Below are 115,343 nucleotides of genomic sequence, written 5' to 3' on the forward strand. Positions count from 1 at the left end.
TATGAACACCAAAACACAAGCTACGGCGGCGTAAGTCGCAAGGGGTAGTTTTAGGCCGCGCCGCAGACCTAAAAAACGAAAACCCCGCCAAAAATATGACGGGGTTTGTCATCAATCTGAGCCCCGCACCAAGCGGGGCTTTTTCTTTTAGATATCTAGGTTTGCGACTGAAAGAGCATTGGCCTGAATGAACTCACGTCGTGGCTCGACCTCATCACCCATCAGCTTGGTGAAAATGTCGTCGGCAGCATCTGCCTCCTTGATCTTCACCTGAAGGAGAGAGCGCACATTCGGATCCAATGTGGTCTCCCAAAGTTGTTCCGGGTTCATCTCACCCAGCCCCTTGTAGCGCTGCATGGAAATGCCTTTGCGACCCTGGGCAAAAATAGCTTCCAACAACGCTTGCGGGCCACGCACCTCTGTATGTTTGTCCCTGCGCACCAAGGTAGCCGCCTTCACATACACTTCATTCAAATAGTCGTGATAGGAGTTCAAACGGCGCGCATCAGCCGAGCCCAGCAAGGCTGCATCAATTCGAGCGACTTCAAGAACGCCACGCACTTCACGCTTGAAGACAAGGTCGCCTTCGTCAGTTGCCTCGCCTTCCCAACCTTGCTCAAATTCGTCGGCCAGAATATCCAGACGGCGGGCAATATACGCCGCAGCCTCCCTGGCCTTTTCTGGATTGTGCAGGTTGTCAGGATTGAGCGCACCCGCAATGGCAGCCTGCTCCACTACCTGACGATCATAACGGGAGTGAAGGCCGTTCAGGATGGCTGAAACTTCGCGCGCTTTTTCAATGACTGCACGCAGATCGTTCGCCGAACGAACTTCGCCCGTTGCCAGCTGCAAGCTGCTGTCGTCCAAACCGTTGCTGATCAGGTATTCTTCAAGGGCGGCTTCGTCCTTCAAATACTGTTCGGACTGGCCGCGTTTCACCTTATAAAGCGGTGGCTGCGCAATGTAGACGTAGCCGTGCTCGATGAGCTCCGGCATCTGGCGGAACAAGAACGTCAGGAGAAGAGTACGAATGTGCGCACCATCCACATCAGCATCGGTCATGATGATGATCTTGTGGTACCGCAGTTTTGCCAGATCGAACTCTTCGCGACCAATCCCTGTGCCAAGCGCCGTAATCAAGGTACCGATTTCCTGAGAGGAAATCATTTTGTCGAAACGCGCCCGCTCCACATTGAGGATTTTACCACGCAGCGGAAGTACGGCCTGATTGCCACGATGACGCCCCTGCTTTGCAGAGCCGCCCGCGGAGTCACCCTCCACGATGAACAGTTCCGCTTTGGAAGCATCGCGCTCCTGACAGTCGGCCAGCTTGCCGGGCAGGGACGCGACATCCAACGCGCCCTTTCTGCGGGTTAGCTCACGAGCCTTTCGGGCTGCTTCCCGAGCACTCGCCGCTTCCACGATTTTTGAAACGATGGACTTCGCCGGAGCAGGGTTTTCTTCTAGCCAAGTGGACAGAGCCTCACCGACCAGGTTCTCAACCACAGGACGGACTTCTGAAGAAACCAGCTTATCCTTGGTCTGAGAGGAGAACTTGGGATCTGGAACCTTCACGGAAAGAACGCAGGAGAGACCCTCACGGCAGTCTTCACCCGTCGGGTTCACCTTCTCGCGCTTGAGAAGCCCTGACGTGTCCGCATAGGAGGTTAGCTGACGGGTTAGAGCACTACGGAAACCCGCGAGGTGCGTACCACCATCTCGCTGAGGAATGTTGTTTGTGAAGCATAGAACCTGCTCGTGGTAGCTGCTGTTCCACCACATGGCAACTTCAACCGTGATGCCGTCACGCTCTGCCGTCATGGTCAGCGGCGTTTCGATGATTGGCTGCTTGGCGCGATCAAGGTAGCGCACGAATTCTTCCAGACCACCTTCGTAGAACAGCTCCTCACGTATCGGCTCCACGCCCCGGTTGTCCGTAAGGATGATGCGGGCACCGGAGTTCAAGAACGCGAGCTCTCGCAGGCGGTGCTCAAGCGTTTCATAGTCGAAATCAATCTTTGTGAACGTCTCAGGAGAGGGCGTAAAGGTCACTTCTGTGCCGGAGCGGCCTACAGCATCACCAATGACCTCCAGCGGCGCTTCGGCATCGCCATGGCGGAAACGGACAAAGTGCTCCTTGTCATTGCGGAAGATGCGCAGCTCGAGTGTGGTCGACAGTGCATTCACCACAGATACACCCACGCCGTGGAGACCGCCAGACACCTTGTAGGAGTTGCTGTCGAACTTACCACCCGCATGAAGCTGAGTCATAATCACTTCAGCAGCTGAGATGCCTTCTTCCGGATGGATATCTACCGGAATACCACGACCATTGTCGGTGACGGTTACCGAGCCATCTGGATTGAGCGTAACCGTAACATGGTCAGCGTGACCGGCCAGCGCTTCGTCGATGGAGTTGTCAACCACCTCATAGACCATGTGGTGCAGGCCAGAACCGTCATCCGTGTCCCCGATATACATGCCTGGGCGCTTGCGAACAGCATCCAAGCCCTTCAGGACTTTGATCGAGCCAGCGCCATATTCCGCGCTTGCCTCAGGAGTCTCAGGTCCGTCGTTTTCAGGGGTCGATGTATCGCTCATTCGAATCAATTCACTCTACGGTTTTTGGGCATTTAAACCCTTATAAATCCTTGAGCGCGCCGTTCAACCAATCAGAGGATTTGCCCCCTGCTAAACTTAGGTAAACTCGGGAAAATTCCCGTATTTCAGAGGGCGTGGAACTCTAGCGTGTGGCAATGGCGACCGCTGCACCTACCATTACGGCACTTGCGCTTTTGGTAAGCCGGTTAACAGCACGCTGTGAAGTCATCATCTTGCGCGCCCGGCTGGCCAAAAGCACATATCCACCCAGCACCACGGTAAGTGTAACCTGCAGCACCAGCACCAACTCGCCATAAAACAACAACGTCATCTGATCCAGCGGAATGAGGTTCGGCATCAAGGCCATGTAGAACAACACGACCTTCGGGTTGCCAAGCGTGAGAGTGAAACCCGCCAAATAGGCCGAGAGCCGCGTCCCCTTCAGTTCGGCGTCACTCACTTCATCGGCCTGCTTGAAGGCCCCCGCACGCCACATTTTTACAGCTAAGTACAGCAAGTAAGCGGCGCCCAAATACTTCAAGATGACAAAGGCCCAAGCAAACGTGCTGGCGATTGCTGCCATGCCGAGCGCCGCCAAGGTGAACCAGACCAGATCTCCGCTGAGCATACCCATGCAAAAGGCTGGAGCCCCACGCGTCCCGCTGCCAAGCACCCGTGCAACAAGAGCGGCGATACCTGGGCCCGGAGTTATTGCAGCGACAAAAAGCGTGCCAGCAAACAAAATGATTGATGCATAATCCATGAGGTGAAACCCGAAATTATACTCAGCGATCCTATTACGTTGCCTCGTACTCTACTGCAAAGTCCTCACCGAAACCCTTTAGGATTTCTCAAAGCGGCGTGATGTTCGCTTCGTCCACTGCGAAACGTTGGGATCCAGCTGGCAAATCCTGAAACAAACTGACGTCCGTTCCCGTCATGAAAACTTGGCCCCCAATTGCCTCAAGTCTTGCGAACAATGCCGCGCGGCGGCCAGGATCCAGATGGGCAGCGACCTCGTCAAGCAGGAGCAGCGGCGCCATTCCTGCAACAGCCGTCGTCAAGCTGGCGTGGGCGAGGACCAGACCAATTAGCAGAGCCTTTTGTTCGCCAGTGGAGGCTAGAGCGGCGGGAAGATTTTTATCGGCATGATGAACCACGAGATCAGATCGGTGAGGACCGTCCAGTGTCCTGCCTGCGGCACGATCTCGATAGCGCCCCTCAGCAAGAAGGTCTCGGTAAACGTCCTCGGTGTCGGTCGAGTTCAAGCCAATTGTTGCAGTTTCAAAGCTGCCTTCCAAGTGGATCTGCCCTTTTGGGAAGGGAAGCCCCAGCTTGGCCTGCTCATCCAACGTGGAACTCAGCAGGCTAACTGTCTCCCGGCGCGCAATAGCAACAGCCGTTCCGAGTTCTGCCACCTGAGCTTCAAGCGCATCCAGAAAACTTGCCATGCCCCCCTCCGACAACAGCCGATTGCGTTGACGAAGTGCCTTTTCGAAATTGGCAACCATCCGGCCATGGCCCGGATTCAATGACAGCACAAGACGATCCAGAAAGCGGCGGCGATCCGCTGCCGGGCCGGTAAAGAGCCCATCCATGCTTGGTACTAGCCAAAGCACCCGGATGTAGTCCAAGAGCTGATCTGAAGAGCGAGCATCTTCGCCATCAATGCGAACGCGCCGCCCTGCTTCTCCAGCGGTGTACCCTGTGCCAATGCGGGTTTCGCCATAAGCGCCATCAAGAACAGCGCTAACAGCCCAGCTACCTGAACTGTCAGCACGGCCAACGTCAGAAAGCGCTGAGCGACGTAATCCCCGTCCAGCGGTTAAAAAGGAAATGGCTTCAAGGATATTGGTCTTACCAGCGCCGTTATTGCCGACAAAGGCAACCATCTGGCTCGATAGCGGGATTGTCGCAGCTTCATAGTTGCGAAAATCGGTCAGAGCCAGACGCGTCAGCGCCACAGAAACTGCCTCTGACATTCTGCTGTGTATCCTGTGGTCATTGGAGTGACGAACCCTCCCACTCTCACATGCGAGAGGGTTCGAAAAAGATTATACCCGCATTGGCATGAGAACAAACAGTGTGTCCTCTTTACCATCTTCCTGGATCAAGGTTGGCGAGCCTGAATCCGCCAGACGGAAAAGCGCTGCGTCTGCGGACAGTTGACCGGCAATATCCAGCAAATACTTTGAGTTAAAGCCGATTTCCATATCATCGGAATCGTACTCGACCATCAGCTCCTCAGTAGCAGAGCCGGAATCCGGATTGGTTACAGTTAGAACCAGCTTGCCTTCCGTGAGAGCCAGTTTCACAGCCCGGCCGCGCTCAGATGAGATGGTAGACACACGGTCAACCGCCTCCTTGAACACATCCCGATCAACGCGCATTTCCTTGTCGTTGTTTTTAGGGATAACACGGCCGTAGTCAGGGAAGCTGCCGTCAATCAGCTTGGAGGTCAAAACCACTGGACCGGTAGTAAAGCGGATCTTGGTCTCAGAGATTTCAACACGGACCTCCGCTTCTGGGTCTTCCAGCAGCTTTTGGATTTCGCCCACGGTCTTGCGCGGCACGATAATGCCCGGCATTCCCTCGGAACCTTCAGGAGCTGGTAGCTCGGACTGTGCCAGACGGTGACCATCGGTCGCCACGGCTCGGAAGCGCTGCTCGCCCTCTGTTTCGACGGCATGCATATAGATGCCGTTCAGATAATAGCGGGTCTCTTCAGTTGAGATCGCAAACTGCGTCGCATCAATCAACTTGCGAATTCCGCCCGCCGTGATCGTAAAGGCATGCGTAAAGTCGCCTGCGGTCATGTCCGGGAAGTCGGAGATCGGCAACATCTGAAGCGCAAACCGGGAACGGCCTGCGCGAATTTCCAAAGTGGTGTCATCGCCAGAGGTTTCCAGAACAACTTGAGAGCCATCAGGCAATTTGCGGACGATTTCATAAATCATATGCGCAGGGACGGTAGTCGCGCCAGGCACTTCGATCACCGCCGGAATGGTCTCCAGCACTTCAAGATCAAGGTCTGTCGCGCGCAGCTTGAGTTCGCCGCCTTCCGTCTGCAGCATAACGTTGGACAAGATCGGAATGGTATTTCGCCGCTCAACAACACGATGCACGTGGGTCAATGACTTCAGGAGCTCGGTCCGCTCAAGTGTCGCTTTCATGCGAAACATCCGTTTTGCTGGCGACCGTTCGGGTCGCAAATGATTACTTTAAAAGCCCAATCCGGCTGAGCGCCGGGCCGTAGAACCTGCCCTCATTGCGACAAAAAAGCAAGAGGGCGCTGTTGACAGCGCCCTCATATGCAATGAACTTCGGATCCTTCCGGTGCCTAGAGGGCAAGAGCGCAGATCTTATGCGTCAAGCATGCGCTTTAGCAGCTCGAGCTCCTGAGCCAAACCGTTGTCTGCCTTGGCCAGTTCTTCGATCTTGCGCACGGCGTGAAGCACCGTGGTGTGGTCGCGGTTGCCAAAGCGACGGCCGATCTCAGGCAGAGAGCGAGGTGTCATCATCTTGGCAAGGTACATTGCAATCTGACGTGGGCGCACGATGGTGCGCGTACGGCGTGCAGAAAGCAGGTCCGCTTTGGTAACATTGTAGTGCTTGGAAACCACACGCTGGATGTCTTCGATCTTTACACGGCGTGGCTCTGCCGCACGGATCAGGTCGCGCAATGTGATTTCAGCCATATCCAGAGTGACCGGAGAGTTGGTCAACTGGTTATGAGCAACCAGACGGTTCAATGCGCCTTCAAGGTCACGACCGGAAGATGTCACGTTGCGCGCAACATAGTCCAGCACTGCATCTGGAACGGTAAAGTTCGGGTAGCTGCGCTGCTGCGCGCGCATCCGGTCTTCAAGGATCGCACGGCGCAGACCGAAGTCCGGCTCGGAAATATTGACCACAAGGCCGCCAGCAAGACGAGAGCGAACCCGATCATCAAGGCTTTCCAGATCGGATGGCGCACGGTCAGCCGCCACAACAACCTGGCGCGCCCCATCAATAAGGGCGTTCAGCGTATGACAGAATTCCTGCTGCACCTGCTTGCCATGCAGGAATTGCATGTCGTCGATCAGGAGAAGATCTATTGAACGCAATGTGTCCTTGAAAGCCATTGCAGACTGCTGCTGCAAAGCGGACACGAAGCGATACATGAAGTGTTCCGCTGTCAGGTAAAGCACACGGCGACCCGCGTTGCGTGCCTGATTGGCGATTGCCTGCATCAGGTGGGTCTTACCGAGACCGACTGAGGCATGCAGGAACAGGGGATTGAAGGTTACGACGCCGCCGCCTGCAACTTGACGTGCAGCCGCCAGTGCCAGAACGTTGGACTCGCCTTCAACAAAAGTGTCGAATGTGTACTTGGGATCAAGTGCAGCGCCCTCAAGCACGTCTTTTGCGGAAGCGTCACCGCGCCCCATTGGCCGTGCAGAAACGGCTGGAGATGGTGCGTTTGCGCGCAGACCAATCGGGTCATTGACCTGAATTGGTCTCATGTCCGCTGGCTTGCCGCCCGGCTGAACGCCAGCCTGAGCTGCAACCTTTTGAGCAGCAGGACGAGGACGCACAGCGCCGCGTACAGTCAGCTCAATGCGACGCACATCTTCCCACTCGTTCTTCCAGAGGCCCATCAGGCGCTCACGGTAGTGAGATTGAATCCACTGCTTCAAAAAGCGAGTGGGAACCGACAACCGGATGGTGCCATCGTCGTGTCCTTCGAGATCAACTCGCGCAAACCAGCTGGTAAAGACATCTTCACCAAGTTCAGCCCGAAGTCGTTTCTTGACGCGGTCCCATTGCTCCGGCCCTGGAGCTTCCTGAACGTGCATGTAAGCCTCCTTAAATATGGGCATTCCGCCACAGATGCCCAGATTCCAAAAAGTGTCGCGCCCGTTATTGAGCGTCGTTTATTGTTGCTCTCATCGAGCAATTCGTTCGTCTTGGGAGGTGCCCCCTGCCAAGCGAGTGTAACTCTATGTTCTCTAAGTCTGAACCCAGGGAAGCCCTTGAGCCTTCCACCCGGATACAAAACCCCTATGCCCCGCCGCATCCAGCGGGCCCTCAAACCCATCGACCACATTTAAACAATGACGATATCCCAGTGCCGTCATGACGATTGCTGCGCTTTGACTGCGCACACCGGACCGGCACAGAAAATAGATATCGGCGTTTTGGTCAAGTCCTTTTTTTACGAAAATGGAAGAAAGTGTCGCCCCGAATTCCTGATGCGGTGCTTCTGCCCCAAAGGCCTTCCACTCGTGAAACAAAATTCTATCTTCATTTCCAGGCACTTGCGGAATACCCACGTGAACCCATTCAGCTTCTGACCTAACATCTACCAAGACCGAGTGGGCGTTCTCATTCAACGCCGCAAACGTTTCCGCAACTGTCCGATCACCGTGATATTGAGTTCCCGCCACCAAGATACTCGCCACCTGTATCTGTTTACATGCCCCTAACAATAGGAAATTTGTCCGGGCACACCCAGCCACAAAGTCCTATAAAGTAAACCAGAAGACTCTCTTCCAGTGATCAAGTTGCCAAACTACTTACGCACAATCACTAGAAGTATAGTGCTACGAGTTAACTACACGTCCCAAAACGTTTTCTTGAACTTGTACGAAGGGATCGAGCAGCAACCCGACAACTTCGGAAACCATACACAGCCTATTTTGCTCTAGCAATAGCCAAAAATTAACAGACTGTAACCAACCCCGCCCTTCCTTTACGTCACGCCTTAACGCTCCAAGAGCCACCTTTCCCTAAAGCGCTTCTGACTCAATAACTTTTTCACATGTCGAATAGTTAACCGAAGACAAAATTGCTTCAAAAAAAATTTCCGACACTTTTTTCTTGACAGACCCGGAATCCCACCGGATTCCAAGTGACAATTCTTACCTACCCATAACTATCTGAATTAAAAGGGATTTTTATGCCAAAAATGCAGAGTAATCCACAGGCAGAATTTGTGTGTTTTAGCTTAAAAACTGCTCAACAACCTGTGCCTGGCTAAAAAAAAACCCGGCCATGAAGGCCGGGTTTTCGATTAAATTCGTTAAGGCTTTTATGCGCCGATAGCCTTAATACGTGCATTCAGGCGAGATACCTTACGGGATGCGGTATTGGCATGCAGGATGCCTTTACCAGCAGCACGCATGATTTCTGGCTGCGCTGCCTTGAATGCTTCGTTAGCTACGCTCTGGTCACCAGCTGCGATAGCTTCTTCTACTTTACGTACGAAAGTACGCAAACGGCTACGGCGAGCCTTATTAATGGCCGTCCGGCGGGCAATTTTACGGGCCGCCTTCTTGGCCGAAGGAGTGTTGGCCATGGGCTCTGTCCTGATCTGTCAGTAAAGAACTGTTGTCAAATCGCGAACGAGGCCGCCCAAAGCAACCCCGGTCAAACGAATGCGGCGGCGAACAAGTCCGCCACCGGTTGTGGAGCGCTTATAAGCATGAGGAACTGCCTCGTCAATCAAAAAGGCGTCTCAAGAGCGCTAAAATTGCGACCTACCGGTTTTTAAAGTCCGGTTTCCGCTTCTCAATGAAGGCGTTCATGCCTTCTTTCTGATCGGCCGTTGCGAACATTGACTGGAACAACCGACGTTCGAAACGAATGCCCTCTGCGAGGGTAACCTCATAAGAACGGTTAACGCTTTCCTTGGTCATCATGACAATAGGCATTGAGAAATCTGCGATTTTGGTAGCCGTCTCAACAGCCTCGTTAATCAATTGATCTGCAGGTACCACGCGACTGACAAGACCAGAGCGCTCGGCTTCGTCGGCGTCCATCATGCGTCCTGTAAGGCACATTTCCATAGCCTTGGACTTACCAACAAACCTTGTGAGTCGCTGTGTACCACCGGCACCAGGCATTACCCCAAGCTTGATTTCAGGTTGGCCGAACTTCGCGGAATCAGACGCCAGAATGAAGTCACACATCATGGCCAGCTCACAACCGCCGCCAAGGGCGAATCCAGCCACAGCAGCAATTATGGGCTTACGTGTGCGGGAAACATCATCCCAGTTGGACAGGAAATCGGTGAGGTATGTATCGACATACTCATTGTCGGCCATGGCCTTAATATCAGCACCAGCGGCAAACGCCTTTTCCGAGCCTGTCAGCACAATGCAGCCGACCGTCGGATCCTGCTCGTAATCGCTGAGCGCTTCGCAAAGCTCATCAATCAGTTCTTTGTTGAGCGCGTTCAATGCATGCGGACGGTTCAGCGTAATGAGGCCGACCTTGCCGCGGGTTTCGACAATAATGTTTTCGTAGCTCAACTGAGCCTCCCCTAAAAAACAATCCTCAAGCTTACATAAGTCTTAAACCGTATGCCGCAGCGGTCCTATTGAACCTTCTGGTCAGTTCCGGCTCTACCCGAGAAAAAGCGGTGCCAAAACAAGCCCTCGCGGATTGTTTCTTTCGTGAAGCGTTCAGAAGACCCAACACTACGGAGGATTGGGGAGCAGCAGCTACGATGATAGGGTGCGCGAGCCATGATCAGACCTAGACAGGAGAACGCAAAAATGTCCGCAGATGAAACCCCATCACAATTGGTTCGCGAAGATCTGGATGTAATGCTGGAGTGGGCCGCCGTTGAGGGATGGAACCCGGGCTTGATTGATGGCGATGCCTTCTGGGCGGCCGATTCTGGCGGTTTTTGGGGCATCAAGGATGAGCAGGGGCTTGCCTCATGCATTTCCGCCATCCGCTATGGATCGGATTATGGCTTTGTCGGGTTCTATATCTGCAGACCCGACAGGCGCGGAGAGGGGCTGGGCTTCAAAACCTGGAATGCTGCGTTGGATGGACTGGACCAACGCACCCTTGGACTTGATGGCGTGGTCGAACATCAAGCAGAATATGGCAAATCGGGTTTCACACTGTGTCACCGGAACATCCGCTATTCCGGTCTCTCTTCGGTTTCCATCCCCCATGACCCGCGCCTTGCGCCCATTGGGACTGGAATCTACACGAGCATTCGAGACTATGACCGAGCGTTTTTTCCCGCACCGCGGGAGAGCTTTCTCCAGCAGTGGCATCGCCCTATGGAACGAAATCGATTTGGCTTCTGCGCCGTTGAAGACGGACATATACGCGGTTTTGGCACTCTGCGGGCTTGCCGAGAAGGTTTCAAGATCGGACCGTTGTTTGCCGAGACACCAGAGATCGCAGATCTTTTGTTCCGAGCCTTGGCCGGATCTGTGCGGGGTCAGATGGTCATTCTGGACCTCCCAGAGGTCAACGCCGACGCGGAAGCGCTTGTAGACCGCTATGAGCTTTCTCCCGTGTTCGAGACAGCCCGGATGTACCGTGGACCTGCGCCAGAACTCCCTCTCGACAAGATTTACGGCATTACCACCTTCGAACTTGGCTGACTTAGCCTGGCAGAAGCTCTTCCCGGTCTTTTTGGTCTTTGGCTTCTTCCTGAAGCCAGGCCTTGAAGGTTTTTACCACGGGCCGCAAAGTGCGATTTTCCGGATAAACGAAGTGGTAGGCGGAACTGAGCTTCAGTGTTGTATCAAAGAGCGTCACCAGAGCCCCAGACTTGAGCTCCTCCGTGATGAAGAATTTCGGCACCAAAGCCACCCCCAAACCTGCTGCTGCGGCCTGCGAGATCATGGTGAACTGATCAAAGCGCGGCCCTTGAAAGGCAAGATCCGTTTCAACACCTGCTTCCATGAACCAGCGCTGCCAAGCATCGGGTCGCGTGGACTGATGAAGCCGCATGACAGTGCACAAATCTTCAGGCTTTCGGAGACCATATCGATCCCGAAATGATCTTGAACAAACGGGCACGACATCCTCCGGAAACAGCGGCTCGCAAATTGCCCGGGCCCAAACAGGCTCCCCATAGTGGATCGCACCGTCAAATGGCTCTGCCTCAAAGTCGAAGGGGCGCAGACGCACAGACAGATTGAAGCTGGCTTCCGGATATCGCTCATGAAAGCGGGGTAAGCGTCCGGCCAACCAGCGCGTGCCGAAGGTGGGAAGCACAGCGAGGTTCAACACGTCCTCACTCCCGCCAAACGACATCACCTGCCGTGTTGCAGTGGTCATCTTCTCCAACGTGCCCCGTATGTCGTGAAGATAAAGACGACCCGCGTCAGTAAGGACAATACGTTGGCGCACGCGCTTGAACAGCTCAACGCCAAGGCGCCCTTCCAATAAGCGCACCTGCTTGCTCACCGCACCTTGAGTGAGAAACAGCTCTTCCGCAGCCCTTGTGAATGAGCCATGGCGTGCCGCGCTTTCGAAGGCGATCAGACTGTCGATCGGCGGTATAAATCCCCGTTTCATTGTTTTCTCCCGATCCTGGCTCAAAGTCCCAACGACACATAAGACCCGGCTTTAGTCGTAGAAGGCATCACCCACGCCTTGCATCAACCATCTTCAATCCGGTCTAGATCACTGTAATATCTATATTTACCTCGTTAGTACGCTCATTGGGCGTTCCTTGCAATCATTCCAATTGCGCATGACTAAAGGAAAATACGTGGCTTTTGCTGAAGGGGCTGATCCGTGAAACTGCCCGGCAATTGAATAAACACGAGCCCCCCGGGAGATCCCAATGTCTACTGCAATCGACACCAAGCGCTTACCGGAAGAAACCGTCGAACTCCTGTCCCGGATGGGCGTTGATCCCGCCAACCTGTCCGATGGAACGCTTGCAGCCAAGAGCCCAATCTCCGGCAAGACCATAGCTTCCATCAAAGAGCACAGCGCAGACGATGCCACCGCCATGATTGGTGCTGCACAGGATGCCTTCAAGGCCTGGCGGCGCGTCCCAGCCCCACGTCGTGGCGAGCTTGTGCGTTTGCTTGGAGAGGAGCTTCGCGCTCACAAGGACGATCTGGGGCTCCTTGTTTCCATTGAGGCGGGCAAAATCACCTCTGAAGGTCTCGGCGAAGTGCAAGAGATGATCGACATCTGTGACTTCGCTGTTGGCCTTTCACGCCAGCTTTATGGGCTTACCATTGCTACCGAGCGTCCCGGGCACAGGATGATGGAAACCTGGCATCCTGCAGGGGTTGTTGGCGTGATTTCCGCGTTCAACTTCCCTGTGGCCGTTTGGTCATGGAACGCCGCGCTGGCTTTTGTCTGCGGCGACAGCGTCGTCTGGAAGCCCTCCGAGAAGAGCCCCTTGACCGCCATGGCAGTTGAAGCGCTCTTCAAAAAAGCGCAGGCCAAATTTGGAGAAGACGCACCGGCGGGGCTGCTTCAGGTTCTGCAGGGCGGCCGTGAGATTGGTGAAGTCCTGGTGGATGATCCGCGGGTTCCGGTGATCTCCGCGACTGGCTCAACCCGCATGGGCCGTCAGGTTGGCCCACGGGTCGCCCAGCGCTTTGGTCGCAGCATTCTTGAACTTGGCGGCAACAACGCCGCGATCGTTGCGCCTTCTGCGGACCTCGACCTCGCGCTGCGCGGCATTGCCTTTGCAGCTATGGGCACAGCGGGCCAGCGCTGCACGACATTGCGCCGCCTCATCACCCATGAAAGCGTCTATGATGCTTTGATCCCGCGGCTTATCAAGGCCTATGGCTCGGTAAAGATCGGCGCACCGACTGACGCAGGCACTCTTGTTGGGCCGCTGATTGACAAAGACGCTTACGACACCATGCAAAGGGCGCTCGAAGAAGCAAAGGCTGCCGGGGGCATCGTTCACGGTGGCGAGCGTGTTCTTGCTGAAGAGTTCCCGGATGCATATTATGTGCAGCCTGCCATTGTAGAGATGCCGAAGCAGGCAGGCCCTGTGCTGGAAGAAACCTTCGCCCCCATCCTGTACGTGGTGCGTTACAGTAGCTTGGAAGAAGCAATTGACCTGCAAAACGGCGTCGCCGCGGGCCTTTCTTCCTCCATTTTCACCTCAGATCTTTCTGAGGCCGAAATCTTCACTTCTGCTGTTGGGTCCGATTGTGGCATCGCCAATGTGAACATTGGCCCATCTGGTGCAGAGATTGGCGGAGCTTTCGGCGGCGAGAAAGAAACCGGCGGCGGCCGCGAAGCAGGCTCTGACGCTTGGAAGGCTTATATGCGCCGCGCAACCAACACCATAAACTACTCAGGTGCCCTCCCACTGGCGCAGGGCGTGAAATTTGACGTGGAATAAGGAAGTCCAGAGATGAGCATTGATCCAACCGGCGGCGGTCAGTTTAACTGGGCAGACCCTTTTGCCCTGCGCGATCAGCTTCAAGAAGATGAACTCTTGATCATGGATAGCGCCCATGCCTATGCGCAGAACAGCCTGCTGCCACGAGTTATTGAGGCCTACCGTGAAGAAAAGACGGATCGCGCAATCTTTGACGAAATGGGCGCTCAGGGCTTGCTTGGTGTGACGCTTCCAGAGGAGTATGGCGGCTCTGGGGCCTCCTATGTTGCGTATGGCCTTGTTGCGCGAGAGATCGAGCGCATTGACAGCGGCTATCGCTCCATGATGAGCGTTCAATCCTCGTTGGTCATGTTTCCGATCTATGCCTACGGCTCTGAAGAACAGCGCAAGAAGTACCTGCCAAAACTGGCCAGCGGTGAATGGGTTGGCTGCTTCGGTCTGACAGAACCGGATGCAGGCTCTGATCCAGCAGGCATGCGCACCCGCGCGGAAAAAATCGAGGGAGGCTATCGCCTCAAGGGATCCAAGATGTGGATCTCAAACTCTCCCATTGCAGACGTTTTTGTGGTCTGGGCGAAGTCCGAAGCCCACGATAACAAGATCCGTGGTTTCGTGCTTGAAAAAGGCATGAAGGGCCTTTCCGCTCCAAAAATCGGCGGAAAACTGTCTCTGCGAGCCTCTATTACCGGCGAAATTGTCATGGACGGCGTGGAAGTGGGCGAGGAAGCTCTGCTTCCAAACGTCTCCGGCCTGAAAGGCCCATTTGGCTGCTTGAATCGCGCCCGCTATGGCATTTCCTGGGGCGCTTTGGGTGCAGCAGAGGACTGTTGGATGCGCGCCCGTCAATATGGCCTTGACCGAAAGCAGTTCGACCGCCCCCTGGCTCAGACCCAGCTGTTTCAGAAGAAGCTTGCGGACATGCAAACCGAGATTGCCCTTGGCCTTCAAGGCTCCTTGCGCGTTGGTCGCTTGTTTGATGAAGGCAAGGCTTCACCTGAGATGATTTCACTCGTCAAGCGCAACAACTGCGGCAAGGCGTTGGATATTGCCCGGATGGCCCGCGACATGCACGGCGGCAACGGCATTCAAGAGGAGTACATGATCATGCGTCATGCACAAAACCTTGAAACCGTGAACACTTATGAGGGCACTCATGATGTGCATGCTCTCATTCTAGGCCGGGCTCAGACGGGCCTGCAGGCCTTTTTTTAAGAGAAACCGAAGAACGCAGAGCCCCGCAAATGATTGTTTGCGGGGCAATTTATGACCACAGGGGGCCGGAAACCACCAGCCGGCATGTTGTTTTGGATTAGACAATGGGCACAAAGCGGGTTGATGTCGCCATCATTGGCGGTGCAGTCATGGGATCGTCAGTGGCATTTCATTTGGCCGCGCACTCCGGCTTCTCGGGCAGCATTGCCGTAATCGAAAAAGACCCGAGCTACCAAAAGTGCGCCTCTGCCCTGTCTGCGGCATCCATCCGACATCAGTTCTCAGCACCAATCAATATTCAGATTTCTCAGATGGGCATCGATTTTTTGCGTAACATCGGAGACATTCTTGAAGTTGACGGCGAAAGACCACGCATAGATTTGAACGAGGGCGGTTATCTCTTTCTGGCGACGCCCGAAAAACGCGAAATTCTGGAACGTAACCACAAGACCCAGATTGAGCTGGAAGCGGATATCGCGTTTCTCGAAAGAGATGCACTTTCTGAAAAATTCCCATGGCTCAATACCACAGACCTTTCCGCTGGTTGTCACGGGCTATCAGGGGAGGGCTGGTTTGATGGATACGGCCTGATGCAGGCGTTTCGCCGGAAGGCAAGAGCGCTCGGTGTCGACTATATGAGCGACACGGTATCGGGTCTCAGACCCAAGGCCGCCAACTGGCAGCTGACTTTGAACAGCGGAAGCACCATTGAAGCTGGTGTTGTTGTCAACACAGCTGGCGCGTCCGGTGGAGCGGCCATTTGCTCTATGGTTGGTCTAGATCTGCCGATCCATTGCCGCAAACGCATAATCTTTACCTTCGATTGCCGGGAGAAGGTCCCGAACCTGCCTCTTCTCATTGATCCAACTGGGGCGTATGTGCGCCCGGAAGGCAACAGGTTCATTTGCGGCAGCGCCCCCCTTGAAGACCCCGATTGCGAGGACTTCGAGGTGGACCACAGCTTCTTTGAGGAGTTTCTCTGGCCAACCCTCGCGCACCGCATTCCAGCATTCGGGGCGATCAAGCCGGGCCCATCTTGGGCCGGGCACTATGACATGAACCTGTTTGATCACAACGCCTTCGTCGGTCCGGTCTCAGGCCTCGACAACTTCCATTTGGCATTGGGTTTTTCCGGCCATGGCTTGCAACAGTCCCCTGCTGTGGGACGCGGCATCGCCGAGCAGATCATATTCAGAGGCTACAGAACCTTGGACCTCAGCCCACTCGGTCTGGACCGGTTTTACCAGAACCGGCCCCTTCATGAGGTGAACGTGGTATAGCTTCAGCCGAACATGGCGCGTTCCAAGGCTTTACAGTGTTGCTCAAGAACCTTGACGCGCGCATTTTTCTTGTCCTGGGAAGACACCAGCGTCCACGGCGCATAACGTGTTGAAGTCCGGTCCACCATATCGCCTGCTGCGGTAGCGTATTGATCCCACTTCAAGCGATTGCGCCAATCCTCCTCCGTGATCTTGTAGTTCTTGTAAGCGGTCTCTTCACGAGCTTTGAAACGCTGAAGCTGCTCTTCCTCAGAGATGGCGAGCCAGAACTTGCAGATGACGATACCGAAGTCAGCCAACTCTGCTTCAAAGGAGTTGATTTCGTTGTACGCACGCATCCAGTCAGCTTCAGAACAGAACCCTTCCACCCGTTCCACCAGCACGCGTTCATACCAAGAGCGGTCAAAGATGGCGATGTGACCCTTGCGCGGCAGTCTGCGCCAGAAACGCCACAGATAGGGATGCAGCTTCTCTTCTTCGGTTGGCGCCGCAATTGGATAGACTTTGTAGTTCCGGGGATCGAGAGCTTGCGTCACTCGGCGGATAGACCCGCCTTTGCCTGCAGCATCATTGCCTTGAAACACTGAAACCAGTGAAATCTTCTGGAACTTCTTGTGGTCTGTAAGCTGGGCGAGGCGGCCTTGCCAGTGTTCGACTTCCTTTTTGTAATCGGACTTGGAAATTGTTTCTGTGAGATCAATGGCATCAACTGCCGAGGTTTTCGTAATGCCACTCACAATCGCTGGAGCTGAAACAGGCTCCATATGGTGCTGCTCATGTCGCTTGTTCATGGCCGCCAGAATGGTTTCGCCAACAGCGAGGTCGCGATAGTGCGGATCAGTTGCCGGGATAACAATCCAGGGCGCAAAGCCCGTGCTGGTATGGAGCGCGACTTTTTCTCCGGCAACTAGTGCCTTCTTGTGATGTTTGAGGTCGGTCCATTCCTCAAGAAAGTGCCGGGTTTTCTGCTTTGAGGCCGCAACGGCTTCAAGCCGTTTTTTCTGCTCGTCTTTTGGAAGGGTGAACCAGAACTTCAACAAAAGCACATTTTCGTAAGCGAGCATGCGCTCAAACCGGTTGATGGCGGCGAGTTCGCGCTCAAAAGCATCGTCATCCAACTCGCCCTTAACCGCCTCGCGCATGGGGGCCTGATACCAGGAGCCAAACACGATGGCGGTCTCGCCGCGCGCCGGAAGATCTCGCCAATAGCGCCAGAAGTAGGGGCGAAGCCGTTCTTCTTCAGTCGCTTTCATCTGATAGGCATTACAAAACAGGTACCGATTATCCATCCATTCAAACAGACGGCTTATGGCTGCGCCCTTACCCGCGCCATCCAAACCGCCGACCAGAATGAGCGTTGAAAAGGCCTTGTCATCTCGCAGCTTGTGCTGAATTTTCAAAAGCTCTGCTCGCAGATCCGGCACGCGTTTCGAGAACTCTTTCGTGTGAAGATGTTGGGGAATTGCGGCAGATTGGAACATTACGGGCATCCAACTTTTGGTGGAATCTCAGAAATACTAGCGAATAAATTTCATCATGACAAAGAAAGAACACGATCTTTCGTGAAAGCGACTTTAAGAAACTATCGTTAAAATTGAGAGACCTGATGTTCTTGCAGCCAAAAGCAGCGCCTGACTTGAACCTCTTGCCTTGCGCACCCACTCTTTCTGACAGTCACATTCTGGATGCATCTGTTTCGGAGGGCCGATATGGCATTGAACAGCCCGCGTTTCTCCGATACTTAAGCCCCTGATCCCAATAGATATTGAGATAGCTCCGTGAGCACAGACCTCGTTACAGAATACCTACAACAGCTGGTTGCCTTCATTGGAGCCAATCCATCTTTGGCAGGCTTCATTTGCTTCTTTGTTGCGATGGGGGAAGCTCTGTTTCTGGTCGGGCTGTTCTTTCCCAGCACGGTTGTACTGGTTGGTGCGGGAACGCTGATTGGCCTCGGAAACCTTGAATTCTGGCCAATCTTTATCTGGACAACGGCAGGCGCCATCGCAGGCGACGCCATTTCCTACTGGGTAGGCTATCTCTTCAAGGATCAACTGCGCCGCAACTGGCCTCTCAACCGCTATCCGCAGCTGGTACAACGCGGCGAAGATTTCTTTGCCAAACATGGCGGCAAGAGCATTTTCATCGGCCGTTTCGTGCCGGGCGTAAAGTCGGTTGTGCCGGGCATTGCAGGCATGGCGGACATGAACTTCATGCGCTTCACGTTTTTCAACGTGATGTCGGCATTTGCATGGGCGGCAGTTCATCTCGTTCCGGGTGTTCTTGCAGGCTCTGCGCTGTTCGCACTGGGTGAAATTGATACACGTCTAGCCATCATCCTTGGGGCGTTGTGTCTGGCGGTCTTCCTAGCCGTCGTGATGATCCGTTGGGTGATCCTGATTATTCTTCCGATCTTCGGCGGCACCCATGGCCTTATGGTCCGCTGGTTTTCTCGTCGCCAAGACAGTGTTTCCCAGTGGATTGCGCGCACATACGATCCCGATAACCCGCAATCGGTAGGCATGTTGCTCTCCGCGCTGCTGCTATTGATCACACTACCCGTGTTTTTCTGGTTCACGCAGGCCATCGCGCCGGAGCGCACCATGGCGCGCGCAGATCTTGCCATCGGCACTTTTTTGGAGGCGGCACGCAACCCAACGCGCGATCAAATCATGATCGGCCTCACGATGATGGGGGACAGTGTTGTCACGGTGATCGTCGCCGTTGCTGTGGGTCTCTATCTTTTTTCCCGCAAGGCATGGCGCCGGGCCACCGGCTTCGTGATCGCACTCGCCAGTTCCGCCCTGTTTGTGGTGATCATCAAGTCGCTGGTAGGCCGCGAACGCCCCATCGATCTCTACACCGGAGCCAGCGCTTTCTCGTTCCCTTCGAGCCATACAACGGTCACGACCGTTCTCATTGGCGTTCTGGCTGTTCTTCTCGTTCACGAAAAGAGCGGGAGGTTCAAGGCAGCGGTTTACTCATCCGTGGCGGTCTACGCCATCTTGATGGGTTTCTCACGAATTTATCTTGGCGCGCACTGGCTATCTGACGTGCTTGCTGGGCTGCTTTTCGGTGCCTGTATCGTGGCCGCGTTCGCTTTCATATTCGGGCACATTCACAACGAAAAAGTGGGCCGGGGGGCGCTTGCGGGCATCAGTCTTGCAGCGTTGCTGTCCGTCTCCACGTTCCACATTTACTACGGCTTCGACAATGCAGTGCGCATGTATCAGCCGCGCTCAGCCATCACCATCATGGACTACAGCCAATGGTACTCTTATGGCTGGCGCAACATTCCGGCAAAGCGCATCAACATTGTTGGAGACTTTGAAGAGCCGCTTCCTCTGCAATGGTCTGGAAGCCCGGAGGAGATTGAAGCCTACCTCTCGGCGAGGGGTTGGAAACCCGCACCGAAATGGGATGTGCAGTCCGCTACTGGGTACTTGAAGGGCGAAACCCCAGCCGGTGAGCTGCCGCCAGTGCCACACACCAACGCGGGCCGTCTGCCGATCCTCACCATGATCTATCAAAGTGATGACGACCATCGCTACGTTTTCTGGCTGTGGGAGACCAAATTTCGCCTGAAGGGCACCGACAACCTGACTTCACCTCTTTATGTCGGCGCTATACTTGAAGAACAGGCCGTTCGGCCGTTTGGGGAGTTTTCGGGGCTGCAAAGTGATGACGATCAGTCTGCGGCGATCAATCCATTCTCAGGCTTGGAAGGTGCGACGATCAAAAGGCGCGTGAATGGCAACACGGTCATTCTGGCGGGGCCAAAGCCTTAAACGGTTGCCGTGTGATCCTGATTCTCTTCCGCAGCTTCAAGCTCTGGAGCGCAATAGAGCTGATAGAGAGTTTGCAGCACGGCCTCGACTTCGGCGCTGGCTAGAGAGTAGTAAATAGTTTGAGCACTGCGGCGGGTTTTGACCAGCTCGCTGGCACGCATCTTTGCCAGGTGCTGGCTGAGCGCAGACTGACTCAAGCCAACCGCTTCCGCCAGCTCTCCAACCGCGCATTCACCTTGTAAAAGCTTGCAAAGCACCATGAGACGCTTTGTGTGCGCCATAGACGACAACAAGCTTGCTGCTTGTTCAGCTTTTTGCTCAAGTTGTCCGATATCCATGTTTTGCATGGCGTTGTTCTGCCTTGGTTTCGATGGGCTGCGCGGTGCTGAAACCGGCATAGGCATACCAGCCTATCACACAATTTCCTTGACTTTTGATTGTTATCGAAACATCACACCTGTGAAAAGGGCGTAGATCCCCGTTTTCGGAGTGACACAGTCAATTAATGTGGCAGGTGCCGCATTGTGAGCCTTGAAGGCCCTCCGAAACCCTAAGTGTCAGTCAGTTTCTGTCTCTATTATTTATCATCGCAGGTTTTTCGCGCATGGCGACCTGATGCCTGCCAAAAGAAAGTACACACTCTTGAGTGAGTTTGAAGGTCTTGGCCTGTCCAAGCCATTGCTTCTGGCTTTGGAAAAAAAAGAATACGGCGAACCAACCCCCATCCAGCGCCAGGCAATCCCAATTGTGCTCGAAGGCCACGATCTGCTCGGCCTCGCACAGACCGGCACTGGCAAGACGGCGGCCTTTTCGCTTCCCTTGCTGCAGCGCTTGAACGAGAGCCGCTTCCGTGCTTCGCCGCGCGGTGTGCGGTCCCTCATTCTTGCGCCGACCCGTGAGCTGGCCGATCAGATTGCCACCTCTGTCAAAGGATACGCAGGGCGACTTCCCATTCAGGTTGGCTGCGTGGTTGGCGGTGTGCCAATGCTGCGCCAGATCCGCGCCATTCAGCGTGGCCTTGATGTTCTCGTCGCCACACCGGGTCGCCTGATGGACCTGCACCGCCGCGGGGCAGTGCATTTTGACGATCTTGAAGTTTTTGTGCTGGACGAAGCTGACCAGATGATGGACATGGGCTTCATTCACGTTCTGACCGAGATCGCAGCTCTGTTGCCACAAGAACGTCAGTCCATGTTCTTTTCCGCAACCATGCCGAATGAAATCGCCAAACTGGCCGATAAGTTCCTGACCAACCCGCAGGAAGTGAGCGTCGCTCCACCTGCGACAACGGTTGAAAGCGTTGAACAAAAGCTGGCGCACTTGAGAGAAGACCAGAAGGGCAAACTGCTCCTCAAGCTGCTCGGTCAGGAAGAAGTATCCCGCGTGATTGTGTTCACGCGCACCAAGCACCGCGCCAACAAAGTGGCAAAGTTCCTTGCGGCCAACAACGTCACAGCGGAAGCCATTCACGGCAACAAGAGCCAACCACAGCGCATCAAGACCATGGAGGCTTTCAAGGGCGGACGCCTCAAGGTGTTGGTCGCCACGGATATCGCGGCACGAGGCATTGACGTTTCTGACGTTTCAACCGTCATCAACTATGACATGCCGAATGTGGATGAGAACTACGTTCACCGCATTGGGCGTACAGCACGCGCGGGCAAAGAAGGGCAGGCATTTTCCTTCGTTATCCCGGAAGAGCGCGGCATTCTGAAAACAGTTGAACGCTTGACCCGTCAAGAAATACCGGTGTTGGAAGGCTTTGAGTTCTTTCACTCTGATGCAGAACCTAAGAGCGCTCGTCGCGGGCGCTCAGGCGGAGCACGCAAGCCAAATTCATCAAAACCGGCAGGTTCCAGAACTGGCGCAGCCAAAGCTGGCGCTTCAAAGGCCGGGGGCAGGGGGAAACCCGCCGCAGCACAGAAGCGCGCTGCGCCTGCCAAGCGTCGCCCTGAAGAGGCACAGGCGAAGAGCTCAGCTCCAACTGCCGCAAGAAAGCCCGCAGCCAAACCGCAGCCGGGCAAGGCCAGCAAACCCAATGCGGCCGCACAAAAATCAAAGGCAGGAAAGCCAAAAACCAAAGCACCAGCGCGGCGAGCACAGTCATCAGCGGGAAGCGGTCCAGCCGCAACTCCATCTGCCAGCTATCTAAAGCGCAGGAAATCAAGCTAATACCTAAGCGCCTGCAGGCTGAAGACACCGCCAGAACTTCGGGGAGGTTTCATTGCTTCTGCATAAACTTCAATCTCCCCGCCAGTCCAAAACGCTGATGGTCGTCTTCTCTCAAGCACGCATCCCAGCGGGCAAGTTTGGTCTTGAGCGGCTCTTCGCCAAGACCCAACACGCCTGCTTGTTCGTCAATCATGCCGGAAGTCTTTGGTATCTGGGCGTTGATGACGAGCTGGACCAGCGCATTGACGCTGCAGTGGAAGCGTTTGCGCCTGAACGGCTCATCTACTACGGTGCATCCATGGGCGCTTACGGCGCGCTGAAGACCGGCCTGCGCCGTAGAGATGGAGAGATTTTTGCTTTCGGGCCTGAGTTTGAACTTGGTGCACCAGGCACGCAGAGCCGCGACACTGTTGGCCCTAAACCAGAGGTACCAGACTACCTTCCAGATGGACTGGCGGGTGACCTGGCGTATCCCGTGCACCTTTTCTTCGGGCTTTATGACTGGATCGATGCCAAAGGGTACCAAACCCTGACGCCGCTGAAAGAGCGTTCTAACATCAATCTTTACGGATTGAAGTCACCCCACGCCTCCCATGATCACCTCTACACAATCAATGTAGTTAGACAGATAACTAAGAGATTTGATCGCGATATACCTCTGATAATAAATAATAAAAATATATCGTATACTATGAACCGCCGCGAGATTGAGCTCTTCATTGATCTTGGGGAGGCAATCGCATCTGAATTGTCGTTATCGGGAAAACTAAATAGCGAATGTGAAGAGATGCTTTTGGTTACCCATCCGGGTTATGCCCTGCTTGGCGCGGAGGTCTTATCCAGAAGAGGCGAGACGAAAAGAGCTGTCAGCTTGCTCCGAAGATGGGAGAACCAACTCTCCACGGACCCAGTTTTGGCCTCCACGCCGAAGAGGTGGCGAAAACGCTTTCCGCTAGAAAGAGTACGGATAGAGCTGGCCGCTGGGGAACTAGAGACAGCGCGAACGTCGCTCTCGGAAATGGCAGCGCGCTATCCGATTTGCGAACACATGTTGTCGCTTTCCCGCGAACTGGGCATGTCTCTTGAGGCATATACGACGGATTAACGCTTTACAGCTCCTACATCTCATGTTGAGACTAAAGCAATTGCCTGTTCCAAAAGAGTTTTCAGCATGACTACTTTTAGCGCTCCTTACAAACTCTACTACTGGCCCATTCCGTTCAGGGGCCATTTTGTTCGCTTCACGCTGGCCTATCTGGACCTTGACTGGGAGGAAGCGGATGTAGAAGAGGTTGCGCGCCTGCGCAGCGCCCCCATTTCTCAGCAGCCCTGGCCGCTTATGGCGCCTCCCGTTCTGCATGACCGGGAGGCAGACTTTTTCGTCAATCAGCTTCAGGCCATCGTTGCCTATCTTGGCGAAAAACATGATTTGACACCGGATGACCCTCAATTCCGGGCCACCACCAACAAGATACTCGGCGATTGTGGGGACGTTCTAGAGGAGATCACGCAGAATTGCGGCGACACCATGTGGTCCGTCGAAACGTGGCGGCATTTCAAAGATGAGCGGTTTCCGCGCTGGATGAACCTTTTTGAAGACATGGGAACGCGCCACGGTCTGGCCGAGACCGCAGGTTACATGCTGGGCACCGATGAGCCGAGCATCGCGGACCTAGCGGCCACGGCGTTGTGGCACACCATGTTTACGCAACTGCCATTGGTCGAAGCGCGCGTGAAGCAACAGGCCCCATGTATGCACGGTCTCGTTCATCGCATTGCTGCCCGCCCAGAGATCGCAGAGGTTATCGAGCGCAGCAAGGCCACCATGAACGACCTCTATTGCGGAGGGGAAATCGAAAGATCGCTCCGCCTCATGCTGGAAACAGAGGGCCTCTGATCGCCATGCTTCCTTCAGATTCATCCAACCGCATTCGGCTAGATGATCCCTTGAAGGATGGAAGGCAATCAGAACGAGCCTTGCGCATTCAGCGCGGCACGATGAGATTTCTCCGCACAATTGGCTTTTCCAGTCTAGCAGAGCTGCCCTTGGCTTCTGGCAGGCGGGCAGATTTATGCGCGCTTGGTCCAAAGGGCGCCCTTTGGATCGTTGAGATCAAATCTTCCATCGCCGATTTCAAAAGTGACACCAAATGGCCGGAGTATATTGCGCACTGCGATCAGTTTTACTTCGCCACCAGCGTGGATGTGCCTCAACACATCTTTCCTGAAAATACCGGGCTCATCATCTCTGATGGATACGGGGCCGAAATAATCCGCCCAGCACCTGAGGTGAAGCTGGCGGCAGCCACCCGAAAATCCGTAACCCAGCGCTTTGCGGAGGTTGCTGCCCGGCGGCTGCATACCCTTATGGATCCCGATCAAGAACTTTGCTGATCAGCTTCATTAGTACAATGAATTAGACCTATCGCCTAGTTTTCCGAGGCTTGCTCCCCTGCTGTGAGCCGGTCAAACTCTCCTTAGGTGACCTGCAATCAATAATTTTAGTTCACGGGCCACCTTGGGAGGGAGGACCCATGAACTTTGATTTTGTGATTGTTGGCGGTGGATCCGCTGGCAGTGTGCTTGCTGCCCGGCTTTCTGAAGATCCAAAAATTTCCGTATGTCTGGTTGAGGCAGGTGGGCAAGGCAAGTCCATTTTTGTGCGCGCTCCAATCGGGATTATCGCAATGGTACCCGGCAAACCATTTTCTCTGAACAACTGGTCATTTGAAACAGAGCCTCAAGCGGAGCTGAACAACCGGAGCATGTTTCAGCCTCGAGGAAAGGCATTGGGGGGCTCCAGCGCCATCAACGCCATGCTCTACATTCGTGGTCAGAAGGAGGACTACGAGGACTGGGCTCGTCTAGGTTGTGAGGGGTGGTCTTACGATGAAGTGCTGCCCTACTTTCTGCGCTCAGAGAACAACGAGCGAGGCCTCTCCGAGTTTCACAGTGACAACGGACCTCTGCAGGTCTCTAACCAGCGTTCACCACGCGCAATCGCGGAGGCCTACATTCGCGCATGCGAAGCCCACCAGATCCGTCGGAATGACGACTTTAACGGCGAAGATCAGGAAGGAGTTGGCCACTATCAAGTTACTCAATTTCATGACAAGGCGAAAAGAGGTGAGCGCTGTTCTGCCGCTGCCGCTTATCTTCACCCAATCATGGGACGCCCCAATCTAACTGTCCTCACCGGTGCTCGCGGCCGCCGCGTGCTGCTAAAAAATGGGCGCGCCACCGGCATTGAGATTTCCTGGAAGGGCAAACTACAAGAAATCACCGCAAACCGGGAAGTCCTTGTTTGTTCGGGCGCTTTCCAGTCCCCACACCTTCTGCAGCTTTCTGGCATCGGCCCTGAAGCTGAACTTAGACGGCACGGCATCAAGGTTGAACACAACCTTCCCGGCGTTGGGCAGAACCTTCAGGACCATCTGGACTACACAATCAGCTTCAAATCCAAGAGTCAGGACCTTGTGGGGCTGGGCATTCGGCCCACCTTGAAGCTCATTGGCGAAATGCTTCGCTGGCGTAAGGACGGTACGGGCATGATTGCCACCCCAGCGGCAGAAGGCGGCGCATTCTTCAAATCCAGCCCGCACGTCGATCGGCCAGACCTGCAACACCACTTCGCAATCGCCATTGTGGATCAACATGCGCGCAAACTGTACTACGGAACGGGTTACGGCTGCCACGTCTGCTTGTTGCGGCCAAAATCAAGAGGCGAGGTGGGTTTGAATTCGGCCGACCCGATGGCGCCGCCACGCATTGATCCGCGTTATCTGACAGAGCCGGAAGACCTTGATTTGATGGTAACGGGCCTGAAGAAAACGTTGGATGTGCTCGATCACCCAGAGTTTGACGCCTACCGTTTCAAACCTTTGCGGAAAATCGACCGTTCCGAGGCGGGGTTGCGCGCAGAGATACGCGCCCGGGCGGAAACCATTTATCATCCGGTCGGCACCTGCAAGATGGGACAGGATGAAATGGCCGTTGTTGACCCCGAGTTGAAAGTTCGGGGCATCGAAGGATTGCGCGTTGTGGACGCTTCGGTGATGCCGACGCTTATTTCAGGAAACACCAACGCTCCTACCATCATGATTGCCGAAAAAGCAGCTGACATGATCTTGGGCCGCGCACCTCTGCCTGCTTTCAGGCGCGCAGACCCGGTCACGACCTCAGCTTAATAAAAGCGCGTCAGCTGCCGAGCTTTTCAGCGATCTTTGCGATCAGCTTGGCAGCGACCTCTTCCTTGCCCATCTTCGGCCAATCCTCAACGCCATCCTCAGACACGATGCGAACGGTGTTCTCGCTACCGCCCATCACGTTGTTTTCCGGGCTTACGTCATTGGCGACAATAAGATCAGCGCCTTTACGTTGCAGCTTGCCGCGCGCGTTTTCGATCAAGTCATTGGTCTCGGCGGCAAAACCAACCACCAGCCCTGGCCGCAAGACCTTGCTGTTGCCTATCGTCGCCAGAATGTCCGGGTTCTCGACGAAATCCAGTGCCGGCACTTTTCCGGAGCCATCTTTCTTGATCTTCTGATGCGCATCGGACGCGACACGCCAGTCAGCCACAGCAGCCGCCATGATGGCGATATCAGCGGGCAGAGCCGATTGCACTGCGGCCAGCATTTCGCGGGCAGTTTCTACATGCACCACGTTCACGCCCTTGGGGTCCTTCAGCGTGACCGGACCAGACACCAGTGTCACATCCGCACCGGCCTGCGCGACCGCCTCAGCGATTGCATGCCCCTGACGACCTGAGGATCGATTGGCAATGTAGCGTACCGGATCGATCGGCTCGTGGGTTGGTCCAGAGGTAATCACCACCTTCTTGCCTGCCAGGGGCTTGATCGTGGCATTGAAGAACGCCTCGACAGCTTCCAAAATCTCCATAGGCTCAGCCATGCGGCCATAGCCAGCTTCGCCCTTTTCGGCCATTTCGCCCGCATTGGGCCCCACTGTCAAAATCCCGTCGCCCTGCAAGGTCTTCAAGTTGCGTTGGGTCGCGACGTGAGCCCACATGCGTGAGTTCATGGCTGGTGCAATCAACACGGGCTTGTCAGTTGCAAGCAGCACGCAGGATGCCAAATCATCCGCATGGCCACCCGCCATTTTGGCCATCATGTTGGCTGTGGCTGGTGCCACGACGATCAGATCCGCTTCGCGCGACAGGCGAATATGGCCAACGTCATGCTCAGCTTCCCGGTCAAAAAGATCCGTAAACACTTTTCCGCCGGTCAGGGCACCAACGGCAAGCGGCGTAATGAACTTTTGAGCACCTTCTGTCATCACCGCACGCACGGAAGCGCCGCGCTCTTGCAAGCGCCGGACCAAATCCAGCGACTTGTAGCAGGCGATCCCGCCCGTGATGATCAGAAGAATGCGCTTTCCCGAAAGCATCGACAGCTCCATGCTTGCTCAAAATACTCTTGGCTATTCCTAGCGGTAATTGCAGAAAAATGCACTCATGAGTTCAACGGACCTAGAACAAAAAAACCCGCGGGGCGGCGCCCTGCGGGTTTCTGAACTCGAAATTTGCGCTTCCCTCAGAACTGCGGAGCGAAAGACCGCGGTGCAGCGGCAATAGGTTCCGCCTTGCCCTGACTGGTAACAGCGTAAACAGCCAGACCACGCTCGCTCATCCCGGATGAGGTGAAGCGGAATACACCGTCGATTCCAAGGAAGCCGTCCTTGTTGGTCAAAACGCGATCGGTAAACCGGTCAGGCCCCGCAGAGCGCACGAGGCCCGCAGCAAGGATCGTCGCATCATAAGCCAGCGATGCGTTTCGCGCCGGTGGTTGGCCGAATGCCGAGGCATAGCGCTGACTGAACTGATCGAAACTACGGTTATCCGGACCGGGGAACCAGCTGCCCACCATAACCGGTGACTGCAGAATATCGCGGGTGTTCCACTGACCGCTGCCGATCAACTTCAACTCGCCAATGTTAGCCCCCTGTTCCGTAAGCACCTGCATGGCAAAAGGAGGCACACCGCCGCCCTCAGGTATGAACAACGTATCCACCTGACCAATGGAACGGGCAAGGCTCGTGACTTTCTGACGGATGTCGTTGGCATCCCCCGGCGTGTAGCGTTCAACCATAACAATGCGGCCATTGGTGCGACCAACTGCCTGTCTAAAAGTCGCTTCTGCAACGGCACCGTAGGAGTTGTTTGGCAGCAAGGCCGAATAGGAACGACGCTCTTGGTCGGCGGCGTAGCCAACGATGCGGTTTACATCTGATTCCGGCAGATAGCTGAGCAGATAGGTGCCGCGACCAGCCACATTCGTATCGCTTGAGAACCCAATGACGGGCACACCCGCGCTGCGCGCTACAGAACTTGCGCCCTCAACGGCCTGCGCGAAAACAGGACCCAATATCAGTTCAGCTCCCTCAGCGATGGCGGCGCTTGCAGCTGCCTGCCCGCCCTCGCGGGTGCCACGTGTATCTTTCACGAGAAGCTGAATGTCCGCACCCTGAAAATCTTGCAGGGCCATTTGCGCGGAGTTCTTGAAGAGTGTCGCAACCTCAGCAGAAGACTGGTTCTCACCCGTCATGGGAAGCAACAGTCCAACTCGGACCGCCCCATTCCCGATTACCTCACCGCTTACCTGTGCCGGACCGACCGGCTCGAACGGCGAGTTTGCTGGATTGTAAACATTCGAGTAGTTGGGCCCGGCAACACAACCAGCCAGCAGGGCAGCAGCGCCCACTGCAACGGCTTTAAGCGTTGTCTTGAAAAAACGACCCCGAGACGCGTTTTGCAAAGCGCTCATAAAATCCCCACCAATTCCTACGGCCCTAAATGATCTGGACCGTTTGCCATGCCCGGTCACATCTGCTCTTGATTTTTGCAGAAGATAGGACGCAATTACAGCCGCTACTACACTCATGTCGGGTCTTTTTTGCGATTACTGGCAATTTATGCCTCTATAAAATCGAGAAAGTGCCCGTTGTTCGCCAGATGTCCCACTTCACTTGTGCAAAACCAGCTTAAAGGAACGGTTCTCCCCATGGAACATGAACAAGCCGTTGCAACCAGAAGATTTTCCATTGGAGAAAACACATTCAATGCGCGTTCTATCCAGAGCGGCTTGTACATCGTTTCTACGCCAATCGGCAACTTGGGGGACATCACAGTCCGTGCATTGGAGACATTAGCCGCCTGTGATTTTGTCGCCTGCGAAGACACGCGCGTCACCGGAGTGCTGATGCAGCGCTTCGGTTTGAAAACACCGCTGATGACCTATCATGAGCATAATGCGGCCAAGCAGCGCCCCAAAATTTTGGAGGCACTGGAAGCTGGAAAGGCCATTGCGCTGGTTTCAGATGCTGGAACGCCGCTGATCTCCGATCCCGGCTACCGTCTCGTCAATGATGTTGTGGAAGCGGGCCATTCAGTATTCCCCATTCCTGGCGCATCGGCTCTGCTTACGGGCCTTGTCGGGGCAGGTCTTCCTTCTGACACGGTTTTATTTGCCGGCTTCTTGTCCCAAAAGGCAGGAGCGCGGCAAAAGCGACTTGAAGAGGCAAAGGACATTCCGGCCACTCTGATCTTCTATGAAAGCCCGCACCGTCTGTCCGCAACACTGGAAGATATGGCCCGCATTCTGGGGCCAGAGCGTCCCGGCGTCGTGGCGCGAGAGCTGACCAAGAAATTCGAAGAGTTTCAACGTGCGCCCCTCCAAGACCTTGTGGAGCGGTATTCCGGAGATCGCCCCAAGGGCGAAATTGTGATCCTTATTGGACCACCCGCCGAGAAAGAGCCGGATGCTGCCGATGCAGACCGACTGCTGCTGGAGGCACTTCAGACCATGCCTGTGAGTGCAGCAGCAAAAACAGTTTCCAAGGCGACTGGCTTAGAGCGGAAAACGCTGTACGCGCGGGCGATGGAGCTTAAAGATGGTGCATCAAACGAAGATGCCGGAGACGACGGCTAAGGATCGGCGTATTGCCGCGGAGCGAAAAGGCCACCGAGCCGAAGCGCTGGCGCGCTGGTACATGCGGCTCAAGGGCTATCGAGTTCTTGAGCAGCGCTACAAGACGAAGCAGGGCGAGATCGATCTGATCGCCCAGCGCGGAAAAACCATCGCTTTCGTTGAAGTAAAGGCACGTCGAACGGCAGAGGCCGCGATCGGTGCCATCACCCCACGCGCGCAGCATCGTATTGAAGCCGCAGCACGGCTTTGGCTTTCACACTCTGACATTCCGCCAGAAATGACGTACAGGTTTGATGCCGTGCTCATCATGCCCCGCAGGTGGCCTCAGCACATTCACAACCTGTTTGAAAGCCGAAGCTGCTTCTAATACAACTTTGTGAAGCCGCCCCCATAGACAAACGCTTTTGGCAACCGCATATCTTGCCTGACTAAAGCCACTCGCAATTTCCAAGGAACCGATAGTCCTCGCAGGTTCCACCCATAAGGAGCTTTCCATGGCCCTGAAAGTCGCCGTTCAGATGGACCATATTTCGTCCATTAACATTGCAGGTGATAGCGCTTTCGCGTTGATGCTTGAAGCGCAGAAGCGTGGGCACGAACTGTACCACTACACTCCTGATCGTCTCGCCCTCTGGGGGGAGAAGGTGATGTGTGCAGTGGAACCGGTTGAAGTGCGTGATGAGGTTGGCAACCACTTTTCGTTTGGCGAGAAAAGGCGTGTTGATCTTTCTGAAATGGATGTGGTCCTTATGCGTCAGGATCCACCATTTGACTTGTCCTACATCGCAGCCACTCACATTCTTGAGAAGATCCATCCAAAGACACTGGTGGTAAACAACCCCGTATCGGTGCGCAATGCACCGGAGAAGCTGTTCGTGACCCAGTTTACGGATCTGATGCCGCCAACCCTGATCACGCACGACAAGGACGAGATTGACGCTTTCCGTGCCGAGTATGGCGATATCGTCATGAAGCCCCTTTTTGGTCATGGCGGTGCAGCGGTGTTCCGTGTCACCAAAGACGACCTGAACTACGGCTCACTCTATGACTTCTTTGCCGCAACCTTCCGCGAGCCATGGGTCATTCAGCAGTTTCTGCCAAACGTAAAGCACGGCGACAAACGCATCTTGTTGGTGGATGGTGAGTTTGCTGGCGCAGTGAACCGCGTTCCAGCGGAGGGGGATCTGCGCTCCAACATGGTACGTGGCGGTTCACCAACGGATAGTGACCTGACAGATCGCGAACGCGAAATCTGCGCCCGCCTTGGCCCTGTCCTGAGAGAGCATGAGCTGTATCTGGTCGGCATCGACGTGATTGACGGCTACCTTACCGAGATCAACGTGACCGCACCAACGGGCATTCGCGCCATTGCAAAGCTCGGCGGCCCCGATGTTGCAGGAATGGTCTGGGACCGTTTGGAAGCCAAACGAGCTGGCTAAAGAACGCTCAGAACCAAAGTAATCAAGAGGGGGCGACCCCTCTTTTTCTTTGTCTTAAGGCGATGTGCGCAACCGCACCCACTACGCCTTGAATTGCGGATAGTGCGCCTCAAAATGCTGACGCATAGCAGTAAGCCCCTGCTCAAAGACAGCACCACGGCCAAAGCCTATGCGGAAGTGATCTTCAGGCACATCTCCCAGCTCCGAGCGATATATGGAGCCCGGCAACAGCAACACACCGCTAACCTCAAGCAGCTTCCTGCAGAATGCTTCACCGCCTTCAGGCCCTAGAAACCGAGGAAAGGCCACGCAGCCGCCCAGCGGCCGTGTCCACTCCACCAGCCCCGGATAGTCGGCAAAAAGCTGTTCCAGTGCCTCGACGTTTTTCTTTAGCAACGCATGGTTTCTGGCAAGGATCTGATCTCGTGACTTGAGCGCGATCAACGCCAGCGCTTCAGAAGGGGCGGAGTTACATATGGAGAGGTAATGCTTGTAGTGTTCAACCTTCTCAAGAAGCCCCAGATCTTGCGCGGCAATCCAGCCCACGCGAAGACCGGGCATGCCATAGGCTTTGGACATGACATTGAGCGAGATACCGCGCTCATAAATTTGAGCGACTTGCGGCAGACGATCTGCGGGATCGAGTTCCACTCCTCGATAAACTTCATCAACAAAGAGCCAAATGCCCCGTTCGCGGCACAGGGCGACGATCTCCTTCAAATCCTCATGGGGCAGTACCATGCCTGTCGGGTTCTGCGGGAAGTTGAGTGAAATCAGCTTGGTATTGGGCCGGATAGCCGCCCGAAGCTCATCCAGATCGAGCTTCCAGCGACCTCTCACCATTGCTTTCTTTATGGGAACGCCTGTCACCTCGCAGATTGCAAGCGGCACGGTCTCTGCGCTTTGATAGTTTGGCACCGTCGTAATCACGTGGTCGCCTGCTGACAGTAAAACCTTGGCGACGGCATAAAGACCTTCGGCGGCACCTGCCAGGCAAAGAATATTCTCTGCCGCCAATCCACTGTAAGTCTGGGCAATCTCATCTCGCAGCTGCGGCGCCCCCCAAGTCTGGGTGTACCCCAACCAAAGCTTGTCAAAGCGCTCTCGGTCTTCTGGAGCGGCCATTTGCAACAGGTCAGAGAGACTAAGACTTTCGATGTCGGAAGCGGTCATGTGATGACGCGCCTTGAACTCCCACTTGGAGAAAAACACTTCCAGCTCGAAATCGCGCATTGGCTGTGGACTTGTCATGGGAAACTCCTAGGCACGCTCGGCGGGAGCCGCACTTGCTCTGCATTGTTTGATGAGTGAATAGAGGCTGGCTCGTGAGATACCGAGGGCTTCAGCCACAAAATCTGCGGACCCGCGTGCAGCAAAGACATCCGCTGCCAGCAATCGACTGACAATGACTTGGCGTTCACTTCTTCGCAGCTGATTGAACGAGATTTTTAGCTCTTTCAGTGTGGCTGCGATGATTGCGTTTGTTACCTCGCGCCAGTCATTTTTGATGAATGCAGAGTCATTTATGTCTTGCGCTGTGCTGGTCAATTGAGCGAGCAAGTTCTTGGCCGCTTCCAGCGCATCGACACGCAGGTTCATGCACAGCAATGCTGCAGGCGCGCCGGTATCATCTCGTATCAATGCGGAAACGGAGCGCAACTTTGCTCCATCTGAGTTTGATTTCAGGTAGGGCCCGATTGTGTCATCCGCAGTCAAGTTCGCCTGAAAATCACCAATGTCTGTCAGACTATCGTCACCCGGCTTGCGGGGGGACATGGCGTTTACAAGGACCGCGATGCGCTGCGACTTCAAATCGTGGAGCACAACCTCGACCTGCCCGGGAAACAGGGCCGCGATGGCGTGGCAAACCGGCGTAAGTAACTCAAGTGACGACATGGCCTCAATCTGGATATTTCATATATAATAAGACAAATAGTCTATTCATCGTCACAGCGCAAATTTATCCTTGAGAATTCAAAGTGGCATTGCATTTCCCGCAGTATCCGGGGACTGAGTTCTGTGAATGTTCCTCGGTGAATTATGCAGCTAACCTGTCAACAGCGTTGGTTTCGGGGGCAGCGGCATGTTCGCCAGAGTTACAACAGTTGCGTTTCAAGGCATTCAAGCCGTGGATGTGGATGTGCAAGTGCAGATCGGTCCCGGCGCCATCTGTTTCACACTGGTTGGCTTGCCAGACAAGGCCGTTGCCGAGAGCCGCGAACGGGTGCGGTCTGCGCTCGTTGCATCCGGGCTGGCCCTCCCGGCAAAGCGGGTGACCGTCAATCTCGCCCCTGCGGACCTGCCAAAGGAAGGTTCTCACTATGATCTGCCCATTGCCCTAGGGCTGATGGTTGCCATGGGCGCTTTGCCGTCAGATGTACTAACCGATTATCTCGTTATTGGCGAACTAGCACTGGATGGGTCCATTACAGCAGTCAACGGCGCGCTCCCGGCTGCCATGGCTGCAAACGGGCAGGGTAAAGGCCTGATTTGCCCGGCAGTGTGCGGTCCTGAAGCCGCTTGGGCAAGCGGCGATATGAAGATCCTCGCACCTAACTCCCTCATACAGCTGGCAAATCACTTCAAGGGCACACAAGTCTTGAGCGCGCCGACGCCGGGTGTTTCGCCAAGCCCTCCAGACCAGAAGGACCTTTCGGAGATCCGCGGACAGGAGACTGCCAAGCGTGCATTGGAGATCGCAGCGGCTGGAGGGCACAATTTGCTTATGGTTGGGCCGCCCGGCTCAGGAAAATCCATGCTGGCGAGCCGTTTGCCATCCATTCTCCCCAAGCTAGAACCTCGAGAACTGCTTGAGGTTTCCATGATTGCCTCGATCGCTGGAGAACTGGCAGATGGGCAGCTCAGCAATCAGCGGCCTTTCCGTGCGCCCCACCATTCTGCGAGCATGGCTTCTCTGGTGGGGGGAGGGTTGCGTGCTCGCCCCGGAGAAATTTCGCTGGCTCACAACGGTGTCCTCTTTCTGGATGAGTTGCCAGAATTTCAACCACAAGTGCTCGACAGTCTTCGCCAACCCATTGAAAACGGGGAGGCTACGATCGTACGCGCCAACCACCGCGTTACCTATCCTTCGCGGGTGCAGTTGATTGCTGCCATGAACCCTTGCCGATGCGGCCATGCCGGTGAACCGGGCCACCAATGCAAGCGAGGGGATCGTTGTGCCGCGGACTATCAGGCCCGCGTTTCCGGTCCCTTTCTGGATCGTATCGATTTGCAGATTGAAGTCCCCGCTGTCTCTGCGCTGGATCTGATTGGCGCATCAAGCGCAGAAAGCTCCGCGCGCGTGGCAGAGCGTGTCATGCTGGCCCGAGAACGGCAGAAGGCGCGTTATGCCAAACTTGGCCTCCCCATCACCATGAACGCTCATGCCAGTGCACGTACCATCGAAGAGACAGTAGGCCTAAATGGGGCAGGAGAGGCACTCATGGCAGAAGCTGCCTCCAAGCTCCAACTTTCAGCCCGAGGGTTTCACAGGGTGCTAAAGCTTGCCCGCACGCTCGCGGATATGGATCAGAAGGATGATGTAGGTCATCATCACCTAGCAGAAGCATTGAGCTACCGCCAAAATCGGTTGATGTCGCTTGCTGCTTGAAACTCTGTTTTTACCCTTTGGCGCTACAACCAGAGCTGATCCGTTTTCAGGCTAATTTGTCAGAGTGTGAGTTGATGCAAGAAAGCCGAGAATCTGGCCCCTACAAAGAGCCTGCTGACCTGAAAGGGGCAACTTCCCTCGAAGCTATCAGACAGGTTGTGCCAACCACTCCGGCCTCCAAGACGTCAACCGTACTACGCCTCCTTTCGCTTGTAGCAGGTATTCTTGGTCTCGCGGTCTCACTGGGCCTTAGCTTTCAACCCTTGCCAGCTGCTGCTTTGGCACCTTGTATCGCGTTTCTCTCAGGGGCGATCGTCTTTCGCCGCTTTCCTGCTGCAGATGAAATTGCGCGATATTGGACCCGTCAGCAGGTGGAAAGTGAAGTCTCCGAACTGCCAGAGGGCCTCGAACTTGAGGACGTTTACAGCTCTGCCCTGCAAGAGGTGAACGCCCAGCACCAGAGTGTCCTGGAAGCGTTGGGTGCTATCGTCATTCGGCGCGATGGCGAAGGCCGTGTGCTCTACGTGAATGAGGCAGCGGCCCATGCGTTCAAGCCCGGCGACCAACCGCGGGTCGGTGAATTTCTCAAACTTCCAACCCTTTCTGGGGGCCTTACTTCGCACGCACCAGCAGTGAACGAGACGCCTTCCGAGGTTGAGATCGACACCCAAAAAGGGCCTCGATGGTTCTCCGTTCTCAATCTTCGGGTCAGTGACAGCAGTGGTGCTGCGCCCGTTTTGCAAACTATCCTTCGAGATGTCACCCAGCGCCGACGCGCAGAAGAAAAACTCCGTGAAGGGTTGAGCCAAGCCGCCATTGCGAACGAAGCCAAGTCGCGTTTTCTCGCAACGGTTAGCCATGAAATCCGAACGCCGCTCAATGGCATTTTGGGGATGGCAGGCCTATTGCGTGACACCCGGCTCAGCCCGGAGCAGAGGACATACGTCGATGCCGTCGATACCTCCGGTCAGGCCCTGCTGGTTCTCATTGACGAGTTGCTGGACTACTCCAAGATCGATGCGGACAAGCTTGCTTTGAACGTAAAGCCAACGAACTTGCGTAGTGTCGTCGACGGAGTGGTGGAGCTTCTTGCGCCCAAAGCCCAAGACAAGGGGCTGGAAATCGGTGCATTCATTGACCACGAGCTGCCCGAGATCGTGGAAATTGATGAAGCACGCATACGCCAGATACTTCTCAACCTCGCTGGCAACGGTATCAAATTTACCGAGAAGGGCGGTATTTCCGTTCTGGTTGAGAAAGATGAAAGGGCCTTAGCTCAAGTCGGCCAGATCCCACTGAAGATCAGCATCTCGGACACCGGACCTGGTTTTAGTGAAGAACAAGCTGCCCGCATATTCAATGAGTTCGAACAGCTGGATCATGGCCGCACGCGCAAGTTTGGCGGCACTGGCCTGGGCCTTGCGATTTCTCAAAGGCTCGCACAGTTGATGGATGGAACGATCTCGGCGCAGGGAGAACCGGGTAAAGGGGCAACCTTTACCCTTCGGCTGCCGGTCACCGCAGTTGAGGAGCCCTACAAAAGGCCAGAGGCAGAGCTGGAGGGCACCAAGGTCTTGCTCCTTTCCAGTGGCGCAACAGAAGCACCCTTGATTGCAAGATGCCTGCAACAACATGGATGCACGGTACAAGAACTCTCTGGTGACTCCAGCGATGTGTGGAATGCCCTTTCTCAAGCCAGCTTGCTGATCGTGTGCGAACAGGCTGTCGCCAACATGGCCAGCTGGCTGGAGATCGCCAAAACGCACCAACCAGAACTCAAGTGCATAGTGGTGGTTGCTCCTTCTGAGAGAGACAAACTCCCGCAGTTAAAGGCAATCGGCTTCGATGCTTATCTGGTTCGCCCCGTGCGTGGCTCCTCGCTATTGACAGTCGCCGATAAACTGGTGAACGGGGACGCCATGGACCAGATTAGTGAGGCGGCTGACCCTGAGCGTTCTCTGGTCCACACTGAGACTACACTGGCCAAAAGTGCATTGCGGTTTCTTGTCGCCGAGGACAATGAGATCAACCGCATGCTTACCGGTGCCCTGCTGAAGAAGATGGGTCATCAGACACACTTCGTCGGCAATGGGGAGGAAGCGGTGAACGCAGCACTGAGTGGCGATTTCGATGCGGTGCTCATGGATTTGCATATGCCGGGCATTGATGGGGTCACGGCGGTCCGTCAGATCCGCAGTGCAGATAACCCCAGAGCCTTAAGCCTCCCCATCATCGTGGTGACAGCAGATGTGCTCCCAGAAACACGAGCAGCCGCACTCGATGCGGGCGCAAATGGGTTCATAACGAAACCGCTGAACTTCACCGACCTAGCTAACATTCTGAATAGCGTTTATTGATCATCAACAGCTTTGGCGCGTAAATTTACCCTGCGTCTCAACTCAGCAAGACAGCCACTTTCTGCCCGTTTGACGCTAGGTAAAACTAAGGTGACTGAAAAACTGGGAGTAACTTTAGGCCATGTCATGCTACTGTATGAATAGGGATTTACGGCAATCCTAGTATAAAGGACTGGGGAACGACCTTCTCGCAAGGTGCATTGCATTTGACAAAGTCGACTGGACGGTCGGCTAGAAATTGCAGCATCTGCAAGTCAGGTCTCAGGAGACGCGGGTTAGATGAACGGATCTGGGCTGTTTTCGCCAAGGAATATTGTTAGGAAGTTCGCTCCATTGAAAGCCAATGGGATCGGGCCCGGCCGGTGGACGCCAACACCGCTCAAAGCACGTATGATGCACAACGCGCCGCTAAGCTTGGGCCGCGTTGGTTCCCTTGAGGTGCGTCAGGCAGAAAACTGGAAGGAAGTAAAGCACTCCCAGCGCCTGCGCTATCACGTCTTCTACGAAGAGATGTCTGCAATCGCAGACGCGCAGACCATGCTGACGCGCCGCGACAAAGATGCCTACGATGCCATCTGCGATCATCTTTTGGTTGTAGACCATGACAGCCTCGTCAAAACAAAGCCGTTCAGCAAGCCGAAGCCACAAATTGTTGGCACCTATCGCATGCTCCGTCAGAATGTTGCGGACATGAACGGCGGTTTCTACACGGCTGGCGAGTATGACATTCAGCCTCTTCTGGAACGCCATTCCCACGCAAATTTCATGGAGCTAGGCCGCTCGTGCGTCTTGAAGCCCTACCGCAACAAGAAGACAGTTGAACTACTGTGGCATGGCATCTGGTCTTACGTGCTCATGCATAATGTTGACGTGATGATCGGCTGTGCCTCCATTGAAGGCACGGATCCCGATCGCCTGTCCGAGCAGCTTTCCTTCCTGCACCACTATGCGCAGGCACCAGAGGAATGGCGCGTGAGCGCGCTTCCAGATCTGCATGTGGACATGAACCGCATGCCGAAGGACAAGGTTGACCAACGCTCTGCGTTGCGTGCATTGCCGCCGCTGATCAAAGGCTATCTGCGCCTTGGCGCATACATTGGTGATGGCGCTGTCGTCGACCACCAGTTCGGCACCACGGACGTTCTTATTGTCATGCCGGTGTCTGCACTCAACTCTCGTTATGTTAACTATTACGGCGCTGACGCCAGCCGGTACGCCAGCTGATTTTTTCCGCACATTTCTGCCATTTGTGCGCTGAGGATAACTGCGGTTAAGGAAAAACCGCAGTTCTTCTTTAACGTCGCTTTAAACCCCCTGATTTAGCGTTGGTTTACCAAGAACTACGGAATTCAGGGGTCATCGCGTATCATGTCGCAGCGCCGCTCAGGGCCAAGACGGGTTGAACCAACGCTCGGAGAACCGAGTGCGCGCCGTGCACGCGCGCCCGGCCCAGCTGGTGCCCCTCGCAAACCACAGCCCCCAAAGCGTCCAAGCCCCACCCCGCAAGCCAAGGCTGCCCCACAACCAAAGCCTCGACCGCGGCCTACAGCAGCCAAAGCCGCCGCGCCAGCGCGCAAAGCCCCACCACAAGTCGCCCAAAAGCCAAAAAGGCGTCCAGCCTCGGCGCGGCCGTCTCCCAAAGCCCGCCAACAAACACTTGCGGCTCTGGAGGCTGCAACGCGCGGCTCAGGGCGAGGAAAGCGGCAATCGCCGAGCTTTCTATGGCGTGCGACCAAGTTCGTTGCTTACTGGAGCGTCGTGGCGGGCATCTGGGGCGTGCTCGTCGTTGCAGGCATTCTGACCTATTACGCAGCACATCTGCCGCCTGCGTCAGAGTGGGCTGTGCCAAAGCGACCGCCTAACGTTCAGATCGTGGCAGCAAACGGCACCCTGATAGGCAACCGGGGCGACACCGGCGGCGAAGCCATTCGTCTGCAACAACTTCCGCCCTATCTGCCGCAAGCCGTTCTCGCGATCGAAGATCGGCGGTTTTATTCTCATTTCGGCATCGATCCAATCGGACTATTGCGTGCCGCATACACCAACTACCGAAGTGGATCGACCGTGCAGGGCGGGTCAACGCTCACCCAACAGCTTGCCAAGAACCTGTTCTTGAACCCCGAACGGACCATTCAACGTAAGATGCAGGAAGTGGTCATGTCCTTGTGGCTGGAAGCCAATTACAGCAAGGACGAGATCCTGGAAATGTACCTCAACCGCGTTTATCTTGGCGCGGGGGCATATGGCGTTGACGCTGCATCGCGGCGTTATTTTGACAAATCCGCACGTTTGGTGACCCTTTCTGAAGCAGCTACGCTCGCAGGGTTGTTGAAGGCACCTTCACGGCTCTCGCCGAGCCGCAACCCGCAAGCAGCGGAAGATCGCTCGCAAGTGGTAATTGCCGCCATGCTGGATGCTGGCTTCATTACAGAAACGCAGGCCAAGAATGCCTTGATGGACGGCTTTGCGGTAGCGCACGACTTCAACCGGGGCAGCGAAAACTATGTCGCCGACTATGTAATGGACGTGCTGCCAAGCTTCATTGGCAAGATTGATCAAGATATCATCGTCGAGACCACGGTGGATATGGATATGCAGCGCGCTGCCGAAGACGCGCTGCGGAATGCCCTTTACAATTTCGAGAAGGATCATGGTGCCCGTCAAGGGGCAGTGGTCACCTTAAACCGCAATGGCGCCATTCGCGCCATGGTGGGTGGCGGCGACTACAGCCGCAGCCAGTACAACCGCGCAGCCTACGCCAAGCGCCAGCCGGGCTCGGCCTTCAAGCCTTTCGTGTTCCTCACGGCATTGGAGAACGGCTACACGCCGAACACTGTGCGCAACGACAGACCGATCACCTACCGTGGCTGGTCCCCCAAGAACTACAACAATCGCTATTATGGAGACGTCACGCTGACCTTGGCACTCGCCAAGTCCATGAACTCGGTTGCCGTGCAATTGGCGAACGAAACCGGCCCCAAAAGGGTCATCAGCACGGCTCGCCGCCTTGGCATCTCATCACCGCTCACCAGCAACCCCTCTCTGGCCCTTGGCACCTCCGAAGTAACGCCTCTGGAAATCGCAGGTGCCTATGTGCCGTTTTCCAATGGCGGATTTGGCATTGTGCCGCATGTGGTGCGCAAAATAAGCACCGAGGATGGCCGGACGCTCTACACAAGACGTGGAGATGGGACTGGCCGCGTCATCAGCGCCGAAAAAGTGGGTCAAATGAACCTGATGATGGCCAACACCATGCGGGTTGGTACAGGCCGGAAGGCGGCCCTCGATAGTCGCCCCTCCGGAGGCAAAACCGGCACAACGCAAGGCTCTCGTGACGCCTGGTTCATTGGCTACACCGCTTCACTTACAACGGCTGTTTGGGTCGGAAATGACGATAACTCGCCCACGAACAAGGTTACCGGCGGCGGTCTGCCAGCAGAGATCTGGCATGAAACCATGCAAGCTTCACACAGGGGCGTGCCAGTAGCAGCGCTTCCAGGCGTGCCGCTGTACTTTGACTCACCTTCACCCATCGCCCGTCCAAATGAGGGTGCTTTACCTCCGCCAAGCCATGTGGGTAGCATTCAGCCATCTCAGCAGCCCGCCCGTACTGGCGGTCCGTTGAATCTGCTGGGCCGGATCTTTGGAGGCGGATAGGTCTAGTTAATCAGATGCAACTGGGCCCCATGGGCCTTCAGCCAGTTTTGCGCCGTTCGGGTGTGTGGTGCCAGTTCATAGCAGAGCTTCCAGAATGCATCTGAATGGTCCATATGCATGAGGTGAGCAACCTCGTGTGCCGCCACGTACTCCAGAATGTCGGGCGGGGCCAGAATGAGCCGCCAAGAAAAGGAAAGTCTTCCGTTCGAAGCACAGGACCCCCAGCGCGATTTGGTATCGCGCACCGAGATCGCAGTCGCTTGGCGGCCAATCCGGGCCGTATACCGCGCAACAGCGGCCTCCAGATCCTTGCGGGCTTCTTCCTTGTAGAACTTAATCAGCTTGCGGCCCAAGGCCTGTGGCTCACCGGGAACGATCAAGACCGCCCCTTCTTCCGTTTCCACGGCCTCGACAAGGCCGCGAAGTTTACCAGAACTCTTCAGTGTGTAGCTTTTGCCACGCAACGGCACCGGGACGCCCTCGACCAACTCAGCCTTCGGGGCGCGCTTTGAGAGGCGCTCCTCGATCCACAAGGCCTGCTTTTCTGCAAATCTTTGCGCAGTTGAAAGTGTCCCGCCATGAGGCACCGTCAACACCGGAGCATCGTCTTCCATGGGTAGGCGTAAGATGTACTTCCGCGCCCTTGGGTTGCGGCGCAGCTTGACCGAGATTTCCCGATCAGACAATGCCACCGTTATGGCTTCCGGAAGGGCTTTGCGGTCTCGAAAAATGGCAGTATTCCAGTCTTTCTCGAAGGTGTCCACGACACCTGAGTTAGCAGCACCGCCAAAATTTAGGCGCGAGAACCGGCAAAAGCAATCATCATTGCCACCCCAAATTGGAATATGCCCATTAACAGCGAAAGGGGCACATATCGCGCCCCTCTACCAAGAATCTGATCAACAGCGGTTATGATGCCGTAGTTGCATCACCAGCAGGGCGACCGCCGCGTGCGGCCATAAATCGATCAAACTCTTCCTTGTCACGTGCGCGGCGGAGTTCCTTCATGTAGTTGTCGAAGTCCTCGCGCATTGCATCCAGCTTGCGGCGCTCTTCTTCCAACCGCTTCAGCTCAGCTTCACGGTAGTCATCAAAAGCAACATTTCCCGTTGGAGCATAGCCTGACATCGTATTCACCGCGTCTTTGATGGGATTGGCTTTCCATGCCGTTTCCGCCTGCTTCTTGAACTCGGGAAATTTGTCTCCCCACAAGATGTAGGCAAGCATTGCCAAGCCAAGAGGCCAGAAAACGATAAATCCTAGCACCATTAAAGCTATGGTTGCCGGAGTCCAAGCTGGACGAATTACTCCTTGGTGGGTCATAAAATTCCTCCTAAGCAAGACCACATACATGAAGTGGGCTGTCGATAACGGAATTTCAAGTGACTTCACCTTGGCGTGAGCCGCAAAGCGGCTCACGAAAACAAAAGGCTACATGAAAATAATGGTTTAAGGGCGCTAAAAATCTAGCGCTAGCCTTCTTCGGTGAGCTTTTTCGCCTGTTCCACCCAACCTTCTCGCAGGATGCGGCCATCAAGCTTTTCATCGAGCGACTGAGCTTGCTCGGGTGTGAGCGCAGCAACTTGCCACAGATGGAAAATGCCTGCCTGGTTCAGCTCGTTTTCCAGTTTCGGCCCGACGCCGGTGATCTGCTTGAGATCATCGACAACCCCTTCGGTTTGCTCAAGGATGATGCTGTCCTTGATGTCCGATGCGGTTTGCGCTTCCTCACCAGAGCCCTTCGCGGATGGTGCAGCACCCGCCAATTGCCTTTGGCGCTCTCGCTCCACCTGCACTGGAATACAGCCCAGCTTCGGATGTGATTTGATGAAGTCAACAATGCGCGGTGCAATCTCGGACCGATAGCGAGAACCGTTAAACACGCCGTAGTGACCCACATTGGGCTGCACATAGTGCGCGCGCTTCTCGTCACCCAGTTTTGTTGCCAATGTGTGTGCAGCATGGGTCTGACCCACGCCAGAGATGTCATCTTTTTCACCTTCAACGGTGAAAATGGCTGTGCGGGTGATGTGACTTGGATCAACGAGATGGCCGTGATGGGTCAACTCACCTTTCGGTAGTGCATGCTCGATAAAGACCTTTTCTACCGTTTGAAGGTAGAATTCCGCGGTCATGTCCATAACGGCAAGATACTCGTCGTAGAACTCGCGGTGCTTTTCAGCGCTGTCGCCATCCCCTTCTACCAGATGCTGAAAGAAGTCTCTGTGCGCCACCATGTGGCGGTCCAGATTCATGCCCATGAAGCCGGAGAGCTGCAAGAAACCGGGATAAACCTGTCGCATAAAGCCTTTATGCGGAAATGGCACATCCATGATCACATTGCGCTTGAACCACTTGATGCCCTTCTTGATGGCCAAGTCGTTTACTGCTGTCGGCGCAACGCGGGTGTCGATAGGTCCACCCATAAGCGTCATTGTGGAGGGTGCACATGGATTGTTTTGTTCTTCCATGCGCGCAACCGCTGCATAGACCGGAACAGAAGGCTGACAGACGGCCAGAACATGAGTGTCTGGGCCGAGGAACTCAAGCATCTCAATGATATAATCGATATAGTCGTCGAGATCGAACTTGCCTTCGGCCACCGGAACCTGACGCGCATCCTCCCAATCCGTGATGTAGACATCAAGATCGGGCAGCAATGCCTCAACGGTCCCACGCAACAATGTGGCAAAGTGGCCGGACATCGGAGCTACAATCAATAGCTTCGGGTCTTCCTCGCGCCCTTTTGGCAAATCTCGTTTGAAGTGAAGCAGATCACAGAAGGTCTTGCGTAGAACAACTTCTTCAAGAACATCGACGCGTTGCCCAGAGACCAGAGTGGTGTCCAGACCGAACTCAGGCTTACCGTAACGCCGTGTCACGCGCTCCAGCAGTTCGCAAGAGGCGGCAACCGTTCGGCCCATTTGAGTATGGGTAAATGGATTAAGCGGATTTTGAAAATAAATTTTCGTTGCGTCCGCCGCCGCCCGAACGGGGGACATCATCGCATGATTAAGCTCATAGAGTTGGTAGAACATCACCAATATTCCTCCGGTCGGCCATTCTTTTTGTTGTACTCCCCCAACGCAAAGAAAGGGCCAACGTATATTGCATTGCAACAGACTACGGCAGCTTTCGTAGTGAGTGCAATATATACGCATGTCTACAGAGAGACTAAAGTTGACGCTCGCGTAAGTTCAAGGGGTTATTCACGCAATACGCTGTATATCACAAGATATTTTTATGATGCAGCGCAAAATTTACTGAAGGAAACTACACCCAAAATTTGCATAGTTCTTATTTTTCTACTCAAAAATGCCGGATATGGGACAATAACAATTTCGTTATGAGACAAGTTCCGTAATGACCGCGTTTAAAACACCAACGCCCCGAGGGGTGGCACGCAGACGGCTATTGCCAATCCATTCCACCAGGCCTTCTTCCTGCAAGACGGTGAGGCGGGCGGCATTGAAACTGCGCTCGGCCAATGCCTCATAGCGCGCCACATCAATGCCCTCTCGAAGGCGCAATCCCATGAGCAGAAGTTCGTCGCTCTGCTCTTCGCAAGTCAGATCCCCAGTCTCAATGATCCCGGTCCCCTTGCTCTCAACGAGGCCGAGCCACGTTTCCGGGTGGTTTTCGGTGAGCGTGGCCATTCGCTGGCCATTTGCAAGGCTCAAGCGTCCATGAGCGCCCGGTCCTACGCCGATGTAGTCGCCATAACGCCAGTAAACCAGATTGTGTTGACACTCAGAGCCCGGTACAGCGTGGTTTGACACTTCATAGGCTGGCAAGCCACGGCTTGCGGTAACTTCCTGTGTCAGGTCAAACATGTCCGCGGCGTAGTCGGGATCAAGCATTTCCAGTTTTCCGGCCGCATAGAGCCGGTGGAACATGGTGCCTTCCTCGATTGTAAGCTGATACATGGAAAGATGATCGGCTGCCAGATCAATGGCCCGGTTCAGCTCTTGCTCCCACCCTTCAAGGGTCTGGTCGGGGCGGGCATAGATAAGATCGAAGGAAATTCGTTCGAACGTGGTGCGCGCAATCTCAACGGCTTTCACTGCCTCGTCTACACTGTGCTGGCGACCCAGAATCTTCAGATCCTTGTCATTCAGTGCTTGAATGCCGACGGAGAGGCGATTGACGCCCGCAGCGCGGTAGCCAGCAAATCGGGTGGCCTCTACACTCGTCGGGTTAGCTTCCATTGAGATTTCGGCGTTCTCACCGATTGGCCAGTAGCGATTGATGCCTTCCAGAATGGCTTCAACGGTGCGCGGCTCCATCAGCGATGGGGTGCCGCCGCCGAAGAACACGGAGTCGACAGGTTGAGAGGCAACGAACTGGGCATTGTAGTCCAGCTCGCGCAGCATGGCGTTCACATAGTCCTGCTGGTCGACCGGCTTATGGCGTACATGCGAGTTGAAATCGCAATAGGGGCATTTGGCAAGGCAAAAAGGCCAGTGCACATAGACACCAAACCCGCCAACCGGTCTTTCCATCATTTCAAACTGCTCTCTAGCCCTTTAAAGGCACTCAGCCTTGAACAGATCAAAGGCACGCGCTCGGTGAGACAGGGCTGATCCATCCGGGTTTCGCTGTTTGGAGGCTTGATCCATCTCGCCAAAGGTTTTCTCAAAACCGTCCGGCACAAACATGGGATCGTAGCCAAAGCCTTCAAGTCCGCGCGGCGGCCATATGGCTTTACCATGCACTTCCCCGCGATAGAACTGGGTGTGCCCGTCAGGCCAGGCAACGCACAACACTGCCACAAAATAGGCATTGCGGTTTTCCGCGCCCAGCTCTTGCAGCTTGTCTTCAACCTTTTGCATGGCCACGGAGAAGTCTTTTCCCGGGCCAGCCCAGCGCGCGGAGTAAACGCCGGGGTCATTGTCAAGCGCTTCCACGCAAAACCCGCTGTCATCGGCCAGTGCGGGGTAGCCAGACACCTTGGCAGAAGCCAGCGCCTTGATCGCGGCGTTGGCTTCAAACGTATCGCCGTCTTCAACGGGCTCCGGCAGATCCAGATCTCCTGCAGAGACCACCTCAAAGCCAAAAGGTTCCAGGAGTTGGTTTATCTCCTTCAGCTTGCCCTTGTTGTGGCTGGCAACGACCAGACGGCCCGGTTCAAGACGACGATTTTCCATTCTTGTTCTTCCTTAGAGGATGGAGAGCTTCTGCAGTTCCACCAGTTTGGAGATGCTGTTCTTTGCAAGCCCCATCAGCTGGCCAAACTCTTCTTCGCTGAATGGCTTTCCTTCAGCGGTGCCTTGAATTTCAACAATGCCGCCCTTGCCGGTCATCACGAAATTGGCGTCGGTTTCAGCTGAGGAGTCCTCAGCATAGTCAAGGTCGGCCACAGGCGTTCCTTCATAAATCCCGCAGGAAATGGCGGCGATGTGATCAACCAGCACATCATCCTTCACCATGTCGCGTGCTTTCATCCACTGCAGACAGTCGTGGAGAGCAACCCATGCGCCGGTGATGGAAGCCGTACGTGTACCGCCATCGGCCTGAATGACATCACAGTCAACAGAGATCTGACGCTCGCCAAGGGCCTTCAGGTCCACCACAGCACGCAGGGAGCGACCAATAAGACGCTGAATTTCTTGGGTACGGCCAGACTGTTTGCCTGCCGAAGCTTCACGGCGCATGCGGTCATGGGTGGCTCTTGGAAGCATGCCATATTCAGCGGTGACCCAGCCCTGGTTCTGGCCGCGCAGCCATGGCGGAACACGCTCTTCAAGGCTTGCGGTACAAAGGACGTGCGTATCGCCAAACTTGACGAGGCAAGAGCCTTCTGCGTGTTTGGACACACCACGTTCAAGGGTAACTGGGCGCATTTCTTCGGGTGCGCGTTTGGATGGACGGATCACTGCCAACTCCATTGATTTGTCGGGGCATACGGCATGGCTTGCCTATAGCTCGCGGTGGTTTTAACCCCCAATGTCTTTGAGCGCAAAGGCTGCGTTCAAAATTATGACTGGAATTGTCGAAATGGGTTTCGCGAACCGGGAGAGCGAGGATATAGAATAAAGAGCAATCCCCACTTATATTTGGTTTTCGAGCCCTATTGATCCGGAGTGAGCAGACTAGTGACCAGTGGACCACCATCCGTTCCTCTTGAAGATCTTGACGAGAGATCACGCGAAATTTTTCGCCGCATCGTCGAAAACTATCTAGGCACGGGCGAAGCCTCAGGCTCGCGCAATCTGGCGCGCGGTCTCAGCAAGCCCTTGTCCCCTGCCTCGGTGCGCAATGTGATGTCCGATCTGGAGCACATGGGGCTGCTTTACTCCCCTCACACCAGTGCTGGTCGCTTACCCACCGAGACCGGACTGCGCCTGTTTGTGGATGGTCTTCTGGAAGTGGGGGACCTGACACGCGAAGAACGCGAGCAGATTGATATTCAGGTGAAAGCTTCCGGCTCAGAGAAGAGTTCTGCTCAACTCCTCACCGAAGCCAGTCAGATGCTCTCTGGTCTCAGTCGCGGCGCTGGCGTTGTCCTGGCCCACAAGACCGATGTGCCGCTTCGCCATGTGGAGTTCGTGCAGATCGAACCAACCAAGGCACTTGTCGTGTTGGTGAGTGATGATGGCTCCGTTGAGAACCGCATCATATCGCTTCCGGCAGGTCTGCCGCCCTCCGCGCTCATAGAAGCCTCCAACTACCTCAACTCAGTTATCCGCAACCGCACAATTGCGGAGGTTCAGAACGAGCTTGAGCGCCAGAAAAGCGAAAACAAGGCCGAACTTGACCGTCTTACAGAAAAGGTTGTTGCCGCTGGCATCGCTGTGTGGGGCGGAAAAGAGGGCGATGCGGATACGCTCATTGTACGGGGTCGATCCAATCTTTTGCAGGACGTGGGCCATGCCGAGGATCTTGACCGCATCCGTCTGCTCTTTGATGACCTTGAGAACAAGAGCGAGCTGATCCGCTTGCTTGAGCTTGCCGAAGGCGGAGAGGGCGTACGCATCTTCATCGGCTCGGAGACCAAGCTGTTCTCACTCTCGGGCTCTTCGCTCATTGTCTCTCCGTACCGGGACAGTGAACAGCGCATCCTTGGTGTTCTGGGGGTCATCGGTCCGACGCGGCTCAACTATGCGCGTGTCATCCCAATGGTGGATTACACGGCACGTCTCGTAAGCCGCCTGCTTCCATAACGCATCCGAAACAAAAGAGATTTAGAGTGCTTTCTCCCGCAGAACTCGAACGATACGCCCGTCACATCGTCCTCAAAGGCGTCGGGGGCCCCGGCCAGCAAAAGCTCAAGGACGCCAAGGTGCTTGTGATTGGCGCAGGAGGGTTGGGCGCTCCGGTCCTGCAATACCTTGCCGCCGCGGGTGTCGGGACGCTTGGTATATTGGACGATGATGTGGTGTCATTGTCCAATCTTCAGCGGCAGATCATTCATGATACTGATCAGCTGGGCGAGCCCAAGGTGGCAAGCGCGGCAGAAACCATTGCCCGCCTTAACCCCTATGTTCAGGTGCGCCCGCACCCAACCCGGTTCAGCGGTCAGAACGCGATGGCTCTGGTGAGCAGTTATGATCTGGTGGTTGATGGCTCCGATAACTTTGAAACCCGCTATCTGGCAAGCGACGCCTGCTACTTTGCCAAGAAGCCACTGGTTACGGGTGCAGTCGGCCAGTTTGATGGTTCGGTGACGCTGCTCAAGCCTTACGAGACGGATGCAGAGGGCGCCCCAAACCCGACCTATCGCTGTCTCTTTCCCAAACGCCCAGCTGCAGGCAGCATTCCTACCTGCGAAGAAGCTGGGGTGCTGGGCGCGCTGACGGGCGTTATCGGCTCGCTTCAGGCACTGGAAGCCATAAAGGAAATCGTGGGCTTCGGAGAAGGCCTTGTAGGCAGATTGCTTTTGGCGGACACGGCAGTCATGCGGTTTGAAACCATCACCTACAAGCACAATCCAGCCAACCCGCTGAACGGCGATGCTCCAAAGAGCTGGGCTGAAATGCTGGAGTTGGATCTCTGAGAAACGACGCAAGGAATGAGAACGGCGGCACATGGCCGCCGTTTTTAGTCTAGAAGGTTTTTGCGACCGACAGTTTGAAGCTTCGGCCCTTACCCTCAGTCCCGCTCAGGTGGGGCGTGTAGGCTTTGTCGAAGATGTTCGTGACGCTTGCCCGCACTTCGGCGCCGGCCATCCAACCCTCCTCGGGGAGCCAGCTCAGACTGGCGCCGTGGAGAGCGTAGCCTCCCGTTTCGCTGTCTGCACTGTTGACCCGGTCCTGCCGCGCATAAAAGTTGGACCGCCAGGACACATCCAGATTGTAGTCCTCAAAGCGATATCCCACGGAGATGAAGGCGTTGTCTGCTGCCACAGATTCCAGATAGGTGTCGTCAGAGAGGTTGTCTCCGCGGGTCAACGCCGCCCCAAACGAGCCATACCACGTGGGCGATGCATATCCGGCCTCGACCTCAACACCTTGGAGGCGTACATCCTCAATTGCAGTGGTAATGGCACCACCCGCCATGTGGTCAAACGTGGTGTAGAGATAGTTCTCAACATCGTTGTGGAAGCCAGTGACCTTCAGGCGCACGCCATCATCATCCTGAAGAACGTTGTCGAACTTGAAGCCAAAACCGGCTTCAAAGTTGTTGGACTTCTCCTTGCCGAGGTCCGTGAAGCCACCACCTGTGAACGCTTCATCAATGACCGGCATGCGTTCAGTATGAGAAACGGAGCCAAAAACGTTCAGCCAAGGGGTAAGTTCATAGATGGCCGCCAGTTTTGGAGAAAACGCCGTGTCGCTCACATCATCGCGGAGGCTCACACCTTCGCCCGGAGACAAGCGGGAATAATCCACACGCAGACCAGGGATAAGGGTAAGGCGATCAAACAGGATCACTTCAGCCTGACCGTAGGCACCAATCATGCGGGATTCCCCTTCGGGATGAGAAGATGCCCCATGTGACGTTGACCCGTCCGGGTTCAGGCGAGGGTTCAGGCGCTCACGATAGTGGCCTTGAACACCAAACGTCAAAAAGGCCAGAGCGGAATCTGAGAACTCTATTTGCGATGTGTTCTGCAGCTTGCCCTGCCAAGTCTTGTAGACGTATTCCGCTTCAAGCCCAAACGCTGGCTGGCCGTCCCAAGGGTTTCGGTAGGTGATGTCGTCCAGCTCACGCTTGGTCTCGCTGTAGGCAAGCTGCGCTGTCAAATCGAGTAGGTCATTGCCGGCAAATGCGTTCTCATAGGTGAGGCGCCCTTGCTGCTCGCTTATCTCTTGATCGGCATAGCCAAACATTGGCTCATAGGTGATTTGGTCATAGAGGCCGTTGCCTGATTTGTTGATGTTGAAGTAACTCGCTGTCAGAGACTGATCCCGATCCGTCCCGAAAGTGTATTTCAACTTTGCAAGGCCAGACAGGTCCGTGAACAGAGAGTTGCCCAGCTCTTCGCCTTTGGCTGCATCGTAGTTGCCATAGCGGCCGTAGTTAAAATTCGCCACAAACTCAATATCTTCGACAGGCTTCATTGCCGCGATTATGGAGTTGCGAGAGCCATTGCCATTGGAGTCCCAGGTGGTTTTGGCACGCACCGCAACGGTGTCATCCCCCTCAAGAAAGTCTGAGGCATCCTTTGTGCGGGCACTGACCGTCCCGGCCAAAGCGCCCGATCCGTAAAGCGTGGAGGAAGCTGGCCCACGCAGGACTTCCACCTGCTTGAACATTTCCGGCTCGAAAAAGAAAGAACCCGAGCGGTAAGCTTCAAAGAACGAACGTACTCCATCCACTTGCATGATCATGCGATTTTCATCGGAAGACAACGCGCCGCCAATACCGCGCATGTTCAAGGATTGGCCTAGCGGATTGTCAGCGTTGATGGTGGTAACGCCCGGTATGGCGTCCAAAATCTCTCCCAGCGTGGCCGCCTGCGACGCCTCGATCTGCTCCTGCGTGACAACAGTCACCGCCTGCGGTGTATCAATGGCGATCTTTTCTTCACCCGCCGATACGACGATCTCGTCCAGTACGGTTGTTGCTTCTTGTGCTTGTGCCCCTGCCAACGGCAGGGCGAGCGAAAGGGTCGTGCCGGCCAGCAAGGCGGCACGGGAAACGGTTCCATTAAACATGGCTGCCCCGGCATAAATTTTGACTATGGAGAAAGCTGGCTGGTCAGAATTTGGCTAGCGACCGACATACCCCTGTCGGTGAACGTGCCTACGTTTTATAAATATGAGTATTTTAGTCAAGTAATATTTAGGGGTAGTCTTCTCGGCATATCGCTTGCATGATTTAAAGCGTTGTAAAAACTAGAATATTCTGTTTCCCCTTGCCGCAACTTCCGTCGCTTTTTGGCCTCCTGCGCCGGTTCGCTGCAAACTCCATCGCCGATTTGGGCCCTCACCTTGCCTCCGAGCGGAAGCTCAGCCCTTGGAGCAAAGAGGGGGCGGTCCTCCCTCATGCGCGATGTGTTGCGTTCACCAGGATCCCAACGCGCTCAGCGCAATCCGATGTTTCAAATCGTGATGGCTTCAAGCATCGCGAGCCATTTGCGGACAATGTGGTGTTCGCGTCGGTAAAGGGGATTGCGCAGGGTGTCGGGAGTTTGGAAGCAGTTGAAGGGGTTTGGGACCATGGGGAGGAGTGGGCCCGATACGCCCACTCGATTAACACCAAAGACTAACGAAACGAGGCGTTTAGTGCGCCTCATCCCAATTGTCGGCAGCTTCAGCTTCCACCTTGAGCGGCACAGAAAGCGTTAGTGCTGGCTCTGCAGCTTGCTCCATGGTGCCGATGACAATATTCTTGGTTTCCTCGACCTGATCTTCAGGCAGCTCAAAGATGAGTTCATCATGCACCTGAAGCAGCATCTGCGCTTCCAAGCTCGAATTCTGCAACACGTCATCCATCCGCACCATGGCACGACGGATGATGTCCGCCGCTGAGCCCTGAATTGGGGCATTGATTGCAGCGCGCTCATAGAACTGGCGCATGTTCGGGTTCTTCGTGTTGACATCCGGATAGTGCGCCCGGCGGCCGAAAATGGTTTCAACATAGCCGTTGGCATGGACGAACTTTTTCGTCTCTTCCATGTACTCCTGAATGCCTGGGAAGCGCTGGAAGTAGGTCTTGATGTAATCGCCTGCCTCACCTCGCGAAATGCCCAGCTGATTGGCCAGACCGAAGGCGGAAATGCCGTAGATGATGCCGAAATTGATGGCCTTGGCCTGACGGCGGATCATTGGGTCCATGCCTTCAATTGGCACACCGAACATCTCTGAGGCCGTCATGGCGTGAATGTCCAGATCTTCCGCAAAGGCCTTTTTAAGCTGCGGAATGTCAGCCATGTGAGCTAAAACACGCAACTCGATCTGACTGTAGTCAGCTGAGATGAGCTTCTTGCCCTTGGCTGCCACGAATGCCTTGCGGATCTTTCGGCCTGCTTCCGTGCGGATTGGAATGTTTTGAATGTTCGGCTCGGAGGAGGACAGACGGCCCGTCGTTGTGGACGCCAGCGAGAACGAAGTATGCACACGCCCCGTTTCCGGGTTGATGTAGTTGGGCAGAGCATCCGTGTAGGTAGACTTGAGCTTGGACAGCTGCCGCCACTCCACGATCTTGGAGGGCAGCGGCTCACCTTGCGCCGCCAGATCCTCCAACACAGATGCGGAGGTAGACCAAGCGCCGGTCTTGGTCTTCTTGCCACCCGGCAGACCCATCTTGCCAAACAGGATTTCTCCCAGCTGCTTGGGGCTGCCGATGTTGAAACTCTCACCGGCCATCTCAAAGATTTCGGCTTCTACGCTTGCTGCGCTCTGCGCAAAGTCTCCCGAGAGGCGGGAAAGCATCTGCCGGTCGATGGAAACACCGCGGTGCTCCATCTTTGCAAGCGTTTCCACCATTGGGCGCTCGAGGCGCTCGTAGACATGTGCCATCCCTTCTGCGGCAAGGCGAGGCTTCAAGATGTGCCAAAGGCGTAAAGTCACGTCCGCATCTTCGGCAGCATAGGCGGTCGCCTTGTTCAGCGGCACCTTGTCGAAGGTGATCATGTTGCGACCAGAGCCACAGACTTCCTTGAAGGGGATGGGCGTGTGATCAAGCCAACGCTGGGCAAGCTCATCCATGCCATTGCCGCCCACACCGGCATCAAGCACGTAGGAGAGCAGCATGGTGTCGTCGAACGGCGTCATTTCGATGCCGTAGCGGCTCAACACCAGCCAGTCATACTTCATGTTCTGCGCGATTTTCAGGATCGAGCGATCCTCAAGCATCGGCTTGAGCACTTCCAACGCGTCACTCAACTTGATCTGCCCGGGGACGAGGCCGCCTCCGCCCAGAAGATCGCCATCGCCGTCAACATGGCCAAGTGGGATGTAGCAGGCCTTGCCGGGGACAGCCGCAAGGGACACGCCCACCAAATCTGCCTGCATGGCGTTGAGATCGCTGGTTTCCGTATCAACTGCTACATGGCCAATTTCATAGATCTCTGCGATCCATTCCTTCAAGCGCGCGATATCGGATACTGTTTCGTATGCGGAACTATCAATGGATATGGAGCTTATTTCGGCCTTTTTTGCTTCCACCAATGCGCCAGGTGTCCACAGACCATTCCCCGTGTTTCCGCCTTCTGTACCGCTGTTGTTCTCAGGCTTTTCCTCCGCCGGTTTTTCTGGAGTCCAGCCCACAACCGGTACATCGGCCGGTTCAACTGCCTCTGCATCTGTACTGGTGATTTCCGCCACCTTGCGGGTCAGTGTCGTAAAGCCCATGGCCTTCAGGAAACCCAAGGCGGTCGGCCCATTCACCTGTGTGATGGAAAGGTCTTCCATCGGCACCTCAACCGGCACATCTTCCTTCAGCTGAACCAACTGCTTGGAAATGCGGGCCTGCTCGGCAAACTCGATCAGGTTTTCACGGCGCTTCTTTTGCTTGATGGTCTCCGCCTGTAACAGCAGCGTTTCAAGATCTCCAAACTCGTTGATCAGAAGGGCCGCTGTCTTGAGACCAATCCCGGGAACACCCGGTACGTTGTCCACGCTGTCTCCTGCCAGAGACTGCACCTCAACAACCTTGTCGGGCCCAACACCGAACTTTTCAAAAACTTCCTCTGAGCCGATCACCTTGTTTTTCATGGTATCGACCATGCCGATGCGGTCCGTCACCAGCTGCATAAGATCCTTATCGCCCGAGACGATGGTGACGCGGGCGCCAGTAGCGGCGGCCTGACGGGCATAAGTGGCAATCAGATCGTCTGCCTCATAGCCCTGTTGCTCAATTGCCGGCACGCCAAATGCGCGTGTTGCCTCGCGGATCAAACCGAACTGAGGAATGAGGTCTTCCGGCGCATCGGGGCGATGAGCCTTATATTCTGGGTAGATGTCATTGCGGAACGTGGTTCCGGACTTGTCAAAAATCACCGCAAAGTGCGTCGGCTCATCACCCTTTTCCTTGGTGGGCCCTTCCTGGATCATTTTCCAGAGCATGTTGCAAAAGCCAGACACGGCACCGACCGGCAGGCCATCTGGCTTCCGGGTCAAGGGCGGGAGCGCGTGATACGCACGGAAAATGAATGTGGAACCATCAACCAGAATGAGGTGATCGTTCTCGGTGAGCGCAGGTGCAGAGGATTGATTTGACATGAGCGCGATCATGCCCAGTCGCGCCACGGTTGAAAAGGGAAAAAGCGCCCCTCAGTGAGCTATTCGCAGCTTTGATTAGTAATGGCAAACCCGCTGTGATTATGCCGACTACCGCCGTTCAACACTGCGCTCACCCATTTGAAAGGGGGCCGCATTGGCTGGCGGGTTGAAGTCAAATACCGCCAGATCATGCGATGTTTCCAAATCCCAATGCATGAAGCGCACATGGGTCTGAGGTTCTCCGGGCTCTTTGGTGTGGGTGAGGATCAGATATCTCGGCAAACCGGTATCGGAGGAAATCCAAACCTGCCAATGCAGAGTTTCGGAGACAAAGGCCAGATGATCTGCATCGCCCTCCGGGAAGCTGGTGCGTCCGATGAACAAAGCCCGCTTGGTGAGTGTTGGCAGGCGCTCTGACAAGTTCCTGTCCACGATATCAAGCCCGGGAAGTTTCAGACCGAAATCCTCCCGCAAAACCATCAGAAGGTCCATGTTGGTGGCGTTGAAGTCGCCCTCCGTGAAGAGGTTCCGAGTCTTGTCATAGTAGCTGATGATGCCGTCATAGAAATACAGCTCACTGACACCATCAACTCTTGGCATGATGATCTTCAGCTTGTCAGTGCCGGAAATTTTAGCCTGATATTGATAGACGAAATTGAGCGATACGCCATCCCGGAACACCCGTTCCTCGCTCACAACTGCCGTAAAACCGATGTTTTCGCTCTCGGCAAAACGCTCCATCATGACATGAAGACGTTCTATGGCCCTGTTTTGCTGCCCCGCTGCAGGGACGACGAGGACCACGACAAAACATAGCAGAAAAAATAGCAGCGACGCACGCAGATGTGAGATCGGAAGCAGGTACAACATGAGTAGCCAGAGCCTTTTGTTGTTCTTGTTGCCGGCAAGCTGAAACTACTCTAGCTGAAGGATAGAAACAAATCCCTTCTTCTCACTCCTGAATCGGCGCAAATATGACGCTCTGACCTACCGTTTTCGCAATTAGGGGATCATCCAACGATTGGAGGCAGATCAAAGCAGGGGCGCTTTTCTAATTGCGATCTTCCGGCTTCCACGGTGTGTCGCTGTCATGCTCGATGGTGCGCGGACCCGATTGGGATGGTCCTCTGGAATCGCCGGGCTTGTGGCTTGACCACTCATCCGCGTCCAGATCCACCACACCGTCTTCCGTACGATAGTGGCGGTGCATGTGCACGTTTCCATCTACTTGCACACGAGAGGCCAAAGCACGGCCAAGGTACGTCCGCACGGCTGGAATGAAGAGCAAAAGACCAATGGCATCAGTAAAGAAGCCAGGAATGAGAAGACAGATGCCCGCGAGAACGATAAACGCACCATGTACCATTTCGTCGCCTGGCATGCGGCCCGCATCCATTTCTGAACGCATGCGCATCAGCAGGCTGAGTCCTTGGTGACGCAGAAGCGCTGTGCCAGTAACGGCCGTCAGAATCGTCAGCAGGATCGTTGGAATCGCGCCAATAACGCTTCCGACCTCCACGAACAAGAAGATCTCGACAGTGGGGACAAGGATAAAGGCGGCTAGAATTATAAGTCCGACAGGCATGGCGCTCGCATTGTTTTACCAAACGCCCTATATATATGGGTTGATGGCCAAAATTGCGAGTATGTATTGCTGGTAATGTCGCGGAAGACCTCTCTACTTCGAGTCTAAAGGGGCATCGGCAATAAAATTCGTGTTTGATATGGTGCTAAGCCATTGGATGTTGGCCTCATAACCCTTAGATTGGGGTCAATATGTACACTATGGCTGTTTAGGGCGTGTCACGCTGAGCCGAGGGGCGATGTCGAGATGCGGCAGCATTAACTACAAAGGATTGGTCGGTAACGCGACATGAGCGAAATTTTCGACGTCACCAATATCATCATTCTGGTCGTAGCAGTGGTCATTTTCCTGCGTCTCCGTTCAGTCTTGGGCAAGCGGACAGGGAACGAAAATCCGCCTTATGATCCGTACTCCGCTCAACCGGGCAAGGATGCTCAGCATGCACCGCAAGGCCAGTCTGGTGACAATGTCATTCAGTTGCCGGGCAGTGCGCAGCAACCTGCCGGTGTAAATGCCAACGAGGCACAAGAGCTTGCCGAAGAAGCCATTGACCAGATGGCACCAGTGAATACGCCGCTGAACGACAATCTCCGCGCTATCCTCGCCGCAGAGCCTGGCTTTAATCCCAAGGAGTTCCTGCAGGGCGCAGGTGCGGCCTATGAAATGATTGTCACCGCCTTCGCACAAGGTGACCGCAAGACCCTTAAGTCATTGCTTTCTGAGGATGTTTACGAAGGTTTCGTGGCCGCAATCGAAGCTCGTGAGGCCCGTAAGGAGCGCGTTGATTTCACCTTTATCGGCATTCAGAAAGCCAGCATTTCTGATGCGGAATTGAAGGACAAGGTTGCGCAGCTCACCTTGAAGATAAAGAGCCAGCTTATCACCGCGACCCGCGGTCCAGAGGGGCATATCGTTGAAGGTGACCCTACAAACGTGACCGAAGTGACCGACATCTGGACCTTCAGCCGCGAGACCGGAACACCAGACCCTAACTGGAAACTGGTGGCAACTGAATCCGGCGAATGAGCTCGAACAGCGTGAAGGGACGGCGGCTTTTTTTAGCGGCCTCCCTTTTTGTTTTGGCCGGAGCCGCCCTTGCTTTTTACGCAAAGCAAGCACAAGCAAGCGGACCGCCAATGCAACCTATTGAATTTTCAGAGATTTATGGCTGGGCTGCAGATGATCATTCTGCGGCCCTTCATGCGTTTGCGCGCTCCTGCCACCGCCCGGCAACCAAGGCCAGGGGGAAAGAAGGGGAATTAATCGCAGAGCTTTGCAAGAAAGCCCGCGCCCTCGTGCCAGCTACCAATCGGCAAGCCCGAAAGTTTTTTGAAGAGAACTTCATTGCTCTGCGTGCAAACGAAGCCGGGTTTGTAACCGGGTATTATGAGCCCGTCCTGCAAGGCTCGTTGAAGAAAACCAAGGACTACGCATGGCCACTTCATGGCCTGCCAAAGGATCGGCGCAACCTGCCAGACCGAGCTGCGGTTATGGATGGAGCGCTGGACGGAAAAAATCTTGAAGTTCTGTGGGTTAAGGATCCGGTGGACGCCTTCTTCACGGCCATTCAAGGGTCTGCCCGGGTTGAAACTGAAGATGGAAGAACCTATCGCCTGCGGTTTGCGGGCAAGTCCGGACACCCTTACACACCGGTTGGACGGCTGCTCATTGAACGGGGACAAGTTGCCCGAGAGGACATGTCCATGCAAGCCATACGGGACTGGATGGGCGCAAACCCGAAGGGCGCACTGGAGTTGATGCGCGAGAACCGCTCCTACATCTTCTTCACCCTTGAAGAGGAGAATAACCGGGAAGATGGCCCGATCGGCGCAGCCGGTGTGCCGCTTGTGGCTGAGCGTAGTTTGGCGATAGACCCGCGTTTCCACGAATATGGCTTACCCATTTTCATCGGGACCCGCTTGCCTGACGCTCGGGGAGCGGTTAAACCCTTCAACCGATTGATGGTTGCCCATGACACCGGCTCGGCAATACTCGGATCAGCTCGAGGGGATATCTTCTTTGGCAGCGGTCCGGCAGCCGGGGACAAGGCTGGGCGGACGCGCCACAAAGCTGATTTCGTCGTTCTGCGACCGAGAGCACAAACAGGTAAAGATGCAGAAGGCCGATGATCGCTGAGAGCCGAAAAAGATCCCGCCGCAAGGCCTTGAGCAAGGAAGACAAGGCGCTTTGGCAGAAGGTGACGGCCACGCTGACACCCATCAAGGCCAACCGCGCAGCGTTTGTTGAAGCGCTTGAGGAACAGGTAACCGACAACGAGCCTGCGACCGCAGCAAAAGCATCACCGGTAAAAGACACCAAAAAACAGCAGCTTAACGGCGTGAGCATGCCAAGTAAGCCAACCCCGCCGCCGCTGCCACCACTGGCCCCCATGGCCAAGCGGGAACGACGCAAGGTGGTGCGTGGCCGTGGCAAGCCGATTGATGCCCGTATCGACCTGCATGGCATGACACAACATCAAGCCCATGACCGGCTGCGGGGATTTCTTTATCAAAGCCAGGCCTCCGGTCATTCACTGGTGCTTGTGATCACGGGGAAAGGTGCGAGCCCGGACAGCGCACCTTACGGGGATATGCGCGGGGTGCTGCGCCGTATGGTGCCGCAATGGCTGTCGCTCCCGGATTTCCGCAGCTTCGTTGTGGGCTTTGAGCAGGCGCATGCGTCGCACGGCGGAGAGGGGGCCCTTTATGTTAGAATCCGCCGACGCAAGGGAGTAAGCGGGGATTACTCATGACGCCTTTTGGTGCGAAGGTGCGCGAGCTACGCATAAAACGAAACGTGACATTGAAAGAGATGGCGGAAGCGCTCTCCGTTTCCTCAGCCTATTTGTCCGCTCTGGAACACGGAAAGCGCAGTAAACCAACATGGTACATGGTCCAGCGCATCATCACCTATTTCAACGTGATTTGGGATGAAGCGGAAGAACTGCAGCGCCTCGCCGAGCTTTCCGACCCGCGCATTACCATTGATACAGGGGGATTAAGCCCCCAAGCCACTGAGCTGGCAAACTTGCTGGCACTGAAAATAGGTGGTCTTTCTGACGAGTCCCTGAACCATCTTTTGCATCAACTCCGTGTGGTTTCTGCGCGCGATAACGTTTAGGGTGAATCGCCTCAGCTTTTTGAAACGATTTTGCGTTGAGTTGAGCTAAAGCGTCATTTTCTGCGTTGCTCGCTCCATGGAAGTTTAAAGATGACACCACGCGACCTTGAGATCGAACATCTGGTACCGGTCAACGACGTTCTCGTCTCTTTTGAGAACGTGATTTCCGAGCATGGTGGAGACCCATCAAGCCCCAAGGTGCGGAACGCCATCCTAGGTCGGCTGAAGGAACTGAACAGCGACGCCCGAAAGACCATCGAGCAAATGCTGTTTGCAGATGGGAGTGGGCGTCACTGCGCCGAGCGCCTGAGCTTCGTTCAGGATCTCCTCATCAAAGTGATTTACGAGTTCGCCACAAAACGCGTCTACCCCAACCCGACCCCCAGCAAAGCGGAGCGCCTCTCCGTGATTGCCGTTGGTGGTTATGGCCGAGGGACACTGGCACCGAAGTCAGACGTGGACCTGCTTTTCCTGTGGCCGTACAAACAGACCCCCTGGGGAGACCAGATCGTGGAGTACATTCTCTACATGCTCTGGGACATGGGGCTGAAGGTGGGGCATTCCACCCGAAACCTTGACGAATGCATGCGTCAGGCAAAGGCGGACATGACCGTGCGCACGGCGCTGTTGGAATCCCGCCTTGTCTGGGGCGATGCAGAGCTGTTTGACGAGCTGGTCAAACGCTTCGACAAGGAAATCGTTGCGCAGACCGGCAAGGAGTTCATTGAGGCCAAGCTGGCCGAGCGGGATGAACGCCATGAGCGGCAGGGGTCCTCGCGCTATCTGGTAGAACCCAATGTGAAGGAAAGCAAAGGCGGTCTTCGCGACCTGAACACGCTGTTCTGGATCGGAAAATACTTCTACCGGGTGGATAATGGAGCCGATCTTGCAGAAATTGGCGTTTTCTCTCGGGGGCAGCTGAACCGCTTCCGCAAGTCTCAAGATTTTCTCTGGGCAGTGCGGTGCCATCTGCATTTTCTCACCGGGCGAGAAGATGACCGTCTGTCCTTCAACGTGCAGCGTGAGATTGCCGAGCGCCTTGGCTACAAAGACCATCCCGGAATGCGGGACGTTGAACGCTTCATGAAGCACTACTTCCTCGTGGCCAAGGATGTGGGGGACCTGACCCGCATTTTTGCGGCTGCGTTGGAGGAACAACATGTAAAGTCCGCACCGAGCCTGTCGCGTTTCTTGAACGTGATGGTACCGGGGCGCAGGTCGCGCAAGACCGCCATCAAGGGCACCAAGGACTTCTTCATTGAAAATGGCCGCTTGGTGCATGCCTCCAAAGAAGTGTTCAAAAGCGATCCCGTGAACCTCATCCGGGTGTTCTATCTGCTTGATCGCAACAATCTGGACATGCACCCCGAGCTGTTGAAGCTGATGCGCCGCTCTTTGCGGCTGATCGACAACACACTGCGGGAGGACGAAAAGGCGAACCGGTTGTTCCTGAAGGTGCTGACCTCACGCTCCGATCCTGAAATCGTGTTGCGCTCGATGAATGAGGCGGGCGTGCTGGGGCGCTTTCTGCCGGAGTTTGGCAAGATCGTCGCCATGATGCAGTTCAACATGTATCACCACTACACAGTGGATGAGCACTTGATCCGCTCTATTGGCGTGCTTTCCGAAATTGAGCGGGGCCTTGGCAGCGAAAACCACCCGCTTTCAACGGACCTGATCAAAACCATTCCGAACCGCACCGTGCTTTATGTGGCCACGCTGCTGCACGACATTGCCAAGGGCCGACCTGAAGACCATTCCGTGGCCGGTGCCCGCATTGCCCGTGCCTTGTGCCCCCGACTTGGCCTGAGCCCGTCCGAGACCGACACGGTGGCCTGGCTGGTAGAGATGCACCTTGAAATGAGCAATGTGGCCCAGTCCCGGGATCTGAATGATCCGCAAACGATCCGAGACTTCTGCAACAAGGTACAGAGCCTTGAGCGCCTCAAGCTGCTGTTGATCCTGACCGTGGCGGACATCCGCGCGGTGGGGCCCAACACCTTCAACGGCTGGAAGGGGCAGCTGCTCAGAACACTTTATTACGAGTCCGAAACAATCATGAGTGGCGGCCATGGTCAGCTGTCTCACCGGCAGCGGCTGGACTATGCCAAACAAGAGGTTTTGGAACGTCTGGAGCACTGGCCGGAGGAAGAACGGCAGGCCTACCTTGGACGTCATTACCCGGCTTACTGGTTACGGGTCGACCTGGACCGCAAACTGCGCCATGCCGAGCTGATCCGCACAACCGACCAGAAGGAAGAGCACCTGGCCACCATGGTCCAGCCGCACGCCTTTGAGGAAATCACCGAGATCACCGTGCTGGCACCTGACCATCCACGTTTGCTCTCCATCATCGCGCAGGCCTGTTACGCCGCTGGCGCCAACATCGTTGATGCGCAGATCGACACCACCAAGGATGGCCTCGCCCTCGATACCATTACCATTCGCAGAGAATTGCCGCTGGACGCTGATGAGATGCGACGCGGCAAGCGCATTACCGAGATCATTGAGAAAGCCTTGCGCGGCACCAAACCGATTCCAAAGCCTAGTCGCAAGCAACAGAACGCCTTGCAGAAAAACGAGGCGTTTGATGTGCGCACTTCTGTGAGTGTCAGCAACTCCTGGTCTGAGCATTTCACGGTGGTGGAAGCCTCCGGCCTCGACCGCCCCGGCCTGTTGTTCAGTCTGACGAATGCGCTTTCGGAACTGAACTTGAACATTGCCTCCGCCCATGTGGTGACCTTTGGCGAAAAAGCGGTGGACGTCTTCTACGTCACCGACCTTACCGGGCAGAAAATAAGCAATGTTGGTCGTCAGGATGCCATAAAGGCGCGGATAACGGAGGCTTTCGACGGTGAAGCCGTCAAGAAGCCACGCCAAACCCGCCATCGCCGTCGCCGAGCGCGACTGGCCAGCTAGTGATACAAGATGCTGTTCAGAAACTTTGCAACCGTTGGCGGGGCAACCCTGCTCAGCCGTCTTCTCGGCTTTCTGCGTGATGTGATGCTCGCCGCCTTTGTCGGGGCCGGGCCGGTGGCGGATGCTTTTGTGGTGGCGTTTCGGCTGCCGAACCTGTTTCGCCGCCTGTTTGCGGAAGGGGCCTTCAACTCTGCATTTGTGCCGCTTTTTGCCCGCTCCCTGGAAGAAAAGGGAGAGGAGGGCGCGCGCCAGTTTGCCGGGGAGATTGCAGCAGCGCTTTTCTGGACACTGGTGGTGGTCACGGCGCTGGCTGAAATCGCCATGCCGCTGTTGGTGTACGTGCTGGCACCGGGGTACTTCAGTGATCCGGCAAAGTATGACCTGACCGTGTTGATGGCGCGGGTGGCCTTTCCCTACCTTTTGTTCATGTCGCTGCTGGCCTTCATCAGCGGTATCTTGAACACCTTCCAGCGCTTTGCTGCGGCAGCCATGGCACCGGTCATGTTGAATGTGGTGATGGGCTTGGTGCTTGCCGGCATTGGGCTTGCCGGGCTGGAACCTGATGCCACAACGGGCGTTATTCTGGTAGCGGGTGTCGCCGTTGCGGGTGTGGTTCAGCTGGCGTTTGTGGCGGTGGACCTGAAACGCTTGGGCTTCAAAATCCCACTGTTTCGCCCGCGCTGGACACCCGGCGTAAAGCGCCTTCTGGCCCTTGGCCTGCCTGGCGTTCTGGCTGGAGGCATTACCCAGATCAACATTACCGTTGGCACCATCATCGCCTCCATGCAGGAAAGCGCCAACTCTTTCCTTTACTACGCGGACCGGGTCTATCAGCTGCCGCTTGGCGTGGTGGGCATTGCCATTGGCGTTGTGCTGCTGCCCAGCCTGACGCGCTCACTGCGTTCCGGGCAGGATGAAGAAGTGCTGCGCATCCAGAACCGATCCATGGAATTTGCTCTGGCGCTGACCTTGCCCGCCGCAGTGGCGCTGGTGCTGATCCCACGCGAAGTGATCAGTGTGCTGTTTGAGCGTGGTGCATTTGGCCCGGAAGCGGTGGACCAGACCGCATGGGCCTTGATGGCGTTTGCCGTTGGCCTGCCTGCCTTTGTACTGAACAAGGTTCTTTCGCCGGGGTACTTCTCCCGCGAGGACACCAAGACGCCCATGTACTTTGCTGGTGTTGCCATGGTGATCAACGTGGGTCTGGCGTTGGCCCTGTTCCCATTCATGGCCCATGTGGGCATTGCGGTGGCAACCTCTGTGGCCGGATGGGTGAACACGGCGCTGTTGGGCCTGCTGCTTTACAAGCGGGGGCACTTCAAGCTGGACGCCGCTGCAGTGCGCCGGGTGCCTTTGCTGCTGTTGGCGAGCGTGCTGATGGGCGGTGTCGTGCTGGGCTTGTCGACCTATGTGCCGGGGGCAACCTCGCCGCAGTTTCTGGTCAGGGCCGGGCATCTGGCGCTTCTGGTAACTGCAGGTATGATTTCCTTTGGTGTATTTGCCCAAGTTACCGGGGCGGTGAACTTTCTGGGATATGCCAAGCGGTTTGCAGGGCGGAAAACCTCCGGCACCAGCTAGTTTCGCCGTTTGAACACCTTGCCAGCACGAGGGCGAGCCGCTAACAGTGCATGCGCATATTGCATGCCCATCAGGCCCTTCCAACAGGCCGTAGTATCTAGGGAAACTTTCTAATGACGGCGTTTCAGCCCCGCGTTTTCTCCGGTGTTCAACCCACCGGCAACCTTCATCTTGGCAACTATCTTGGTGCCATCTCTCGCTTTGTTCCGCTTCAGGACCAGATGCCAGCGCTCTATTGCGTGGTGGATCTGCACGCCCTTACCGTGTGGCAAGACCCTGAAGACCTGACCCGCGCCACCCGTGAAGTCACGGCTGCCTATCTGGCAGCGGGCATTGATCCGAAGAAAGCGATCATCTTCAACCAGAGCCAGGTGAAGGAACACGCCGAACTGGCATGGGTGTTCAACTGTATCGCGCGCATGGGCTGGCTGAAGCGCATGACACAGTTCAAGGACAAGGCAGGCAAGAACCAGGAAAACGCAAGTGTTGGCCTGTTCGCCTATCCAAACCTGATGGCCGCTGACATTCTGGCTTATCGTGCAACCCACGTGCCGGTTGGCGAAGACCAGAAGCAGCACCTTGAGCTGACCCGCGACATCGCACAGAAGTTCAACAACGACTATGCAGAGCGGATCAAGGAACTGGGCCTTGGCGTGCCAAACCCTGAGCCAAATCCGGAAATGCCGGATGAGCTGTACTTCCCGCTGACAGAGCCAATGATTGCAGGCACCGCGACCCGCATCATGAGCTTGCGGGACGGTACCAAGAAGATGTCCAAATCCGACCCTTCTGATCTGTCCCGCATCAACCTGACCGATGATCAGGACGCCATTGCCAAGAAGATCAAAAAGGCGAAGACGGACCCGGAACCACTGCCAAGCGAAGTGAAGGGCCTGGAAGAGCGTCCAGAAGCCAACAACCTGGTTGGCATCTACGCAGCGTTGTCAGGCCAGACCAAGGATGAAGTGCTCGCCGAGTTCGGTGGACAGCAGTTCTCCGCGTTCAAGCCTGCGCTCTCCGAACTGGCTGTGGCAAAGCTTGCGCCCATGTGTGAGGAAATGAAGCGTCTTGTGGAAGATCCTACGCACATTGACGCCATTCTTGGCGAAGGTGCAGAGCGTGCAGCAGAGATTGCGGAGCCAGTTCTGCATGACGTACGCCGCATTGCGGGCCTTCTTGAAGCGCGGTATGGCCGCCGCTGACCTCAAGAAGACTACCAGTTGAGACAGAAAAGCCCCGGAAAACGCTCCGGGGCTTTTTGGTTTAGTGGTCGAAGGAGAGGTAGTGCAGCCAAGACTGCATGCGCAGCAGCACCTTGCGAATGATCGACACGTGGTGGAAGTAGTCGGTGTAAACCGCCACCTGCCCATATGAGCCGCCCGGCAAGGCGTACTCCCGCATGTCTTCGTCAAGATCGATGATCACATTCATGCGACCCGGATCACCCCTGTCTTCCGGGGAGATGATCTCGCCGCTGGGAGCGACCTGGCCTTCAGGAATGTACTCGATGACAGCCGAGATCTTGCCTTTGAAGATGCGGCCGGGAATGCCGAGGAACGCAACCTCCGCTTCATCGCCCACTTGAAGGCGCTGCATGTGAACCTGCAGGAAGCTGGCGATGACCTGATTGGGCTGCTCTTCGATGAACACCATGCTGGGGGCAATGCGCCGGGCCATGAAGCCGGGGCGGACCGCCAGACTGGTGACATAGCCATCTGCCGGAGCCTTGATCGTGGCTTGATCCAGCTCCCACTTGGCCTGCGCCAACTGGGACTCGATTTCTGCGATCTGGGCAGACTGACCGGAGGCGGTTTGGGCCCCCACATCAAGTTCGGCGCTGCGCAGGGCCGCTTCTGCGCTTGCCAGGCTGGCCTGCGCGGTTTCCAACTCACGGTCGCGGAATTCCAGAGAGGCAACGGACGCCACATCCCGTTCCACCAGAGTAGCGGCATCATCACGGCGGGTTTGCGCCAACTGAAGCGCGGCGTTGGCAGCCTGCACGTTTGCCTGCGCTTCTTTGACGGCTTCCTGCTTGGCATCAAAATCTGCCACGACCAACGCCTTGCGGGCTTCCAGCTCCTGAACCCGGTTCTGGACCTCCGTGTCGTCCAGAACCAAGAGCGGCGTGCCCTTTTCAATGCGGACGTTGGGTTGGACGGGGACCTCGACAATGGGCGCGCGCAGGTAGGAAATGATGGGGGTGGTGCGGTAAAACGTGGTGGCGATGGTTGTGGCCGGGTGGCTGTAGTTCATCAACAAAAGCAGACCGGCGATCAAAAACACGCCGCCAAGACCGGCGGTGGTCAATGACCACTCGTTTACCGGGATGCGAAAGACCTTAAAGATGACCGTGCAAATGGCCACATATGTGAGAATGAGAAGAAGGTCCATCAGTTGCCCCCCTGCTTTGCGTCATCAAACGCCTGCAGCCTTTGTTGCATGGCCGCGATCTGAGCAGTGAGTTCATCAACCTTGGCTTCCAGCTCCTCTTCTTTGCGCTTGAGGGTGCCAAAGCCATAGCCACGGTCCTTCTGGTACATGGTTGCCCAGATCCAGAGAAATGGCCAAATGGCATGAAGCGTGAACAGGGACACCCACCCGGCCGCATAGATGGCGTCCTTGTGGGGGTGTTCGCGTTTCTCGGCGATCTTGTAGGGAATGTCGTGGATGTAGACGATGCCGTAGACCACAACCAAAATCACAAAGATGATGAGAAACAAGGCAAAATAGTTCAGAAACACTGCCAGCTCCTGTTACTTCAGGATTGTTTTTCTTTGATTACGTTAGGGCAACATCTTCCGCGAAAGGTGTAAACAAACCGATACTCTCTGTGACTTGCTATGGATGACCCTTGGGTTTTGGCCCGCGCATTAACCGCCAGTGGTAAAAAATCAGCCAAAACACCTCGTTTGACCGAGCTGTTTGTTGACAGCGCATAGGTCTCACCCCTACATCCATGTGCAGCGAATTCGTGGAGAACTTTCTCCAAGCACACCAATTGGTCGGGGTAAATGACAGAGACGCGTATTGATCGGCGATTTGCCAAACTCAAAGCCGAGGGTCGGCCAGCCCTCGTGACCTTCATCACGGCTGGCGATCCAGATCTGGAAACGTCCCAAGAGATATTGGAGGCCCTTCCAGCGGCTGGCAGCGATGTGATTGAGCTGGGCATGCCGTTCTCTGACCCCATGGCCGAAGGTGTGCCAATTCAGCTGGCAACGCAGCGTGCGTTGAAGGCTGGCCAGTCCATGGACAAGACCTTGGACATGGTGCGCAAGTTTCGCGAAAAGGACGATGAAACCCCAATCATCCTCATGGGTTACTACAACCCGATCTACGTTCGTGGCTCTGACAAGTTTGTCGCCGAGGCGAAGGAAGCCGGTGTCGATGGCTTGATCGTCGTGGACGTTCCTGCTGAGGAAGATGAGGAACTGTGCATTCCCGCCCTGAAGGGTGGTTTGAACTTCATTCGCCTTGCAACGCCGACCACTGATGAAAAACGTTTGCCTGCTGTGCTAGCCAACACTTCCGGTTTCGTTTATTACGTCTCAGTGACAGGTGTTACGGGGAGCGCCAGTGCTGATACGCAGGCTGTGGCGAGCTCCGTTTCCCGGATCAAACAGCATACCGATTTGCCGGTCGCCGTTGGCTTTGGCGTGAAGACTGCTGAACAGGCACGAGACATTGGCCGCCACGCAGATGGCGTGGTTGTTGGCTCGGTGCTTGTGGAAGCTATCCGCGAAAGTCTGGATGCAGACGGCCGGGCCACAAATGGAACAAAAGATGCTGTTATCGGGACCGTGCGCGCACTACGTAAGGGTGTAGAAAGCGCTCGGGGCTAAGCATTTACTTTTTCTGGAGCAGGGTCTGTTCCAGTCAATCAAATCGATCATAACATCAACAACTGGCAGGGTTGCCCGTGAACTGGATTAATAACGTCGTTCGGCCAAAGATCCGCAGCTTTTGGGAAAAGCGCGATGTGCCGGAGAACCTCTGGATCAAGTGCCCGGAAACCGGGGAAATGGTTTTCCATCGGGACCTGGAAGCCAACCAGTGGGTCGTGCCGAACTCAAACTTCCATATGCGCATCACCGCGAAGAAGCGCCTAGAGTACTTCTTCGACGAAGGTGCGTATACCAAGATCAAAACACCAGAAGTGGCTCAGGATCCTCTGAAGTTCCGCGATCAAAAGAAATACGTGGACCGACTGAAGGACGCCAAGACCAAGACTGAGCTGGACGATTCCGTTCTGGTGGCTCAGGGCAAGGTGCATGGCACTGACATGACCGTTGCCGTGCAGGACTTTGCCTTCATGGGTGGGTCTTTGGGCATGGCCGCTGGTGAAGCGATCATCAAGGGCATGGAAACAGCCGTTGAGAACAAGACACCGTTTGTCATGTTTGCTGCTTCCGGCGGCGCGCGTATGCAGGAAGGCATCCTTTCCCTGATGCAGCTGCCGCGCACAACCGTTGCGGTGCAGATGCTGCGCGAAGCAGGCCTGCCATACATCGTGGTTCTGACCAACCCGACGACTGGCGGCGTGACGGCGTCCTACGCCATGCTGGGTGACGTACATCTGGCGGAGCCGGGTGCGCTGATCGGCTTTGCCGGCCAGCGTGTGATTGAGCAGACCATTCGCGAAAAGCTTCCTGAAGGCTTCCAGCGCTCAGAATACCTGCTTGACCACGGCATGGTGGACAAAGTGGTGCATCGCCATGAGATGCGCGATACCATTTCCAACCTCTGCAACATCTTCATGAAGCGCGAACCTGCGCTGCCGAAGCTGGATGCAGCGGAGGACGAACCAAAGGCCCTTGAGGCTCCCGCAGAAAAAGAGAGCGCAGACGCTGCCAGCGCCTGACCTCGAAGCTGCCATTTGAAGCTTTAAAAGTCCGGCCTTTTGCCGGACTTTTTTGTAAGGCAGGAGTGTTCCCTGTGATGACGAAAGTGCAGACCCGCGTGCAAGACGCCCTGAAGCGCCTGATGACATTGCATCCTGCCGAGATTGACCTTTCGCTGGATCGCATTCTTCGGCTTCTGGAAAAGCTCGGCAACCCGCATCTCGCGCTGCCGCCGGTGTTTCATATCGCCGGGACAAACGGCAAGGGCTCCACGGGCGCGTTTGTTCGCGCGCTGCTGGAGGCGGAAGGAAAGCGGGTTCACGTCTATACCTCACCACATCTGGTGCGGTTCAATGAACGTATCCGCCTTGGCGAAAAAGGCGCGTTTGTGAGTGACCGCAAGCTTCTTGAAGCGCTGGAGGCGGTGGAGACCGCAGCAGACGGGCAGGCCATCACCTTTTTCGAGGCGACCACGGCTGCCGCGTTCTGGCTGTTTGCCAGAGAGCCGGCGGATGTTGTGGTGCTGGAAGTAGGACTGGGCGGTATTTTGGACGCAACCAACGTCATTCCCGATCCATTGGTCAGCATCATCACGCCAATTTCTCTGGACCACGAGGACTTCCTTGGCAACGACCTTGCAGGCATTGCCAAGGAAAAGGCGGGCATCATCAAGCCAGAGCGTCCGGTGATCAGCGCAACCCAGCAAGAAGCGGTGCTGCCAGTGCTGGAGCGGCAAGCAGCGCGCAACAAGGCGCCTTTTCAGCTGTTCGGGCAAGAGTTCAGTGCCTATGAAGAGCGCGGCCGCCTTGTTTATCAGGATGAGAACGGTCTGTTCGATCTGGTACTGCCCAAATTGCCGGGAAGGCACCAGCTGGAAAACGCTGGTGTGGCTCTGGCTGCCGTGCGGGCGGCAGGCTTTTTGCAGGATCCAACCGCGTTCTCACCCCAGGTGGAAAAGGCCCTGCGCAATGTGAACTGGCCAGCGCGCATGCAATCCCTTACCGATGGCGGCCTGGTGGACGAATTGCCACTGCTCACTGACATCTGGGTGGATGGGGGCCACAATCCGGGAGCGGGGCAGGTTGCCGCCACGTTCATGGCGGACCTGGAAGAGCAAAGCTCTCGTCCGCTGTTTCTTGTTGCCGGAATGATGAAGACCAAGGATCCGGTTGGTTTCTTTGCCAATTTTGAAGGTTTGGCCCGACATGTACTCACCGTGCCGCTGACAACCACCTCACTGGGACGCAGCCCCGCTGAGCTGGCACAGTACGTTCGGCAGGCCGGTATCGAGGCAACACCGTGCGAGACGCTGGATGAAGCGCTGAGAGAGCTGAAGGGCCATCTGGCGGATCAGATGTCGCCTGGGCGCGTTCTCTTTTGCGGTTCGCTTTATCTGGCAGGCGAGGTGCTTCAGGAAAACGGTACACCGCCAACCTGAGCCCAAACGCACAAGGGAGGCCAATGGCCTCCCTATTTCACGTGAATCATCAATCCGTTGGCTTATTCGAGGCCTTCAAACAGAGCGGTTGAGAGATAGCGCTCAGCAAAGCTTGGGATGATGACAACAATGTTCTTTCCTGCCATGTCCTCGCGCTGACCAACGCGAACCGCGGCTGTGAGCGCTGCGCCGGATGAGATCCCCACCGGTACACCTTCCAGCTTGGCCACTTCACGGGCGCGGGCAAAGGCATCGTCATTGCTTACCTTGACGACCTCATCGTAGACCTCAGTGTCCAGAACACCCGGGACAAAGCCCGCGCCGATGCCCTGAATCTTGTGGGGGCCGGGCTCTCCGCCAGAAAGAACCGGGCTGTCTTCCGGTTCAACCGCGACAACATGAACGGAAGGCTTCTTTTCCTTCAGTACCTGAGAAACGCCGGTGATGGTGCCGCCGGTGCCAATGCCGGAGATGAACACATCCACTTCACCGTTGGTGTCGTTCCAGATTTCCAGCGCCGTGGTGTTGCGGTGGATCTCCGGGTTGGCCGGGTTTTCGAACTGCTGCGGGATGATTGCGCCGGGAATTTCTTCCACCAGCTCGTTGGCGCGCGCGATCGCGCCTTTCATGCCCTTTGGCCCTTCCGTGAGCTCCAACTCAGCGCCCATCAGCTTCAGCATCTTGCGACGTTCTATGGACATGGTTTCTGGCATGACGAGGATGAGCTTATATCCTTTCGCAGCCGCAACGAATGCCAGCGCAATGCCGGTGTTGCCAGATGTGGGCTCAACGAGCGTGGTCTGGCCGGGCGTGATCGTGCCTTCCGCTTCCATGGCTTCGATCATGGCAACCCCGATGCGGTCTTTCACGCTGGCGATCGGGTTGAAGAACTCAAGCTTGGCGAGGATGTTGGCTTTGACGCCATACTTTTCGGCAAGGCGGTCGAGACGAACGAGTGGCGTGTTGCCAATGGTCTCGGTGATCGAACCAAAAATCTTACCGCGGCCAACTTCTGGATTGCTCATGACGGATCTCCAAGGTGTGAAACGCTGCGCTACTGCAACATTAAATGTCTTGGAGATCAATCTAGTGATTCAGAATGCAACCTGCGAGGTTTACGGGCGCGTCAGAGTTTGGATTTATGGAAAAACGAGATTAAATTTTCGCAGTTCCATAGAAATTCATTCCAATATGCGCGCTGATTAGAACCATCTTGCAGAACCAATGCGCTTTACGCGCCGGGAAGGCCGAGCAGGGCTGGTAAATCTTCCATGCGCTCGAAGGGGATTGCCCCCAGTGCGCGAACCTTTTCCGGATTGGAAAGGGGATCGGCCACATAGCCAAACGCCGCCATGCCCGCATCTCGAGCAGCCTGAAGGCCAGGCAAGCTGTCTTCGATCACGATGCAGTCCTTCGGGTCGACTTTCATGCCCTTAGCCGCATAAAGAAAGATATCAGGAGAGGGTTTGCCGTGTGGCACATCCTGCGCCGAGTAGAGCACATCCTTGAAGTAGTCGAGCAGACCCGCGCTTGCCAAGGTCATGTTCATCTTCTCATATTTGCCGGAGGACCCAACGCAGTAGGGAATGCCTCTGGCGCGCACCTGTTCCACTACATCCTTGATGCCGGGGATGGCCTCAATGCCGCTCTGGAACGCCTCCAGATCGGCGGCGCGCACCTGATCGGCCCAATCCTCTTCCAGATCAAGACCTTCTTCTTCGATGAGAAGGCTCCGGATGGTGTCCAGCGTGCGGCCCGTGAAGCGCAGGTGGCACTCGTCCGGCGTAATGGTCAGGCCGGCACGGGCGATGAAGCCGGAGAGCACCTCGTTGGCGACCTTTTCCGTGTCAACCAGAATGCCGTCACAATCAAAGATGATCAGTTTCGGTGTCATGCCTCTTGTTCCCTAGTGGGTGCCTGAAGAACCAAAGCCGCCGCCGCCACGCTCGGTGTCATCGAGATGGGCAACTTCCAGAATGTGCGCCTGTGTGACCGGCGCGATGATAAGCTGGGCAATGCGCATGCCGCGCTCAACCACAAACTCTTCCTGACCCAGATTGATCAGAATGACCTTCACCTCACCACGGTAGTCTGAATCGATGGTGCCTGGCGTGTTGAGCACGGTGACGCCATGCTTGGCGGCAAGGCCTGAGCGTGGCCGCACCTGACCCTCAAAACCATGGGGAATGGCCATGGAAAGGCCTGTGTCGATGAGGGCCCGCTCACCTGGCTTCAATGTGAGGGTGCTCTCGATGGCTGCACGCAGATCCATGCCCGCTGCTTCGCGAGACTCGTAGGCTGGCAGCTGCAAACCTTCTGCATGGGCCAGTCGCTTGATTTTCAATGATGGTGTCATGTGTCGCCCGGTCAGTTATTCGACATAGGTCTAACAGCAGACCCTGCATAATTCCAGAGGCAAAACACGATGTTTGGAACCCTCTATTGTACATATATGATGAACAGTGATTTCAAAAATAACTCTATTAACTTATAATCAGAGACAATTGTAGAGTGAAGCCAAGTGATTTAAGAAAATATGGAAGCGCAGGTTTCACATGAAACAGAACCCTCTGTTCCTTCCCCATGGAGCACCTGATCTGGTCTTGAAGCCCGGACCTGCTACTGAATTCTTGAGCGGGATCGGAGACCGCATTCGAAGCGCCGCCTCTGTGGTGATGATTTCTCCCCATTGGCAGACCGATACGCTGAAGGTTTCCGCGCCCGGCGTGCTGGACACGATACATGATTTTCGCGGATTTCCCGATCAGCTCTACAAGATCAAATATGCTGCAGAAGCAAAGCGTTGTCTGGTAGATCATGTGCTGCGCACCACCTGCCGGGCGGGCCTTGCCATTCAGGAAGACAGCGGCTGGGGCCTTGATCACGGCGCGTGGATTCCGTTGTCCTTGTCCAACCCCGAAGGTGGCATCCCCGTTGTACAAGTTTCGATTCCGAAACATTATGATCTGATGGACAGCTACGAGCTTGGCAAGGCGCTGGCGCCGCTTGCAGAAAATGACATTCTGATCATCGGCACAGGTGCCACAATCCATAACTTCAAAGAGCTTGGAAGCGACGAAACCCCTACACCGCAGTGGGCGCTGGACTTTGATGAGCATGTGAAAGAAGCCATGGAGCGGGCGGACGCGAACTCCGTCATCAACCTGTCCAGCCATCCGGACTATACCCGCGCTCTACCAACGGACGAGCATTTGCTGCCGCTTGCGGTGGTTTGCGGGGCCGCAGGCGCCAATGCCCGCGGCCGTCGCATTCATCACAGCTACACCTACAGCACCCTGAGCATGAGCGCCTACGAGTTCGGCTCGTTTGAAGCCCAGCGCTCCAAAGCCGCTTAGCTTCCCAGTTCGCGCAGCTTCTGCTTCAAGGCGTAGAGGCTGTCGTGAGCTTGGCGAGGGGTCATGTCGTCCGGATCCATCGCCTTGATCATCTCCGCCAGCTCCACAGCAGCAGGAGGAGGCGCTGGCGGCGTCTCCGGGATTTGATCCAGTGGCTTTGAGATGCCCGCAAACAGCGGCAGGTCGTCAATCAGCGCCTCGGAAGGGGCCTTGCGGTCCTGCTCTTCCAGCTGCTTCAAGACACCTTCGGCACGATGCACCACGCTCGCGGGCAGACCAGCAAGCTTAGCCACCTGAATACCGTAGGAGCGATCGGCCGCGCCGGGTACGATTTCATGCAGGAACACCACGTCGCCGTTCCATTCCTTGACCCGCACTGTCGCATTGTTAAGGCGGCTCAGCTTTTTGGAAAGCACCGTCAGCTCATGGTAGTGGGTGGCGAAAAGCGAACGGCAGCGGTTTTGCTCGTGCAAGTGCTCAATGGCCGCCCAAGCGATAGAGAGTCCATCAAACGTTGCGGTGCCACGGCCGATTTCATCCAGAATGACAAGCGACCGCTCGGTGGCCTGATTCAAAATGGCTGCCGTTTCAACCATTTCCACCATGAAGGTGGAGCGGCCCCGGGCCAGATCATCTGCTGCGCCCACGCGGGAGAAAAGCCGGTCTACCACACCAATGTGGGCAGAGCTTGCCGGGACAAACGCACCAATCTGCGCGAGGACGGCAATCAACGCGTTTTGCCGCAAGAACGTGGACTTACCGGCCATGTTTGGACCGGTGATCAGCCAAATCTGCCCCAGATCTGCGCCGTCCTGCGGTCCCAGCTGAGCATCGTTGGCAACGAACGGCTCGCCGGAGGACTTGGCCAGCGCCTGTTCCACGACCGGATGACGGCCGCCGACGATTTCGAAGGACAAGCTGTCATCAATCACGGGGCGGGTGTAGTTCTCAGCCTCAGCAAGCACAGCCAGTGAACTGGAAACGTCCAACATGGCGAGCGCATCGGACGCGGCCTTGATTTCCGCCGTGGCGGCAACGACCGCCTTGGCCAATTCCGCAAAAATCTCCAGCTCTATGGCGAGCGCGCGCTCCCCGGCATTGGCGATTTTGGATTCAAGCTCTGCCAGTTCAGTCGTGGTGAAGCGCATGGCGCCCGCCATGCTCTGGCGGTGAATGAAGCGCTCCGGATTGTTCTTCATGGCGTCGCACTGAGCGGTTGGCGCTTCGATGAACCAGCCAAGCACGTTGTTGTGCTTGATCTTCAACGAGCGGACATCCAGCTCCTGCGACAGATCGGCTTGCATCTGAGCGATCACCTTGCGGCTCTCATCGCGCAGGGCTTTCAGCTCATCCAAATCGGTGTTGTAACCGCGTGCCACATAGCCGCCATCCCGCTTCAACAGTGGGGGATCTTCGGCGATTGCCTGATCAAGCTTTTCACCCAGAGCATGAGGCGCGGCTTCCAGAGCGGCAAGACCACGCTGTAGCTCTTCCGGCAGCGCGCTGCTGGACGCGATAAGCCCGGCGATGTCACGGGCGGACTTCAAGCTCTGTGAAATGGCCTGAAGGTCGCGCGGCCCGCCGCGATCCACGGCGAGACGGGAAAGAGCACGGGACATGTCCGGCGCGGCTTTCAAGAGGCCGCGCACATCGTCCCGCAACATTGTGTCGGCCACGAAATAAGCGAGGGATTCCTGCCGGTGATGGATCTCAGAGGGGTTTGTCAGCGGGCTGGCAAGACGGCTGGTCAGCAAACGGGAGCCCGCCCCGGTGATGGTCTTGTCGATCGCAAACAGCAGGCTTCCTCGGCGGTCACCTGCAAGGGTGCGGGTCAGCTCCAGATTGGCGCGTGTCGCCGGATCGATCAGCATCTGACCGCTGGAGGATTCCTTTTGCGGCGGCTCGATGGGGGGACGTTCGCCAAGCTGTGTCTTTTCGATGTACGCCAGAATGCCAGCGGCGGCGCTAAGCTCGGCGCGTGAATAGTTGGCAAAGCCATCCAGTGTGCGCACGTTGAAGAACTGGGCAACGCGATCCGCAGCGGTGGAGCCTTCAAAGAAGGTGCGTGGTACCGGAGAGAGCGCTCCTGAGGCTTGTTCAAGGACCACGCGCAGTTCCGGCTCCTGCAACAGGCCGTCCGCCACAACAATTTCCGAGGGATCGATGCGCGCTAGATCCGCGCCGAGGCGGACATCATCGGTTTCCGCCACGCGGAAAATGCCGGTTGAGATGTCAATCCATGCCAGACCGAAGAGGCTTGCTTCACCTGAAGCGCCAAGCTTGGTGCGGGAAATGCCACAGAGGAAATTATGTTGGCGGGCGTCCAGAAGGCGGTCTTCGGTCAAAGTGCCCGGCGTGACGAGACGAACAACGTCACGGCGTACCACGGATTTGGAGCCGCGCTTTTTTGCTTCTGCCGGGTCTTCGGTCTGTTCACACACAGCAACCCGATGCCCAAGACCAATCAGCTTTTGCAGATAGTCATCGGCAGCATGAACCGGCACGCCGCACATGGGAATATCGTCACCCTGATGTTTGCCGCGCTTGGTCAGAGTGATGCCCAGCGCCTGAGAGGCAATCTCCGCGTCTTCAAAAAACAATTCGTAGAAATCGCCCATCCGATAGAACAGAAGGCTATCTGGATTTGCGGTCTTTATTTCGATGTACTGAGCCATCATAGGGGTTACGCGCCCCTTGTCGCTCGCGGAGGTATTTGCTTCTGCTGTCGTCATGGCGCAGACACTAGCAAAACGAATTGTGCCTTTCACGAGGCTGCTTCCCTATATGACCTTGTTACCCGTTATTTCCGGGGATAATGTCACGGGCCAAACAAGAGTGAAAAGCTGCGAACAGGGTCGGGGGGACGTACCGAATGTCGGAAAAGTCGACGGGAAATAATGTGAGCTTCACAGATCAGGATGCATTGTTGTTCCATCAGGAAGGCAAGCCCGGAAAACTGGAAGTTGTACCAACCAAACCCATGACAACGCAGCGGGATCTGTCTCTGGCTTATTCGCCCGGTGTGGCGGTGCCAGTGCGGGCCATTGCAGAGGACCCCAACCGCGCCTTCGATTATACAACGCGTGGCAACATGGTTGCGGTCATCTCCAACGGCTCAGCGATCCTGGGGCTTGGCAATTTGGGGGCACTGGCCTCCAAACCGGTGATGGAAGGCAAGGCGGTTCTGTTCAAGCGCTTTGCGGATGTGGACTCCATCGACCTTGAAGTCGACACCAACGACGTGGACGAGTTCATCAACTCCGTTCGCTTTCTAGGCCCGTCCTTCGGGGGCATCAATCTGGAAGACATCAAGGCTCCGGACTGCTTCATCATTGAACAGAAGCTGCGCGAAGTGATGGACATTCCGGTGTTCCACGATGATCAGCACGGCACGGCGATCATCGCGGCCGCAGGCCTGATCAATGCGCTGCACCTGACGAACCGCGATGTTAAAGACATCAAGGTGGTGTGTAACGGCGCTGGCGCAGCGGGCATTGCCTGTATTGAGCTGATCAAGGCCATGGGCGTGCCCCATGAGAACGTGCTGTTGTGCGATACCAAAGGCGTGATCTACAAGGGCCGCGCAGAGGGGATGAACCAGTGGAAGAGCGCACATGCGGTGGAAACCGATCGCCGCTCATTGGCTGAGGCGCTCAAGGATGCGGACGTGTTCCTTGGGGTGTCCGTGAAGGGCGCACTGACGGCCGAGATGCTGAAGTGCATGGCACCGAACCCGATCATCTTCGCCATGGCGAACCCGGACCCGGAAATCACCCCGGAAGAAGCCCACGAAATTCGGGATGACGCCATTGTGGCCACGGGCCGGTCTGACTATCCGAACCAAGTGAACAACGTTCTTGGCTTTCCCTACATTTTCCGCGGAGCGCTGGACGTTCACGCCACGACCATCAACGACGAGATGAAGATTGCCTGTGCAGAGGCGTTGGCACAGCTCGCGCGCGAAGATGTGCCGGATGAAGTGGCCGCCGCCTACCGGGGGACCCGCCCCCGGTTTGGCCCGGAATACATCATTCCCGTGCCGTTTGACCCACGTCTTATCTCCACGATCCCGCCTGCTGTGGCGCAAGCTGCCATGGACAGCGGCGTGGCCAAGCGCCCAATCGTGGACATGCAGTCCTATGCAGCGCGCCTTCAAGGCCGCCGCGATCCGATTGCCGGAACCTTGCAGCGCATCGTTTCCAAAGTTCGCCAAGCGCCAAAGCGCATTGTGTTTGCCGAAGGGGAAGAGGATGCGGTCATCCGTGCCGCCTCTACCTTTGTGAACCAAGGGTTGGGGGAAGCGATCCTCGTGGGCCGTGAAGATGAAATCCGCGCCAATGCCGCCTCTGCGGGCGTGGACATCAACCGCCCGGGGATCAAGATCGAAAACGCGCGGGTGTCAAGCAAAGCCGGTTCTTATGCCGAGTTCCTGTATTCCCGCTTGCAGCGCAAGGGCTACCTGCAGCGGGATTGCCAACGCCTTGTCAACAACGATCGCAACTACTGGGCTTCCATCATGGTGGCGCGAGGTGATGCGGACGGCATGGTAACGGGCCTTACCCGCAACTACTCCGTGGCGCTAGAGACCATTCGCAAGTGCATTGACGAAAAGCCCGGTCATCGCGTGATCGGTGTTTCTCTGGTGATCAATCGCGGCCGCACGGTTCTTGTGGCAGATACAGCTGTGCATGAGATGCCAACCTCCGAGGAGCTGGCGGACATTGCCGAAGAAGCCGCCCACGTTGCGCGCCGCCTCGGCTATGAGCCGCGCCTTGCCATGCTGGCCTATTCCACGTTTGGTCATCCCGCCGGCGAGCGCACCACGCGCCTTCAGGAAGCGGTGAAAATTCTGGATCGCCGCCGGGTGGACTTTGAGTACGACGGGGAAATGGGTGCAGACATCGCGCTCAACATGGACAAGATGTCGAACTATCCGTTCTGCCGCCTGACAGGACCAGCGAACGTGCTGGTGATGCCGGCGTTCCACGCCGCCTCAATCTCTACACGCATGTTGCAGGAGCTGGGTGGCAGCACCCTGATTGGGCCGTTACTTGTTGGGCTCGATCGTCCGGTGCAGATTGTGCCCATGGGAGCGAAGGACAGCGACATCTTCAATATGGCGGCCATTGCGGCCTATAATGTGACCTGAACAATGCCAAGGGCGGCCGCGCGCCGCCCTCTTGGCCAGCGCTTTGGATGCTGCCGACGCGATACCCCTTAAAAATCTGAGTGATTTCGGGGGCATTGTTGAGGTCAGCACACCGTGACTTTGCTGGAAGTCTGGTCTAAGAGGCCTATATCGAGAAGACTAATCGGGATAAATCCATGACACCGCCTTTAATCAAGATCTGTGGTCTTTCGACACCTGAGACTGTTGACGCAGTTGCCGAAGCGGGTGCAGATATGATCGGCTTTGTCTTTTTCCCGAAGAGCCCGCGTAATGTTTCCACTGAAGCCGCAGCCCACCTTGCGGAGCCTGTGCGCGGTAAGGTGCAGATTGTGGCGCTGACCGTGAACGCCAGCAACGAAACGCTTGAAGACATCGTCTCCACATTGAAGCCGGACCTTTTGCAGCTTCACGGTTCTGAAAGCCCAGAGCGCTGTGCGGAAGTACGCGAGATCTTCAAAACGCCCGTGATGAAAGCCTTTGGCATCTCGTCCAAAGACGACCTGGACGCGGTGACACCTTACGACAGGGTGGTGGACCGGCTGCTGTTTGATGCCAAACCGCCAAAGGACGCAAACCGCCCCGGCGGCAACGGGGTTTCCTTTGATTGGCACCTATTGGAAGACTTGAAGCTGGATACGCCTTATATGCTGTCTGGCGGATTGACGATTGAAAACGTGGCGGATGCGCTTCGCATCACCCGCGCGCCCGGAGTGGATGTTTCCTCCGGTGTTGAGCGCGAGAAGGGTGTGAAAGACGTCGCCCTGATAAAAGAGTTCGTGCAACGCGCACGGACAGCACTTTCTTGAGAATTGGGATCGAGCCGATGAACCAACAGGTAAACACACTGCGTTCCGGACCAGATGAAGATGGTCACTTCGGAATTTACGGCGGTCGTTTTGTAGCCGAAACGCTTATGCCGCTCATTCTGGATCTGGAAAAGGCTTACAACGACGCCAAGAACGATCCCACGTTTACGGAAGAGATCAAGACGCTGAACACCCATTACACCGGGCGTCCGTCTCCGATGTATTTTGCAGAGCGCCTCACTGAGGAGCTGGGCGGCGCGAAGGTCTACTTCAAGCGCGATGAGCTGAACCACACCGGGTCTCACAAGATCAACAACTGTCTGGGCCAGATCTTGCTGGCAAAGCGCATGGGCAAGACCCGCATCATTGCCGAGACCGGCGCTGGTCAACACGGCGTGGCAACAGCCACGGTTTGTGCGCGCTTCGGCCTGCCTTGTGTTGTTTACATGGGCGCGACCGACGTTGAACGTCAGAAGCCAAATGTATTCCGCATGAAGCTTCTGGGTGCGGAGATTGTTCCTGTGACGGCAGGGGCAGGCACGCTGAAAGATGCCATGAATGAGGCGCTGCGTGACTGGGTGACCAACGTGGAAGACACCTACTACCTGATTGGGACAGCGGCAGGCCCACACCCTTATCCGGAGATGGTTCGCGATTTCCAGTCTGTGATTGGTGATGAAGCCAAGAAGCAGCTTATGGAGATGGAAGGTCGTTTGCCAGACGCCATTGTGGCTGCTGTTGGCGGGGGCTCCAACGCCATTGGTCTTTTCCACCCGTTCCTTGACGACGATTCCGTCAAGATCTACGGCGTTGAAGCAGGCGGCAAGGGCCTTGAGGGCGAAGAACACTGCGCCTCCCTGAATGCAGGCAAGCCAGGTGTTCTCCATGGCAACCGGACCTATCTGCTTCAAGATGACGACGGTCAGATCCTTGAGGGCCACTCCGTTTCTGCCGGTCTTGATTATCCGGGCATCGGTCCTGAACACTCGTGGCTGCGGGATACGGGCCGGGTAACTTACGTGCCGATCACCGACAGCGAAGCACTGGACGCGTTCCAGATGTTGACCCGCGTAGAGGGCATCATTCCGGCATTGGAACCGAGCCATGCGCTGGCCCAGGTGATCAAGATGGCACCGCAGATGGACAAGGATCAGATCATCGTGATGAACTTGTGCGGGCGCGGCGACAAGGACGTGTTCACGGTCGGCAATCTTCTGGGCTTTGATCTTTAAAAGATCACCGAGTTTTCAAGCGGGGTTTTCGAGCCCCGCTGTTTTTTCGAGTATTTGATTAGCTGGCTTATTATGACTATTTCGCTTTACAGTGCTCTTGGGTCCAACAGTTCGGAACGCGTTGAATGGGTGCTTTCGCACAAGGCGCTTGAGTGGGAGCGCGTAGAGGTTTCCAACGAGGCCTTGAAGACCACCTACCGGGACCAGATCAATCCGTTTGGCTTTGTGCCCGCCCTTGTTCATGAGGGGCATACCCTCGTCGAATCCATGGCGATCATTGAATATCTGGAGGAGTGCTTCCCGGAGAAACCCGTTCTCGGCTCAAGCGCCAGCGAGCGCGCAGAAATTCGGGCGATCTGCTCTCATGTGGGCTCGACCATTCACAGTCCGCAGAACCGGACTGTGCTGAAGTTTCTGCGCCCCGACCTTACGGAGGCAGACAAGAAACAGCTGCGGGCAGGGTGGATTGGCGGCCAGCTACTGACGATGACGCCTCTGCTGTGGGGCAACAGTGCGTTCTGCTGCGGTTTGTCTTTCTCCGCCGCAGACGTTTTTGTGGCTACCATCTACCGAAAATATCTACAGCACGGCGGAGCGCCTATTGACCGTTTTGAAAGCCACCGCACTCATCTTGCCCATGAGGGACTGATCCCGGATTTTCTGCTTTGAGCGGTTTTGCCAAGGCATCGGTTTTTTGAGATTTGTTTGAGGTCACCACACAGCCAGGAGCTGGTGATCTCGCATCTCCATCCTCGCCTCTTAGAACGAAAACTGACCCTGAGATTCCATTTCAAGGACGGCACCGCTCAGGCCCGCTTCCCAGCCCAGAATGGCGCGTTTTCGGGTGACGCCCCAGTGGTAGCCACACATGTCACCAGAGCGCCCGAGGACGCGATGACAAGGCACCACAAACGAGATGGGGTTCTTGCCAACAGCCGTACCTACCGCACGGCTGGCCGACGGTTTGCCAATGTTTGCAGCGATATCTGAATAGGTGGTGGCCTTGCCCATGGGGATCTTCAGAAGGGTTTGCCAAACGCGGACTTCAAAGTCTGTACCTATGAAGACCAGCCGCAAGGGCGTCTCCGGCGACCACATATCCGGATTGAACACCCGATCGAGATAGGGTGCTGTCTTCTCAAGGCTTTCTTCATAGGCCGCAGCAGGCCAGCGCCGCGTCATGTCCTCAAGGGCGGCCTGCTCTTCACCCGGGTCGGCAAATGCAAGCCCTGCAAGGCCTTTATCCGTTGTCATGAGAAGCACATAGCCGAACGGGCAAGGGTGAAAGCCAAAGTGGATCACAAGGCCTTCGCCGCGCTTGCGATAATCACCGGGGGTCATGGCTTCGTGGGTGACGAACAGATCGTGAAGGCGTGAGGGGCCGGACAAACCCACCTCATAGGACGTGTCGAGCACAGAAGCGGCATCCCGCAAAAGGGCGCGGGCATGGTCCAGGGTGATCGCCTGAAGGAACTGCTTCGGCGTAATGCCAGCCCAGCGAGAAAATACCCGCTGCAACTGAATAGGCTGGAGCTGCACATCTGCGGCGAGTTGTTCCAGAGATGGCTGACTGCGCCATGTTTCCGTGATGGTCTTCAGGGTCTGGCGCACGACCTGATAGTCCTCAAAGGTCTGATCAAAAGACACTTGCTGCAGGGCTTCCTTGTCCAACGCGCCTTGTTTCAACACCGAAGATACTCCTATGCCCCTGTTGGGTCGCTTCCCGTTCTCTTGAAGGAATGTGAGAGTAGGGGCATGGCGGGTGAATAGCCACCCGAAATGCGAGCGCGCCTTAACGCCGGGCCAAGCTTAACCGGCGTAGACTGAAAGCCCGTCGCGCTTTGCCATTTGGATGGCCTTCACAAAGGCATCGGCAAAACTGGCTTTGTCTGCGGGATTGAGGAATGCGCCGATGGAAAGCTGCTGAGCGCCGGCGATCAGTGAAATCGCCGTCACGCCCTCATCCTCAAGCCTGCGGATCACAATGCGGGTGTGAATGGGGTTGAGCCTGAACTCTGCGGTTCGGCCCCGGCCACAGACACGGCGCACATGGATTTCGACCGGAGAAACCTTTACATGCTCATAGGCTTTGCCGGACTTGGTGCTGGAGGCAAACGCGATCCAGAGCGCCAACACCGGCACAGCCAGAATGAGTGGTGCAAACCAGAGGCCGACAGCGGCCAGAAACACGGCATAGATGCTCGCAAAACCAGCGGCAACAAGAGTGACCCGAGAGAGCCCCAGGGGTGACATCGACCTGTGAGGGGTCAATACCGCCTCAAAAAAGGGGGGAAAACACTCATTAGGGTCGCTAACTTCCACCCGCTCGCGCTGTTGCGATTGGTAGTATTTGTCCCTCGTCATGGGGTGAAGTATAGAGGTTTTATGGCATACGAAAAGACCCTTACAAAGACCGAGCCGACCAAAGCTCCCGCCAAGGCAAAAACGCCGGCAAAGCCACGCCGTAAAACGCTCTCTCGATCCAAGTATAACAAGGCAGAGATTGCGGCCCTGTTTGAGCGCTTTCACGAAGACAATCCGGAGCCCAAGGGCGAACTGGATCACGTCAACGACTTTACGCTGCTGGTGGCGGTGGTGCTTTCAGCGCAGGCAACAGACGTGGGCGTGAACAAAGCCACACGGCACTTGTTCCAAATCGCAGATACGCCGGAAAAAATGGTGGCTTTGGGTGAAGACCGCATTCGCGAGGAAATCCGCACCATCGGTCTTTACAAGAACAAGGCAAAAAACACGCTTCTGCTCTCGCAGCAACTCATCGAAAAGCACGGCGGCGAGGTGCCTCAGACCCGCGAAGAACTGGAGGCGCTGCCAGGGGTGGGGCGCAAGACCGCCAATGTGGTGCTGAACATTGCCTTTGGCCATCCCACGATTGCGGTAGATACGCACTTGTTCCGGATTGGAAACAGGCTGGGCCTCGCGCCGGGAAAGACGCCGCTGGATGTAGAGCTGAAGCTGGAGAAGATCATTCCCCCGCAATACATGCGGCACGCCCATCACTGGCTGATCCTGCATGGCCGCTACATTTGCAAAGCGCGTGCACCGGAATGCTCCCGGTGCATCATCTCAGACCTGTGCAAAAGCCCCGAAAATTTCGTAGGCAACCCCGGCGCAGCCAAACCCAAGAAGTGAATCCCCAAAAGTATTCACAGGGTTTTTCTGCCCCTGTTGTTTAATGGGTGCGAGTCTTTCTGACGCGCACGACAACTTCCACTCGGGAAATTTCCATACCTTCCGGAGGGGTCGGCAAGGATTCCAAACGCAGGCCACTATCCGGAATATCAACTACACGGTTTTCATCTTCCAGGAAGAAGTGGTGATGCTCGTGGGTGTTGGTGTCGAAATATGTCTTGGTGCCTTCAACAGCTACTTCGCGCAAAAGGCCCACTTCCGTGAACTGGTGCAGGGTGTTGTATACCGTTGCAAGAGATACCGGCACGCTTGCCACGATGGCTTCCTCGTGCAGGACTTCAGCGGATATGTGTCTGTTTCCTTTAGAGAAAAGAAGCTCAGCCAGTGCCACACGCTGGCGGGTTGGACGCAGTCCTGCTTCGCGAAGCATGTTCACTACGTCAAATTCATGGTTTTCTTCGATCGCGTTCATAATAACCCTGCAGTCAATCTCCCTTGTCAGAAGACTGCTTTCAGTTGGTCGAGAATGTCGCCACACATCGAAATCTCGACTCGTCGTCCTAAAGAACCCCGAGCCCTCTGCTGAAACCTGTTCAACACACGGAGCGTCCGGCGCGAATAGCTGGAATTCCGAATTGGTCCAGTTGCGCTTTACAATAATAATAAGAACAGTCTTGTGTGAACGCAACTGCGGACATTAGGCACACGCATTCTCCCATACGCTGGTCTTTCGTTGACCGAAAGCGTGTGTTAGGAAAGCGCGAACAGAAAAACTAAACCATCGTTTAGGATCGCCGCGCCGATACACGGCATGGTGGCCGATGACAGCGATTAAATATGCGGGAATGGGATGCATACAGGGCGTTCGAGCTTCGACTACGAAGACCTACTGAAATGCGGACGTGGAGAGCTGTTTGGCGCGGGCAATGCCCAGTTGCCTCTGCCTCCAATGCTCATGTTCGATCGGATCTCCGAGATCTCCGAGGAAGGTGGCGAATACGGCAAGGGCCTGATCCGCGCCGAACTGGAAATCAAGCCTGACCTCTGGTTCTTCGAGTGTCACTTCAAAGGTGACCCGGTAATGCCAGGCTGCCTGGGCCTTGACGCTTTGTGGCAGATGACCGGTTTCTTCCTCGGCTGGCTGGGTGAGCCAGGCCGCGGCCGTGCTCTTTCGGTTGGCGAGATCAAATTTACCGGTCAGATCACACCAGAAGTTAAGAAGATCGAGTATGGTGTAGACCTGAAGCGCGTCATGCGCTCCAAGCTGAAGCTCGCCATTGCGGATGGCTGGGTTAAGGCAGACGGTGAAAAAATCTACGTTGCCAAAGATCTGCGCGTTGGTCTGTTCCAGGACGACGCCAAGTAAACCTTCCTTTGCAAGGTAGCTACGAGAACAACAAGAGGCCTGAAAACAGGCCTCTGTCATGTGCAGTGATCGATGGGCGCCCTTGAGCGCCTCGTCGTGTTTTAACCACGGGAGTCCTTCATGAGGCGTGTGGTCGTTACCGGTATCGGTATTGTCTCTTCTATTGGTGATAATGCAGCTGAAGTGCAGCAGAGCCTTTACGATGGTAAATCCGGCATCGTTCGTGCTCAGGAATATGCAGATCTTGGCTTCAAGTGTCAGGTTCATGGTGCCCCTAAGGTGGACCCTTTTGAAGCGCTTGGCCGCCGCACAACCCGCTTCATGGGTGCAGGCGCCGCATGGAACTACATTGCCATGGAGCAGGCGATTGAAGACGCCAAGCTCTCTGAAGATCTGGTGAGCAATGAGCGTACCGGTCTCATCATGGGGTCTGGTGGTCCCTCCACCCCGGCGATTGTGGAGGCTGCGGACATTACCCGCGCCAAAGGCCCACGCCGCATTGGACCAACCGCCGTGCCGAAGGCAATGAGCTCCACCAACTCTGCGACACTGGCTACGCCGTTCAAGATCCACGGCGTGAACTACTCCATCTCCGCAGCATGCGCGACCACCAACATCTGTATTGGTAACGCGGCTGAGCTGATCCAGTGGGGCAAGCAGGACATCGTGTTTGCCGGTGGCGGCGAGGAACTGGACTGGACGCTGTCCAACATGTTCGACGCCATGGGCGCCATGTCCAGCAACTACAACGAAACGCCTGAGAGCGCTTCCCGCCCATACGACAAGAACCGCGACGGGTTCGTGATCGCTGGTGGCGCAGGCGTGCTGGTTCTGGAAGAGCTGGAACACGCAAAGGCCCGCGGCGCGACCATCTACGCTGAAGTTGTTGGCTATGGCCAGACCTCTGACGGCTACGACATGGTGGCTCCGAGCGGTGAGGGCGCTGCACGCTGCATGCGTCTTGCCATGGAAGGCCTCGACTGCGAGATCGACTACATCAACCCGCACGCGACCTCCACTCCAGTGGGCGACATCAAGGAAATCGAAGCGATCCGCGAAGTGTTTGGTGACAAGATCCCACCAATCTCCGCGACCAAAGCGCTGACCGGTCACTCTTTGGGTGCTGCTGGCGTTCAGGAAGCAATCTATTCGCTGCTGATGATGAAGGGCGACTTCATTGCCGCTTCTGCGCACATCGAAGAGCTGGATCCAGAATTTGCTGACATGCCAATCGTTCGTGAGCGCAAGGACAATGCCGGACTGAACTGCGTTCTGTCCAACGGCTTTGGCTTCGGCGGCACCAACGCTTCCGTCGTGTTCAAGCGATACACCGACTAGTCTTATTGGGAACGGGTTGGACCTTATGAAACTCCAACCCGCTCCGACAACAGGAGTTTCATATGAGCAAGCTGATGCAGGGCAAGCGTGGTCTTGTGATGGGCATTGCAAACGACCATTCAATTGGCTGGAGCATTGCGAAAGCGCTTGCTGATGCGGGCGCTGAATTGGCCTTTACCTATCAGGGCGATGCCTTTGGAAAGCGCGTGAAGCCGCTTGCCGAGAGTGTTGGCGCTGATCTGGTGCTTCCATGTGATGTGGAAGACATTGCCACTGTTGATGCGGTGTTTGACCGCCTGAAGGAAGAATGGGGTTCCATCGACTTCCTCGTGCATGCCATTGCGTTCTCTGACAAGAACGAGCTGAAAGGCAAGTACGGCGATACCACGCGCGAGAACTTCTCCCGTACTATGGTTATCTCCTGCTTCTCTTTCACTGAAGTTGCCAAGCGCGCAGCAGAGCTGATGACCAACGGCGGTTCCATGCTGACCCTGACCTATGGCGGCGCAACCCGCGTGCAGCCGAACTACAATGTCATGGGTGTGGCCAAAGCAGCTCTGGAAGCCTCTGTACGCTATCTGGCGTTCGACTATGGTGAGAAGGGCATCCGGGTGAATGCGCTTTCTGCTGGCCCTGTGCGAACACTTGCAGGCGCAGGCATTGGCGATGCGCGCTTGATGTACAACTTCCAGCAGGTTAACTCCCCGTTGAAGGCCTCGGTAACCTCTGACCAACTGGGTGGCTCTGGCCTTTACCTGCTTTCCGATCTGTCAGGTGGCGTAACCGGTGAAGTGCATTTTGTGGACGCTGGCTACAACATCATGTCCATGCCACGCCTTGAAAGCCTGAAGACGCTCGACAAGGCCTGATTGGGCCCAACATCCTTAGCATTCAACATGAAAAAGCGGCCTTTCGATCATCTCGAGAGGCCGCTTTTTTTGATTGATACCGTGGTTTTTTAGAGGTCTTCGTCGGGATAGACGCCGAACAGGCGGGTTTGATCCACCCAGCCCTCAAAGTCTTTCCCGGAGATGCGGCAATAGCCATCCTCACATTCCAGAACACCTGCCAACACCAGCGGCTCCATGTAAGCGATGATGCGCTCGTTTGGACCGGGGCTTGCGCGCAGGGGAGTCGTTTCAGACTTTTCGGCCCATGGCGTTACAAGCGCTGAACGGTAGCCGGACAGCAGTGTCCTGAACACCCAGCCCGTGTTGCCTTCCCAGTCGCGAATACGGCGCCAGTTCTCAAACTCCTGAATGATTTCCACCGGCACCCGACTCTTCACAAACGACCAGGCAATGTCGTGGTCGCGGCTTGGACCCACACGCACATTGACGCGGTCGGACTTGATGCTGACGTAACGGGGGATCGGCAAGCCGCTTGCACCGGTGCCTGAAGACTGTGCAAGAACGGGGGCAGAGACAGAACCCAGTGACGCCGCGATCATGAGGGTACTCAAGAAAAGACGAACAGCTCGGAATCTGTTATTTGGCATGGCTTTATCGGGACTTTCCAACAAGGAGTTTGGCGTTTGGGTTGTATGAGTGAGACTGAAGTATCATTCTACTCATGCTACAAAATCACTAAGCGGCTGCTAGAGTAAACAGGCTTGATTGACAACACTTGTTTTACACGGGCCATCTGCTTATGAAAACAGGTGGGGGCTACGGATTTCCAGTAGCCTATGGTGGACATCGTAGAGTTAACAAACTCTCAATTAATTTCAGAAGGCGGGGATCATGCCCAAAAAGAAGCCCGTTGTGGTGGTTACGCGTAAGCTTCCTGATGTTGTTGAGACGCGCATGCGCGAGCTGTTCGATACGCGGCTGAATGAGACAGACACGCCCTTTAGCCAGGCGGAACTGGTTGAGGCTGTGAAGACCGCCGATGTCCTGGTGCCAACGGTCACCGACCGCATCGATGCGTCCATTCTGGCGCAGGCGGGACCCAACCTGAAAATGATTGCGAATTTTGGCAATGGTGTCGACAACATTGATGTTGTGACGGCAAATAATCGCGGCATTGCGGTGACAAACACCACAGGCGTGATGACCGAAGACACCGCCGACATGACCATGGCGCTGATACTTGCAGTGCCACGCCGCCTTATGGAAGGCATCAAGAAGATCGAGAACAAGGAGTGGGAGGGCTGGTCGCCGCAGTGGATGCTGGGTCACCGGATCTGGGGCAAGCGCCTCGGTATCATCGGCATGGGCCGCATTGGCCAAGCTGTTGCCCGGCGCGCAAAGGCGTTTGGCATGTCCATCCACTACCACAACCGTATTCGCGAACCTCTGGACGTGGAAGAGCGGCTGGAGGCCACCTACTGGGAAAGCCTGGACCAAATGCTGGCGCGCATGGACGTGATTACAATCCACTGTCCGCACACGCCTGGCACTTATCACCTGCTTTCAGCCCGTCGCCTGAAGCTGATGAAACCGGAAGCTTATCTGGTCAACACAGCGCGCGGCGAGATTGTCGACGAGAACGCGCTGATCCGTCAGATTGAAGCCGGAGAACTGGCCGGCGCTGGCCTTGATGTTTTCGAGCATGAGCCCGCAGTGAACCCGCGTCTTGCCAAGTCTGACAAGGTGCTGCTGATGCCTCATATGGGCTCAGCGACCATCGAGGGCCGTATCGACATGGGTGAAAAGGTGATTATCAACATCAAAGCGTTCATGGACGGCCACCGTCCGCCTGACCGGGTGCTGCCTTCCATGCTGTGATGAAGAACCGGCCGCTTTCGAGCGGCCGTTTTTGGTCTCACTTCAGATACTTATTCCACATGGGTTCGCCCTTCATGCCTGCCAGAAAGTCCGCGTGGGCTTTTAGCTCAGCTTCAGTGGGCATATGAACCAGTGGGGCAGATCGCTGCTTTGCCGGTTTGCGCTGGCGCGGGCCACCGCCGTCTTCCCCCTCGTATTGGTCATCCTGGTCCGAAAGAATCAGGTCGCGCTGTTTGCCGCCATTAAGCTCCAGATAAACCTCAGCCAGGAGCTCAGCATCGAGCAGCGCACCGTGCTTGGTTCGCTTGGAGTTGTCGATACCGAAGCGGGAACAGAGCGCATCCAGCGAGGCAGACCCGGTTGGGTACTTTCGCCGCGCCATGGTGAGCGTATCCAGCACCTGCTCGTTCGGGATGTTGGGCAACCCGCAACGTCCCAGCTCCATGTTGATGAAGCCCATGTCGAAGGGTGCGTTATGGATGACCAGACGGCCATCTCCCACAAAGTCGAGAAACTCCTGAGCGATCTCTGCAAATTTGGGTTTGTCGGAAAGAAACTCTTCTGAGAGCCCATGGACCCGGAAAGCCCCTTCCGGCATGTCCCGTTCCGGGTTGATGTAGACGTGATATACGCGCCCGGTTGGAATGAAGTTGATCAGCTCCACGCCGCCAATCTCCACCAAGCGGTCGCCATCAAGAGGATTAAGGCCGGTCGTTTCGGTATCGAAAGATATTTCGCGCATACGTCTGATCCAGTTCAGGCCATGTAGGCCAGCGTGTTCATTACCTTGGAGACATCAAAACGTGCGGTCTCCAATCCTCGCCCGCTATCAACGATGAAATGAGCGCGTTTCCTTTTGTCCGCATCGGGCATCTGCTTTGCAAGGATAGACTGGAACTTTTCCTCGCTCATCCCCGGTCTATCAAGGACGCGCTGGCGCTGAACTTCAGCGCTGGCAGAGACCACGCAGACAGCGCGAACCCGGTCCGGGACCCATTTTTCAAGCAGGAGCGGGATATCCAACACGGCAACGCGGCGACGCTCCTCGCGGGCGCGCTGCAAGAAGGCAAGCTCTTCTTCATGCACCAAAGGGTGCACGATGGCCTCTAGCTGAGCCATTGCCGCCTTGTCGGACAAGACAATCTTGCCCAAAGCAGCCCGGTCAATGACGCCGTTTTTGGAAACGCCAGGGAACGCCTGTTCCACCGGTGCAACGGCGCGCCCGGAATAAAGACGATGAACAGCTGCATCTGCGTCATAAACGGCCGCACCCGCCTCAGCAAACATCTTTGCCGTGGTGGATTTTCCCATGCCAATGGAGCCGGTGAGGCCGAGTACGATCATCAGAGCAACCCCATGTCCTTCAAAATGACCTCACGCAGCTCCTCTGTCACTTCCGGGCGCTTGCCGAACCATTTTTCAAATCCGGGAACTGCCTGATGAAGCAACATGCCAAGGCCATCGACCACGCGATTGCCCCGCGCTTTCGCAGCAACGAGAAGGTCTGTCATCAACGGCGTGTAGACGATGTCTGTGACCACCGCCGTTGAGGGAAGGAGGTTCAGTTCGATTTCCAAGGGGCGCTGCCCCGCCATGCCTAGCGCGGTTGTATTCACAAGAAGATCACAGCCTTCCAGAGCTTTTGAACGACTTTCCCACAGTTCGCAGCGGACCGGTTCGCCAAAATGGCTTTGTAATCCTTCAGCTTTTTCCAGCGTTCGGTTCAGCAAGAGGATCTCTTGATAACCTCGGTGTTGCAAAGCCCACAGGATTGCACGGGCGGCACCACCAGCACCCAGAACAACGGCTTTGCCCTTGCGTTCATCCCACCCCGGCGCGCGCTGGTCCAGATTTCCGAGAAAACCAAGGGCATCGGTGTTGGAGCCGTTCAGGCGTCCCTCATCATCTAGCCAGAGCGTGTTGACGGCACCGATCTGCCTTGCCGCATCATCAAGGATTTCTGCCGCCTCAAGCGCGGTTTCCTTGTTCGGAATGGTGACGTTGACGCCGACCAGTCCGTTTTCCTTCAAATTTTGAAGGAAGGAGAGGGCATTTTCTGGAGGCAAATCAACACGCCCATATTCGCCTTCAATGCCATAGGTCTTCAGCCAGAAGCCGTGAATAAGGGGGGAACGCGAATGTTTGATCGGATGCCCGGTGACTGCAGCCTTCCTCATTTCAAGAGGCTTCCCTGTTCGCGCAGGAAATTGAGTACCGGCAGCAAAGGCAGGCCGAGGACAGTGAAGTAATCGCCGTCGATGCGGTTAAAAAGCTGAACGCCGAGGGACTCCAACTGATAGGCGCCAACGCTCGACAGGATTGGTTCGCCTGCGCGGGCGATGTAGTCATCCAAGAAAGCGTCTGAAAGGTGTCGAACGCTCAAGGTGGCAGTGGACAGGTCCTCCCAGACAACTTCTCCATCTCGAGAGATGCAAACGGCAGAATGGAGGCTGTGGCTCTTGCCCGAGAACGCGGCAAGCTGTGCCCGGGCCGCATCAAGATCAGCTGGTTTTGTCAGGCGCTTTCCTTCAAAGTCCAGGATCTGGTCTGCCCCGATGACAAGAGCGCCGGGACGGCGAGAAGAAACCTCACAGGATTTTGCACGTGCCAGTTCTACAGCGATCTGCGTTGGTGAAGCACCGCTTTCCAGCATGGGTTCTTCAAGGGCGCGTTCATCAACCTTTGCCGGGTCAACATCAAAGGAAAGGCCGGCGTTTTTCAAAAGCGTGGCACGCACCGCACTGCCGCTCGCGAGGATCAAATCGGTCATCTGTCACCTGAGGTTTGGCTCAATGGGTCTTCGGTTTTTCCTTAGATAGCGATCAGGGCGCATAATGTCGATCATGACCTTTGTGCTCGCGCAGCAAGCTCATGATTTCAGCGGCAGTTTCTTCAATGGAACGGCGCGTGACATCAATCAGCGGCCAGCCTTGCTCCTTACACAGTTTCTTGGCGCGAATGATTTCCTGAGCTATGAGTTTCCTGTCGATATAGCTGTCATCATCCGTTGAAGAAATTGTGGAGAGAACTCTGTTTTGGCGGATGTCGCGAATGCGCTCCGCGCTGGCTGTAAGCCCGACAACCAGCGGTTTTCTCAGCTTCATGAGCTGCCGTGGCGGCTTTATTTCGGGAACGAGAGGAACATTCGCAGCCTTGATGCCTCTGTTTGCGAGATAAATGCAGGTAGGGGTCTTTGAAGTGCGGCTGACACCCACAAGAACCACGTCCGCCAGCTCCAGATCCTCTTTGATCTGACCATCGTCGTGCAGCATGGTGTAATTCAGCGCTTCCATTCGCTCGAAATATTCCTCGTCCAGCGCGTGTTGGCCGCCAACGCGTGGAGAAATGTCCACGTTGAGGAAAGAGCTGAAGACGTTATGGACCGGCCGCAGGACATTTACGCAAGGCGTGCCAATTCTCTGGCAGGCCCGCTCCAACTGGTCGGCGAATTTGGGCTCCACCAAGGTGTAAAGCACGATGCCGGGAGCACTCTCTATTTCGGAAATGACACGATCGAGCTGCCGTTCCTGCCGAATGAGCGGATAAACGTGCTCAATCGGCCTGGTGTTTTCAAACTGGGCGGTCACAGCGCGGACAACAGTCATCAAAGTTTCGCCTGTTGAATCCGAAATCATGTGTAAATGAAACACGTTAGCCTGGTTTCCCATATTGTAATCCCCACGGTCGTGAATGACTCTAGGATAACTCGCCCATTCGTTGAGTCGGCATGAAATTCATACCCGCAAAGCAAAATCGATCAACAGATGGAAATTCGTGGAACATCTCTCACGAAATGATCTTGGAACTCTGGATTGCACAACGAGCTCTTCACGTATTCACAGGATTCAAAAAAAATAATTCCTCGGTTATTCAGGGTAGGCCATTTTTCAAGCTATTGAAATTTCAAATTTTTCTCCCTTATTGACTCCATGGCAAACTTTTCCACGGACCTCGCGGTTCTGATTGTTCTTTCTCGATTGAGCTCTGGGTGAATTGTGGATGTGGTTTGATCCTTGTAATTCACTCCCTAATAGAAAAAACAGAGTCCTCATAAATGAGGATTCTATTAGAACTGGACTTGGATAAGGGTAAGGCGATGAAAGCTCAGGACAGGGCGCTCGTAAGAGTGTTGAACGGCGAAAAACTCGAACGACCGCCCATTTGGATGATGCGACAGGCAGGACGGTACCTGCCGGAGTACAGAGCAGAGCGGGCCAAGGCACCAAACTTTCTCGATTTTTGCTACAATCCGGACCTGGCCACCGAAGTCACTCTCCAGCCGATCCGCCGTTTTGGCTTTGATGCAGCCATTCTGTTTTCCGACATCTTCGTTGTGCCAGATGGCTTAGGCTATCCAGTTCGCTTTGAAGAGGGACGTGGTCCTGTTCTGGAACCCTTGTCAGCAGAGCTGGTGAACAAGCTCGATCAAGCGCGCACCATGAAGCACCTTGAGCCGGTCATAGAGACCGTTTCACGCCTGCGTGCTGAGCTGCCTACGGAAACAACCCTGTTGGGCTTCTGTGGCGCTCCCTGGACCGTTGCCTGCTATTCCGTGGCCGGTCATACCACCCAGGACCAAACGGCCGCCAGAATAGGCTCCTACACCGATCCGGTTCTCCTGCAGTCCTTCATCGATCATTTGGTGGAGGCTTCTGCGACATACCTGATTGCCCAACACGACGCGGGCGCGGATGCACTGCAGATTTTTGACACCTGGGCGGGCGTTCTCGACGATCTTGGCTTTGAGCGCTGGTCTATCGCGCCAACCAAGGCCCTGATTGCAAAAGTGAAGGCTGAACGCCCTGAAGCCAAGATCATCGGTTTTCCAAAGGCCTCAGCAGCACGGCTGCATCGTTTCGCCGATGAAACCGGCGTTGATGCGCTTGGTCTAGACTGGAGCGTGCCGGCAGATGTTGCACAGGCTCTTCAACAGAAGCTTCCTGTACAAGGCAACCTGGATCCAATGCGTCTGGTTGCTGGTGGGCTTGCGCTTGATGAAGGGATTGACTATGTGCTCGATACCTTCAAAAACGGACCACATATCTTCAATCTGGGTCATGGCGTTACACCTCAAACAAATCCGGATCATGTTGCTCACATGGTCAAACGGGTGCAGGGCCGCGACTAATCACAGTTGTTAGGGGCCTCTCACCATGGCTGATCTTTATCTTTGGATGAAGACGCTGCATATCGTTTCGGTTATCGCGTGGATGGCCGGACTGTTTTATCTGCCGCGCCTGTTTGTCTATCACACGGGCGCGGAGGTTGGCTCTGAAATGAGTGAGACCTTCAAGGTGATGGAACGGCGGTTGCTCAAGGCAATCATGGGGCCTGCTATGCATGCTTCATGGGTATTTGGTTTGATCACCGTCTACCTGCTTCATGCCTACCTCGACCTGTGGTTCCTGCTGAAACTATCATTAGTTCTACTAATGACCGTATTTCACGTGAGATTAAGTTGGCATGTTCGTCGTTTTGCTGAGGACAATAATAAGCATTCCGAGCGTTATTTCAGGATTATCAACGAGGTACCGACAGTTCTAATGATAGGAATTGTGATCCTCGTAATTTTTAAACCTTAGAGTTGTTTCAGTTTCACACCAAATCTCAGATATTTCTGAGTTCTTCGTGATTATTAGGCCTTGAAGGAAGGCCTAATTGCCGCTATGTTCGATCCAACTTCAATCAGAGCAGTTTGGTAATCAAGCCTCAAAGGGAGGTCGCCGCAGTTTTCCGCGGTCCTGCCATTCTGTTTATTCCCCACCCATTAAAGTGTTCATTCGTTCTTGAGACTTCTCATCAAGCACAGAACCATTAGAGAAAACGACCCCAGTTGATGCGGGAAATGAAACTCAAAGATCTCAAATCTAAAACACCGACCGAACTTCTCACATTTGCTGAGGAGCATGAGGTCGAAAACGCAAGCACCCTTCGTAAGCAGGAGCTGCTGTTCGCAATTCTCAAGCGTCTTGCTGAGCAGGACATTGATATTGTGGGCGAGGGTGTTGTTGAAGTCCTTCAGGACGGTTTTGGCTTTCTGCGCTCTCCGGACGCAAACTACCTGCCGGGCCCGGATGACATCTACGTCTCTCCTTCGCAGATCCGACGATTTTCTCTTCGAACCGGTGATACCGTCGAAGGTCAGATCCGAAGCCCGAAGGACGGCGAGCGCTACTTCGCTCTTCTCAAGGTCAACAAAATCAATTTTGAAGACCCAGACAAGGCCCGTCACAAAGTTCATTTCGATAACCTGACGCCTCTTTATCCTGAGGATCGGTTCAACCTCGAAATTGAAAACCCAACGAAGAAAGACTTGTCAGCGCGAGTAATTGATCTCGTCGCACCGTTGGGTAAAGGCCAGCGCGCCCTGATCACCGCGCCGCCACGTACTGGTAAGACTGTTTTCCTTCAAAACATTGCCCAGTCCATCACCACAAATCATCCTGAGTGCTATCTGATCGTCCTTCTCATTGATGAACGTCCAGAAGAAGTGACAGACATGCAGCGCACCGTGAACGGGGAAGTGGTTTCTTCCACGTTTGACGAACCTGCCGCGCGCCACGTTCAGGTGGCTGAGATGGTGATTGAAAAGGCCAAGCGGCTCGTTGAACACGGCCGCGATGTTGTGATCCTGCTGGATTCCATCACACGACTGGGCCGCGCTTACAACACGGTAGTTCCTTCCTCCGGTAAGGTTCTGACGGGTGGTGTGGATGCAAACGCTCTGCAGCGTCCAAAGCGCTTCTTCGGTGCTGCCCGTAACATTGAAGAGGGTGGCTCGCTCACCATCATCGCAACGGCGCTGATTGATACCGGCAGCCGCATGGATGAAGTGATCTTCGAAGAATTCAAGGGCACAGGTAACTCCGAAATCATCCTGGATCGCAAGATCTCCGACAAGCGTGTATTCCCAGCCGTTGATATTCAGCGTTCTGGTACCCGTAAGGAAGAGCTGCTGGTTCCAGCGGACAAGCTGAAGAAGACCTTTGTTCTGCGCCGTATCCTCAACCCTATGGGTACAGTGGATGCAGCGGAGTTCCTGATGGACAAGCTGAGGCAGACCAAGTCCAACGAAGAGTTCTTCGATTCAATGAACACGTAGGCTTTGTACTGCGATCACGTGAAACAGGCCGGTCTCAGAAAATGAGGCCGGCTTTTTTGTTGGTGTACTAATGGGGAGGAGGGGGCAATGCCCATTCAATTGAAAAGTCCTGTCATTGAGACAGAGCGTTTGATCCTGAGGCCGTGGAAGCAGGAGGACCGAGAACACTACTTCACCTTGAGTAGCGATGCAGACGTGATGGCGTACTTTCCAAATGCGCAAATGCAAGAAGAAGCTGATGCGGTTTTTGCGCGTATCTTCGCGCGGCAGGAAGAGGTTGGGCAATGCTTCCCGGTGGTGGAAGAAAAGACCACAGGCGCGTTTCTTGGCTTTTGCGGTCTGAGTGTTCCACGTGGTGATTTGGGCTTGCCCGTGTGGCCTACCGTTGAAATCGGCTGGCGCCTACACAAGGCCCATTGGGGCAAGGGCATCACCCTGGAAGCTGCAAAGGCTTGGCTCGAGTTTGCCTTCCATGAGCTGAAACTGGAAGAAGTGATTGCCTACACGGCACACAACAACATGAAGTCTCGTCGCGTGATGGAGAAACTCGGCATGTCCCGTAATCCAGCCGAGGATTTTCGCATCACCAGTTTGGATCGAGATCATCGCCTGAACCCTCACGTTCTTTACCGGCTTTCGGCTGAGGTTTGGCGGGAAGATTGATTTCTCAGGAAATCTTGTTTCACGTGAATCCTGATTGCGATGGTAAGTTTCACGTGAATCCTCCAAATTTGGAGAGGGGAGCAGGGGCTTTTTATGGCTCTGCTCTTTGTTTTTCGGGAACATTCAGGAGATGCGCTGGATCTCTTCTTCAATGGCCTCAGCTGTGAAAAGAGGGACACTGCAACCGTTTTCAGAACAAATCAAAACCTGCGATGCGGCTGCATCGGGCTTGGTCGTGACAGTGGCGAACCAAGCGGGATCGCCACTTTTCCAAGCAACGGAAACCTGTTCTGTCTCTCTATCCGGAGAGAGGGTGATCTCTGCCTTTTTGAACCGTGTCCGGGTGTCGAGGGCATTGAGAAGGGCGGCGGTTCCGAAGATGTTTGCTCTGATCTCTCCGGTGAAGCTGGCGATCAGCTTGTCTGCGCGCTCGCGATAGGCCGCATCATCAGTCAGCATCCAGTATTCGACCAGCGCGTTAGCGGCGACCGCGTTATAGTTCGGGATGGCTTCATCCATCGCATGATAGGGCCGCACAAGAAGATCAGCAGCGCTTTCTGAGGTCATATAGTAGCCGCCTTGAGGGTGGGCATAGCGTGCATCCAATTGATCGAGAAGTGCCTTTGCTTTGCCAATCAGGGCGCTTTTCTTTTCCGGGTCATCCTCTATCCGAGCCAGAGCAAGGGCTGCACGGGCGAGGTGGGCATAGTCTCCCGCAAAGGCGGCTGGGCCCTTCACTCCTTTGCGAATGGAGTGGATCATGGAGCCGTCAGTCTCTCTCATGTGCGTTTCGATAAACTCGAAAATTCTGTGAGCTAAAGTCCTCAATTGGCTCTTCAACGATTCACGTGAAACAATTTGGTAACCATGTGCGAGGGCTGAGATCAGCATGGCATTCCAGTCGAGAAGCACCTTGTCATCTCTATGGGGACGGATCCGTTTTGCACGCTCCTCTAGCAGCAGAGCAAGACAGGCTGAGAGCTGACCTTCCTCTTCCTCCGTCAACGGGCGGGGCAGGGGGCGTGATCGGTTCAAAATGGTTGTGCCTTCCCAGTTGCCCTGTGGCTGAACATCATAGACAGCGCGGAACAGCTCGATGTTGTTCTCTGGGAGAAGGTTGGAGAGTTCCTCATCGGTCCAGACATAGAACTTGCCCTCAACGCCTTCGCTGTCTGCATCAAGCGCAGCTGAGACACCGCCTTCCGGCAGCACCATCTCACGCTCGATCCAGTCGACCGTTTCAGAAAGGCGGCGAATGAAGAGCGGATCCTGTGTGTGGCAATAGGCCCAGCACAGATGATCAATGTACTGGGCGTTGTCGTAGAGCATCTTTTCAAAGTGGGGGACGAGCCAGTTCTCATCGACCGAATAGCGGGCAAGGCCGCCGCCCACATGGTCGTAGATGCCGCCCTGGCTCATCATGCGCAGGCTTTCGGCATGAAGATCAATGAGGTCTTTGTTGTGCTCGCGATGGCCGGTTCTCAGAATGAGCTCCATGACAGAGGCTTGAGGGAACTTCGGCGCCCCACGCAAGCCGCCAAGCTCACGGTCTATCATTGAGGAAAGACGCTCTCCGGCTGCGCTGACAAGCCCCTGATCAACTGCGGAGGGTTGCTTGGGGCGCTCGTTCAGCACCATCAAAAGGGATTGCCGATTGGTCTCTACGGTGTCCTGATCATTGGCGAAAGTGTTGGCCACGGCGTTCAATACTTGCTTGAACGAGGGGCGTCCGTAGCGCGCTTCCTTTGGATAGTAGGTGCCGCCCCAAACGGGTTCTGCCTCTGATGTGAGGAACATGGTCAAAGGCCAGCCGCCTTGTTCGCCCAAGGCATGAAGGGCGCGCATGTAAACCAGATCCACGTCGGGGCGTTCTTCCCGGTCAACCTTGATATTGATGTAGAGATCGTTCATGAGCTCTGCGGTCTCATCGTCCTCAAAGCTCTCATGGGCCATCACATGGCACCAATGGCAGGCAGAGTAGCCGACAGAAAGAAGAATGGGCTTGCCCGTCCGCTTGGCTTCTGCCATTGCCTCAGAACCCCATTCCCACCAGTGTACAGGGTTATTTTTATGTTGAAGAAGGTAGGGGCTTGAAGCGTTTTTTAAGCGGTTCTCTGGCATAGCGAAAGCCTGTCCTGACACTGGTAGATGGCAATTGAAGTTCATAGTTCTAGGGTAATGACAGTCCGGGCGAGAACAAGGTTTTGGAAGAAGATAATATGAATAATTTGAGTGCTGGCCGCAGAGATACGATTTTCGCCTTGTCCAGTGGGGCTTTGCCATCCGGCGTTGCTGTCATTCGTCTTTCAGGACCACAGAGCCGGGATGCGTTGCGCCTCCTGATAAAAGGTAAATTTCCTGTTTCACGTGAATCATCACTTCGGAAACTTTATCACCCTGTGGATGGAAGCGTTCTCGATGAGGCCTTGGTGCTGTGGTTTGAAGGCCCAAACAGCTTTACTGGCGAGGACACTGTTGAGCTTCATTGCCACGGTGGTCGGGCTGTGGTCTCTGCCGTGCTGCGGGCGCTGTCAGAGATGGAGGGCCTTCGTCCGGCAGAGCAGGGGGAATACACCCGCCGCGCCTTTCATAATGGCAAGCTGGATCTCACAGAGGTAGAAGGCCTTGCGGACCTCATAGACGCGGAAACAGAGGCGCAGCGACGCCAGGCTCAGCGACAAATGTCCGGCGCGCTGGGTGAGCTTTACAACGGATGGCGCGAGAGCTTGATCCGAAGTCGCGCCTTTATCGAGGCGGAGCTGGATTTTGCTGATGAGGAGGATGTGCCGGACTCTGTCTCTGATGAAGTGTGGAGCAAGGTCAGCACCTTGAAAGCTGATATAGAAGCGCACCTGAGCGACGCAAGGCGAGGCGAACGCTTGCGAAGCGGTCTCGTGGTGGTTCTGCTCGGGCCGCCCAATGCGGGCAAGTCCAGTCTCATGAACAAGCTGGCGCGAAGAGATGTGGCGATTGTGACCCCTGAAGCTGGCACGACCCGCGATGTGTTGGAAGTACATCTGGATCTGGGCGGCTATCCTGTGACCCTGATAGATACCGCCGGACTGAGAGAAAATGCCGGTTTGGTTGAAAGGGAGGGGATTAAACGAGCGCTGGCTTCAGCCGAGAATGCGGACCTTATCCTATGGACGCAAGGCCTTGATGGCATCTCAGAACCCTTGCCAGAGCATTTGAAAGATGGTGCGGCAAAGGTCTGGATCGTGAAGACGAAGGCGGATCTGGCGGCAGGGGTGGACCCGGTTAAGGGAGAAAATTTACCTTTTGTTTACTCTAGTACTCACAGTGATGATGGCATGGATGCGCTTCTGGCGAAGCTGACAGCGTTCGCAGAAGAGAATATCGGCAATTTCGAAAACCCTCTGATCACCCGGGAGCGCTACCGCTCTCATTTAAGCTTGTGCGTTGAAGCGTTGGATCGCGCCATTGCTGGCGCGCATTTGCCGTTGGAACTGCGAAGCGAAGAGCTTCGCATGGCCGCAGAACAGCTCGGGCGCATCACTGGGCGCATCGATGTAGAAGATCTTCTGGACGTGATTTTTAGGGACTTCTGCATAGGTAAATGAGCGAGCCTGTTTCACGTGAAACCATCACATGTCAAGGCGCGTTGATTACCGTGGATAATTCAGTGGAGAATCTTGCCTGGTTAAATCAGTGTCACAGCACTGCGAATCGGCTGCATCAAAGCTTTGACCTTAGGCAACGGCTCATGTATTTATCCTCCAACTTGTTGCAAGTCCGAAGCATATAGAGAGCCGGTCAGAAATCAGCGCCGATCAAGCGAGCTGCACGATAAACCGAGCCAACTTTAGGAAGAGAAGAGTGACCACAGATACTCTGCGCTTTGACGTGATTGTCATTGGCGGTGGCCACGCTGGTTGTGAAGCCGCGGCCGCTGCAGCCCGCACAGGCGCCAGGACCGCTCTGGTGACCCACCGGTTCGACACCATCGGTGTGATGTCCTGCAATCCTGCTATTGGCGGTCTGGGGAAGGGCCATCTGGTACGCGAGATTGACGCTCTTGATGGCCTGATGGGGCGTGTTGCTGATGCTGCGGGCATCCAGTTTCGTATGCTGAACCGACGCAAGGGGCCAGCAGTGCAGGGGCCGCGCGCTCAGGCGGACCGCAAGCTTTATCGTGAAGCCATGCAGCGCGAGATCTCTGCGATTGAGAATCTTGAAGTGGTTGAAGGGGAGGCGGATACGCTGATCCTGGACAGCGGCGTGTTGCAAGGCATCTTGATGGCGGATGGGCGGCGGCTGGAAGCCTGCGCGGTGGTTCTTACCACCGGTACTTTCTTGCGCGGCATGATTCACGTGGGGTTGGAGAAAACGCCAGCCGGACGTGATGGTGAAAAACCAGCCTTGGGCCTGTCTGCTTCGTTGGAAGCAATCGGCCTGCGTCTTGGACGCCTTAAAACGGGTACTCCAGCGCGCCTCGACGGTCGCACCATAGACTGGGACCAGTTGGTGGAGCAGCCGGGTGATGAGGCTCCTGAGCCATTCTCCACGCTGACGGAGAAGATTACAGTTCCGCAGGTTTCCTGCTACATCACCCGCACGACCATGGAAACCCACGACATCATTCGCGCGAACCTAGATCGCTCGGCCATGTATTCCGGTGAGATCAAGGGAAGGGGGCCACGCTACTGTCCTTCGATTGAAGACAAGGTGGTGCGTTTCGGCGATCGGGATGGCCATCAGGTATTCCTTGAGCCCGAAGGCCTTGATGATCATACAGTTTATCCAAACGGCATTTCTACTTCTCTTCCCGTGGACGCCCAGCTTGCGTTCCTGAAGACAATTCCCGGCCTTGAAAAGGTTGAGGTGATCAAGCCCGGTTACGCCATCGAGTACGATCATATTGACCCAACTGAGCTGCGTCCGACACTGGAAGTGAAGAAGCAGAAAGGGCTGTTTCTCGCTGGTCAGATCAACGGGACGACGGGCTATGAGGAAGCAGGTGCCCAAGGGCTGTTGGCAGGCCTGAACGCGGCGCGGCTGGCGAAGGGTGAGGAGCCAATCATTGTTGGCCGTGCTGATGCCTATATCGGCGTAATGGTTGATGATCTGGTGACCCGCGGCGTGACAGAGCCTTACCGTATGTTCACTTCGCGGGCGGAGTATCGCTTGTCCCTGCGCGCGGACAATGCCGACCAGCGGTTAACCCCTTTGGGGCTTGAATGGGGATGCGTTGGTGAGGTGCGACGCGATGCGTTTGCGACCAAAAAGGCTGCGCTGGACGAAGTGACAGCCTTGATGAAATCCCTCGTGATTTCACCCAATGAAGGGCGCAAGTATGGCCTGCCGATAAATCAGGATGGGGTCAAGCGCAGTGCCTTTGACCTGTTGGCCTATCCGAACATTACATTGGACATGCTGCTGGATGTTTTCGAGGAGCTGAAAAGCGTTGATCGGGCAATTGCAGATCAGGTAGCGATTGATGCCATGTACGCTGTTTACCTCGAACGCCAGTCTGCGGATATCGAAGCGCTGAGGAAAGACGAAGCGCTGAGCATTCCTGCGGATCTAGATTACAGCGCCATGGCGGGTCTATCTAATGAAGTTAGACAAAAGTTGGAGGCGGTGCGGCCAAGTACGATAGGGCAGGCATCGCGAGTGGATGGGGTGACCCCTGCAGCGTTAACCTTGTTGCTAGGGCATGTGCGCCGTAATGGCTTGCGCGCGGCACAAACTGGATAGTCTCGTGGCAATTGAAACAGACAAAGAACAAATTAAGGCAGTGCAGGCGATGTATCCGGATGTTTCACATGAAACATTCGAGCGCCTGTCCATTTACGTTGATTTGGTTCGAAAATGGCAGCCGGCACAGAACCTGATCGCGCCAAAGACAATGGATGAAATCTGGCTGCGCCATGTGGCCGATTCGATTCAGATCCAAAAGGCGCTACCGGAAGCCCGCCGCTGGATGGACTTTGGCAGCGGGGCAGGATTCCCCGGTCTTGTGACAGCAATATTGCTGGCAGATGAGCCGGATGCAGTTGTCCACCTCGTGGAGAGCAATCAACGCAAGGCGGCGTTCCTGCGCACGGTGGCGCGGGAGACGGGTAGCACTGTTAAGGTTCATGCCGGAAGAATCGAAGCCGTTACAAAGGGATGGACCGATCCCATTGATGGTGTTTCAGCGCGTGCCCTGGCTAATTTGCTGGTTTTATGCGGGTTTTCTGCCAGTTTGATTCAACAGGGTGCTACCGCTGTTTTCCACAAAGGGCAAGATTTTCAGAGGGAGATTGAAGAAGCTTCTCACGAGTGGACCCTAGATCTGGTAGAACAGAGAAGTCGAGTAGATCCGCTAAGTCGCGTTCTGATTATTCGGGGTATAGAACCTGCGACGGCTGGACGGGGACCTGTCTCATGAATTTATTGCCTCAATCACCGCGGGTTTTGACGCTTGCCAACCAGAAGGGCGGCGTTGGGAAAACCACCACAGCCATCAATTTGGGCACGGCTTTGGCCGCCATTGGTGAGCGTGTGCTGGTTATCGACCTGGATCCGCAGGGGAATGCGTCCACGGGTCTGGGCATTGACCGGCAATCCCGTGAGTACTCTACCTATGATGTTTTATGTGGCGATTGCTCGCTTCAGGAGGCGCTTCAGGAAACAGCTGTGCCGCGCCTTTGGATCGCGCCATCGACCATGGATCTGTTGGGTGTGGAGCTGGAGATATCTTCTGCGTCTGACAGAGCGTTTCGGTTGCGAAACGCAATTAACGGTCTTGCCAAGATGGCAGAGCAGGGACGGGCGCAAGGGTTCTCTTACGTGCTGGTGGATTGTCCGCCATCCCTGAACTTGCTCACCATCAATGCGCTGAGCGCTTCGCACTCCATTCTGGTGCCGCTGCAATGCGAGTTTTTCGCGTTGGAGGGGTTGAGCCAGTTGCTGAGTACGGTGGAACAGGTCAAGCAGACACTCAACGCGGAGCTGAGCATCCACGGCATTGTTTTGACCATGTATGACAGCCGAAACAACCTTTCCAGTCAGGTTGTTCAGGACGTTCGGGAGACAATGGGTGACGCGGTGTATGAAACCGTGATCCCGCGCAACGTGCGTGTTTCCGAAGCTCCGTCCTATGGCAAACCCGCGCTGCTCTACGATTTGAAGTGCTCTGGGTCTCAGGCGTATCTGCGTCTGGCCTCTGAGATCATTCAGCGTGAGCGGGATATGCGTATGGCAGCGGCCTGAGCCTGAGGGCAACAAGGCAGCTGCAGGTTTCGTTAAAAAATTAATGCGTAGTTTGCAAGGGCTGCGCAAAACAGGGGCGTTTGCGCGGCGCTTCGCCCCTACTGGCATCAATTAGGTGAAGAAGAATGGCTAAGTCTGAAGAAGGCGGTCGGAGCAACAAGCGTTTGGGGCGTGGTCTTGCGGCTTTGATTGGGGATGTAAACATCGAAACCGCAAGCCCTTCAGAACGGCCACGGGATGTGCGCAAGGTTCCGATTGAGAACATGCGCCCAAACCCGCGCAATCCGCGCAAATCCTTTGTCGAAGAAGACCTCAGCAGCCTTTCTGAATCGATCCGCGAAAAGGGTATCGTTCAACCAATTCTGGTGCGTCCTCAGCCGAATGTTCCCGGCCACTACGAAATCATTGCTGGTGAGCGCCGCTGGCGTGCCGCGCAGCGCGTGGGTTTGCATGATGCACCGGTGGTGGTTCGCGATGTGACGGATCAGGAAGCACTTGAGCTTGCGATCATTGAAAATGTTCAGCGTGCGGACCTGAACCCGATCGAAGAAGCATTGGGTTATGACCAGCTCATCGAAGAGTTTTCCTACAGCCAGGTAGAGCTTTCAAAGGTGATCGGCAAAAGCCGTAGCCACGTTGCAAATACCTTGCGCCTTCTGAAACTACCGAACTCAGTCAAGGATTATCTGGCGGAAGGTCTTTTGACCGCCGGGCACGCGCGCGCGCTGATCACTGCAGAGGATCCTGCGGCGCTGGCTGATCTCATTGTCGAGAAGGGCCTGACGGTTCGTGATGCGGAACGCCTCGCTCAGGATCCGTCTTTGTTCGAAAAGAAAGATAAGGCGCCTAAGCCAGAAAAAGATGCAGATACCAAGGCTTTGGAAAAGCGCCTTGCTGATGGTCTGGGTCTGAAAGTGGCGATTGCTCACAAGCCTGAGAAGGGCGCTGGAGAGCTGAAGATCAAGTATGCATCGTTGGAGCAGCTTGATGAGGTTTGTCGCCTGCTGGGCATTGAAAACTGATTTAAACGCTATCTCTTAGCTTTAGGAAGCCGGTCTGTTTCACAGGTCGGCTTTTTTGTTTGCTCCCGCATCTAGCTACTCAGCCCAAATATGTTTCGACTTCGAAACGAAGAAGGAAGGCGGTCGCGGCTTTGATTTAGATAAGCCTTAGCGATTGGCGCGATTGGCGTATTGGCCAATCATCAGGAGGGCGTGAGAGAGAATGGCGGGGCCCAGAACCGGATTCAAACGCGCTGCTTTTACCGTATCATTGAGACGCACCAGCGCGCGTTCAAGCTGCTCGGCAGGCCAGATCTCCACCTGACGGACCATTTTGGATTTGCGTTTCCAGAAAACGGGAGGACGTAATCCCCCCACCACATCTTCGGCGCTGCGGCGTTTCATCACCTCCAGCTTGCAAAGATGCAGGGTCTGAAAATGGCGCAGGGCTTGAGAGGCGATAACGCCTGCATCCATACCGCCCGCTTCTAAGCGCTCCAGGCCCTGGTCCAGTGTTTTCAGTTGACCTAACGCAGCGGCATCAATCAGTTCGTCCATAACGAAGGCGGACGCGTCGCCAATGATCTCTTCAACATGGCGGCTTTCAATGCGCTGGTCTTCCATCGCATAAAGGCACAGCTTCTGGAGTTCACCACGGCTTGCCCGTCTATCGGCCCCCAGAAGGCTTTTGAGCGCCATTTTTGCTTCGCGGCTGATGGTGAGGCCTGCGTTGCGCGTTTCCTCGTCAATAAGCCTGTCAACGTCTCTGTCGGTATCTGGAAAACAGGGCAGAGCGACAGCAAGCTTGTCGCTTTCAAACTTCTTGCGCAGCGGCGCGGTCTTTTTCAGATCACCCGCTTCGATCACGATGAAAGAGGGCTGATCGGGATTCTTGAGAAGCAGCTCGACGGCCGGAACAATATTCTTCGAGCTGCCGTCCTTCACCCATATGGTTCGGCGCCCGCCAAACATGGGGATCGTGAGCGCCTCATCAATCAAACGATTTGGATCGTTGCTGATATCGGAGCCGTCCAGTTTGACCTGAGAGAACGGATCGTCGTTCTCTCCGGCCACCTGTTTGATCAGCTGACCCGCGCGTTCACTGACAAGGCCGGTGTCTGGTCCATAGACAAGCACAAGAGACACGGATTCTGGCGGTTTGGCGACAAACCGATCGACTTCCTGTGCTTTAAGCGCGACCATAACCGACCTGTCCGTTAAATTTGGCTGGCAAAGTAACCAGCCAGACGGGCCTGAATGTCCGCTGCCACCACCTTGGCCGCACGGTCTTCTGCATCGCGTTCCGCACGCAGGTTGGCAAAACGCTGGCTGGAGAAGTCATAGGATGCAGAGGCGAAGGAGCGGCCCGTGTAGAGCGTCTTTTCGTTTGCTGCATCTGACAGGATGAAGCTGGCATTCAAGGTCAGATTATAAGCGGAAGGCACGTCTGCCAGTTCTTCAACGCCGACTTCGCTCTCGATTTTGTTGACGAGGATCTTGATGCGATACTGGGTAGGCAGACCATCGCCGCCGCGGCGCAGGTTGAACAGCAGTTCATTGCGCAGGAACTGGTTGACGCGTGAAAGGCTTTCACCGCCGATGTCCGCCACTTCCACGTCAATTGATGCCAGCTGCTGTTGAACGGATGTCTCGACCTCTTGACCGTCCGCAGTAAGTGTCACGGCTTTTACGCCATACAGCGGACGAACCTGACAGCCAGCAAGCAAAAGAGCACTTGCAACAACGGCAACACCGCCGAGCAGGGCCCGGCGGTTTGCAAAGGCAGTCTGCGCCTTTAGATCAAACAACGACATTCACGATCCTCTGGGGTACCACAATGACTTTGCGCGGGGCTTTGCCCTCAAGTGCCCGCTGCACAACCTCGTGTGCCAGAGTAGCCGCTTCGACCTCCTCTTTGGAAGAGTCTCTTGCAATTGTTAAGTCACCTTTTTTCTTGCCGTTGATCTGGATCGGCAAGGTGATGGTGTCTTCAACAAGCAGGTCTTCCTCCAGATTTGGCCAGCTGCCTTGGGAAACCAGAGTGGTGTTGCCCAGAACGGCCCAGCATTCCTCAGCAAGGTGCGGCGTGATCGGCGCCATCATATGCAGAAGGTACTCGGCGCTTTCACGCAGGGCGAACACCATGTCTTCACCGGAGAGATCGCTCTGGGATGCCTTGCTGATGGCGTTGAGGAACTCATAGATCTTCGCTACAGCGCGGTTGAAGCCCAGTGAATCGAAGTCTTTTTGAACACCGGCAAGCGTCTTGTGTGTTGTGCGGCGCAGGGCCAGCGCATCATCACCGAAGGTGCCAGGCTTGGTGGCAACTGCCTCTGTTTTTTCTGCGATGTCGTTGATCACGCGCCATACGCGTTGAACGTGGCGCCATGCGCCGAGAACACCGTCCTCGGTCCAAATGATGTCGCGCTCTGGCGGGCTGTCGGACAGAACGAACCAACGGGCAGTATCAGCGCCATAGGTGTCGATGATGTCGGTCGGATCAACCACGTTCTTCTTGGACTTGGACATCTTCTCGACAGAGCCGATCAGAACGTCTTCGCCGGTTTCAAGAAGCGTTGCCTTGCGGCCGCTTTCCAGCTCTTCAATCTTGATGTCAGCCGGGGAAACCCAGCGGCCATCCGAGGAGGCCTTGTAGGTTTCGTGGTTCACCATGCCCTGAGTAAAGAGGCCCTTGAACGGCTCTTTCAGGTCCAGATGCTTGGTGATCTGCATGGCACGGGTGAAGAAGCGGGAGTAGAGCAGGTGCAGGATCGCGTGCTCAATGCCGCCAATATACTGGTCCACCGGCAGCCATGCGTTTGCGGCGGCTGGATCGGTCGGATTGCTGTTTTTAGGATCGGTGAAACGCGCGAAGTACCAGGAAGAATCCACGAAGGTGTCCATGGTGTCGGTTTCGCGCTTGGCGTCCTTGCCACAGCAGGGGCACTTCACATCACGCCAAGTAGGGTGACGGTCCAATGGGTTACCTGGACGGTCAAACGTTACGTCTTCCGGCAGGGTGATTGGCAGGCTATCAACAGGCGCTGGCTGAGGGCCGCAATCATCACAGTGAATGACGGGGATCGGGCAGCCCCAATAGCGCTGGCGGGAGATGCCCCAGTCACGCAAACGATAGTTGATCTCGCGGGTGCCCTGAGGCTTGTCGCCAACCTTCTGCGCTTCCAGCTTTTCAGCAACAGCGTTTTTCGCATCAGAAATGCTGAGGCCGTTCAGGAAGTCAGAGTTAAAGATGCTGCCTTCACCTGTGTAAGCTTCATCTGCGACTTCGAACGTATTCGGGTCTTCGCCCTCAGGCAGAACCACAGCCTTGGCCGGCAGACCGTACTTGCGTGCAAAATCAAGGTCGCGTTGGTCATGAGCCGGGCACGCGAAAATCGCGCCAGTGCCGTAGTCCATGAGGATGAAGTTAGCCACGTAGACCGGCAGCTCCCAGCTTGGATCAAGCGGGTGCTTTACGCGCAGGCCGGTGTCAAAACCCAGCTTGTCTGCGGTCTCAATGGCTTCTTCCGTTGTTCCGATCCGGCGGCACTCAGCAATGAAGGCCTGAAGCTCTTCATTGTCTTCTGACAGCTTCTGCGTGATCGGATGATCCGGAGAAAGGCCCATGAAAGACGCGCCAAACAAGGTGTCCGGGCGGGTGGTGAATATCTCCAGTGCGGTATCGCCGGTCGGCGCAGCCTCTGTGAACTCGAAGAAAACCTTCAGGCCTTCAGAACGGCCAATCCAGTTCTTCTGCATAAGGCGTACTTTTTCCGGCCAGCGGTCAAGGGTGTCCAGACTGTCCAGGAGATCCTCGGAGAACTCGGAGATCTTGAAGAACCACTGGGTCAGCTCTTTCTGTTCGACAGTGGCACCAGAGCGCCATCCCTTGCCGTCGATCACCTGTTCGTTTGCCAGAACGGTCATGTCGACCGGGTCCCAGTTCACCTTGGCGTTCTTTCGGTAGATCAGACCGGCATTGAGAAAATCGATGAAAAGCCGCTGCTGTTGAGCGTAGTAGTCCTCATCACAAGTGGCGAACTCACGGCTCCAGTCCAGAGACAGACCCATGGATTTCAGCTGGCCACGCATGGTGGCGATGTTGTCATAGGTCCAGCCCTTTGGATGGACCTTCTTCTCCATTGCCGCGTTTTCCGCTGGCATGCCAAACGCATCCCACCCCATTGGGTGCAGCACGTTGAACCCGGTTGCGCGCTTGAAACGAGCTACCACATCCCCCATCGCGTAGTTGCGCACATGGCCCATGTGGATGCGGCCGGAGGGGTAGGGAAACATTTCGAGTACGTAGTACTTGTCCCGCGGATCATCGTTGTCCGTGGTGAAAACTTCCTGCTCTTCCCACTTCTTTTGCCAGCGCGCTTCCGTATCGCGCGCGTTGTATCGCTCCGTAGCCATCTATTCCGCCGTATGTTTGCCGTACCCGAAGGGCATTCAAATTCGATTGACCGGACTGTCACCAGAAATTGGTAGTCTGGTCAAGCTTCTGACTGCGGAAAAAACATCAATTGCCAGCGACAAAAGCTTCAGTAGTCGGTATTCATGGATAACCGACGCCAATCACTGTCGCTTCTCATCTGGAAGCGGTTCTAAACCCATTGGAAAAAATCAGAGGATCAAAATGAGCATGGAAGCCGAAACCCGTCTGAACTCGGTACGCGAGGCGATTGCCAAAGCGGAAAAGGACGCGGGCCGCGAGGCAGGGTCCGTGACTCTCATTGCTGTGTCGAAAACATTTGATGCGGACCACATTCGCCCGGTTCTCAGCGCCGGTCAGCGCGTCTTTGGCGAGAACAAGGTTCAAGAGGCCATGAAAAAGTGGCCTGAACTGCGCGATGAGTTTGACGGCGTGGAGCTGCACCTGATTGGCCCGTTGCAATCCAACAAGGCGAAAGAGGCGGTTCAGACCTTCGACGTCATTCACAGCGTGGACCGCGACAAGATTGCCAAGGCCTTGAAAGCCGAAATGGAAAAGCAGGGGAAGCACCCACGGCTTTACATTCAGGTGAACACGGGTGAAGAAGACCAAAAAGCAGGTATTGCGCCGCAAGATGCGGATGCTTTCATTGCCAAGTGCCGCGATGAATACGGTCTTACCATCGAAGGCCTGATGTGTATTCCACCCGTCGACGAAGCACCGGGCATGCATTTTGCGCTGCTTGAGAAGATTGCCCGGCGCAATGGCCTCGACAAGCTCTCCATGGGCATGTCCGCAGACTATGAGATTGCCGTCAAGCACTTGGCTACCCATGTGCGTGTGGGATCAGCCATCTTTGGCGAACGGGATTATTCGCATACCGCCTAACTCACACCCAGAGACTTCAGCCAGTCAAGAATATCCTTGGTGACGCTGTCGTTGTTCTGAGGGCTTACAATATCTCCGGCGTTCACGTGGAATTCGGGATCGCCGGAGGTCTCAACAAGGATGCGCTCCTTGGTTCCACCCCACAAATCGTAGGCCTCGTTGGTCTTTAGAGGATCTACTGTTTTGTCCTTCTCGCTGTAAATGAACAGGGTCGGGATGGTGTTTGTTGAGGGGTCCAGACGTTTGACCGCATCAACACTTGCAGCCATCGGAATGAGTGCTACAGAGGGGTAGGACAGTGTCCAGGCATAGTCTTCTTCCGGCGTTGCACCTGCGGAGCTGCCATAGGTCTGCCCCAGCAACATGGGCACGTAGTATTCGGCATAGGGCGCAGCCAGAAGGAATGCGCCGAAGGCATTGGGGCCGAAGTTCGGTGAAAACAGCACCACCGCCTCTGTGCGTTCCATGATCGGGCTTTGTGAAAGAGCGCCCCAAGCGGCCAGTGAACCACCTGTGGAGGTGGCTATCACGATCGTTTTGTTTCCGATACGACTGGCAATTTCCAAGGCTTCAGCGAGATCGTTCAGCCATGCTGGCAGGGATGACTCTGCCATGGCCGCGCTGCTGCGGCCGTGCCCGGTAAGACGTGTGTAATAAAGATTGGCGCGCAAGGTATCGGCTACCCGGTCTGGAACGGGGCGGATTTCCTCCTTGCTTGCAGAGAATCCGTGGATGTAAACGACGGCGTACTCTGTCTTTTCTTTCGTTTCCGGGTTGGCCCAGATTACCTGTTTCTCCAGCCCCTCGCGCATGTCGTTAAACTTGCTCTCTTCTTCTGCAAGATATGCGTCAATGTCCTCGCCAATGCTGCCGGGATCAAACGTTATCTGTGTATCATCAGAGGCGCGCGGGCCGAAAAAGAAGAGTGCAACCAATGCAATAGCCACAATTGCGATGAAAACGAAAAGATTGCGCATGATAAAGCCCTCGGTGTCCGCCGTGCAACCTTAAGCATATATGCTTATTTCACCAAGACCGTAGACTTGGAGATCCGACTTTCGCGGGGCGAAATTAGGGGAGAAAGCCTCGTTTTCCTTCGTGTTCTGTTCTGAAATGCCGCTTGACTCCCTTGGCCCGTTCGACTAAACCACCCTGAACTCCAGACTTGGATGTCATATGAGCCACTGACCGGGACCCGCAAAGGTATAAAGAGATCCCGGAGGTCAACACCCGACAGCGCGATGCGCCCTCGGGTGCTTTTTTGCTATGCGCTTTGCGTTTTGGCTGGGCTCGCGTGCTTTGGGGATGGAGCGGACCAAGGGGTTCGGTTTAGGATAGCCGACACCTTGAAACCGAACTGAGATTTAAAGGAACGCTATGTTCGATAACCTGTCAGATCGCCTAGGCGGCATTCTCGATAAGCTCACCAAGCGTGGTGCCTTGTCGGAATCCGATGTGAATGAAGCACTGCGCGAGGTCCGCCGTGCCCTCATTGAGGCCGATGTGGCACTGCCGATCGTTCGTTCCTTCACCGACAAGGTGCGAAACCGCGCCGTTGGTTCTGAAGTTGTCAAGTCCATCAAGCCTGGCCAGATGGTCGTCAAGATCGTTCACGACCAGTTGGTGGAAATGCTTGGCACCGAAGGTCAGCCGATCGATCTGAATGCGCCGGCACCTGTCTGCATCATGATGGTCGGTTTGCAGGGCGCAGGTAAAACCACAGCTACCGGCAAGATCGCGCGTCGCCTGACCCACCGCGACAAACGCAAGGTGCTGATGGCCTCCCTTGATACCCGTCGTCCAGCTGCCCAGGAGCAGCTCCGGGTTCTGGGGGAACAGAACAGTGTTGATACGCTGCCGATCATTGAAGGACAGCAGCCGGTTGACATCGCAAAGCGTGCCATCACTGCCGCCAAGCTGGGTGGCTATGATGTGGTCATGCTCGATACCGCGGGCCGCACGCACATTGATGAGCCTCTCATGGGAGAGATGGCGGACATCAAGGCGGCGACCAACCCGCACGAAATCCTTCTGGTTGCCGACGCCTTGACCGGTCAGGACGCGGTTAATCTGGCTAGCAACTTTAACGAGCGTGTTGGCATCACGGGTATCATGCTCACCCGTATGGATGGTGATGGCCGCGGCGGTGCGGCGCTTTCCATGCGCGCGGTGACGGGCAAGCCGATCAAGCTGATTGGTACCGGTGAAAAGGCTGAGGATCTGGAAGACTTCCATCCGAAGCGCATCGCCGACCGCATCTTGGGCATGGGCGATATTGTCTCGCTCGTTGAGAAAGCTTCTGAGGCGATTGACGCCGAAAAAGCGGCTCAGATGGCCAAGAAGATGCAGAAGGGTCATTTTGACCTCAATGATCTGAAAGATCAGCTGCAGCAGATGGAAAAGCTGGGTGGCATGTCCGGTCTCATGGGCATGATGCCGGGCGTGGGCAAGATGAAGAAGCAGCTTGATGCGGCAAACATCGACGACAAGGTGTTCAAGCGTCAGGTGGCAATCATCCAGTCCATGACCAAGACAGAGCGCGAGAAGCCCGAGCTCCTGAAGGCGAGCCGTAAGAAGCGTGTTGCCGCCGGTGCGGGCGTTCAGGTTGCGGATGTGAACAAGCTATTGAAGATGCACCGCCAGATGGCCGACATGATGAAGGCCATGGGTAAGGGCAAAGGCAAGGGCATGCTTGGCAAGATGATGGGCGCCATGGGTGGCGGCATGCCAGGTATGGGCGGCGGAATGCCAAATGTTGACCCCAAGGCGCTGGAACAGATGGCTAAATCTGGTCAGCTGCCGGGCGGCATGGACTTGCCAGGTGGTGGCCTGCCGGGTGGAATGCCTGGTCTTGGCGGCCCAAAATTGCCGGGTATCGGCGGTCCTGGTCTTCCGGGACTAGGCAAGGGGAAGAAGTAACGTGAGCGGATCAGAGGAAACTGAACGTGCCAAGGAAATTCTTGGCGGCCTGCGATCCAGCATCGACAACATTGATGCGGCTCTCGTTCACATGCTGGCTGAAAGGTTTCGTTGCACCAAGGCGGTGGGCGAGCTGAAAGCGGCCCATGATCTTCCACCAGCCGATCCGGCCCGAGAGAAGTTGCAGATTGAGCGCCTGCGCCGTTTGGCGGCAGAGGCAAATCTGGATCCTGATTTTGCCGAGAAGTTCTTGAACTTCATCGTCAAGGAAGTCATTCGACATCATGAAGCCATTGCTGCTGACCGCGGCAAAACTGACTACTAGGAGAATAAAAATGGCTACTAAAATCCGTCTTGCTCGCGGTGGCGCAAAGAAGCGTCCTTTCTACCGCATCGTAATCTCTGACGTTCGTTCCCCACGTGACGGTCGTTTTCTTGAAGTTGTTGGTCGCTACAACCCAATGCTTCCAAAGGACGACGAGAAGCGCGTTGAGCTGAACGAAGAGCGCATCAAGCATTGGCTGGGTCATGGCGCAAAGCCAACCGACCGCGTACACCGTTTCCTCGATGCAGCTGGCATCCTGAAGCGTGACGCACGCAACAACCCAAACAAGGCAAAGCTCGGCAAGAAGGCTCAGGAGCGTCTTGACGAGAAGCTGGCTAAGGAAGCTGAAGCCAAGGCTGCGGCTGAAGAAGCTGCTGCAGAAGCCGCAGAAGCTGCTTCCGAGTAATAGTTTGACCCAATCTGTGCGGAGTTGAGTGCTGATGGCGCAAGAAGCCGGTAAACGTATTCTGATGGCACAGGTTGGGGCCGCTCACGGCATCAAAGGTGAGGTGCGGGTCAAACCATTTGGTGATGACCCGCTCTCATTTACGGACTACGGCAAGCTGGAAACTGAAGACGGCAGCCGCAAGTTCAAGATCAAGCGGGCGCGGGTGCAGAAGAACGTGGTGGTGACCAAGTTCGAAGGCATCAATGACCGCAATGAAGCGGAAGCCTTGAACGGCCTTAAGCTTTACATCCCTCGTGAACGGTTGCCGGAGCCGGAGGACGAGGACGAGTTCTACCACTCAGATCTCATCGGACTGCCGGTCAAAGGCCCTGAGGGCGAAGACTATGGCAGCGTTGTCGCGCTGTTGAACTTCGGTGCGGGCGATCTCATTGAGGTCCGCGAGAAGAGCGGCAAGACCGTGCTGTTCCCGTTTGACAAGCAGACCGTGCCATCCATCGACCTCGAAGAGGGCGTGGTGCACATCGATCCGCCTCTTGGTTTCTTCGAGGAGATCAAACAGGACGATGGCAAGGACGAGACCTGATCGTCTAGCGGTTCAACGGGCTCATGAAACGGCGCGGGCCTTGAACAGGTTCCTTTATTCTTATCGGGCGCAGATCGTGCTCTGAGCGTGCAATACAGCGTTGCAACGCCTCGCTCTCTGACCTTATCAATCCCATGAGTGACACTGTGGCGGTAACGCCCAGCCCATTGGCTACAAAGTCCATCACCTGAATAGGGTCGCTGGTGAGAAGGCCATGCAGGCATTCCCCAAGAATGCCGAGCGCGAATGCGCAAAGAAATGCAGGGATGATGTTTTTGTTCATGAGCCTGTACAAGATAACTGTGAGTGCGGCGAAGTAACAAAGATGAACCAGTTTATCTAACGGGTCGGGCAGGGGGCTAACAAGAAGTTGAT

Annotated in this window: 99 protein-coding genes (1 of these 99 running past the window's edge); 53 read left to right on the forward strand and 46 right to left on the reverse strand. The window is 55.6% G+C overall.

What is annotated here, in order from left to right:
* Positions 1–147: 147 nt before the first annotated feature.
* The 8 genes from gyrB to Q3Y58_RS15865 form a co-directional block, all read right to left on the reverse strand.
* Complete coding sequence (gene gyrB / locus Q3Y58_RS15830) at positions 148–2,601, reverse strand: DNA topoisomerase (ATP-hydrolyzing) subunit B (RefSeq protein ID WP_319622899.1); 2,454 nt, start codon at positions 2,599–2,601, stop codon at positions 148–150.
* A 142-nt stretch (positions 2,602–2,743) separates the two neighbouring features.
* Positions 2,744–3,364: a LysE family translocator gene (locus Q3Y58_RS15835; RefSeq protein WP_319622900.1), complete on the reverse strand. Its 621-nt coding sequence runs from the start codon at positions 3,362–3,364 to the stop codon at positions 2,744–2,746.
* An 88-nt stretch (positions 3,365–3,452) separates the two neighbouring features.
* Positions 3,453–4,583, reverse strand: a complete 1,131-nt coding sequence (gene recF, locus Q3Y58_RS15840) for a DNA replication/repair protein RecF (RefSeq protein WP_274217740.1) — start codon at positions 4,581–4,583, stop codon at positions 3,453–3,455.
* Positions 4,584–4,655: 72 nt separating this feature from the next.
* Positions 4,656–5,774, reverse strand: coding sequence for a DNA polymerase III subunit beta (gene dnaN, locus Q3Y58_RS15845; protein WP_274217739.1), 1,119 nt, complete (start codon positions 5,772–5,774; stop codon positions 4,656–4,658).
* A 189-nt stretch (positions 5,775–5,963) separates the two neighbouring features.
* Complete coding sequence (gene dnaA, locus Q3Y58_RS15850) at positions 5,964–7,439, reverse strand: chromosomal replication initiator protein DnaA (RefSeq protein ID WP_274217738.1); 1,476 nt, start codon at positions 7,437–7,439, stop codon at positions 5,964–5,966.
* A 153-nt stretch (positions 7,440–7,592) separates the two neighbouring features.
* Complete coding sequence (locus Q3Y58_RS15855) at positions 7,593–8,030, reverse strand: rhodanese-like domain-containing protein (protein WP_274217737.1); 438 nt, start codon at positions 8,028–8,030, stop codon at positions 7,593–7,595.
* Between the two features lie 644 nt (positions 8,031–8,674).
* Positions 8,675–8,941: a 30S ribosomal protein S20 gene (gene rpsT / locus Q3Y58_RS15860; RefSeq protein ID WP_274217736.1), complete on the reverse strand. Its 267-nt coding sequence runs from the start codon at positions 8,939–8,941 to the stop codon at positions 8,675–8,677.
* Positions 8,942–9,122: 181 nt separating this feature from the next.
* Entirely contained in the window at positions 9,123–9,896 is a 774-nt protein-coding gene (locus Q3Y58_RS15865; protein ID WP_319622901.1) for an enoyl-CoA hydratase, read from the reverse strand.
* A gap of 246 nt (positions 9,897–10,142) precedes the next feature.
* Here Q3Y58_RS15865 and Q3Y58_RS15870 point away from each other — a divergent pair, with 246 nt between their 5' ends.
* Entirely contained in the window at positions 10,143–10,994 is an 852-nt protein-coding gene (locus tag Q3Y58_RS15870; RefSeq protein ID WP_319622902.1) for a GNAT family N-acetyltransferase, read from the forward strand.
* Position 10,995: 1 nt separating this feature from the next.
* Here the strand turns inward: Q3Y58_RS15870 and Q3Y58_RS15875 are convergent, their stop codons facing one another.
* Complete coding sequence (locus Q3Y58_RS15875) at positions 10,996–11,916, reverse strand: LysR substrate-binding domain-containing protein (RefSeq protein WP_319622903.1); 921 nt, start codon at positions 11,914–11,916, stop codon at positions 10,996–10,998.
* Between the two features lie 271 nt (positions 11,917–12,187).
* Between Q3Y58_RS15875 and amaB the strand changes: the two genes are divergently transcribed.
* The 3 genes from amaB (at position 12,188) to Q3Y58_RS15890 (ending at position 16,218) form a co-directional block, all read left to right on the forward strand.
* Positions 12,188–13,726, forward strand: a complete 1,539-nt coding sequence (gene amaB, locus Q3Y58_RS15880; RefSeq protein ID WP_319622904.1) for an L-piperidine-6-carboxylate dehydrogenase — start codon at positions 12,188–12,190, stop codon at positions 13,724–13,726.
* Positions 13,727–13,738: 12 nt separating this feature from the next.
* Positions 13,739–14,938 (forward strand): acyl-CoA dehydrogenase, encoded by a 1,200-nt coding sequence (locus tag Q3Y58_RS15885; RefSeq protein ID WP_319622905.1) that lies wholly within the window; start codon positions 13,739–13,741, stop codon positions 14,936–14,938.
* Between the two features lie 104 nt (positions 14,939–15,042).
* The gene (locus tag Q3Y58_RS15890; protein ID WP_319622906.1) at positions 15,043–16,218 is read left to right on the forward strand and encodes an NAD(P)/FAD-dependent oxidoreductase; all 1,176 of its coding nucleotides are present in this window, start codon (positions 15,043–15,045) and stop codon (positions 16,216–16,218) included.
* A 2-nt stretch (positions 16,219–16,220) separates the two neighbouring features.
* On the opposite strand, the gene pap is transcribed toward Q3Y58_RS15890, so the two are convergent.
* Positions 16,221–17,699, reverse strand: coding sequence for a polyphosphate:AMP phosphotransferase (pap, locus tag Q3Y58_RS15895; RefSeq protein ID WP_319622907.1), 1,479 nt, complete (start codon positions 17,697–17,699; stop codon positions 16,221–16,223).
* A gap of 297 nt (positions 17,700–17,996) precedes the next feature.
* Between pap and Q3Y58_RS15900 the strand changes: the two genes are divergently transcribed.
* Positions 17,997–20,006 carry a bifunctional DedA family/phosphatase PAP2 family protein gene (locus Q3Y58_RS15900; protein ID WP_319622908.1) on the forward strand — a complete coding sequence of 670 codons (2,010 nt, stop codon included), beginning with the start codon at positions 17,997–17,999 and terminating at the stop codon, positions 20,004–20,006.
* Here Q3Y58_RS15900 and Q3Y58_RS15905 read toward each other — a convergent pair.
* Positions 20,003–20,353, reverse strand: a complete 351-nt coding sequence (locus tag Q3Y58_RS15905; protein ID WP_274217727.1) for an ArsR/SmtB family transcription factor — start codon at positions 20,351–20,353, stop codon at positions 20,003–20,005. The two genes, Q3Y58_RS15900 and Q3Y58_RS15905, sit on opposite strands and share 4 nt — an antisense overlap.
* Before the next feature lie 268 nt (positions 20,354–20,621).
* Between Q3Y58_RS15905 and Q3Y58_RS15910 the strand changes: the two genes are divergently transcribed.
* The 5 genes from Q3Y58_RS15910 to Q3Y58_RS15930 all read left to right on the forward strand — a co-directional run bounded on the left by Q3Y58_RS15910 (position 20,622) and on the right by Q3Y58_RS15930 (position 26,365).
* The gene (locus Q3Y58_RS15910) at positions 20,622–22,178 is read left to right on the forward strand and encodes a DEAD/DEAH box helicase (protein ID WP_319622909.1); all 1,557 of its coding nucleotides are present in this window, start codon (positions 20,622–20,624) and stop codon (positions 22,176–22,178) included.
* Positions 22,179–22,230: 52 nt separating this feature from the next.
* Positions 22,231–23,283: a hypothetical protein gene (locus Q3Y58_RS15915; RefSeq protein WP_319622910.1), complete on the forward strand. Its 1,053-nt coding sequence runs from the start codon at positions 22,231–22,233 to the stop codon at positions 23,281–23,283.
* Positions 23,284–23,349: 66 nt separating this feature from the next.
* A complete protein-coding gene (locus Q3Y58_RS15920; protein ID WP_319622911.1) occupies positions 23,350–24,075 on the forward strand; it encodes a glutathione S-transferase in 726 nt (241 codons plus the stop codon).
* A 5-nt stretch (positions 24,076–24,080) separates the two neighbouring features.
* A complete protein-coding gene (locus Q3Y58_RS15925) occupies positions 24,081–24,572 on the forward strand; it encodes an MmcB family DNA repair protein (RefSeq protein WP_319622912.1) in 492 nt (163 codons plus the stop codon).
* Between the two features lie 140 nt (positions 24,573–24,712).
* A complete protein-coding gene (locus Q3Y58_RS15930; protein ID WP_319622913.1) occupies positions 24,713–26,365 on the forward strand; it encodes a GMC family oxidoreductase in 1,653 nt (550 codons plus the stop codon).
* Positions 26,366–26,375: 10 nt separating this feature from the next.
* Here the strand turns inward: Q3Y58_RS15930 and coaBC are convergent, their stop codons facing one another.
* Both coaBC and Q3Y58_RS15940 read right to left on the reverse strand, forming a co-directional pair.
* Positions 26,376–27,584, reverse strand: coding sequence for a bifunctional phosphopantothenoylcysteine decarboxylase/phosphopantothenate--cysteine ligase CoaBC (gene coaBC / locus Q3Y58_RS15935; RefSeq protein WP_319622914.1), 1,209 nt, complete (start codon positions 27,582–27,584; stop codon positions 26,376–26,378).
* 146 nt (positions 27,585–27,730) lie between these two features.
* On the reverse strand, positions 27,731–28,960 hold the full coding sequence (locus Q3Y58_RS15940) for a penicillin-binding protein activator (protein ID WP_274217720.1): 1,230 nt from the start codon (positions 28,958–28,960) through the stop codon (positions 27,731–27,733).
* Between the two features lie 237 nt (positions 28,961–29,197).
* Here Q3Y58_RS15940 and rsmI point away from each other — a divergent pair, with 237 nt between their 5' ends.
* The 3 genes from rsmI to gshB all read left to right on the forward strand — a co-directional run bounded on the left by rsmI (position 29,198) and on the right by gshB (position 31,563).
* A complete protein-coding gene (gene rsmI / locus Q3Y58_RS15945; protein WP_319622915.1) occupies positions 29,198–30,124 on the forward strand; it encodes a 16S rRNA (cytidine(1402)-2'-O)-methyltransferase in 927 nt (308 codons plus the stop codon).
* Positions 30,087–30,491, forward strand: coding sequence for a YraN family protein (locus Q3Y58_RS15950; RefSeq protein ID WP_274217718.1), 405 nt, complete (start codon positions 30,087–30,089; stop codon positions 30,489–30,491). Before rsmI ends, Q3Y58_RS15950 begins: the two co-directional genes overlap by 38 nt.
* A gap of 127 nt (positions 30,492–30,618) precedes the next feature.
* Positions 30,619–31,563, forward strand: coding sequence for a glutathione synthase (gene gshB / locus Q3Y58_RS15955; RefSeq protein WP_274217717.1), 945 nt, complete (start codon positions 30,619–30,621; stop codon positions 31,561–31,563).
* A gap of 81 nt (positions 31,564–31,644) precedes the next feature.
* Here the strand turns inward: gshB and Q3Y58_RS15960 are convergent, their stop codons facing one another.
* A complete protein-coding gene (locus Q3Y58_RS15960) occupies positions 31,645–32,814 on the reverse strand; it encodes an aminotransferase class I/II-fold pyridoxal phosphate-dependent enzyme (RefSeq protein WP_319622916.1) in 1,170 nt (389 codons plus the stop codon).
* A gap of 9 nt (positions 32,815–32,823) precedes the next feature.
* Entirely contained in the window at positions 32,824–33,459 is a 636-nt protein-coding gene (locus tag Q3Y58_RS15965) for a helix-turn-helix transcriptional regulator (protein WP_319622917.1), read from the reverse strand.
* Positions 33,460–33,646: 187 nt separating this feature from the next.
* Between Q3Y58_RS15965 and Q3Y58_RS15970 the strand changes: the two genes are divergently transcribed.
* From Q3Y58_RS15970 to Q3Y58_RS15985, 4 genes are all read left to right on the forward strand, one after another.
* Positions 33,647–35,173 carry a YifB family Mg chelatase-like AAA ATPase gene (locus Q3Y58_RS15970; RefSeq protein ID WP_274217714.1) on the forward strand — a complete coding sequence of 509 codons (1,527 nt, stop codon included), beginning with the start codon at positions 33,647–33,649 and terminating at the stop codon, positions 35,171–35,173.
* Between the two features lie 74 nt (positions 35,174–35,247).
* A complete protein-coding gene (locus Q3Y58_RS15975) occupies positions 35,248–37,530 on the forward strand; it encodes a response regulator (RefSeq protein WP_319622918.1) in 2,283 nt (760 codons plus the stop codon).
* Positions 37,531–37,920: 390 nt separating this feature from the next.
* On the forward strand, positions 37,921–38,754 hold the full coding sequence (olsB, locus tag Q3Y58_RS15980) for a l-ornithine N(alpha)-acyltransferase (RefSeq protein ID WP_274218298.1): 834 nt from the start codon (positions 37,921–37,923) through the stop codon (positions 38,752–38,754).
* Positions 38,755–38,898: 144 nt separating this feature from the next.
* Positions 38,899–41,187 (forward strand): transglycosylase domain-containing protein, encoded by a 2,289-nt coding sequence (locus Q3Y58_RS15985; protein ID WP_319622919.1) that lies wholly within the window; start codon positions 38,899–38,901, stop codon positions 41,185–41,187.
* A 2-nt stretch (positions 41,188–41,189) separates the two neighbouring features.
* Here Q3Y58_RS15985 and Q3Y58_RS15990 read toward each other — a convergent pair whose 3' ends face one another.
* The 6 genes from Q3Y58_RS15990 to rph all read right to left on the reverse strand — a co-directional run bounded on the left by Q3Y58_RS15990 (position 41,190) and on the right by rph (position 47,060).
* Entirely contained in the window at positions 41,190–41,951 is a 762-nt protein-coding gene (locus Q3Y58_RS15990; RefSeq protein WP_274217711.1) for a M48 family metallopeptidase, read from the reverse strand.
* A 145-nt stretch (positions 41,952–42,096) separates the two neighbouring features.
* Positions 42,097–42,510, reverse strand: a complete 414-nt coding sequence (locus tag Q3Y58_RS15995) for a DUF2852 domain-containing protein (RefSeq protein ID WP_274217710.1) — start codon at positions 42,508–42,510, stop codon at positions 42,097–42,099.
* A gap of 149 nt (positions 42,511–42,659) precedes the next feature.
* Complete coding sequence (phaZ, locus tag Q3Y58_RS16000) at positions 42,660–44,225, reverse strand: polyhydroxyalkanoate depolymerase (protein WP_319622920.1); 1,566 nt, start codon at positions 44,223–44,225, stop codon at positions 42,660–42,662.
* Between the two features lie 306 nt (positions 44,226–44,531).
* A complete protein-coding gene (gene hemW, locus Q3Y58_RS16005; RefSeq protein ID WP_319622921.1) occupies positions 44,532–45,692 on the reverse strand; it encodes a radical SAM family heme chaperone HemW in 1,161 nt (386 codons plus the stop codon).
* 21 nt (positions 45,693–45,713) lie between these two features.
* Positions 45,714–46,334: an RdgB/HAM1 family non-canonical purine NTP pyrophosphatase gene (gene rdgB, locus Q3Y58_RS16010; RefSeq protein ID WP_319622922.1), complete on the reverse strand. Its 621-nt coding sequence runs from the start codon at positions 46,332–46,334 to the stop codon at positions 45,714–45,716.
* Positions 46,335–46,346: 12 nt separating this feature from the next.
* The gene (rph, locus tag Q3Y58_RS16015; RefSeq protein ID WP_274218297.1) at positions 46,347–47,060 is read right to left on the reverse strand and encodes a ribonuclease PH; all 714 of its coding nucleotides are present in this window, start codon (positions 47,058–47,060) and stop codon (positions 46,347–46,349) included.
* Positions 47,061–47,282: 222 nt separating this feature from the next.
* Between rph and hrcA the strand changes: the two genes are divergently transcribed.
* A complete protein-coding gene (hrcA, locus tag Q3Y58_RS16020) occupies positions 47,283–48,350 on the forward strand; it encodes a heat-inducible transcriptional repressor HrcA (RefSeq protein WP_319622923.1) in 1,068 nt (355 codons plus the stop codon).
* Positions 48,351–48,376: 26 nt separating this feature from the next.
* The gene (locus Q3Y58_RS16025; protein ID WP_274217704.1) at positions 48,377–49,183 is read left to right on the forward strand and encodes a molybdopterin-synthase adenylyltransferase MoeB; all 807 of its coding nucleotides are present in this window, start codon (positions 48,377–48,379) and stop codon (positions 49,181–49,183) included.
* A gap of 49 nt (positions 49,184–49,232) precedes the next feature.
* On the opposite strand, the gene Q3Y58_RS16030 is transcribed toward Q3Y58_RS16025, so the two are convergent.
* The 4 genes from Q3Y58_RS16030 to Q3Y58_RS16045 all read right to left on the reverse strand — a co-directional run bounded on the left by Q3Y58_RS16030 (position 49,233) and on the right by Q3Y58_RS16045 (position 56,382).
* The gene (locus Q3Y58_RS16030) at positions 49,233–51,287 is read right to left on the reverse strand and encodes a TonB-dependent receptor domain-containing protein (protein ID WP_319622924.1); all 2,055 of its coding nucleotides are present in this window, start codon (positions 51,285–51,287) and stop codon (positions 49,233–49,235) included.
* A gap of 567 nt (positions 51,288–51,854) precedes the next feature.
* Positions 51,855–54,809 carry a DNA polymerase I gene (gene polA / locus Q3Y58_RS16035; RefSeq protein WP_319622925.1) on the reverse strand — a complete coding sequence of 985 codons (2,955 nt, stop codon included), beginning with the start codon at positions 54,807–54,809 and terminating at the stop codon, positions 51,855–51,857.
* A 96-nt stretch (positions 54,810–54,905) separates the two neighbouring features.
* Entirely contained in the window at positions 54,906–55,667 is a 762-nt protein-coding gene (locus tag Q3Y58_RS16040) for a DUF2092 domain-containing protein (RefSeq protein WP_319622926.1), read from the reverse strand.
* A 181-nt stretch (positions 55,668–55,848) separates the two neighbouring features.
* Positions 55,849–56,382 carry an FxsA family protein gene (locus tag Q3Y58_RS16045; protein WP_319622927.1) on the reverse strand — a complete coding sequence of 178 codons (534 nt, stop codon included), beginning with the start codon at positions 56,380–56,382 and terminating at the stop codon, positions 55,849–55,851.
* A gap of 288 nt (positions 56,383–56,670) precedes the next feature.
* Here Q3Y58_RS16045 and Q3Y58_RS16050 point away from each other — a divergent pair, with 288 nt between their 5' ends.
* From Q3Y58_RS16050 to trpS, 7 genes are all read left to right on the forward strand, one after another.
* Positions 56,671–57,408 (forward strand): Tim44/TimA family putative adaptor protein, encoded by a 738-nt coding sequence (locus Q3Y58_RS16050; protein WP_274217698.1) that lies wholly within the window; start codon positions 56,671–56,673, stop codon positions 57,406–57,408.
* Positions 57,409–57,518: 110 nt separating this feature from the next.
* Positions 57,519–58,511, forward strand: a complete 993-nt coding sequence (mltA, locus tag Q3Y58_RS16055) for a murein transglycosylase A (protein WP_319622928.1) — start codon at positions 57,519–57,521, stop codon at positions 58,509–58,511.
* Positions 58,508–59,134, forward strand: a complete 627-nt coding sequence (locus tag Q3Y58_RS16060) for a Smr/MutS family protein (RefSeq protein WP_319622929.1) — start codon at positions 58,508–58,510, stop codon at positions 59,132–59,134. Before mltA ends, Q3Y58_RS16060 begins: the two co-directional genes overlap by 4 nt.
* Positions 59,131–59,502 carry a helix-turn-helix domain-containing protein gene (locus Q3Y58_RS16065; protein WP_274217695.1) on the forward strand — a complete coding sequence of 124 codons (372 nt, stop codon included), beginning with the start codon at positions 59,131–59,133 and terminating at the stop codon, positions 59,500–59,502. The genes Q3Y58_RS16060 and Q3Y58_RS16065 overlap by 4 nt, the downstream gene beginning before the upstream one ends.
* Before the next feature lie 90 nt (positions 59,503–59,592).
* Positions 59,593–62,421 (forward strand): [protein-PII] uridylyltransferase, encoded by a 2,829-nt coding sequence (locus Q3Y58_RS16070; protein WP_319622930.1) that lies wholly within the window; start codon positions 59,593–59,595, stop codon positions 62,419–62,421.
* A 9-nt stretch (positions 62,422–62,430) separates the two neighbouring features.
* The gene (gene murJ / locus Q3Y58_RS16075) at positions 62,431–63,999 is read left to right on the forward strand and encodes a murein biosynthesis integral membrane protein MurJ (protein ID WP_274217693.1); all 1,569 of its coding nucleotides are present in this window, start codon (positions 62,431–62,433) and stop codon (positions 63,997–63,999) included.
* Between the two features lie 113 nt (positions 64,000–64,112).
* A complete protein-coding gene (trpS, locus tag Q3Y58_RS16080) occupies positions 64,113–65,201 on the forward strand; it encodes a tryptophan--tRNA ligase (protein ID WP_319622931.1) in 1,089 nt (362 codons plus the stop codon).
* A gap of 61 nt (positions 65,202–65,262) precedes the next feature.
* Here trpS and Q3Y58_RS16085 read toward each other — a convergent pair whose 3' ends face one another.
* Positions 65,263–66,390 carry an HlyD family secretion protein gene (locus Q3Y58_RS16085; RefSeq protein WP_274217691.1) on the reverse strand — a complete coding sequence of 376 codons (1,128 nt, stop codon included), beginning with the start codon at positions 66,388–66,390 and terminating at the stop codon, positions 65,263–65,265.
* Positions 66,390–66,740 (reverse strand): DUF3302 domain-containing protein, encoded by a 351-nt coding sequence (locus Q3Y58_RS16090; protein WP_274217690.1) that lies wholly within the window; start codon positions 66,738–66,740, stop codon positions 66,390–66,392. The genes Q3Y58_RS16085 and Q3Y58_RS16090 overlap by 1 nt, the downstream gene beginning before the upstream one ends.
* Positions 66,741–67,010: 270 nt before the next feature.
* Between Q3Y58_RS16090 and trpA the strand changes: the two genes are divergently transcribed.
* From trpA to Q3Y58_RS16105, 3 genes are all read left to right on the forward strand, one after another.
* Positions 67,011–67,841, forward strand: coding sequence for a tryptophan synthase subunit alpha (gene trpA, locus Q3Y58_RS16095; RefSeq protein ID WP_319622932.1), 831 nt, complete (start codon positions 67,011–67,013; stop codon positions 67,839–67,841).
* A gap of 77 nt (positions 67,842–67,918) precedes the next feature.
* Positions 67,919–68,860, forward strand: a complete 942-nt coding sequence (gene accD / locus Q3Y58_RS16100; RefSeq protein WP_274217688.1) for an acetyl-CoA carboxylase, carboxyltransferase subunit beta — start codon at positions 67,919–67,921, stop codon at positions 68,858–68,860.
* Positions 68,861–68,937: 77 nt separating this feature from the next.
* On the forward strand, positions 68,938–70,278 hold the full coding sequence (locus Q3Y58_RS16105) for a bifunctional folylpolyglutamate synthase/dihydrofolate synthase (protein ID WP_319622933.1): 1,341 nt from the start codon (positions 68,938–68,940) through the stop codon (positions 70,276–70,278).
* A gap of 62 nt (positions 70,279–70,340) precedes the next feature.
* On the opposite strand, the gene cysK is transcribed toward Q3Y58_RS16105, so the two are convergent.
* The 3 genes from cysK to dut form a co-directional block, all read right to left on the reverse strand.
* Positions 70,341–71,303, reverse strand: a complete 963-nt coding sequence (gene cysK, locus Q3Y58_RS16110) for a cysteine synthase A (protein ID WP_319622934.1) — start codon at positions 71,301–71,303, stop codon at positions 70,341–70,343.
* 206 nt (positions 71,304–71,509) lie between these two features.
* Positions 71,510–72,172 (reverse strand): HAD family hydrolase, encoded by a 663-nt coding sequence (locus Q3Y58_RS16115; protein ID WP_319622935.1) that lies wholly within the window; start codon positions 72,170–72,172, stop codon positions 71,510–71,512.
* 12 nt (positions 72,173–72,184) lie between these two features.
* Positions 72,185–72,634: a dUTP diphosphatase gene (dut, locus tag Q3Y58_RS16120; protein WP_319622936.1), complete on the reverse strand. Its 450-nt coding sequence runs from the start codon at positions 72,632–72,634 to the stop codon at positions 72,185–72,187.
* Between the two features lie 199 nt (positions 72,635–72,833).
* On the opposite strand from dut, the gene Q3Y58_RS16125 reads away from it, so the two are divergent.
* Positions 72,834–73,634 carry a DODA-type extradiol aromatic ring-opening family dioxygenase gene (locus Q3Y58_RS16125; protein ID WP_319622937.1) on the forward strand — a complete coding sequence of 267 codons (801 nt, stop codon included), beginning with the start codon at positions 72,834–72,836 and terminating at the stop codon, positions 73,632–73,634.
* On the opposite strand, the gene mutS is transcribed toward Q3Y58_RS16125, so the two are convergent.
* Entirely contained in the window at positions 73,631–76,366 is a 2,736-nt protein-coding gene (gene mutS / locus Q3Y58_RS16130; protein WP_319622938.1) for a DNA mismatch repair protein MutS, read from the reverse strand. The two genes, Q3Y58_RS16125 and mutS, sit on opposite strands and share 4 nt — an antisense overlap.
* A 140-nt stretch (positions 76,367–76,506) precedes the next feature.
* Between mutS and Q3Y58_RS16135 the strand changes: the two genes are divergently transcribed.
* From Q3Y58_RS16135 to Q3Y58_RS16150, 4 genes are all read left to right on the forward strand, one after another.
* Positions 76,507–78,783, forward strand: coding sequence for an NADP-dependent malic enzyme (locus Q3Y58_RS16135; RefSeq protein ID WP_319622939.1), 2,277 nt, complete (start codon positions 76,507–76,509; stop codon positions 78,781–78,783).
* A gap of 176 nt (positions 78,784–78,959) precedes the next feature.
* Entirely contained in the window at positions 78,960–79,610 is a 651-nt protein-coding gene (locus tag Q3Y58_RS16140; RefSeq protein ID WP_319622940.1) for a phosphoribosylanthranilate isomerase, read from the forward strand.
* 17 nt (positions 79,611–79,627) lie between these two features.
* Positions 79,628–80,842 carry a tryptophan synthase subunit beta gene (gene trpB, locus Q3Y58_RS16145; RefSeq protein WP_274217680.1) on the forward strand — a complete coding sequence of 405 codons (1,215 nt, stop codon included), beginning with the start codon at positions 79,628–79,630 and terminating at the stop codon, positions 80,840–80,842.
* Between the two features lie 72 nt (positions 80,843–80,914).
* Positions 80,915–81,511, forward strand: a complete 597-nt coding sequence (locus Q3Y58_RS16150; RefSeq protein WP_319622941.1) for a glutathione S-transferase family protein — start codon at positions 80,915–80,917, stop codon at positions 81,509–81,511.
* Positions 81,512–81,601: 90 nt separating this feature from the next.
* Here Q3Y58_RS16150 and Q3Y58_RS16155 read toward each other — a convergent pair whose 3' ends face one another.
* The gene (locus Q3Y58_RS16155) at positions 81,602–82,513 is read right to left on the reverse strand and encodes a methylated-DNA--[protein]-cysteine S-methyltransferase (RefSeq protein ID WP_413697836.1); all 912 of its coding nucleotides are present in this window, start codon (positions 82,511–82,513) and stop codon (positions 81,602–81,604) included.
* A 138-nt stretch (positions 82,514–82,651) separates the two neighbouring features.
* Complete coding sequence (locus tag Q3Y58_RS16160) at positions 82,652–83,206, reverse strand: DUF2244 domain-containing protein (protein WP_319622942.1); 555 nt, start codon at positions 83,204–83,206, stop codon at positions 82,652–82,654.
* A gap of 21 nt (positions 83,207–83,227) precedes the next feature.
* Between Q3Y58_RS16160 and nth the strand changes: the two genes are divergently transcribed.
* Positions 83,228–83,992 carry an endonuclease III gene (nth, locus tag Q3Y58_RS16165; protein ID WP_319622943.1) on the forward strand — a complete coding sequence of 255 codons (765 nt, stop codon included), beginning with the start codon at positions 83,228–83,230 and terminating at the stop codon, positions 83,990–83,992.
* A 40-nt stretch (positions 83,993–84,032) separates the two neighbouring features.
* Here nth and irrA read toward each other — a convergent pair whose 3' ends face one another.
* Positions 84,033–84,464 carry an iron response transcriptional regulator IrrA gene (irrA, locus tag Q3Y58_RS16170; protein WP_274217676.1) on the reverse strand — a complete coding sequence of 144 codons (432 nt, stop codon included), beginning with the start codon at positions 84,462–84,464 and terminating at the stop codon, positions 84,033–84,035.
* Between the two features lie 378 nt (positions 84,465–84,842).
* Here irrA and fabA point away from each other — a divergent pair, with 378 nt between their 5' ends.
* From fabA to fabI, 3 genes are all read left to right on the forward strand, one after another.
* Complete coding sequence (fabA, locus tag Q3Y58_RS16175) at positions 84,843–85,358, forward strand: 3-hydroxyacyl-[acyl-carrier-protein] dehydratase FabA (protein WP_274217675.1); 516 nt, start codon at positions 84,843–84,845, stop codon at positions 85,356–85,358.
* A 120-nt stretch (positions 85,359–85,478) separates the two neighbouring features.
* Complete coding sequence (fabB, locus tag Q3Y58_RS16180) at positions 85,479–86,696, forward strand: beta-ketoacyl-ACP synthase I (protein WP_319622944.1); 1,218 nt, start codon at positions 85,479–85,481, stop codon at positions 86,694–86,696.
* A gap of 62 nt (positions 86,697–86,758) precedes the next feature.
* Positions 86,759–87,565: an enoyl-ACP reductase FabI gene (fabI, locus tag Q3Y58_RS16185; protein WP_319622945.1), complete on the forward strand. Its 807-nt coding sequence runs from the start codon at positions 86,759–86,761 to the stop codon at positions 87,563–87,565.
* A gap of 89 nt (positions 87,566–87,654) precedes the next feature.
* Here fabI and Q3Y58_RS16190 read toward each other — a convergent pair whose 3' ends face one another.
* On the reverse strand, positions 87,655–88,146 hold the full coding sequence (locus Q3Y58_RS16190; protein WP_274217672.1) for an SH3 domain-containing protein: 492 nt from the start codon (positions 88,144–88,146) through the stop codon (positions 87,655–87,657).
* 292 nt (positions 88,147–88,438) lie between these two features.
* On the opposite strand from Q3Y58_RS16190, the gene Q3Y58_RS16195 reads away from it, so the two are divergent.
* Positions 88,439–89,425: a 2-hydroxyacid dehydrogenase gene (locus Q3Y58_RS16195; RefSeq protein ID WP_274217671.1), complete on the forward strand. Its 987-nt coding sequence runs from the start codon at positions 88,439–88,441 to the stop codon at positions 89,423–89,425.
* A 37-nt stretch (positions 89,426–89,462) separates the two neighbouring features.
* On the opposite strand, the gene dnaQ is transcribed toward Q3Y58_RS16195, so the two are convergent.
* From dnaQ to Q3Y58_RS16220, 5 genes are read right to left on the reverse strand one after another with little or no spacing between them, the layout of a single operon-like run.
* Complete coding sequence (gene dnaQ, locus Q3Y58_RS16200; RefSeq protein WP_319622946.1) at positions 89,463–90,167, reverse strand: DNA polymerase III subunit epsilon; 705 nt, start codon at positions 90,165–90,167, stop codon at positions 89,463–89,465.
* A gap of 14 nt (positions 90,168–90,181) precedes the next feature.
* The gene (gene coaE / locus Q3Y58_RS16205; protein WP_274217668.1) at positions 90,182–90,769 is read right to left on the reverse strand and encodes a dephospho-CoA kinase; all 588 of its coding nucleotides are present in this window, start codon (positions 90,767–90,769) and stop codon (positions 90,182–90,184) included.
* Positions 90,769–91,602, reverse strand: coding sequence for a shikimate dehydrogenase (locus tag Q3Y58_RS16210; protein ID WP_319622947.1), 834 nt, complete (start codon positions 91,600–91,602; stop codon positions 90,769–90,771). The genes coaE and Q3Y58_RS16210 overlap by 1 nt, the downstream gene beginning before the upstream one ends.
* Positions 91,599–92,195 (reverse strand): Maf family protein, encoded by a 597-nt coding sequence (locus tag Q3Y58_RS16215; RefSeq protein ID WP_319622948.1) that lies wholly within the window; start codon positions 92,193–92,195, stop codon positions 91,599–91,601. Before Q3Y58_RS16215 ends, Q3Y58_RS16210 begins: the two co-directional genes overlap by 4 nt.
* Positions 92,196–92,247: 52 nt before the next feature.
* The gene (locus tag Q3Y58_RS16220) at positions 92,248–93,093 is read right to left on the reverse strand and encodes a pyruvate, water dikinase regulatory protein (protein ID WP_319622949.1); all 846 of its coding nucleotides are present in this window, start codon (positions 93,091–93,093) and stop codon (positions 92,248–92,250) included.
* A 428-nt stretch (positions 93,094–93,521) separates the two neighbouring features.
* Here Q3Y58_RS16220 and hemE point away from each other — a divergent pair, with 428 nt between their 5' ends.
* The 4 genes from hemE (at position 93,522) to Q3Y58_RS16240 (ending at position 97,190) form a co-directional block, all read left to right on the forward strand.
* Entirely contained in the window at positions 93,522–94,553 is a 1,032-nt protein-coding gene (gene hemE / locus Q3Y58_RS16225; RefSeq protein WP_319622982.1) for a uroporphyrinogen decarboxylase, read from the forward strand.
* A 25-nt stretch (positions 94,554–94,578) separates the two neighbouring features.
* On the forward strand, positions 94,579–95,007 hold the full coding sequence (gene hemJ / locus Q3Y58_RS16230; protein WP_319622950.1) for a protoporphyrinogen oxidase HemJ: 429 nt from the start codon (positions 94,579–94,581) through the stop codon (positions 95,005–95,007).
* A gap of 254 nt (positions 95,008–95,261) precedes the next feature.
* On the forward strand, positions 95,262–96,527 hold the full coding sequence (gene rho / locus Q3Y58_RS16235; RefSeq protein ID WP_274217662.1) for a transcription termination factor Rho: 1,266 nt from the start codon (positions 95,262–95,264) through the stop codon (positions 96,525–96,527).
* 87 nt (positions 96,528–96,614) lie between these two features.
* Positions 96,615–97,190, forward strand: a complete 576-nt coding sequence (locus Q3Y58_RS16240) for a GNAT family N-acetyltransferase (RefSeq protein ID WP_319622951.1) — start codon at positions 96,615–96,617, stop codon at positions 97,188–97,190.
* Between the two features lie 123 nt (positions 97,191–97,313).
* Here Q3Y58_RS16240 and Q3Y58_RS16245 read toward each other — a convergent pair whose 3' ends face one another.
* On the reverse strand, positions 97,314–99,356 hold the full coding sequence (locus Q3Y58_RS16245) for a thioredoxin domain-containing protein (RefSeq protein ID WP_319622952.1): 2,043 nt from the start codon (positions 99,354–99,356) through the stop codon (positions 97,314–97,316).
* A gap of 53 nt (positions 99,357–99,409) precedes the next feature.
* On the opposite strand from Q3Y58_RS16245, the gene mnmE reads away from it, so the two are divergent.
* The 5 genes from mnmE (at position 99,410) to Q3Y58_RS16270 (ending at position 105,430) form a co-directional block, all read left to right on the forward strand.
* Positions 99,410–100,771 (forward strand): tRNA uridine-5-carboxymethylaminomethyl(34) synthesis GTPase MnmE, encoded by a 1,362-nt coding sequence (gene mnmE / locus Q3Y58_RS16250; RefSeq protein ID WP_319622953.1) that lies wholly within the window; start codon positions 99,410–99,412, stop codon positions 100,769–100,771.
* Between the two features lie 256 nt (positions 100,772–101,027).
* Entirely contained in the window at positions 101,028–102,908 is a 1,881-nt protein-coding gene (gene mnmG / locus Q3Y58_RS16255; protein WP_319622954.1) for a tRNA uridine-5-carboxymethylaminomethyl(34) synthesis enzyme MnmG, read from the forward strand.
* Positions 102,909–102,912: 4 nt separating this feature from the next.
* Positions 102,913–103,584: a 16S rRNA (guanine(527)-N(7))-methyltransferase RsmG gene (rsmG, locus tag Q3Y58_RS16260; protein WP_319622955.1), complete on the forward strand. Its 672-nt coding sequence runs from the start codon at positions 102,913–102,915 to the stop codon at positions 103,582–103,584.
* Positions 103,581–104,408: a ParA family protein gene (locus Q3Y58_RS16265; protein ID WP_274217656.1), complete on the forward strand. Its 828-nt coding sequence runs from the start codon at positions 103,581–103,583 to the stop codon at positions 104,406–104,408. The genes rsmG and Q3Y58_RS16265 overlap by 4 nt, the downstream gene beginning before the upstream one ends.
* A gap of 125 nt (positions 104,409–104,533) precedes the next feature.
* Positions 104,534–105,430: a ParB/RepB/Spo0J family partition protein gene (locus Q3Y58_RS16270; RefSeq protein ID WP_274217655.1), complete on the forward strand. Its 897-nt coding sequence runs from the start codon at positions 104,534–104,536 to the stop codon at positions 105,428–105,430.
* A gap of 147 nt (positions 105,431–105,577) precedes the next feature.
* Here Q3Y58_RS16270 and holA read toward each other — a convergent pair whose 3' ends face one another.
* The 3 genes from holA to leuS are packed head-to-tail and all read right to left on the reverse strand — an operon-like array spanning position 105,578 to position 109,825.
* Positions 105,578–106,612 carry a DNA polymerase III subunit delta gene (gene holA / locus Q3Y58_RS16275; protein ID WP_319622956.1) on the reverse strand — a complete coding sequence of 345 codons (1,035 nt, stop codon included), beginning with the start codon at positions 106,610–106,612 and terminating at the stop codon, positions 105,578–105,580.
* Positions 106,613–106,626: 14 nt separating this feature from the next.
* Positions 106,627–107,223: an LPS assembly lipoprotein LptE gene (lptE, locus tag Q3Y58_RS16280; protein ID WP_319622957.1), complete on the reverse strand. Its 597-nt coding sequence runs from the start codon at positions 107,221–107,223 to the stop codon at positions 106,627–106,629.
* Positions 107,210–109,825 carry a leucine--tRNA ligase gene (leuS, locus tag Q3Y58_RS16285; protein ID WP_319622958.1) on the reverse strand — a complete coding sequence of 872 codons (2,616 nt, stop codon included), beginning with the start codon at positions 109,823–109,825 and terminating at the stop codon, positions 107,210–107,212. The genes lptE and leuS overlap by 14 nt, the downstream gene beginning before the upstream one ends.
* A 223-nt stretch (positions 109,826–110,048) precedes the next feature.
* Here leuS and Q3Y58_RS16290 point away from each other — a divergent pair, with 223 nt between their 5' ends.
* A complete protein-coding gene (locus Q3Y58_RS16290) occupies positions 110,049–110,732 on the forward strand; it encodes a YggS family pyridoxal phosphate-dependent enzyme (protein WP_319622959.1) in 684 nt (227 codons plus the stop codon).
* On the opposite strand, the gene Q3Y58_RS16295 is transcribed toward Q3Y58_RS16290, so the two are convergent.
* Positions 110,729–111,709 (reverse strand): alpha/beta hydrolase, encoded by a 981-nt coding sequence (locus Q3Y58_RS16295; RefSeq protein WP_319622960.1) that lies wholly within the window; start codon positions 111,707–111,709, stop codon positions 110,729–110,731. The two genes, Q3Y58_RS16290 and Q3Y58_RS16295, sit on opposite strands and share 4 nt — an antisense overlap.
* Before the next feature lie 400 nt (positions 111,710–112,109).
* On the opposite strand from Q3Y58_RS16295, the gene ffh reads away from it, so the two are divergent.
* Genes ffh through rimM form a run of 4 tightly spaced genes read left to right on the forward strand, consistent with a single transcriptional unit; the run spans position 112,110 to position 114,968 of the window.
* On the forward strand, positions 112,110–113,651 hold the full coding sequence (gene ffh, locus Q3Y58_RS16300) for a signal recognition particle protein (RefSeq protein ID WP_319622961.1): 1,542 nt from the start codon (positions 112,110–112,112) through the stop codon (positions 113,649–113,651).
* Position 113,652: 1 nt separating this feature from the next.
* Positions 113,653–113,976, forward strand: a complete 324-nt coding sequence (locus Q3Y58_RS16305; RefSeq protein WP_274217648.1) for a chorismate mutase — start codon at positions 113,653–113,655, stop codon at positions 113,974–113,976.
* Between the two features lie 10 nt (positions 113,977–113,986).
* Positions 113,987–114,382: a 30S ribosomal protein S16 gene (gene rpsP / locus Q3Y58_RS16310; RefSeq protein ID WP_274217647.1), complete on the forward strand. Its 396-nt coding sequence runs from the start codon at positions 113,987–113,989 to the stop codon at positions 114,380–114,382.
* Positions 114,383–114,416: 34 nt separating this feature from the next.
* Positions 114,417–114,968 carry a ribosome maturation factor RimM gene (rimM, locus tag Q3Y58_RS16315; RefSeq protein ID WP_319622962.1) on the forward strand — a complete coding sequence of 184 codons (552 nt, stop codon included), beginning with the start codon at positions 114,417–114,419 and terminating at the stop codon, positions 114,966–114,968.
* A 4-nt stretch (positions 114,969–114,972) separates the two neighbouring features.
* Here the strand turns inward: rimM and Q3Y58_RS16320 are convergent, their stop codons facing one another.
* Positions 114,973–115,343, reverse strand: the 3' portion of a protein-coding gene (locus tag Q3Y58_RS16320; protein ID WP_319622963.1) for a hypothetical protein. Its footprint extends 88 nt past the window's final position; the window shows 371 of its 459 coding nt (coding positions 89–459); its start codon lies beyond the right edge, outside the window; the stop codon is at positions 114,973–114,975.

The organism is Nesiotobacter zosterae (assembly GCF_033843645.1).
Lineage (GTDB): Bacteria > Pseudomonadota > Alphaproteobacteria > Rhizobiales > Stappiaceae > Pseudovibrio > Pseudovibrio zosterae.

Coding starts and splice junctions, on each gene's coding strand:
- gyrB (WP_319622899.1), bottom strand. CDS start 2,601: ATGAGCGATACATCGACCCCTGAAAACGACGGACCTGAGACTCCTGAG.
- Q3Y58_RS15835 (WP_319622900.1), bottom strand. CDS start 3,364: ATGGATTATGCATCAATCATTTTGTTTGCTGGCACGCTTTTTGTCGCT.
- recF (WP_274217740.1), bottom strand. CDS start 4,583: ATGTCAGAGGCAGTTTCTGTGGCGCTGACGCGTCTGGCTCTGACCGAT.
- dnaN (WP_274217739.1), bottom strand. CDS start 5,774: ATGAAAGCGACACTTGAGCGGACCGAGCTCCTGAAGTCATTGACCCAC.
- dnaA (WP_274217738.1), bottom strand. CDS start 7,439: ATGCACGTTCAGGAAGCTCCAGGGCCGGAGCAATGGGACCGCGTCAAG.
- rpsT (WP_274217736.1), bottom strand. CDS start 8,941: ATGGCCAACACTCCTTCGGCCAAGAAGGCGGCCCGTAAAATTGCCCGC.
- Q3Y58_RS15870 (WP_319622902.1), top strand. CDS start 10,143: ATGTCCGCAGATGAAACCCCATCACAATTGGTTCGCGAAGATCTGGAT.
- Q3Y58_RS15875 (WP_319622903.1), bottom strand. CDS start 11,916: ATGAAACGGGGATTTATACCGCCGATCGACAGTCTGATCGCCTTCGAA.
- amaB (WP_319622904.1), top strand. CDS start 12,188: ATGTCTACTGCAATCGACACCAAGCGCTTACCGGAAGAAACCGTCGAA.
- Q3Y58_RS15885 (WP_319622905.1), top strand. CDS start 13,739: ATGAGCATTGATCCAACCGGCGGCGGTCAGTTTAACTGGGCAGACCCT.
- Q3Y58_RS15890 (WP_319622906.1), top strand. CDS start 15,043: ATGGGCACAAAGCGGGTTGATGTCGCCATCATTGGCGGTGCAGTCATG.
- pap (WP_319622907.1), bottom strand. CDS start 17,699: ATGTTCCAATCTGCCGCAATTCCCCAACATCTTCACACGAAAGAGTTC.
- Q3Y58_RS15905 (WP_274217727.1), bottom strand. CDS start 20,353: ATGCAAAACATGGATATCGGACAACTTGAGCAAAAAGCTGAACAAGCA.
- Q3Y58_RS15910 (WP_319622909.1), top strand. CDS start 20,622: ATGCCTGCCAAAAGAAAGTACACACTCTTGAGTGAGTTTGAAGGTCTT.
- Q3Y58_RS15920 (WP_319622911.1), top strand. CDS start 23,350: ATGACTACTTTTAGCGCTCCTTACAAACTCTACTACTGGCCCATTCCG.
- Q3Y58_RS15925 (WP_319622912.1), top strand. CDS start 24,081: ATGCTTCCTTCAGATTCATCCAACCGCATTCGGCTAGATGATCCCTTG.
- Q3Y58_RS15930 (WP_319622913.1), top strand. CDS start 24,713: ATGAACTTTGATTTTGTGATTGTTGGCGGTGGATCCGCTGGCAGTGTG.
- coaBC (WP_319622914.1), bottom strand. CDS start 27,584: ATGCTTTCGGGAAAGCGCATTCTTCTGATCATCACGGGCGGGATCGCC.
- Q3Y58_RS15940 (WP_274217720.1), bottom strand. CDS start 28,960: ATGAGCGCTTTGCAAAACGCGTCTCGGGGTCGTTTTTTCAAGACAACG.
- rsmI (WP_319622915.1), top strand. CDS start 29,198: ATGGAACATGAACAAGCCGTTGCAACCAGAAGATTTTCCATTGGAGAA.
- Q3Y58_RS15950 (WP_274217718.1), top strand. CDS start 30,087: ATGGTGCATCAAACGAAGATGCCGGAGACGACGGCTAAGGATCGGCGT.
- gshB (WP_274217717.1), top strand. CDS start 30,619: ATGGCCCTGAAAGTCGCCGTTCAGATGGACCATATTTCGTCCATTAAC.
- Q3Y58_RS15960 (WP_319622916.1), bottom strand. CDS start 32,814: ATGACAAGTCCACAGCCAATGCGCGATTTCGAGCTGGAAGTGTTTTTC.
- Q3Y58_RS15965 (WP_319622917.1), bottom strand. CDS start 33,459: ATGTCGTCACTTGAGTTACTTACGCCGGTTTGCCACGCCATCGCGGCC.
- Q3Y58_RS15970 (WP_274217714.1), top strand. CDS start 33,647: ATGTTCGCCAGAGTTACAACAGTTGCGTTTCAAGGCATTCAAGCCGTG.
- Q3Y58_RS15975 (WP_319622918.1), top strand. CDS start 35,248: ATGCAAGAAAGCCGAGAATCTGGCCCCTACAAAGAGCCTGCTGACCTG.
- olsB (WP_274218298.1), top strand. CDS start 37,921: ATGATGCACAACGCGCCGCTAAGCTTGGGCCGCGTTGGTTCCCTTGAG.
- Q3Y58_RS15985 (WP_319622919.1), top strand. CDS start 38,899: ATGTCGCAGCGCCGCTCAGGGCCAAGACGGGTTGAACCAACGCTCGGA.
- Q3Y58_RS15995 (WP_274217710.1), bottom strand. CDS start 42,510: ATGACCCACCAAGGAGTAATTCGTCCAGCTTGGACTCCGGCAACCATA.
- phaZ (WP_319622920.1), bottom strand. CDS start 44,225: ATGTTCTACCAACTCTATGAGCTTAATCATGCGATGATGTCCCCCGTT.
- hemW (WP_319622921.1), bottom strand. CDS start 45,692: ATGATGGAAAGACCGGTTGGCGGGTTTGGTGTCTATGTGCACTGGCCT.
- rdgB (WP_319622922.1), bottom strand. CDS start 46,334: ATGGAAAATCGTCGTCTTGAACCGGGCCGTCTGGTCGTTGCCAGCCAC.
- Q3Y58_RS16030 (WP_319622924.1), bottom strand. CDS start 51,287: ATGTTTAATGGAACCGTTTCCCGTGCCGCCTTGCTGGCCGGCACGACC.
- polA (WP_319622925.1), bottom strand. CDS start 54,809: ATGATCGCGCTCATGTCAAATCAATCCTCTGCACCTGCGCTCACCGAG.
- Q3Y58_RS16040 (WP_319622926.1), bottom strand. CDS start 55,667: ATGTTGTACCTGCTTCCGATCTCACATCTGCGTGCGTCGCTGCTATTT.
- Q3Y58_RS16045 (WP_319622927.1), bottom strand. CDS start 56,382: ATGCCTGTCGGACTTATAATTCTAGCCGCCTTTATCCTTGTCCCCACT.
- Q3Y58_RS16050 (WP_274217698.1), top strand. CDS start 56,671: ATGAGCGAAATTTTCGACGTCACCAATATCATCATTCTGGTCGTAGCA.
- mltA (WP_319622928.1), top strand. CDS start 57,519: ATGCAACCTATTGAATTTTCAGAGATTTATGGCTGGGCTGCAGATGAT.
- Q3Y58_RS16060 (WP_319622929.1), top strand. CDS start 58,508: ATGATCGCTGAGAGCCGAAAAAGATCCCGCCGCAAGGCCTTGAGCAAG.
- Q3Y58_RS16065 (WP_274217695.1), top strand. CDS start 59,131: ATGACGCCTTTTGGTGCGAAGGTGCGCGAGCTACGCATAAAACGAAAC.
- Q3Y58_RS16070 (WP_319622930.1), top strand. CDS start 59,593: ATGACACCACGCGACCTTGAGATCGAACATCTGGTACCGGTCAACGAC.
- murJ (WP_274217693.1), top strand. CDS start 62,431: ATGCTGTTCAGAAACTTTGCAACCGTTGGCGGGGCAACCCTGCTCAGC.
- trpS (WP_319622931.1), top strand. CDS start 64,113: ATGACGGCGTTTCAGCCCCGCGTTTTCTCCGGTGTTCAACCCACCGGC.
- Q3Y58_RS16085 (WP_274217691.1), bottom strand. CDS start 66,390: ATGGACCTTCTTCTCATTCTCACATATGTGGCCATTTGCACGGTCATC.
- trpA (WP_319622932.1), top strand. CDS start 67,011: ATGACAGAGACGCGTATTGATCGGCGATTTGCCAAACTCAAAGCCGAG.
- Q3Y58_RS16105 (WP_319622933.1), top strand. CDS start 68,938: ATGACGAAAGTGCAGACCCGCGTGCAAGACGCCCTGAAGCGCCTGATG.
- cysK (WP_319622934.1), bottom strand. CDS start 71,303: ATGAGCAATCCAGAAGTTGGCCGCGGTAAGATTTTTGGTTCGATCACC.
- Q3Y58_RS16115 (WP_319622935.1), bottom strand. CDS start 72,172: ATGACACCGAAACTGATCATCTTTGATTGTGACGGCATTCTGGTTGAC.
- dut (WP_319622936.1), bottom strand. CDS start 72,634: ATGACACCATCATTGAAAATCAAGCGACTGGCCCATGCAGAAGGTTTG.
- Q3Y58_RS16125 (WP_319622937.1), top strand. CDS start 72,834: ATGAAACAGAACCCTCTGTTCCTTCCCCATGGAGCACCTGATCTGGTC.
- mutS (WP_319622938.1), bottom strand. CDS start 76,366: ATGACGACAGCAGAAGCAAATACCTCCGCGAGCGACAAGGGGCGCGTA.
- Q3Y58_RS16135 (WP_319622939.1), top strand. CDS start 76,507: ATGTCGGAAAAGTCGACGGGAAATAATGTGAGCTTCACAGATCAGGAT.
- Q3Y58_RS16140 (WP_319622940.1), top strand. CDS start 78,960: ATGACACCGCCTTTAATCAAGATCTGTGGTCTTTCGACACCTGAGACT.
- trpB (WP_274217680.1), top strand. CDS start 79,628: ATGAACCAACAGGTAAACACACTGCGTTCCGGACCAGATGAAGATGGT.
- Q3Y58_RS16150 (WP_319622941.1), top strand. CDS start 80,915: ATGACTATTTCGCTTTACAGTGCTCTTGGGTCCAACAGTTCGGAACGC.
- Q3Y58_RS16160 (WP_319622942.1), bottom strand. CDS start 83,206: ATGACGAGGGACAAATACTACCAATCGCAACAGCGCGAGCGGGTGGAA.
- nth (WP_319622943.1), top strand. CDS start 83,228: ATGGCATACGAAAAGACCCTTACAAAGACCGAGCCGACCAAAGCTCCC.
- irrA (WP_274217676.1), bottom strand. CDS start 84,464: ATGAACGCGATCGAAGAAAACCATGAATTTGACGTAGTGAACATGCTT.
- fabA (WP_274217675.1), top strand. CDS start 84,843: ATGCATACAGGGCGTTCGAGCTTCGACTACGAAGACCTACTGAAATGC.
- fabB (WP_319622944.1), top strand. CDS start 85,479: ATGAGGCGTGTGGTCGTTACCGGTATCGGTATTGTCTCTTCTATTGGT.
- fabI (WP_319622945.1), top strand. CDS start 86,759: ATGAGCAAGCTGATGCAGGGCAAGCGTGGTCTTGTGATGGGCATTGCA.
- Q3Y58_RS16190 (WP_274217672.1), bottom strand. CDS start 88,146: ATGATCGCGGCGTCACTGGGTTCTGTCTCTGCCCCCGTTCTTGCACAG.
- Q3Y58_RS16195 (WP_274217671.1), top strand. CDS start 88,439: ATGCCCAAAAAGAAGCCCGTTGTGGTGGTTACGCGTAAGCTTCCTGAT.
- dnaQ (WP_319622946.1), bottom strand. CDS start 90,167: ATGCGCGAAATATCTTTCGATACCGAAACGACCGGCCTTAATCCTCTT.
- coaE (WP_274217668.1), bottom strand. CDS start 90,769: ATGATCGTACTCGGCCTCACCGGCTCCATTGGCATGGGAAAATCCACC.
- Q3Y58_RS16210 (WP_319622947.1), bottom strand. CDS start 91,602: ATGAGGAAGGCTGCAGTCACCGGGCATCCGATCAAACATTCGCGTTCC.
- Q3Y58_RS16215 (WP_319622948.1), bottom strand. CDS start 92,195: ATGACCGATTTGATCCTCGCGAGCGGCAGTGCGGTGCGTGCCACGCTT.
- Q3Y58_RS16220 (WP_319622949.1), bottom strand. CDS start 93,093: ATGGGAAACCAGGCTAACGTGTTTCATTTACACATGATTTCGGATTCA.
- hemE (WP_319622982.1), top strand. CDS start 93,522: ATGAAAGCTCAGGACAGGGCGCTCGTAAGAGTGTTGAACGGCGAAAAA.
- hemJ (WP_319622950.1), top strand. CDS start 94,579: ATGGCTGATCTTTATCTTTGGATGAAGACGCTGCATATCGTTTCGGTT.
- rho (WP_274217662.1), top strand. CDS start 95,262: ATGCGGGAAATGAAACTCAAAGATCTCAAATCTAAAACACCGACCGAA.
- Q3Y58_RS16240 (WP_319622951.1), top strand. CDS start 96,615: ATGCCCATTCAATTGAAAAGTCCTGTCATTGAGACAGAGCGTTTGATC.
- Q3Y58_RS16245 (WP_319622952.1), bottom strand. CDS start 99,356: ATGAACTTCAATTGCCATCTACCAGTGTCAGGACAGGCTTTCGCTATG.
- mnmE (WP_319622953.1), top strand. CDS start 99,410: ATGAATAATTTGAGTGCTGGCCGCAGAGATACGATTTTCGCCTTGTCC.
- Q3Y58_RS16265 (WP_274217656.1), top strand. CDS start 103,581: ATGAATTTATTGCCTCAATCACCGCGGGTTTTGACGCTTGCCAACCAG.
- Q3Y58_RS16270 (WP_274217655.1), top strand. CDS start 104,534: ATGGCTAAGTCTGAAGAAGGCGGTCGGAGCAACAAGCGTTTGGGGCGT.
- holA (WP_319622956.1), bottom strand. CDS start 106,612: ATGGTCGCGCTTAAAGCACAGGAAGTCGATCGGTTTGTCGCCAAACCG.
- lptE (WP_319622957.1), bottom strand. CDS start 107,223: ATGTCGTTGTTTGATCTAAAGGCGCAGACTGCCTTTGCAAACCGCCGG.
- leuS (WP_319622958.1), bottom strand. CDS start 109,825: ATGGCTACGGAGCGATACAACGCGCGCGATACGGAAGCGCGCTGGCAA.
- Q3Y58_RS16290 (WP_319622959.1), top strand. CDS start 110,049: ATGAGCATGGAAGCCGAAACCCGTCTGAACTCGGTACGCGAGGCGATT.
- Q3Y58_RS16295 (WP_319622960.1), bottom strand. CDS start 111,709: ATGCGCAATCTTTTCGTTTTCATCGCAATTGTGGCTATTGCATTGGTT.
- ffh (WP_319622961.1), top strand. CDS start 112,110: ATGTTCGATAACCTGTCAGATCGCCTAGGCGGCATTCTCGATAAGCTC.
- rpsP (WP_274217647.1), top strand. CDS start 113,987: ATGGCTACTAAAATCCGTCTTGCTCGCGGTGGCGCAAAGAAGCGTCCT.
- rimM (WP_319622962.1), top strand. CDS start 114,417: ATGGCGCAAGAAGCCGGTAAACGTATTCTGATGGCACAGGTTGGGGCC.